This is a genomic window from Streptomyces sp. NPDC058240 (assembly GCF_042882135.1).
Classification (GTDB): domain Bacteria; phylum Actinomycetota; class Actinomycetes; order Streptomycetales; family Streptomycetaceae; genus Streptomyces.
The window spans coordinates 1-107,990 of the sequence record NZ_JBHVWT010000003.1 but is presented as its reverse complement, the minus strand read 5'-3'; the positions used below and the strand labels follow the sequence as shown (position 1 = coordinate 107,990).

Annotated in this window: 108 protein-coding genes and 4 pseudogenes (1 of these 112 running past the window's edge); 54 read left to right on the top strand and 58 right to left on the bottom strand. The window is 71.7% G+C overall.

Annotation, left to right across the window (positions count from 1 at the left end; translation table 11 throughout):
• Both ACFVX4_RS08260 and ACFVX4_RS08255 read right to left on the bottom strand, forming a co-directional pair.
• Window positions 1-2,353, bottom strand: the 5' portion of a protein-coding gene (locus ACFVX4_RS08260; RefSeq protein WP_389973976.1) for a PQQ-binding-like beta-propeller repeat protein. 14 nt of this gene lie to the left of the window's left edge; the window shows 2,353 of its 2,367 coding nt (coding positions 1-2,353); its start codon is at window positions 2,351-2,353; its stop codon lies beyond the left edge, outside the window.
• Window positions 2,354-2,517: 164 nt separating this feature from the next.
• Window positions 2,518-3,366: a VOC family protein gene (locus tag ACFVX4_RS08255; RefSeq protein WP_389973235.1), complete on the bottom strand. Its 849-nt coding sequence runs from the start codon at window positions 3,364-3,366 to the stop codon at window positions 2,518-2,520.
• A gap of 323 nt (window positions 3,367-3,689) precedes the next feature.
• Here ACFVX4_RS08255 and ACFVX4_RS08250 point away from each other — a divergent pair, with 323 nt between their 5' ends.
• Window positions 3,690-4,337, top strand: coding sequence for a TetR family transcriptional regulator (locus tag ACFVX4_RS08250; RefSeq protein ID WP_124717053.1), 648 nt, complete (start codon window positions 3,690-3,692; stop codon window positions 4,335-4,337).
• Window positions 4,338-4,457: 120 nt separating this feature from the next.
• Here ACFVX4_RS08250 and ACFVX4_RS08245 read toward each other — a convergent pair whose 3' ends face one another.
• Together ACFVX4_RS08245 and ACFVX4_RS08240 are read right to left on the bottom strand one after the other, a co-directional pair.
• Window positions 4,458-4,946 carry a nitroreductase family deazaflavin-dependent oxidoreductase gene (locus ACFVX4_RS08245; RefSeq protein ID WP_389973232.1) on the bottom strand — a complete coding sequence of 163 codons (489 nt, stop codon included), beginning with the start codon at window positions 4,944-4,946 and terminating at the stop codon, window positions 4,458-4,460.
• A complete protein-coding gene (locus tag ACFVX4_RS08240; RefSeq protein ID WP_389973229.1) occupies window positions 4,946-6,223 on the bottom strand; it encodes an acyl-CoA dehydrogenase family protein in 1,278 nt (425 codons plus the stop codon). The genes ACFVX4_RS08245 and ACFVX4_RS08240 overlap by 1 nt, the downstream gene beginning before the upstream one ends.
• Window positions 6,224-6,426: 203 nt before the next feature.
• Here ACFVX4_RS08240 and ACFVX4_RS08235 point away from each other — a divergent pair, with 203 nt between their 5' ends.
• Both ACFVX4_RS08235 and ACFVX4_RS08230 read left to right on the top strand, forming a co-directional pair.
• On the top strand, window positions 6,427-7,596 hold the full coding sequence (locus ACFVX4_RS08235) for an acetyl-CoA acetyltransferase (RefSeq protein ID WP_389973226.1): 1,170 nt from the start codon (window positions 6,427-6,429) through the stop codon (window positions 7,594-7,596).
• A gap of 45 nt (window positions 7,597-7,641) precedes the next feature.
• Window positions 7,642-8,307 (top strand): pyridoxal 5'-phosphate synthase, encoded by a 666-nt coding sequence (locus ACFVX4_RS08230; protein WP_389973223.1) that lies wholly within the window; start codon window positions 7,642-7,644, stop codon window positions 8,305-8,307.
• A 65-nt stretch (window positions 8,308-8,372) separates the two neighbouring features.
• Here the strand turns inward: ACFVX4_RS08230 and ACFVX4_RS08225 are convergent, their stop codons facing one another.
• Together ACFVX4_RS08225 and ACFVX4_RS08220 are read right to left on the bottom strand one after the other, a co-directional pair.
• Window positions 8,373-8,561 (bottom strand): ferredoxin, encoded by a 189-nt coding sequence (locus tag ACFVX4_RS08225; RefSeq protein WP_389973220.1) that lies wholly within the window; start codon window positions 8,559-8,561, stop codon window positions 8,373-8,375.
• A 113-nt stretch (window positions 8,562-8,674) separates the two neighbouring features.
• Window positions 8,675-9,871: a cytochrome P450 gene (locus ACFVX4_RS08220; protein WP_389973217.1), complete on the bottom strand. Its 1,197-nt coding sequence runs from the start codon at window positions 9,869-9,871 to the stop codon at window positions 8,675-8,677.
• 300 nt (window positions 9,872-10,171) lie between these two features.
• Here ACFVX4_RS08220 and htpX point away from each other — a divergent pair, with 300 nt between their 5' ends.
• The 4 genes from htpX to ACFVX4_RS08200 all read left to right on the top strand — a co-directional run bounded on the left by htpX (window position 10,172) and on the right by ACFVX4_RS08200 (window position 13,163).
• Window positions 10,172-11,095 (top strand): zinc metalloprotease HtpX, encoded by a 924-nt coding sequence (gene htpX / locus ACFVX4_RS08215; RefSeq protein WP_389973214.1) that lies wholly within the window; start codon window positions 10,172-10,174, stop codon window positions 11,093-11,095.
• Between the two features lie 59 nt (window positions 11,096-11,154).
• Entirely contained in the window at window positions 11,155-11,739 is a 585-nt protein-coding gene (locus ACFVX4_RS08210; protein ID WP_389973211.1) for a hypothetical protein, read from the top strand.
• 58 nt (window positions 11,740-11,797) lie between these two features.
• The gene (locus tag ACFVX4_RS08205; RefSeq protein ID WP_389973208.1) at window positions 11,798-12,385 is read left to right on the top strand and encodes a DUF1707 domain-containing protein; all 588 of its coding nucleotides are present in this window, start codon (window positions 11,798-11,800) and stop codon (window positions 12,383-12,385) included.
• A gap of 73 nt (window positions 12,386-12,458) precedes the next feature.
• Window positions 12,459-13,163, top strand: coding sequence for a hypothetical protein (locus ACFVX4_RS08200; protein ID WP_389973205.1), 705 nt, complete (start codon window positions 12,459-12,461; stop codon window positions 13,161-13,163).
• 25 nt (window positions 13,164-13,188) lie between these two features.
• Here the strand turns inward: ACFVX4_RS08200 and ACFVX4_RS08195 are convergent, their stop codons facing one another.
• Both ACFVX4_RS08195 and ACFVX4_RS08190 read right to left on the bottom strand, forming a co-directional pair.
• Window positions 13,189-13,608, bottom strand: coding sequence for a Zn-ribbon domain-containing OB-fold protein (locus tag ACFVX4_RS08195; RefSeq protein WP_389973202.1), 420 nt, complete (start codon window positions 13,606-13,608; stop codon window positions 13,189-13,191).
• Complete coding sequence (locus ACFVX4_RS08190; RefSeq protein ID WP_389973200.1) at window positions 13,605-14,057, bottom strand: DoxX family membrane protein; 453 nt, start codon at window positions 14,055-14,057, stop codon at window positions 13,605-13,607. The genes ACFVX4_RS08195 and ACFVX4_RS08190 overlap by 4 nt, the downstream gene beginning before the upstream one ends.
• A gap of 191 nt (window positions 14,058-14,248) precedes the next feature.
• Between ACFVX4_RS08190 and ACFVX4_RS08185 the strand changes: the two genes are divergently transcribed.
• Window positions 14,249-15,436 carry a flavin-containing monooxygenase gene (locus tag ACFVX4_RS08185; RefSeq protein WP_389973197.1) on the top strand — a complete coding sequence of 396 codons (1,188 nt, stop codon included), beginning with the start codon at window positions 14,249-14,251 and terminating at the stop codon, window positions 15,434-15,436.
• A 30-nt stretch (window positions 15,437-15,466) separates the two neighbouring features.
• On the opposite strand, the pseudogene ACFVX4_RS08180 reads toward ACFVX4_RS08185, so the two are convergent.
• A pseudogene (locus ACFVX4_RS08180) lies at window positions 15,467-15,697 on the bottom strand (Uma2 family endonuclease); the annotation flags it as partial.
• Between the two features lie 218 nt (window positions 15,698-15,915).
• Here ACFVX4_RS08180 and ACFVX4_RS08175 point away from each other — a divergent pair.
• Both ACFVX4_RS08175 and ACFVX4_RS08170 read left to right on the top strand, forming a co-directional pair.
• On the top strand, window positions 15,916-18,147 hold the full coding sequence (locus ACFVX4_RS08175) for an acetate--CoA ligase family protein (protein ID WP_389973194.1): 2,232 nt from the start codon (window positions 15,916-15,918) through the stop codon (window positions 18,145-18,147).
• Between the two features lie 103 nt (window positions 18,148-18,250).
• Window positions 18,251-19,090 carry an enoyl-CoA hydratase/isomerase family protein gene (locus ACFVX4_RS08170; protein WP_389973191.1) on the top strand — a complete coding sequence of 280 codons (840 nt, stop codon included), beginning with the start codon at window positions 18,251-18,253 and terminating at the stop codon, window positions 19,088-19,090.
• 10 nt (window positions 19,091-19,100) lie between these two features.
• Here the strand turns inward: ACFVX4_RS08170 and ACFVX4_RS08165 are convergent, their stop codons facing one another.
• The gene (locus ACFVX4_RS08165; RefSeq protein WP_385325422.1) at window positions 19,101-19,664 is read right to left on the bottom strand and encodes a Uma2 family endonuclease; all 564 of its coding nucleotides are present in this window, start codon (window positions 19,662-19,664) and stop codon (window positions 19,101-19,103) included.
• Between the two features lie 79 nt (window positions 19,665-19,743).
• Window positions 19,744-19,872, bottom strand: a complete 129-nt coding sequence (locus ACFVX4_RS08160) for a hypothetical protein (protein WP_389973188.1) — start codon at window positions 19,870-19,872, stop codon at window positions 19,744-19,746.
• Between the two features lie 33 nt (window positions 19,873-19,905).
• Between ACFVX4_RS08160 and ACFVX4_RS08155 the strand changes: the two are divergent.
• Window positions 19,906-20,556, top strand: a pseudogene (locus ACFVX4_RS08155) (histidine kinase); the annotation flags it as partial.
• Window positions 20,557-20,966: 410 nt separating this feature from the next.
• Here the strand turns inward: ACFVX4_RS08155 and ACFVX4_RS08150 are convergent.
• Together ACFVX4_RS08150 and ACFVX4_RS08145 are read right to left on the bottom strand one after the other, a co-directional pair.
• Window positions 20,967-21,650, bottom strand: coding sequence for a DUF1700 domain-containing protein (locus tag ACFVX4_RS08150; RefSeq protein ID WP_389973185.1), 684 nt, complete (start codon window positions 21,648-21,650; stop codon window positions 20,967-20,969).
• Window positions 21,647-22,033, bottom strand: coding sequence for a PadR family transcriptional regulator (locus tag ACFVX4_RS08145; protein WP_389973183.1), 387 nt, complete (start codon window positions 22,031-22,033; stop codon window positions 21,647-21,649). Before ACFVX4_RS08145 ends, ACFVX4_RS08150 begins: the two co-directional genes overlap by 4 nt.
• Window positions 22,034-22,142: 109 nt before the next feature.
• Here ACFVX4_RS08145 and ACFVX4_RS08140 point away from each other — a divergent pair, with 109 nt between their 5' ends.
• On the top strand, window positions 22,143-22,760 hold the full coding sequence (locus tag ACFVX4_RS08140) for a flavin reductase family protein (RefSeq protein WP_389973973.1): 618 nt from the start codon (window positions 22,143-22,145) through the stop codon (window positions 22,758-22,760).
• A 46-nt stretch (window positions 22,761-22,806) separates the two neighbouring features.
• On the opposite strand, the gene ACFVX4_RS08135 is transcribed toward ACFVX4_RS08140, so the two are convergent.
• The gene (locus ACFVX4_RS08135; protein WP_389973180.1) at window positions 22,807-23,721 is read right to left on the bottom strand and encodes a LysR family transcriptional regulator; all 915 of its coding nucleotides are present in this window, start codon (window positions 23,719-23,721) and stop codon (window positions 22,807-22,809) included.
• A gap of 188 nt (window positions 23,722-23,909) precedes the next feature.
• Between ACFVX4_RS08135 and ACFVX4_RS08130 the strand changes: the two genes are divergently transcribed.
• The gene (locus tag ACFVX4_RS08130; protein WP_389973970.1) at window positions 23,910-25,004 is read left to right on the top strand and encodes a M20 family metallopeptidase; all 1,095 of its coding nucleotides are present in this window, start codon (window positions 23,910-23,912) and stop codon (window positions 25,002-25,004) included.
• Between the two features lie 80 nt (window positions 25,005-25,084).
• Entirely contained in the window at window positions 25,085-25,831 is a 747-nt protein-coding gene (locus tag ACFVX4_RS08125; RefSeq protein WP_389973177.1) for a DUF6585 family protein, read from the top strand.
• Between the two features lie 11 nt (window positions 25,832-25,842).
• Here the strand turns inward: ACFVX4_RS08125 and ACFVX4_RS08120 are convergent.
• A pseudogene (locus ACFVX4_RS08120) lies at window positions 25,843-26,247 on the bottom strand (MFS transporter); the annotation flags it as partial.
• Between ACFVX4_RS08120 and ACFVX4_RS08115 the strand changes: the two are divergent.
• Entirely contained in the window at window positions 26,146-27,354 is a 1,209-nt protein-coding gene (locus ACFVX4_RS08115; RefSeq protein ID WP_389973174.1) for a recombinase family protein, read from the top strand. The pseudogene ACFVX4_RS08120 and the gene ACFVX4_RS08115 overlap by 102 nt on opposite strands.
• Before the next feature lie 64 nt (window positions 27,355-27,418).
• Here the strand turns inward: ACFVX4_RS08115 and ACFVX4_RS08110 are convergent, their stop codons facing one another.
• Window positions 27,419-28,048, bottom strand: a complete 630-nt coding sequence (locus ACFVX4_RS08110; protein WP_389973171.1) for a hypothetical protein — start codon at window positions 28,046-28,048, stop codon at window positions 27,419-27,421.
• A 426-nt stretch (window positions 28,049-28,474) separates the two neighbouring features.
• Between ACFVX4_RS08110 and ACFVX4_RS08105 the strand changes: the two genes are divergently transcribed.
• From ACFVX4_RS08105 to ACFVX4_RS08095, 3 genes are all read left to right on the top strand, one after another.
• A complete protein-coding gene (locus ACFVX4_RS08105) occupies window positions 28,475-28,786 on the top strand; it encodes a hypothetical protein (RefSeq protein ID WP_389973168.1) in 312 nt (103 codons plus the stop codon).
• Window positions 28,779-29,342, top strand: coding sequence for a hypothetical protein (locus ACFVX4_RS08100; RefSeq protein WP_389973166.1), 564 nt, complete (start codon window positions 28,779-28,781; stop codon window positions 29,340-29,342). The genes ACFVX4_RS08105 and ACFVX4_RS08100 overlap by 8 nt, the downstream gene beginning before the upstream one ends.
• Window positions 29,343-29,558: 216 nt before the next feature.
• A complete protein-coding gene (locus tag ACFVX4_RS08095) occupies window positions 29,559-30,266 on the top strand; it encodes a recombinase family protein (RefSeq protein WP_389973163.1) in 708 nt (235 codons plus the stop codon).
• 21 nt (window positions 30,267-30,287) lie between these two features.
• On the opposite strand, the gene ACFVX4_RS08090 is transcribed toward ACFVX4_RS08095, so the two are convergent.
• Together ACFVX4_RS08090 and ACFVX4_RS08085 are read right to left on the bottom strand one after the other, a co-directional pair.
• Window positions 30,288-30,917: a class I SAM-dependent methyltransferase gene (locus ACFVX4_RS08090; RefSeq protein WP_389973160.1), complete on the bottom strand. Its 630-nt coding sequence runs from the start codon at window positions 30,915-30,917 to the stop codon at window positions 30,288-30,290.
• A gap of 76 nt (window positions 30,918-30,993) precedes the next feature.
• The gene (locus tag ACFVX4_RS08085) at window positions 30,994-31,494 is read right to left on the bottom strand and encodes a glycine-rich domain-containing protein (RefSeq protein WP_389973157.1); all 501 of its coding nucleotides are present in this window, start codon (window positions 31,492-31,494) and stop codon (window positions 30,994-30,996) included.
• 321 nt (window positions 31,495-31,815) lie between these two features.
• Between ACFVX4_RS08085 and ACFVX4_RS08080 the strand changes: the two genes are divergently transcribed.
• Entirely contained in the window at window positions 31,816-32,589 is a 774-nt protein-coding gene (locus tag ACFVX4_RS08080; RefSeq protein WP_389973154.1) for a helix-turn-helix domain-containing protein, read from the top strand.
• Between the two features lie 132 nt (window positions 32,590-32,721).
• On the opposite strand, the pseudogene ACFVX4_RS08075 reads toward ACFVX4_RS08080, so the two are convergent.
• A pseudogene (locus ACFVX4_RS08075) lies at window positions 32,722-32,931 on the bottom strand (MFS transporter); the annotation flags it as partial.
• Window positions 32,932-33,104: 173 nt separating this feature from the next.
• Between ACFVX4_RS08075 and ACFVX4_RS08070 the strand changes: the two are divergent.
• Window positions 33,105-33,437, top strand: coding sequence for a hypothetical protein (locus ACFVX4_RS08070; RefSeq protein ID WP_389973151.1), 333 nt, complete (start codon window positions 33,105-33,107; stop codon window positions 33,435-33,437).
• Here ACFVX4_RS08070 and ACFVX4_RS08065 read toward each other — a convergent pair.
• Both ACFVX4_RS08065 and ACFVX4_RS08060 read right to left on the bottom strand, forming a co-directional pair.
• Window positions 33,394-33,831, bottom strand: coding sequence for a DUF2809 domain-containing protein (locus ACFVX4_RS08065; RefSeq protein WP_389973148.1), 438 nt, complete (start codon window positions 33,829-33,831; stop codon window positions 33,394-33,396). The genes ACFVX4_RS08070 and ACFVX4_RS08065 overlap by 44 nt on opposite strands.
• A complete protein-coding gene (locus ACFVX4_RS08060; RefSeq protein ID WP_389973145.1) occupies window positions 33,828-35,069 on the bottom strand; it encodes an MFS transporter in 1,242 nt (413 codons plus the stop codon). Before ACFVX4_RS08060 ends, ACFVX4_RS08065 begins: the two co-directional genes overlap by 4 nt.
• A 142-nt stretch (window positions 35,070-35,211) precedes the next feature.
• Here ACFVX4_RS08060 and ACFVX4_RS08055 point away from each other — a divergent pair, with 142 nt between their 5' ends.
• A complete protein-coding gene (locus ACFVX4_RS08055; RefSeq protein WP_389973142.1) occupies window positions 35,212-36,195 on the top strand; it encodes a GlxA family transcriptional regulator in 984 nt (327 codons plus the stop codon).
• Window positions 36,196-36,213: 18 nt separating this feature from the next.
• Here ACFVX4_RS08055 and ACFVX4_RS08050 read toward each other — a convergent pair whose 3' ends face one another.
• The 3 genes from ACFVX4_RS08050 to ACFVX4_RS08040 form a co-directional block, all read right to left on the bottom strand.
• Window positions 36,214-37,263, bottom strand: a complete 1,050-nt coding sequence (locus tag ACFVX4_RS08050; RefSeq protein WP_389973139.1) for a Zn-dependent alcohol dehydrogenase — start codon at window positions 37,261-37,263, stop codon at window positions 36,214-36,216.
• Complete coding sequence (locus tag ACFVX4_RS08045) at window positions 37,260-38,456, bottom strand: acyl-CoA dehydrogenase family protein (RefSeq protein ID WP_389973136.1); 1,197 nt, start codon at window positions 38,454-38,456, stop codon at window positions 37,260-37,262. Before ACFVX4_RS08045 ends, ACFVX4_RS08050 begins: the two co-directional genes overlap by 4 nt.
• Window positions 38,457-38,521: 65 nt before the next feature.
• Window positions 38,522-39,436 (bottom strand): SDR family oxidoreductase, encoded by a 915-nt coding sequence (locus ACFVX4_RS08040; protein WP_266415774.1) that lies wholly within the window; start codon window positions 39,434-39,436, stop codon window positions 38,522-38,524.
• An 83-nt stretch (window positions 39,437-39,519) separates the two neighbouring features.
• On the opposite strand from ACFVX4_RS08040, the gene ACFVX4_RS08035 reads away from it, so the two are divergent.
• Window positions 39,520-40,446 (top strand): cyclase family protein, encoded by a 927-nt coding sequence (locus ACFVX4_RS08035; protein ID WP_389973132.1) that lies wholly within the window; start codon window positions 39,520-39,522, stop codon window positions 40,444-40,446.
• Between the two features lie 62 nt (window positions 40,447-40,508).
• Here the strand turns inward: ACFVX4_RS08035 and ACFVX4_RS08030 are convergent, their stop codons facing one another.
• From ACFVX4_RS08030 to ACFVX4_RS08015, 4 genes are all read right to left on the bottom strand, one after another.
• Window positions 40,509-41,015, bottom strand: a complete 507-nt coding sequence (locus ACFVX4_RS08030) for an ATP-binding protein (protein ID WP_389973130.1) — start codon at window positions 41,013-41,015, stop codon at window positions 40,509-40,511.
• Window positions 41,016-41,532: 517 nt separating this feature from the next.
• Window positions 41,533-42,486, bottom strand: a complete 954-nt coding sequence (locus tag ACFVX4_RS08025) for an acyl-CoA dehydrogenase family protein (RefSeq protein ID WP_389973127.1) — start codon at window positions 42,484-42,486, stop codon at window positions 41,533-41,535.
• 7 nt (window positions 42,487-42,493) lie between these two features.
• Window positions 42,494-43,648 (bottom strand): acyl-CoA dehydrogenase, encoded by a 1,155-nt coding sequence (locus ACFVX4_RS08020; protein WP_389973125.1) that lies wholly within the window; start codon window positions 43,646-43,648, stop codon window positions 42,494-42,496.
• A gap of 7 nt (window positions 43,649-43,655) precedes the next feature.
• Window positions 43,656-44,861, bottom strand: a complete 1,206-nt coding sequence (locus tag ACFVX4_RS08015) for an amidohydrolase family protein (RefSeq protein ID WP_389973122.1) — start codon at window positions 44,859-44,861, stop codon at window positions 43,656-43,658.
• 144 nt (window positions 44,862-45,005) lie between these two features.
• On the opposite strand from ACFVX4_RS08015, the gene ACFVX4_RS08010 reads away from it, so the two are divergent.
• Complete coding sequence (locus ACFVX4_RS08010; RefSeq protein ID WP_389973119.1) at window positions 45,006-46,544, top strand: class I adenylate-forming enzyme family protein; 1,539 nt, start codon at window positions 45,006-45,008, stop codon at window positions 46,542-46,544.
• Window positions 46,545-46,588: 44 nt separating this feature from the next.
• Here the strand turns inward: ACFVX4_RS08010 and ACFVX4_RS08005 are convergent, their stop codons facing one another.
• Window positions 46,589-47,110, bottom strand: coding sequence for an EF-hand domain-containing protein (locus ACFVX4_RS08005; protein WP_389973116.1), 522 nt, complete (start codon window positions 47,108-47,110; stop codon window positions 46,589-46,591).
• Between the two features lie 126 nt (window positions 47,111-47,236).
• On the bottom strand, window positions 47,237-47,599 hold the full coding sequence (locus ACFVX4_RS08000; RefSeq protein ID WP_385325453.1) for an STAS domain-containing protein: 363 nt from the start codon (window positions 47,597-47,599) through the stop codon (window positions 47,237-47,239).
• 391 nt (window positions 47,600-47,990) lie between these two features.
• Between ACFVX4_RS08000 and ACFVX4_RS07995 the strand changes: the two genes are divergently transcribed.
• Both ACFVX4_RS07995 and ACFVX4_RS07990 read left to right on the top strand, forming a co-directional pair.
• Window positions 47,991-48,566, top strand: a complete 576-nt coding sequence (locus tag ACFVX4_RS07995; protein ID WP_389973113.1) for an RNA polymerase sigma factor — start codon at window positions 47,991-47,993, stop codon at window positions 48,564-48,566.
• Window positions 48,563-49,912: a zf-HC2 domain-containing protein gene (locus ACFVX4_RS07990; protein ID WP_389973110.1), complete on the top strand. Its 1,350-nt coding sequence runs from the start codon at window positions 48,563-48,565 to the stop codon at window positions 49,910-49,912. The genes ACFVX4_RS07995 and ACFVX4_RS07990 overlap by 4 nt, the downstream gene beginning before the upstream one ends.
• A 22-nt stretch (window positions 49,913-49,934) precedes the next feature.
• Here ACFVX4_RS07990 and purU read toward each other — a convergent pair whose 3' ends face one another.
• The gene (gene purU, locus ACFVX4_RS07985) at window positions 49,935-50,813 is read right to left on the bottom strand and encodes a formyltetrahydrofolate deformylase (protein WP_389973107.1); all 879 of its coding nucleotides are present in this window, start codon (window positions 50,811-50,813) and stop codon (window positions 49,935-49,937) included.
• Window positions 50,814-50,841: 28 nt separating this feature from the next.
• The gene (locus ACFVX4_RS07980) at window positions 50,842-51,345 is read right to left on the bottom strand and encodes a hypothetical protein (RefSeq protein ID WP_389973104.1); all 504 of its coding nucleotides are present in this window, start codon (window positions 51,343-51,345) and stop codon (window positions 50,842-50,844) included.
• Between the two features lie 117 nt (window positions 51,346-51,462).
• On the opposite strand from ACFVX4_RS07980, the gene ACFVX4_RS07975 reads away from it, so the two are divergent.
• Window positions 51,463-52,743, top strand: a complete 1,281-nt coding sequence (locus ACFVX4_RS07975; protein WP_389973101.1) for an ABC transporter substrate-binding protein — start codon at window positions 51,463-51,465, stop codon at window positions 52,741-52,743.
• A gap of 95 nt (window positions 52,744-52,838) precedes the next feature.
• Here ACFVX4_RS07975 and ACFVX4_RS07970 read toward each other — a convergent pair whose 3' ends face one another.
• Both ACFVX4_RS07970 and ACFVX4_RS07965 read right to left on the bottom strand, forming a co-directional pair.
• Entirely contained in the window at window positions 52,839-54,416 is a 1,578-nt protein-coding gene (locus tag ACFVX4_RS07970) for a hypothetical protein (RefSeq protein ID WP_389973098.1), read from the bottom strand.
• 200 nt (window positions 54,417-54,616) lie between these two features.
• Entirely contained in the window at window positions 54,617-55,999 is a 1,383-nt protein-coding gene (locus tag ACFVX4_RS07965) for a transcriptional regulator (RefSeq protein WP_389973095.1), read from the bottom strand.
• Window positions 56,000-56,352: 353 nt separating this feature from the next.
• Between ACFVX4_RS07965 and ACFVX4_RS07960 the strand changes: the two genes are divergently transcribed.
• Genes ACFVX4_RS07960 through ACFVX4_RS07950 form a run of 3 tightly spaced genes read left to right on the top strand, consistent with a single transcriptional unit; the run spans window position 56,353 to window position 59,546 of the window.
• Window positions 56,353-57,024, top strand: a complete 672-nt coding sequence (locus ACFVX4_RS07960; RefSeq protein ID WP_389973967.1) for a bifunctional DNA primase/polymerase — start codon at window positions 56,353-56,355, stop codon at window positions 57,022-57,024.
• A 39-nt stretch (window positions 57,025-57,063) separates the two neighbouring features.
• The gene (locus ACFVX4_RS07955) at window positions 57,064-57,903 is read left to right on the top strand and encodes an ABC transporter ATP-binding protein (RefSeq protein WP_389973092.1); all 840 of its coding nucleotides are present in this window, start codon (window positions 57,064-57,066) and stop codon (window positions 57,901-57,903) included.
• Window positions 57,900-59,546, top strand: a complete 1,647-nt coding sequence (locus ACFVX4_RS07950) for a transporter (protein WP_389973089.1) — start codon at window positions 57,900-57,902, stop codon at window positions 59,544-59,546. Before ACFVX4_RS07955 ends, ACFVX4_RS07950 begins: the two co-directional genes overlap by 4 nt.
• Window positions 59,547-59,627: 81 nt before the next feature.
• Here ACFVX4_RS07950 and ACFVX4_RS07945 read toward each other — a convergent pair whose 3' ends face one another.
• Both ACFVX4_RS07945 and ACFVX4_RS07940 read right to left on the bottom strand, forming a co-directional pair.
• Window positions 59,628-60,521, bottom strand: coding sequence for an alpha/beta fold hydrolase (locus ACFVX4_RS07945; RefSeq protein ID WP_389973965.1), 894 nt, complete (start codon window positions 60,519-60,521; stop codon window positions 59,628-59,630).
• A gap of 761 nt (window positions 60,522-61,282) precedes the next feature.
• Entirely contained in the window at window positions 61,283-61,975 is a 693-nt protein-coding gene (locus tag ACFVX4_RS07940) for a metal-dependent transcriptional regulator (RefSeq protein WP_266415810.1), read from the bottom strand.
• Between the two features lie 209 nt (window positions 61,976-62,184).
• On the opposite strand from ACFVX4_RS07940, the gene ACFVX4_RS07935 reads away from it, so the two are divergent.
• On the top strand, window positions 62,185-62,940 hold the full coding sequence (locus tag ACFVX4_RS07935) for an SIS domain-containing protein (protein ID WP_389973086.1): 756 nt from the start codon (window positions 62,185-62,187) through the stop codon (window positions 62,938-62,940).
• Between the two features lie 25 nt (window positions 62,941-62,965).
• On the opposite strand, the gene ACFVX4_RS07930 is transcribed toward ACFVX4_RS07935, so the two are convergent.
• Both ACFVX4_RS07930 and ACFVX4_RS07925 read right to left on the bottom strand, forming a co-directional pair.
• Window positions 62,966-64,147, bottom strand: a complete 1,182-nt coding sequence (locus tag ACFVX4_RS07930; protein WP_389973083.1) for a sensor histidine kinase — start codon at window positions 64,145-64,147, stop codon at window positions 62,966-62,968.
• Entirely contained in the window at window positions 64,144-64,932 is a 789-nt protein-coding gene (locus ACFVX4_RS07925) for a response regulator transcription factor (RefSeq protein WP_389973081.1), read from the bottom strand. Before ACFVX4_RS07925 ends, ACFVX4_RS07930 begins: the two co-directional genes overlap by 4 nt.
• A gap of 127 nt (window positions 64,933-65,059) precedes the next feature.
• Here ACFVX4_RS07925 and ACFVX4_RS07920 point away from each other — a divergent pair, with 127 nt between their 5' ends.
• From ACFVX4_RS07920 to ACFVX4_RS07905, 4 genes are read left to right on the top strand one after another with little or no spacing between them, the layout of a single operon-like run.
• Entirely contained in the window at window positions 65,060-65,602 is a 543-nt protein-coding gene (locus ACFVX4_RS07920; protein ID WP_389973078.1) for a hypothetical protein, read from the top strand.
• Window positions 65,603-65,616: 14 nt separating this feature from the next.
• Entirely contained in the window at window positions 65,617-66,657 is a 1,041-nt protein-coding gene (locus tag ACFVX4_RS07915; protein WP_389973075.1) for a peptidoglycan-binding protein, read from the top strand.
• Window positions 66,654-67,457 carry an ABC transporter ATP-binding protein gene (locus tag ACFVX4_RS07910; protein ID WP_389973071.1) on the top strand — a complete coding sequence of 268 codons (804 nt, stop codon included), beginning with the start codon at window positions 66,654-66,656 and terminating at the stop codon, window positions 67,455-67,457. The genes ACFVX4_RS07915 and ACFVX4_RS07910 overlap by 4 nt, the downstream gene beginning before the upstream one ends.
• Window positions 67,454-68,683, top strand: coding sequence for an ABC transporter permease (locus tag ACFVX4_RS07905; RefSeq protein WP_389973068.1), 1,230 nt, complete (start codon window positions 67,454-67,456; stop codon window positions 68,681-68,683). Before ACFVX4_RS07910 ends, ACFVX4_RS07905 begins: the two co-directional genes overlap by 4 nt.
• A 98-nt stretch (window positions 68,684-68,781) precedes the next feature.
• On the opposite strand, the gene ACFVX4_RS07900 is transcribed toward ACFVX4_RS07905, so the two are convergent.
• A complete protein-coding gene (locus tag ACFVX4_RS07900) occupies window positions 68,782-70,137 on the bottom strand; it encodes a PAS domain-containing protein (RefSeq protein ID WP_389973065.1) in 1,356 nt (451 codons plus the stop codon).
• Between the two features lie 467 nt (window positions 70,138-70,604).
• The gene (gene pdxH, locus ACFVX4_RS07895; RefSeq protein WP_389973962.1) at window positions 70,605-71,231 is read right to left on the bottom strand and encodes a pyridoxamine 5'-phosphate oxidase; all 627 of its coding nucleotides are present in this window, start codon (window positions 71,229-71,231) and stop codon (window positions 70,605-70,607) included.
• A 237-nt stretch (window positions 71,232-71,468) separates the two neighbouring features.
• Between pdxH and ACFVX4_RS07890 the strand changes: the two genes are divergently transcribed.
• Window positions 71,469-72,578: a citrate synthase 2 gene (locus ACFVX4_RS07890; RefSeq protein ID WP_389973062.1), complete on the top strand. Its 1,110-nt coding sequence runs from the start codon at window positions 71,469-71,471 to the stop codon at window positions 72,576-72,578.
• A 69-nt stretch (window positions 72,579-72,647) separates the two neighbouring features.
• Here ACFVX4_RS07890 and ACFVX4_RS07885 read toward each other — a convergent pair whose 3' ends face one another.
• The 8 genes from ACFVX4_RS07885 to ACFVX4_RS07850 form a co-directional block, all read right to left on the bottom strand.
• Complete coding sequence (locus ACFVX4_RS07885; protein WP_389973059.1) at window positions 72,648-73,241, bottom strand: TetR/AcrR family transcriptional regulator; 594 nt, start codon at window positions 73,239-73,241, stop codon at window positions 72,648-72,650.
• Complete coding sequence (locus tag ACFVX4_RS07880) at window positions 73,229-73,966, bottom strand: enoyl-CoA hydratase family protein (RefSeq protein ID WP_389973056.1); 738 nt, start codon at window positions 73,964-73,966, stop codon at window positions 73,229-73,231. Before ACFVX4_RS07880 ends, ACFVX4_RS07885 begins: the two co-directional genes overlap by 13 nt.
• 92 nt (window positions 73,967-74,058) lie before the next feature.
• Entirely contained in the window at window positions 74,059-75,669 is a 1,611-nt protein-coding gene (locus ACFVX4_RS07875) for a 4-coumarate--CoA ligase family protein (RefSeq protein ID WP_389973053.1), read from the bottom strand.
• Window positions 75,670-75,719: 50 nt separating this feature from the next.
• Complete coding sequence (locus ACFVX4_RS07870) at window positions 75,720-76,916, bottom strand: acyl-CoA dehydrogenase family protein (protein WP_389973050.1); 1,197 nt, start codon at window positions 76,914-76,916, stop codon at window positions 75,720-75,722.
• Window positions 76,913-78,868, bottom strand: coding sequence for a biotin carboxylase N-terminal domain-containing protein (locus tag ACFVX4_RS07865; RefSeq protein WP_389973959.1), 1,956 nt, complete (start codon window positions 78,866-78,868; stop codon window positions 76,913-76,915). The genes ACFVX4_RS07870 and ACFVX4_RS07865 overlap by 4 nt, the downstream gene beginning before the upstream one ends.
• Window positions 78,869-78,912: 44 nt before the next feature.
• A complete protein-coding gene (locus ACFVX4_RS07860) occupies window positions 78,913-80,511 on the bottom strand; it encodes an acyl-CoA carboxylase subunit beta (RefSeq protein ID WP_389973047.1) in 1,599 nt (532 codons plus the stop codon).
• Entirely contained in the window at window positions 80,508-82,247 is a 1,740-nt protein-coding gene (locus ACFVX4_RS07855) for an acyclic terpene utilization AtuA family protein (protein ID WP_389973044.1), read from the bottom strand. The genes ACFVX4_RS07860 and ACFVX4_RS07855 overlap by 4 nt, the downstream gene beginning before the upstream one ends.
• Window positions 82,244-83,041 (bottom strand): TIGR03084 family metal-binding protein, encoded by a 798-nt coding sequence (locus ACFVX4_RS07850; RefSeq protein ID WP_389973041.1) that lies wholly within the window; start codon window positions 83,039-83,041, stop codon window positions 82,244-82,246. The genes ACFVX4_RS07855 and ACFVX4_RS07850 overlap by 4 nt, the downstream gene beginning before the upstream one ends.
• 125 nt (window positions 83,042-83,166) lie before the next feature.
• Between ACFVX4_RS07850 and ACFVX4_RS07845 the strand changes: the two genes are divergently transcribed.
• On the top strand, window positions 83,167-83,697 hold the full coding sequence (locus tag ACFVX4_RS07845; protein ID WP_389973038.1) for a GNAT family N-acetyltransferase: 531 nt from the start codon (window positions 83,167-83,169) through the stop codon (window positions 83,695-83,697).
• A gap of 18 nt (window positions 83,698-83,715) precedes the next feature.
• On the opposite strand, the gene ACFVX4_RS07840 is transcribed toward ACFVX4_RS07845, so the two are convergent.
• Window positions 83,716-84,696: a DMT family transporter gene (locus tag ACFVX4_RS07840; protein WP_389973035.1), complete on the bottom strand. Its 981-nt coding sequence runs from the start codon at window positions 84,694-84,696 to the stop codon at window positions 83,716-83,718.
• A 149-nt stretch (window positions 84,697-84,845) separates the two neighbouring features.
• Between ACFVX4_RS07840 and ACFVX4_RS07835 the strand changes: the two genes are divergently transcribed.
• From ACFVX4_RS07835 to ACFVX4_RS07820, 4 genes are all read left to right on the top strand, one after another.
• Window positions 84,846-85,745 carry a LysR family transcriptional regulator gene (locus ACFVX4_RS07835; protein WP_389973032.1) on the top strand — a complete coding sequence of 300 codons (900 nt, stop codon included), beginning with the start codon at window positions 84,846-84,848 and terminating at the stop codon, window positions 85,743-85,745.
• A gap of 412 nt (window positions 85,746-86,157) precedes the next feature.
• On the top strand, window positions 86,158-86,697 hold the full coding sequence (locus ACFVX4_RS07830) for a hypothetical protein (protein WP_389973029.1): 540 nt from the start codon (window positions 86,158-86,160) through the stop codon (window positions 86,695-86,697).
• A 2-nt stretch (window positions 86,698-86,699) separates the two neighbouring features.
• Window positions 86,700-87,146: a tail fiber domain-containing protein gene (locus ACFVX4_RS07825; protein WP_389973026.1), complete on the top strand. Its 447-nt coding sequence runs from the start codon at window positions 86,700-86,702 to the stop codon at window positions 87,144-87,146.
• Window positions 87,143-87,859: a 2OG-Fe(II) oxygenase gene (locus tag ACFVX4_RS07820; protein ID WP_389973023.1), complete on the top strand. Its 717-nt coding sequence runs from the start codon at window positions 87,143-87,145 to the stop codon at window positions 87,857-87,859. The genes ACFVX4_RS07825 and ACFVX4_RS07820 overlap by 4 nt, the downstream gene beginning before the upstream one ends.
• A gap of 135 nt (window positions 87,860-87,994) precedes the next feature.
• Here the strand turns inward: ACFVX4_RS07820 and ACFVX4_RS07815 are convergent, their stop codons facing one another.
• On the bottom strand, window positions 87,995-90,841 hold the full coding sequence (locus tag ACFVX4_RS07815) for an FAD-binding and (Fe-S)-binding domain-containing protein (RefSeq protein WP_389973020.1): 2,847 nt from the start codon (window positions 90,839-90,841) through the stop codon (window positions 87,995-87,997).
• A 293-nt stretch (window positions 90,842-91,134) separates the two neighbouring features.
• Here ACFVX4_RS07815 and ACFVX4_RS07810 point away from each other — a divergent pair, with 293 nt between their 5' ends.
• From ACFVX4_RS07810 to ACFVX4_RS07775, 8 genes are all read left to right on the top strand, one after another.
• Window positions 91,135-92,664 (top strand): sensor histidine kinase, encoded by a 1,530-nt coding sequence (locus tag ACFVX4_RS07810; protein ID WP_389973017.1) that lies wholly within the window; start codon window positions 91,135-91,137, stop codon window positions 92,662-92,664.
• Entirely contained in the window at window positions 92,661-93,104 is a 444-nt protein-coding gene (locus ACFVX4_RS07805; protein WP_266415874.1) for a roadblock/LC7 domain-containing protein, read from the top strand. The genes ACFVX4_RS07810 and ACFVX4_RS07805 overlap by 4 nt, the downstream gene beginning before the upstream one ends.
• Window positions 93,101-93,463 carry a DUF742 domain-containing protein gene (locus ACFVX4_RS07800; protein WP_362195378.1) on the top strand — a complete coding sequence of 121 codons (363 nt, stop codon included), beginning with the start codon at window positions 93,101-93,103 and terminating at the stop codon, window positions 93,461-93,463. The genes ACFVX4_RS07805 and ACFVX4_RS07800 overlap by 4 nt, the downstream gene beginning before the upstream one ends.
• Entirely contained in the window at window positions 93,444-94,097 is a 654-nt protein-coding gene (locus ACFVX4_RS07795) for an ATP/GTP-binding protein (protein ID WP_389973013.1), read from the top strand. Before ACFVX4_RS07800 ends, ACFVX4_RS07795 begins: the two co-directional genes overlap by 20 nt.
• Window positions 94,094-95,374, top strand: coding sequence for a cytochrome P450 (locus ACFVX4_RS07790; RefSeq protein WP_389973010.1), 1,281 nt, complete (start codon window positions 94,094-94,096; stop codon window positions 95,372-95,374). Before ACFVX4_RS07795 ends, ACFVX4_RS07790 begins: the two co-directional genes overlap by 4 nt.
• Window positions 95,371-96,579 carry a cytochrome P450 gene (locus ACFVX4_RS07785; RefSeq protein WP_389973007.1) on the top strand — a complete coding sequence of 403 codons (1,209 nt, stop codon included), beginning with the start codon at window positions 95,371-95,373 and terminating at the stop codon, window positions 96,577-96,579. The genes ACFVX4_RS07790 and ACFVX4_RS07785 overlap by 4 nt, the downstream gene beginning before the upstream one ends.
• A gap of 96 nt (window positions 96,580-96,675) precedes the next feature.
• Entirely contained in the window at window positions 96,676-97,794 is a 1,119-nt protein-coding gene (gene serC / locus ACFVX4_RS07780) for a phosphoserine transaminase (RefSeq protein WP_389973004.1), read from the top strand.
• A 149-nt stretch (window positions 97,795-97,943) separates the two neighbouring features.
• A complete protein-coding gene (locus ACFVX4_RS07775; RefSeq protein ID WP_389973001.1) occupies window positions 97,944-98,555 on the top strand; it encodes a Uma2 family endonuclease in 612 nt (203 codons plus the stop codon).
• Here ACFVX4_RS07775 and ACFVX4_RS07770 read toward each other — a convergent pair whose 3' ends face one another.
• The 3 genes from ACFVX4_RS07770 to ACFVX4_RS07760 all read right to left on the bottom strand — a co-directional run bounded on the left by ACFVX4_RS07770 (window position 98,556) and on the right by ACFVX4_RS07760 (window position 100,605).
• On the bottom strand, window positions 98,556-98,963 hold the full coding sequence (locus ACFVX4_RS07770; protein WP_389972999.1) for a DUF4259 domain-containing protein: 408 nt from the start codon (window positions 98,961-98,963) through the stop codon (window positions 98,556-98,558). It lies immediately after the preceding gene.
• A gap of 66 nt (window positions 98,964-99,029) precedes the next feature.
• Window positions 99,030-99,551 (bottom strand): GNAT family N-acetyltransferase, encoded by a 522-nt coding sequence (locus tag ACFVX4_RS07765; RefSeq protein WP_389972996.1) that lies wholly within the window; start codon window positions 99,549-99,551, stop codon window positions 99,030-99,032.
• A gap of 61 nt (window positions 99,552-99,612) precedes the next feature.
• Complete coding sequence (locus ACFVX4_RS07760) at window positions 99,613-100,605, bottom strand: WD40 repeat domain-containing protein (protein WP_389972993.1); 993 nt, start codon at window positions 100,603-100,605, stop codon at window positions 99,613-99,615.
• Window positions 100,606-100,663: 58 nt separating this feature from the next.
• On the opposite strand from ACFVX4_RS07760, the gene ACFVX4_RS07755 reads away from it, so the two are divergent.
• The gene (locus ACFVX4_RS07755) at window positions 100,664-101,350 is read left to right on the top strand and encodes a GDSL-type esterase/lipase family protein (RefSeq protein ID WP_389972990.1); all 687 of its coding nucleotides are present in this window, start codon (window positions 100,664-100,666) and stop codon (window positions 101,348-101,350) included.
• Window positions 101,351-101,422: 72 nt separating this feature from the next.
• On the opposite strand, the gene ACFVX4_RS07750 is transcribed toward ACFVX4_RS07755, so the two are convergent.
• A complete protein-coding gene (locus ACFVX4_RS07750; protein WP_389972988.1) occupies window positions 101,423-102,046 on the bottom strand; it encodes a helix-turn-helix domain-containing protein in 624 nt (207 codons plus the stop codon).
• Between the two features lie 35 nt (window positions 102,047-102,081).
• Entirely contained in the window at window positions 102,082-102,672 is a 591-nt protein-coding gene (locus ACFVX4_RS07745) for a TetR/AcrR family transcriptional regulator (RefSeq protein ID WP_385325580.1), read from the bottom strand.
• Between the two features lie 478 nt (window positions 102,673-103,150).
• Here ACFVX4_RS07745 and ACFVX4_RS07740 point away from each other — a divergent pair, with 478 nt between their 5' ends.
• Window positions 103,151-103,900, top strand: a complete 750-nt coding sequence (locus tag ACFVX4_RS07740; RefSeq protein WP_389972985.1) for a class I SAM-dependent methyltransferase — start codon at window positions 103,151-103,153, stop codon at window positions 103,898-103,900.
• A gap of 30 nt (window positions 103,901-103,930) precedes the next feature.
• Here the strand turns inward: ACFVX4_RS07740 and ACFVX4_RS07735 are convergent, their stop codons facing one another.
• Entirely contained in the window at window positions 103,931-104,545 is a 615-nt protein-coding gene (locus ACFVX4_RS07735; protein WP_389973956.1) for a TetR family transcriptional regulator, read from the bottom strand.
• Between the two features lie 105 nt (window positions 104,546-104,650).
• Between ACFVX4_RS07735 and ACFVX4_RS07730 the strand changes: the two genes are divergently transcribed.
• Complete coding sequence (locus tag ACFVX4_RS07730; RefSeq protein WP_389972982.1) at window positions 104,651-105,619, top strand: oxidoreductase; 969 nt, start codon at window positions 104,651-104,653, stop codon at window positions 105,617-105,619.
• 60 nt (window positions 105,620-105,679) lie between these two features.
• Here the strand turns inward: ACFVX4_RS07730 and ACFVX4_RS07725 are convergent, their stop codons facing one another.
• Together ACFVX4_RS07725 and ACFVX4_RS07720 are read right to left on the bottom strand one after the other, a co-directional pair.
• The gene (locus ACFVX4_RS07725; RefSeq protein ID WP_389972979.1) at window positions 105,680-106,330 is read right to left on the bottom strand and encodes a hypothetical protein; all 651 of its coding nucleotides are present in this window, start codon (window positions 106,328-106,330) and stop codon (window positions 105,680-105,682) included.
• 118 nt (window positions 106,331-106,448) lie between these two features.
• Window positions 106,449-107,033, bottom strand: coding sequence for an isochorismatase family protein (locus ACFVX4_RS07720; protein ID WP_389972976.1), 585 nt, complete (start codon window positions 107,031-107,033; stop codon window positions 106,449-106,451).
• A 137-nt stretch (window positions 107,034-107,170) separates the two neighbouring features.
• On the opposite strand from ACFVX4_RS07720, the gene ACFVX4_RS07715 reads away from it, so the two are divergent.
• From ACFVX4_RS07715 to ACFVX4_RS07705, 3 genes are all read left to right on the top strand, one after another.
• Window positions 107,171-107,503: a hypothetical protein gene (locus tag ACFVX4_RS07715; RefSeq protein WP_266415905.1), complete on the top strand. Its 333-nt coding sequence runs from the start codon at window positions 107,171-107,173 to the stop codon at window positions 107,501-107,503.
• A 21-nt stretch (window positions 107,504-107,524) separates the two neighbouring features.
• Window positions 107,525-107,836, top strand: a complete 312-nt coding sequence (locus ACFVX4_RS07710; protein WP_266415907.1) for a pore-forming ESAT-6 family protein — start codon at window positions 107,525-107,527, stop codon at window positions 107,834-107,836.
• A 44-nt stretch (window positions 107,837-107,880) separates the two neighbouring features.
• The coding region (locus tag ACFVX4_RS07705) for a DUF6507 family protein (protein ID WP_389973953.1) at window positions 107,881-107,990 on the top strand (110 nt) is incomplete at its 3' end.

Here is a 107,990-nt window from a genome sequence, read left to right as displayed (position 1 = left end):
GGCTGCCCGTGCCCGTTCCCTTCAGCGCGTCCAGCGCGTACACGCAGCGGTCCTTGCTGCACGCGTACACGACACCGCCCTGCGCCACCGGCGAACCGGTGATCTCGCCGCCCGTCGCCAGCTTCCAGCGGAGCTGGCCGCCCGCCGCGTCCAGGGTGTACAGGACATGGTCGGCGGAGCCGAAGTGGACTCGGCCGTCGGCGACCACCGGGGCGCCCACCACCTCGCCGCCCGCCGCGAACCGCCACTTCGGGGTGCCGGTGACCGCGTCGAGCGTGTAGAGCGCGCTGCCGCTGCCGACGTGGACGTTTCCGGCCGTCACCAGGACCGGTTCGATCGACTGGCGGGCCTCCGTGGCGATGCGCCAGCGGTCCTTGCCGGTCGAGGCGTCGATCGCGTACACCGTGCCGAGGTAGTCGGCGAGGTACACGCCGCCGCCGGTGACGGCGGGGCCGGGCGCGAACGCGGGCGGGGAGAGGAAGACGGCGGGCGACTCGAAGTGCCAGCGCACGTGCCCGGACGCGTTGTCCACGGCCAGGACCCGGGCCCCCGCGCTGACGTAGACGAAGCCGTCCGGCGCCGCGGTCACCCGGACCGGCACACCGCCGCAGGAGGCCGCGTCGCCGATGGGGTACGACCAGCGCTCGATGCCGGTGCGGGCGTCGACGGCGCGCAGCCGGGCGTTCTGCCAGAGGTAGACCGTGCCGTCGTGGATCGCGGGTCCGGCCTCCGCCGTCTCGAAGTCGGTCTGTACGCCGCCGCTCTCCCACAGCTTCTCGCCCGTGGACGCCTCCCAGGCCTGGACGCCGCCGCCGCGGGTTCCGGTGACGACGGTGCCTCGGTCGGCCTTGAGGGAGTAGACCCAGGCATCCGTCTGGAGCCGCCACCGCTCGGCACCGCTCGTCGCGTCCAGGGCATACAGCGACGGCCCGTCGGAGGCGTGGATACGGCCGCCCTCGACGGCCATCACCCAGGCCACGTCCCGGGTCTTGAACTGGCGCCGCCCGTTGCCGACGTCCAGGGCGTGCACCTCGAACGACGTGACGTAGAGGAGGTCCCCGGCGACGACGGGCGTCCCCCACACGTCGTTGGACATCCGGAACCGCCAGGGCCGCCAGCGGTCCGGGCCGGGCGGCGGGGGCTCCGGCGGATGCGCGGGTCCGGGCACGGGGGCGGGGGCGGCCTGGGCGGAGCCGGTCACCCCGACGGGCGGGCGCACCCAGCCGGTCGCGGGACCGGCGTCCGCGGTGGCCGTGGCGGCGGTCCGTACGTCCTGGGCCCGCGGGCCGGGGCCGATCGGCACCTTCGCGCCGGGCAGCCGCACCGGACCGCCCGCGTCGGGCGCGGGCGGTCCGGCGGCCGAGGAGCGCAGATCGGCGCCGCTGCGCCAGGCGGGGTCCCGGTCGGCGCCCGGCGGCTGCTGGGGCGGCGGCGGCACCGGGGCGGGCGCGGCGGTCTTCCGTCCGCCGCGGCGCAGCTCGATCATCGCGGTGGCGGAGGTCGGCAGCCACGCCGAGGCCGTACCGCTGTCGTCGCCGCCGGAGGCGAAGAGGTGCGGGGCGAGCTGGGACTGGAGGTCGGCGGGGGTGGGCCGCAGCCCGGCGTCCATCTGCATGCAGGACTCGATCAGCGGCCGCAGCTCACCGGGCAGGCCCTCCAGATCGGGGCCCTCGCGCAGCAGCATGAAGACCGTCTCGACGGGATTGGCACCGTGGAACGGGGCGTGGCCGGTGGCGGCGAAGACCAGCGTGGAGCCGAGCGAGAAGACATCGCTGGCACCGGTGACGCTGCGCGAGTCCCGGGCCTGTTCGGGCGACATGTACGCGGGCGTGCCCACGGCGACGTTCGTCATGGTCAGCCGGGTGTTGGAGACCCCGGACGCGATCCCGAAGTCGATCACCCGCGGGCCGTCCTCGACGACGAGCACGTTCGACGGCTTCATGTCGCGGTGGACGAGCCCCGCGCCGTGGATCGACTGCAGCGCCTCGGCGATCCCGGCGGCCAGCCAGCGCACCGCCTGGACCGGCATGGGCCCGCACTCACTCACTATCTCTTCCAGCGAGGGGGCCGGCACATAGGCGGTGGCCAGCCACGGCACGGCGGCGCGCGGGTCGGCGTCCACCACCGCGGCCGTGTAGAAGCCGCTGACGGCGCGGGCGGCCTCCACCTCGCGCGTGAAGCGGACCCGGAACAGCTGGTCCTCGGCGAGCTCCGTACGGACCGTCTTGATCGCCACGCGTCGGCCCGAAGCCGAGCGGGCGAGATAGACCAGCCCCATGCCACCGGCACCGAGCCGTCCCAGCACCTCGAACGGGCCGATCCGCCTCGGGTCGTGCTGCGTCAGCTGCTCCACCACTTGCCCTGCCACCTCCCCGTACGGGCCTCAGGAACAGAAGCCCGCGAAAACCCGCCCTGTACGGCGTCTCACCACTGGGCACCACCCGGCGGTGCGCAGCCCCGATTCTTCCTGGCTGAGGCCCTGGTTGCGAACCCGGGGGCGGATCGGGGTGTCACAGCTCACTCTGTCGCCTTCTCGGACACAGGGGGCTGAAGTACGGCGAAAAGGGCGCCCTGATCGTCCTGGAGGACCGCCATCCGCCCGTACGGGATGTCGAAGGGCGGCGCGGAGATACGGCCGCCGAGGCGTACGGCGTTCCCGGCGGCGCTGTTGCAGTCCTCGACGGCGAAGTAGCTGAGGAAGTAGCTGGGCATCTCCGCCGGGAACGCGTCGGTGATGACGCTGCGGCCGCCGACCGCGGTGTCCGGTCCGGGCTCGGTGCCCGCCGGGGACCACATCCGGAAGCCGGGACCGGAACCGGCCGCGCCCGCTTCGCCCCCGCCCGCTTCGCCCGTGCCGGAGTCGTCGGGTTCGGGCCCCGGGGAGAGTTCCGTGCCCTGGAAGCCGAAGACCTGCTCGTAGAAATCGTCCACCCGGTCCTTCTGGCGGGTGTAGACCTCGGTCCAGCAGAAGGAGCCGGGTTCGTTCTGCTTCTGGAAGCCCTCGCGGTCACCGGCCTGCCAGAGTCCGAAGACCGCTCCGCCGGGGTCGGCCGCCTGGGCGAGCACTCCGGCCCGGCCGGCCCGGACGGGCTCGGTGATCACCTGGCCGCCCGCCTCCCTGATCCGGGCGACGGACGCCACGATGTCGTCGGTGGCGAAGTAGATCCCCCAGGCGGTGGGCATCCGGCCGTCCTGCTTGGCGGCGAGCGCGGCGACGAGCTTCCCGCCGCTGAAGGCGTCCGCGTACGGGCCCTCACCGGCCCGGAAGGTCCAGCCGAACAGCTCACCGTAGAAGCGCTTGCCCGCTTCCAGGTCGGGCAGCTGCACATCCACCCAGCACGGCGCGGATCGCGCGAATGCGGCCATGGGCCCGGGTCCTTCCGTGATCCCGCGTCGCTCGCGGTACGTGGCAGTGACGCTCGTCACAGCAAACGTAACCGCGGGTCGCCCGCATCGCGCTCCGACCGTTCACATCGAACTGATTTTCGATAGAACCTCGACGGAAGAGTTCCATGCTCACGGCATCACGGAAAGTTATCCACGGAAGTTATCCACAGGCTGTTGATAAGACTTATCGCCTCGTGGTGCGCATACGTCGAAATCCGGCCACTCCCCCCACCGCGTCTGCGGTGATCCCCATTTGCAGTCGGCCGAATCGCGCTCCGATCACCCCTCGGTAAGCTGACGGCATGACAGGACAAGTGCGCACCGTCGACGGCCGCGTGGCCGGTCGACGCGGACAGGCGACGCGGCAGAAGCTGCTCGACTGCCTCAGCGAGATGCTCAGCTCCTCGCCGTACCGGGACGTCAAAGTCATCGACGTCGCCCGGAAGGCGGGGACTTCACCCGCGACCTTCTACCAATACTTCCCCGACGTCGAGGGCGCCGTCCTCGAAATCGCCGAGGAAATGGCCAAGGAGGGCGCCGGGTTGACCGAGTTGGTCGCCGGCCGCTCCTGGGTCGGCAAGGCCGGCTGGCAGACGGCCGAAGAACTCGTCGAGGGATTCCTCGACTTCTGGCGGCACCACGACGCGATCCTGCGCGTGGTCGACCTCGGTGCGGCCGAGGGCGACAAGCGGTTCTACAAGATCCGCATGAAGATCCTGAACTCGGTCACCAACTCCCTCACCGATTCGGTGAAGGAGCTCCAGGCCAAGGGCAAGGTCGACAAGGAGGTCAGCGCCGCGGCGATGGCGGGCTCCCTGGTCGCGATGCTGGCCGCCGTCGCCTCGCACCAGAAGGGCTTCACGACCTGGGGCGTGAAGCAGGCCGAACTCAAGCCGAATCTTGCCCTGTTGGTGCATCTGGGCATCACCGGCAAGAAGCCGACGAGGTAGCACCGGCGCCGACGGCCCCTTCCCCACCGGGTATCGCGCGGCCGTCCCGGGCGCTCCAGGTCCTGTCTCACCGACGGCGGGCCACGCGTGTGGTCCGCCGTCGGTGCACCCGGACCGTGTTCAGGAGCCGTCCCGCCCGCGCAGCCTGAAGAGCCGGATCTCCCGGTCGATCCGCGCCTGGTAAGTCGCGTACGGCGGCCAGAACTTCAGCGCCGCCCGCCACACCGCTTCACGTTCGGCACCCTCCAGCAGCGTGGCGTGCACCGCAATGTCCCGGCCCCGCCAGTTGACGACCGCCTTGTCCGGACCGGCCAGCAGATTCGCGGTCCAGGCCGGGTGCCCCGTACGGCCGAAGTTGCTGCCGACCAGAATCCAGCTCTGCTCCGCCCCCTCCTCCGGCATGCAGGCCAGCGGAGTGGTTCTGAGCTGCCCGCTCCTCGCCCCCGGCACCGTGAGGATCAGCCCCGGCAGCATCCGGGCACTGAGCAGCACCTTGCCGCGCGTGAGCCGGTGCACCGTACGGTCCATGGCGGGGACGACATGCGGGGCGATCCTCGCGAACGCGCGGGTGGCGGAGACCTTCTGCATCAGCCGGACGCCGGGCGCCATCAGACCGCCACCTGTTCGGCCGGTCCCGGGGCGGCGGGGTGCGGTGCCCCCGACAGCGGTGCTCCCGGCAGCGGTGCTCCCGACGGTGGCGCCCCCGACGGCGATGGCGCGAACAGCCCGGCCCGCTGCGCCGCGTGGTCGCGGAGCCGGTGGACGGGGCCGAAGAGCAATTCGTCGGCCGCGGCCCGCTTGAAGTACAGATGCGCCTCGTGTTCCCAGGTGAAGCCGAGCCCGCCGTGCAGCTGGACGGCCCCGGCGGTGGTGACCCGGAGCGCCTCCAGGGCCTGCGCGAGGGCGAGCCCCCCGGCGGTGGCCGGGTCCCAGGCCGCGTAGTACGCCGCGGAGCGGGCCGCCTGCACCTGTACGTACAGATCCGCGAGGCGGTGCTTCACGGCCTGGAAGGAGCCGATCGCCCGGCCGAACTGCTCGCGCGCCTTGACGTATTCGACCGTCCTGTCCAGCGCGCTCGCCGCCGCCCCCACCGCCTCCGCGGTGAGCAGCGCGGCAACCGGGTGGCCGGCCGAGGCGAGTGCGCCGGTGACGTCCGCGGTGTCGTCCGCGCCGAGGAGTTCTGCCTCGGTGTCGCGGAGTTCGATCCGGGCCAGCGGGCGGGTCTCGTCGAGCGAGGTGCGGCGGGTGCGGACGACTCCGGCCGCCGTCTCCGGACGGACCAGGAAGAGGAGCGTACGGCTGCGCGGGAAGCCTCCGGCGTGGGCCGCGACCAGGAGGAGTCCGGCGCTGTGCCCGTCGAGGACCCGGTCGGCCTCCCCGTACAACCGCCAGCCCTCCGCACCGGCGAGCGGCCTGGCCTGCATGCCGCCCGCCCGGCCGCCGCCCGCCCAGGCACCGTCGGTGGGGTCGCCGATGAGGCCGAGGGCGGTGGCGAGCGAGCCGCCGGGGACGGCCAGGGCCGCGGTCAGCTCACCGGCCGCGATGCGCGGCAGCAGGGCGGTGCGCTGGGCATCGGTGCCGAGTGCGGCGATCAGGGGCGCGGCGAGCGCGGCGGTGGCGATCAAGGGCGAGGGCAGCAGGGCGCGGCCGGTCTCCTCGCAGGCGACGGCGAGCTCGGTGAGGCCGCAGCCGACGCCTCCGTACTCCTGCGGGAGGGCGAGTCCGGGCAGCCCGAGGTCCTGGGCGAGCCGTCGCCACAGGTCCGCGTCGTACCCGTCGGCGGTGCCCACGGCGTTCCGGACGTCGTCGGGTGCGCAGCGTGCGGCCAGCAGTTCGCGCAAGGTGCGGCGGATCTCGTCCTGTTCCGCGGTGAAGGCGGCATCCATCGTCGGACTCCTTCCCCTCAGGGACCTCCGGCCCCCGATCTGACGGTGCGTCATGCTAGGGGCGAATCCCCGAGATGCCCAGAGTCGCGCACGGGAGGGGTCGGCGGGGGCCGGAAGATCCCCGGCCCGGGGCCGGAGGGATCGGAGGATCCCCGTTCCACCGGACGGTCCCCCCGTCACCGATCTGATGTACCGTCAGATTCATGCCTTCTTCCCACCGCAAGGTCGCTGTCGTCGGCATATCCCTCGCCGACTGCGGACGCGTCGACACGGCCACGCCGTATGCCCTGCACGCCCAGGCCGCCCGCCGGGCGCTGGCCGATTCGGGGCTGGACCGGTCCGTCGTCGACGGTTTCGCCTCCGCCGGACTCGGCACGCTCGCCCCGGTCGAGGTCGCCGAGTACCTGGGCCTGAAACCCACCTGGGTGGACTCCACCGCGGTCGGCGGCTCGACCTGGGAGGTGATGGCGGCCCATGCGGCGGACGCCATCGCGGCGGGCCACGCCAATGCCGTACTGCTGGTGTACGGGTCGACGGCGCGTGCGGACATCAAGGCGGGCCGCCGGACCTCCAACCTCTCCTTCGGGGCTCGCGGCCCGCTCCAGTTCGAGGTGCCGTACGGGCACTCGCTGATCGCCAAGTACGCGATGGCCGCCCGCCGTCACATGCACGAGTACGGGACGACCCTGGAGCAGCTCGCGGAGGTCGCGGTCCAGGCACGGGCGAACGCGGCGGCCAACCCGGACGCGATGTTCCGGGACCCGGTCACGGTGGACGACGTGCTGTCGGGGCCGATGATCGCGGACCCGTTCACCAAACTGCACTGCTGCATCCGCAGCGACGGCGGCTGCGCGGTGCTGCTGGCCGCCGAGGAGTACGTGCCGGACACGGCGAAGGCGCCGGTGTGGATCCTCGGCACGGGTGAGCACGTCTCGCACTCCACCATGTCCGAGTGGGACGACTTCACGGTCTCCCCCGCGGCGGTCTCGGGCCGGCTGGCGTTCGAACGGGCGGGGGTGCGGCCCGCGGACATCGATCTCGCCGAGATCTACGACGCGTTCACCTACATGACGCTGGTGACACTGGAGGACCTGGGGTTCTGCGCGAAGGGCGAGGGCGGTGCGTTCGTGGAGAAGGGCCGGACCGGGCTGACGGGCGAGCTGCCGGTGAACACCGACGGCGGCGGCCTGTCCGCCTGCCATCCCGGGATGCGCGGGCTGTTCCTGCTGGTGGAGGCGGTACGCCAACTGCGCGGCGAGGCGGGCGAACGCCAGGTGCGCAGGGCCGGCGGCCGACTCCCGGAACTGGCGGTGGCATCGGGGACGGGCGGCTGGTTCTGCTCGTCGGCCACGGTGGTGCTGGGGCGGGGGTGAGGGGCGGGGCCCGCCCCGTACCCGGCCATGCGCTGCAATGGGGGCATGACCGACGCACACCAGAGCTTCCTGGACCTGCTCCACGCCCAGCGCGTCTGGGACGTGGAGCTGCCCGGCTTCGACCCGGCCACCGCGCCCCCGGCCCCGCTCCCCCTCTTCCACTGCTGGTTCGCCGAGGCGGTGGCCGCCGGGCAGGCGGAGCCGCACACGATGTCGCTGGCCACCACGGACACCGAGGGGCACCCCGACGTGCGGACGCTGATGCTGCACGACGCGGACGAGCGCGGCTGGCACTTCGCCACCCACCGCACCAGTGCGAAGGGCCGCCAGCTCGCCGCCCGGCCGTACGCGGCGCTGGGCTTCTACTGGCCGGTGCAGGGCCGGCAGGTACGGGTGCGGGGGCCGGTCACCGCATGCACGCCCGCCGAGAGCCGGGCCGATCTGCACGCCCGCTCGACCGGGGCGCTCGCATCGGCGCTGACCGGGTCGCAGAGCGAGGTGCTGGGCTCGCGGGAGGAGCTGACCCGCACCGCCGACGCCGCCTGGGAGCGGGCGCGGGCCGAGCCGGACGCGGAGGTCGCGAGCTGGACCCGGTACGTGGTCGAGGCGCGGGAGGTCGAGTTCTTCCAGGGCGACGCGGCGCGCCGGCACGTACGGCTGCGATACAGCGGGCGGGGCACGGCCTGGACCCGGGAACTGCTCTGGCCCTGAGAGGCTGCCCCCGGCCCGCCCGTGCCCGCACGGCCCCGGCCGTACGGGCACGGTCCGGCGGCCCGTCAGTCGAAGGTGATCGCCTGTACCGGGCAGACGCGGACGGCCTCCTTCACCGTGGCGCCGTCGAGAGCCGCTTCGTAGCCGGGCAGCAGCTCGCTGAACCCGTCGTCGTCCTGGGTGAACACCTTCGGTGCGGTGAGCGCGCACTGGCCGGCGCCGATGCACCGGTCCCTGTCGATACTGATCTGCATCCCAGCAGAACCTTCCGGTCGCATTTCGATCACCATGTTCCGATCACCATGTTCCGACACCGTGTTTCGATCACCGCGCCCCGATCACCGTGTTTCGATCACCATGTTTCCGATCACCAGGTCACGGGCAGTTCGAGCAGGCCCTGGATGGTGTCACCCGGTTTGAACGGGATTTCCTCGGCGGGTACCGCCAGCCGCAGATCGGGAAGGCGGTCGAAAAGCGCGGGCAGCGCGATCTCCAGCTCGGCCCGTGCCAGATTCTGGCCCAGGCACTGATGGACTCCGAACCCGAAAGCGACGTGATTGCGCGCGTTCCGACCGAGGTCCAGCTCGTCCGGTGACTGATACACGGTCTCGTCCCGGTTGATCACCGACGTGGTCAGGATGACGCCGTCCCCCGCACGGATGGTCACCCCGCCCACTTCGATGTCCTGAACGGCCACCCGCGAAATCCCGTCGGCTATCGACAGGAAGCGGAGCAGTTCCTCGACCGCGGAAGGCATCAGACCGTCGGATTCGCGCATCCGGGCCAGCTGGTCGGGATGCTGGAGCAGCGTGAACGTACCGAGCGAGATCATGTTCGCGGTCGTCTCGTGCCCGGCGATGAGCAGGATCTGGGCCAGCCGCACCAGCTCGTCGTGGTCCACGGCCCCGGTCTCCAGCTGCTGGACGATGAGCTCGTCGAGCAGCCCTTCGCCGGGGGTGGCCCGCTTCTGCTCGATCAGCACCCGGAAGTACTCGTCGAGCGCTTCCCGAGCCGACTCGACGTCCGAGGACGCCGGGCCGCGGAGCAGCTTGCGCGACTGTGCCTGGAAGAACTCGTGGTCGTCGTAGGGCACCCCGAGCAGCGCGCAGATGACCATGGAGGGCACGGGCAGGGCGAAGGCCTCGACCAGATCGGCCGGCGGGCCCTGCTCGACCATCGTGTCGAGCAGCCGGTCCACGGTCTCCTGGATCTGCGGCCGGAGCGCGGCCGTCCGCCTGACCGTGAAGCTCGGGATCAGCATCCGGCGCTGGACGTTGTGCTCCGGATCGTCGACGCCGAGCAGTTCGACGCGCCGCAGGGTGGTCCCGGCCAGCCGCTCGGCGAAGAACGGGAACTCGGGGTTCTCCCGGTTGGACGACAGCCTCTGGTCCACCAGGAGCGAACGTGCCTCGGCGTGCCCGGTCACCAGCCACACCGTACGGCCGTCGAAGAGCCGAGCGGGGGACACCGGCTGCTGCCCCCGGTGCTCACTGCGATATCCCGTCGGCGGGTGATAAGGACAGGTGCGGTTCTGCGGAAAGGAGACGGTCTCGGCGTCTGCCATGGCGGACCTCGCAAAGAGATGGGGGAGTCCTATCCGATCTCCGACCACTAGATGCCTCAGGCACCTAATGGGTCTAGGTGTTGTTCGGCCAAATGTCCTCGGAGAGATCCATTGTCCGTCCGCCGGGCCGAGCGGGCATTTCGAGGCACCCATTCGCCTGACACATACCGAGCCACCGCACGGAATCTCCACCCCGCCGCTCCCCCCACATCTCCCCCGCACCTCTCCCCCGCATCACTTATCTCCGCTTTCCATACGAAAGGGGCAAGATGGAAGGCACTAGGGCGACTGGAGGCGACGATGAGCCGAACCCGTTCCCGAACCCGTTCCCGTTACGCCCCGGACAGCGGGTTGACCACACGCATGGTCGGCACCATGTTTCTGATCGGCCTGTTGTACGTGGTCCTGGTCGGCGTACTGCTCGCCGTGCTGCGCGGCGCCTGGCCGATCATTCTGATTCTCGTCGGTGGCATGTTCATCGCGCAGTTCTGGTTCAGCGACCGCATCGCGGCGTTCAGCATGGGAGCCCGTGAAGTCACCCCGGAGGAGGCGCCGGAGCTGCACGGCGCCGTCGACCGGATTTGCGCTCTTGCCAATATGCAGAAACCGCGCGTGGCCATCGCCCAGAGCGACGTGCCGAACGCCTTCGCGACCGGCCGCAGCGAGAAGACCGCTCTCGTCTGCGCCACCACCGGGCTCCTGCGCAGACTGGAGCCCGCGGAGCTGGAGGGTGTGCTCGCGCACGAGATGTCGCATGTCGCGCACCGCGATGTCGCCGTCATGACGATCGCCTCGTTCCTCGGCGTGCTCGCCGGCATCGTCACCCGGGTCGCCCTGTGGGGCGGGCTCTCCCGCAACAGCCGGAGCAATGACCCCATCGGCATCGCGATCATGCTGATCCCGCTGGTCAGCGCGGTCGTGTACGCCCTGAGCTTCCTGCTGACCCGGCTGCTCTCCCGCTACCGCGAGCTCTCCGCCGACCGCACCGCCGCCCTGCTCACCGGCCGCCCCTCCGCGCTCGCCTCCGCCCTCACCAAGGTGAGCGGCCAGATGGCCCGCATCCCGACCGAGGACCTGCGCAAGGCGGAGCCGTACAACGCCTTCTACTTCGTCCCCGCGTTCTCCTCCAAGGAGAGCCTGAGCCGGCTGCTCTCCTCCCACCCGACCCTCGAACAGCGCCTCGACCAGCTGGCCCGCATCTCCGCCGACCTCGCCCGTCCGTGAGAAACGCCCGAGGCAACACCCGAAGGAACACCCGACAAGCAACGCCCGGAGGAGCGCCCATGGGTCTTCTCGACACCATCCTCGGCCGCAGCAAGCCGGTCCGTCCCGACCTCGACCAGCTCTTCGCCGTCCCCTCCGCCGCCCTCACCCTCCAGGCCGGCGCGGGCTTCACGCCGACCGGTCTCGGCTCGGTCTGCTTCGCGGGCGTCGAGGGCGGCACCTTCGCCCGCCTCCAGCAGGACGTACGCGAACTGCTCGACGCCGACACCGGCCGCGGCGGAATCCCCGTGGAGTTCAGCCAGGACACGTACGGCTACACCTGGCTGCTCTCCCGCCGCCCGGCCGACGACACCGCCACGCTGGTCAACGACCTGCACGCGGTCAACACCCTGCTCCAGGACGGCGGGTTCGGGCCGCACCTGCTCTGCTCCCTGATCGGCTTCCGGGACGAGCGGGACCGTCCGCTGGCCCTGGTCTACCTCTTCAAGCGCGGCACGTTCTACCCCTTCGCCCCCGTGCCCGGGGGCGCCGAGAAGCGGGACAACCAGCTGGAGTTGCAGGTCAGAGCGGTACTCGGGGACGACCTGCGGATGGAGAAGGACCTGGCCCGGTGGTTCCCGGTGTGGGGGGCGCCGGGGCTGTGACGCGGAGACGTCCGATGACAGGGGGTCCGGCGCCGCACCCGCCCGTATCATCGCTTCCATGCCTGCTGAGCCCGCCCGTTCCGCCGACCGCATGCGCGCTTCGGATGCCGATCGCGAGGCGGTGGTCGAGCAGTTGCGGGAGGCGGCGGCCGAGGGCCGCATCGACATGGACGAGCTGGACACCCGGCTCGGGCAGGCACTCTCCGCCAAGACCTACGCCGAACTGGCGCCCCTCACCGAGGACCTGGTCCCCATCGAGGTGGCGAAGGGCGAGCCGCTGGTCCTCAAGGGCGGCATGCACGGCGTGACGCGCTCGGGCGTCTGGAAGGTGCCCCCGGTGATACGCGCCCAGGGCGGCATCGGCGGCGTCCGGATCGACTTCACCCGCGCCGAGTGCCGGCTGCGCGAGATCGCGCTGGAAGTACGCGGCGAGATGGCCGGGGTGAAGGTCGTGATCCCGGAGGGCTGGACCGTGCACACCGACAACCTGGACCAGGGACTCGGCGGCCTGAAGGACAAGACCACGGAGGAGCGGACCCCCGGCGCCCCGCTCCTCCGGCTGACGGGCTCCTGCGGCATGGGCGGTGTGGTCGTCCGCCACCCCAACTTCCGCGAACGGCGCAAGCTGCGCGGCATCGAGTCCTGAGTCCGCGTACCTAGTCCTTGCCGGGTGACCGCGCCCATCCGTCGCGTTCCCCCGGCGGCATACCGTCCCCCGTATGCCCGAGGAGACCGCACCCACCGACACCACGCCCGCTCCGACCCCCGCCCCGACCGGGTCCAGGTCCCCCTCTTCCGTTCTCGGGGCCCTCGGATGCGGCTGCGTCGCGCTCGTCGTCGTACCCGTTCTCGCTCTGGTCGCCCTGCTCGCATGGTTCTTGTCCGGGTCGACGGACATGCCCCGGGTCGCGCCCGAGGAGATGGCGGACCGCGCCTTCCAGCGTTCCCAGGAGGCCTACGACCTCGTCGGGTTCAAACGCACCGTGGAACCGGGGGTCGAGAAGATCGGCGTCAGCACGGAGAACACACTGAGCTCCGGCTACTGCTACGACGGGGGCCTGCTCGGGCTGGAGGACAAGACCATCGACGGCGCCTATCGGATGAGCCACAGCTGGGCATTGGACCACGTGCCCGCGAGCCAGGCCGTCTCCGGCCTCCGCAGGCTGCACCGGCAACTCAAGGACGACGGCTGGGAGGTCACGTCCTACCGTGAGGGCGGGAAGAGCAAGTCCTGGGACCTGTACGTCCAGCGGGACGACGGGGACGAGAGCATGTCCTTCATCTGGTACCAGGACCGGGAGTACTTCATCGGCCGTGCCTCCGTGCCCTGTGCCTACGACCCCGAGTGGAAGGACGGCGATTCCGGCCCCGCAGAGGTCGACCGGACGCCACCCGCTCTCGGTCCCGCACAGCGGGAGAAGTAGGGCGGGCCTGTCCGGCGAAGCGCACTCAGCAGTCTCCGGGGTGGAAGACCGGAACGGCCTCCTTCCCCTCCTCCCGCCGGAAGGCCACCCGCAGCGCCATGCCGATGGCGAGAGCGGACTCCTCGCACCCCACGATCTCCGTCATCATCCGCGGGCCCTCGGCCAGGTCGACCACGGCGGCGACGTACGGGACGCGGGCGCCGAACGGCGGCAGGTCGTTGCGGTGCACGACGGACCAGGTGTAGAGCGTGGCGTCTCCGCTCGCCCGCTCCCAGGTGACGTCCTCGCTCCAGCAGTGCGGGCAGAACTCGCGCGGGTAGTGGTGTGCGCGCCCGCAGGCGCGACAGCTGCGCAGCAGCAACTGCCCCCGGGCGGCGGCGTCCCAGTACGGGCGGGTGAAGGCGTCGGGTTCGGGAAGGTCGAAACGTACGGGGGCCTCGGTCACGGGAAGAGTCCGATCGCTGCGTCGAGGGACCAGGTCTGCCAGGACATCGCGAACAGCGCGACGAGTGAGATGAGCGCCATCATGGCGTTCTGCCCCTGCTCGGCCCAGTCGTGGATCATCAGCACGAGATAGAGAAGGTTGAGGAGGAGACCCGCGGCCAGCGCGACAGGGGTGAGGAACCCGGCGATCAGGCCGAGCCCCAGGGCGAGTTCGGCGTACACGACGATGTAGGCCATGACCTTGGGTCGCGGGGCGACGATCTTCCGGAAGCCGGTGCGCACGGCCGGCCACCGGTGCTTGCCCGCGACGTCCGCGGCCCAGGCGATGCCCGTACCGCGTTCGAACCAGCCCTTCTTGTCCTTGTGTCGCCAGCTCTCCAGCCACCACAGGCCGAGGCCTATCCGGAGAACGGCCAGCCACTCGGCTCCGCCGAGCCAGATCGTCTGCATGGGGCCTCCCGTGGCCTCCCGTTCACTGAATCTGACGGTACGTCAGTTCACCTGATGGCGGGCAACTCGCGCAAGGGGGGCGCAAGAAGTGAGCGGGAGACAGGCAAAGGGCGTACACGCGTGATCAATTCGCAATCGATTCCGGTCTTGACCGAGACCCATCAACCGGGTGCGCGATTACGCTCCGAACCATGCCCGACAGCGCACTTACCGCCGGTAGCTCCATACCGGCCCAGACCAACCTCACCGAGGACCGGCCCGTATACGTCATCGGTGGCGGTCCCGGCGGTCTCGCCGCCGCGGCGGCCCTGCGCGAGCAGGGTGTACGGGCGGTCGTGCTGGAGAAGTCCGGGAACGTGGGAGCGTCCTGGCGCCGTCACTACGACCGGCTGCACCTCCACACGACCCGGCGCCGCTCGGCGCTGCCGGGGCTCGCGATGCCGCGCCGGTTCGGACGCTGGGTGTCCAGGGACGATGTGGTGCGCTATCTGGACAAGTACGCCGAGCACCATGAGCTGGAGGTGGTGACGGGCGTCGAGGTGTCCCGGATCGACCGCGCCCCGGACGGCAGGGACTGGCAGTTGACCGCGACCGGTGGCCGGGTGCTGACCGGCCGGGCCGTCGTCGTCGCCACCGGCTTCAACCACACCCCGCGCATCCCCGACTGGTCCGGCCTCGACACTTTCACCGGAGATCTGGTCCACGCCTCCGACTACCGCAACCCGGCCCCGTACGCGGGCAAGGACGTCCTGGTCGTCGGGATCGGCAACACGGGCGCGGAGATCGCCGTCGACCTGGTCGAGGGCGGGGCGTCCCGGGTACGGATCGCCGTGCGCACCGTGCCGCACATCGTGCGCCGCTCCACCGTGGGCTGGCCCGCCCAGTCGACCGCCGTCCTGGTGCGCAGGCTGCCGGTCCGGCTGATCGACCGGGCCGCGGGCCTGATGTGCCGGATCTCCGTGCCCGACCTCGCCGCGCAGGGCCTGCCGCGCCCGGACACGGGCCTGTACTCACGGGTCAAGGACGGCGCCATTCCGGTGCAGGACGTGGGGCTGATCGACGCGGTGAAGCGCGGCCGGGTGGTGCCGGTGGCGGCCGTCGAGTCGTTCGACGGGGACGCGGTGGTGCTGGCCGACGGCGACCGGGTCGCCCCGGACGCGGTGATCGCGGCGACCGGCTACCGGCGGGGTCTGGAAGGGCTGGTCGGCCACCTCGACGTGCTGGACGCCCGGGGCCGACCGGTGGTCCACGGCGGCCGCACCCCCAAGCAGGCACCCGGCCTGTACTTCACCGGCTTCACCAACCCGATCAGCGGCATGCTGCGCGAACTGGCCCTGGACGCACGGAAGATCGCGAAGAGGGCGGCACGCAGGCACTGAGTCCGGGCGGGACGGTCCTGCCCGTGGGCCTCAGGCGTACAGCGGCAGCCCGTCGGTCGAGATCGTCCACTCGCCGATGGTGACGTCCTCGCCGTACACAAAGTCCTTGCGGATCGCGTAACGCGGGCCTTCGGGCGTCGTGTGGATCTCGGAGAGGACGGCACCCGTGCCCGTGCGGGGGTCGAAAACCGCGTAGACGGGGACACCGAGCAGGGGGTAGTCCCGCATCTTGCTCACCCAGTCGTTGTCCGTCCGCGGCCGTCGTCCGCCGGACGGGCAGCCGTCGCGAGCGGCGGCCTGCGCGCGGGCCCGGCCCGCGACAGCGCGCGTCCCGACGCCTCCGGCATCCGACCCTCTCCCAGCCTTTGCCTGCACACCCATTCCTGACGAGCCGTCAGTTCAGTAACCTGACAGAGCGTCAGCTTTTGGCTGGCCGGGCACGATCACCCGACGGACCTCGAGCAGGAGTGGGCGGAACGATGCTTGGATCGACTCACGGCACCCTCACCACCGACTTCCGCGCCAGGGTGGTGGCCTGCGGCGAAGAGCCGCATGCCGCCGTCCACAGCATGACGGTCGACGCCGCCACGGAGTGCGTCCTGGACGTCAGCGGCCGGCCGCTGCACGCGGCCGTGCCGGATCTGGACCGGTTCTTCCGGCCCGGGTCCGTGGCCGTCATCGGCGCCTCCGATACCGAGGGACGGCCCAACACCGGCATCACCCGGCAGCTGATCGGCTGGGCCGAGCGGGTCGGGGCGCGGCTGTATCCCGTGCACCCCACCAGGGAGTCCGTGTTCGGGCGGGCCTGTTCTCCTTCCGTCGCGGAGCTGCCGGAGCAGGTCGATCTGGCCGTGCTGCTGGTCGGCGATCCGCTCCCGGTGATCGAGGAACTCGCGCAGGCCAAGGTGCGGTTCGCCGTCGCCTTCGCCTCCGGGTTCGCCGAGACCGGCGAGGAGGGCGCCGCCGCCCAGGCACGGCTGGCCGCGGCGGTGGAGCGGTCCGGGCTGCGGCTGCTCGGGCCGAACACCAACCTCAACGCCTTCGAGAAGTTCCGGGACGATCTGGACGGGCCGGCCATCGCGCTGATCACCCAGTCCGGTCACCAGGGCCGCCCCGTCTACACCCTTCAGGAGCTGGGCGTGCGGCTCTCGCACTGGGCGCCCACGGGCAACGAGGCGGATCTGGAGACCGCCGACTTCATCTCGTACTTCTCGCAGCGTCCCGAGGTCGGGGCCATCGCCTGTTATGTGGAGGGGCTCAAGGACGGGCGCTCCTTTCTGCTGGCCGCGGACCGGGCGGCACGGGCCGGGGTTCCGGTCGTGGCGGTCAAGGTGGGGCGTACGGAGACGGGCGCCAGGATGGCCGCGTCACACACCGGCAAGCTGACCGGCGCCGACCAGGTGGTGGACGCGGCGATGCGGCAGTTCGGCGTGATCCGGGTCGACGGGCTCGACGAGCTCCAGGACACCGCGGCCCTGCTCGCGCGGGCACGGAAACCGCAGGCCGAAGGGGTCGTCGTGTATTCGATCTCGGGCGGCACGGGCGCGCACTTCTCGGACCTGGCCACCGGCGCCGGGCTGAGCCTGCCCACCCTGTCCGAGGCGAAGCAGCGCGAACTGCACGAGTGGATCCCCGGTTACCTGAACGTGGCGAACCCGGTCGACAACGGGGGCCATCCGGTGGGCGACTGGCGCGGCCGGAAGATCATCGACGCGATACTCGCCGACCCCGGCGTGGGGGTGCTGATCTGTCCGATCACCGGCCCCTTCCCTCCGATGAGCGACAAGCTCGCGCAGGACCTGGTGGACGCGGCGGAGACCACGGACAAGCTGGTGTGCGTGGTGTGGGGCTCGCCCGTCGGCACGGAGGAGGCGTACCGCACGACGCTGCTCGGCTCGTCCCGCGTCGCCACCTTCCGTACCTTCGGCAACTGCATCACCGCCGTGAAGGCCTACCTGGACCACCACCGGTTCGCCGCTTCCTACCGCTCCCCCTTCGACGAGGCGCCCCGCACGCCTTCGCCCTCGTTCCGCAAGGCGCAGGCGCTGATGCGTCCGGGCCACCAGCTGAGCGAGCACGCGGCGAAGCAGCTGCTGCGGGCGTACGGAATCCGGGTACCGCGCGAGCAGTTGGTGACCAGCGCCGCGGCGTCCGTCCGGGCCGCGGGGCTGGTCGGCTACCCGGTGGTCATGAAGGCGTCGGGCGCCCGGCTCGCCCACAAGACCGAACTGGGCCTGGTCAAGGTCGGGCTCACCTCCGCGAGCCAGGTGCGGGACGCGTACCGCGAACTGACCGACATCGCACGGTACGAGGGCGTCGAGCTGGACGGGATCCTGGTCTGCCAGATGGTCGAGCGGGGTGTCGAGATGATGGTCGGCGTCACGCAGGACGCGCTGTTCGGGCCGACGGTGACGGTCGGGCTCGGCGGCGTACTGGTCGAGGTGCTGCACGACGCGGCGGTACGGGTGCCGCCGTTCGGCGAGGACCAGGCGCGGTCGATGCTGGGCGAACTGCGCGGCCGGGCCCTGCTGGAGGGCGTGCGCGGTGGTCCGCCGGTGGATGTGGACGCGCTCGTCGAGGTCGTGCTGCGGGTGCAGCGGATGGCGCTGGAGCTGGGCGACGACCTCACCGAGCTGGACATCAACCCGCTGATGGTGCTGGGGCGGGGGCAGGGCGCGGTGGCGCTGGACGCGCTCGCCGTCTGCCGCTGACCGACCGCGCCGCCCTCGCCGCCCGCGCCCGACCCGCTCGCCCTCGCGGCCACTGCCGCACCCGCTACCGCGCTCATCACTGCGACCGCCCAGGAGCTGCCCCATGCCGTCCTCCCCCGAAGACACCGCCGAGTCCGCCGAGTCCGCCGACCCGCTCCATTCATTGGTACTCCACGCCACTGACAACGGCGTCTCCTGGATCACACTCAACCGGCCCGAGGCGATGAACGCCGTCACCCGGGAGCAGCGGGAACGCGTCATCGGCCTGCTCGCCGAGGCCTCCGCCGACCCGGCGGTCCGGGCGGTCGTCCTCACCGCCACCGGCCGCGGTTTCTGCGCGGGCGCCGACCTGCGCGGCGCCCCGGCGGCCGGCGAGCGGGTGCCGGGAGATGTGGCCCGGACGATCCGGCTCGGCGCTCAGCGTCTGATCGCCGCGGTCCTGGACTGCGAGAAGCCCGTCGTCGCGGCCGTCAACGGTACGGCGGCCGGCCTCGGCGCCCACCTCGCGTTCGCCTGCGATCTGGTGCTGGCAGCCGAATCGGCGAAGTTCATCGAGGTGTTCGTACGCCGCGGTCTCGTGCCCGACGGCGGCGGTGCGTATCTGCTGCCGCGGCTGATCGGCCCGCAGCGCGCCAAGGAGCTGATGTTCTTCGGCGACTCGCTCCCGGCGGCGGAGGCGGAACGCCTGGGGCTGGTCAACCGGGTGGTGAAGGACGAGGAGTTGGCCGGGACGGCGCGGGCGTGGGCGCAACGGCTGGCCGAGGGGCCGACCCGTGCGATCACCCTCACCAAGCAGCTCGTCAACGCGTCGATGGACACCGACCGGTCGACGGCGTTCGCCGCCGAGGCCATGGCCCAGGAGATCAACATGACGACGCAGGACGCCAACGAGGGCGTGGCGAGCTTCGTGGAACGGCGAGTGCCGAAGTACCGGGGGATCTAGCTCCGAGCGATCACGCGGGCGACAGGCCTCCGGTGTCCAGGTCCAGGTCGAACGGGTGCGGCAGCCTCAGAACCGCACCGAACGGGTGCGGACCGTCCACATGGGTGTAGCCCAGGTGACCCGGCTCGGAGAACAGGGTCACGCTGCCCTCGATCCGGTCGACGAGGAGATACAGCGGGGCACGGTACTCGGCGTAGCGTCGCCGCTTCACGACACGGTCGGTCTCCGCATTCGACTCCGACGTGACCTCCACGACGAGCAGGGTCTGATCGGGGAGAAGGGCCCCGCCCCCCTTCGCCAGTCCCTCGGGCACGACGGCGATGTCAGGGACGTACCAGTTCGACGAACCGGGCAGGTCCAGATTGCCCGAGCCTTCGACGCAGCCGAGTTCGTCCACGCGGTCCTCGATCTGCCGACGGACGACTCGGGCCGCCCGTTCGTGGTCCCAGGTCGGCGTCACGGGCTCGATGATCCCTTCGATGATCTGGGCGCGGTCCCCGCGGATCCGCTGCACCGCGAACTTCAGGGCGCGCTCGGAATCGATGCCCTGGCTGTAGTCGGGCGCACTGGTCATTGGGTGTGTCCTCCCGCTCAGCCGGTCCGACAACTCAGAGTAGCGGCCTGCGACCAGGTGCGGTCGCAGTCGCTCGCGCTCACCCCGGGGCCATGCGGCTGAGGGATCCCCAGGCGCGGTACTGCTCCTCGCGGGCCCGGTCCATCGCCAGGACGGCGTCGAACTGGAGGAGGCGCCCGGAGCCCCGCGCGCGCAGGTGGGGGATCACGGCCTGGGCGACCCGGCGCGCCCGTGCGAGGGAATGGGCAACGGTGACTTTCGGCAGTGTCGGGGCGCTCCCCGGCTGCGTACGGTCGTCCGGGTGGACAGAGTGATGATCAGCGGTGCGGTCCGGCGGGCCGTCGTCGCGCCGGGAAATCTTCTGGCCGTCGGTGCGGCGGTCTGTGTCGGGCTGAGCGCGGTCAGCCCGTGGTGGGCCCTGCCCGCCGCCGCGGCGGCGTTCTTCGCGGGCCGGGAGCCGGGAAGGACCGGGCCCACGGTCCTCGTGCTCGTCGCGGTGGTGGCCGGCGGAGTGGTGGCGGTGGCACTGGTGCCCTCCTGGCTGCTGATGGCGGGGCGGTTCGTCGCGGTGGTGGCGGTGGCCGCGATGCTGCCGTGGTTCGCGGGGCGCTTCTGGCGCCAGTACCAGGAGCTCGTCCGGGCGGGCTGGGAACGGGCGGGCCGGCTGGAGCGCGAACAGCGGCTCGTCGCCGAGCAGGCGCGGTCCCGGGAACGGGCCCGGATCGCCCAGGACATGCACGACGTCCTCGGGCACGACCTCAGTCTCATCGCCCTGTCGGCCGGTGCCCTCAAACTGGCCCCCGGCCTGGACGAGGCGCACCGGGCCGCGGCCGGGGAGATCCGGGCCCGCGCGGCCGCGTCGGTGGAGCGGCTCGGCGAGGTGATCGGCCTGCTGCGCGAGGAGGCGGACGACGAACCTCCGCAGCCGCCCGGCACCGGCATTCCCCGGCCGGTCGAGGAGGCCGCGGCCGCCGGGCTCGCGGTCGGCGTGCGGATCGAGGGGGACGCCGAGGCGCCGTCCGTCACCTCCACGGCACGGGCCGAGCCCAGGCCGCCCGGGGCGAGCGCCAGGACGGCCGCCGCCCCCGAGGCCAGGACGACGCAGGCGAGCAGTGGCCGCCCGGTCCGGGTTCTGCTTCCGGTTTCTCGTCTCATGGGATGTGAACCTAGAAGCGGCGAGGGGCCGCGGACCCGGGCCGAACGGCAGGGCCCACCCCTGACGAACGTCAGGGGTGGGCCCTGCCCGGGACGGCTGCCCGGGGCGGGTGGGCCCTGCCCGGGACGGCTGAGCCCCACTCGGGACTACGCAGCCGCGGCGTCCGCACTGCTCCGCACCCGCCAGAGCCAACCCGCACCGGCGAGCGTCACGACCGCCGTCGCCGCGATAGCCATCCAGTACTCGGACTGCGACGGATCGTTGGGGTAGCTGAAGAGGAACCAGGCGACGTTCATCAGCGAGGGCGCCAGCGCGGTCAGCGCGAAGCCGGTCCACTTCTGGCTCTTCGTCCAGTGCCGGGACCTGAACAGCACAACGGCTCCGGCGACCTTCAGCGCGAAGCCGAGCGGCACCCAGAGGTAGCCGAGACCGAAGGCGAGCACCGGCAGCAGCACCACGAGCCACGCGGGCGAGCGGCGCGCGGGCGTCTTCCCCGCCCCGGTGCCGGGACCGGCGACGGCACCCGGACCGGTGACGGCGCCGGGAGCGAGCCCGGGGCCGGACCCGGACTCCTGGAGCGCGGTGGCGGCGATGGTGCGCGGGTCACCCAGTTCGCGCAGAACGTCCCGGTCACTGCCGCCGGGCCGCTCGGCGAGCGCGATCTCGATGTGCTCGGCGAGATCGGCCACGAGCTCCTGCCGGCGGTCCGCCGGAAGCGCCGACGCCTCGCGCTCGACCGCCGCGAGGTAGTCCCGGACCAATTCGCTCCCGGCGCCGTTCCCGCCACTTCCGGCACTCCCGGCGCTCTGCGGCTTCTCGGTGTTCATCATTCGGTCTCTCCAGATACCTGCGGGTGCGTCTTCGGCGCGAGAAGGTGATCGACGGCATTCCGGAAAGCGGGCCATGTTCCCGTGAACTCCGCGAGCGCGGCGCGTCCGGCCTCGGTCAGCTCGTAGTAGCGCCTCGGGGGGCCCGAGGCGGACTCCTGCCAGGTGGTGACGACGAGTTGGTCCCGTCGCAGCCGCGACAGCAGCGGATACACCGTGCCCTGGCTGGTCGCCAGCGCCCCGGTCTCCTCCAGCTCCCGCAGCAGCTCGACCCCGTACCGCGCCCCGTCACGCATCAGGGCGAGTACGCAGTACTCCAGCACGCCCTTGCGGAGCTGGCTCTCGGCCTTGCTCGCAGAGCGGTTGCTCGGACCACCTGGTTCCATGCAATGCAATGTACCTTGCCGCGCACAGGCATGTCCAAGCTGCCGGTCCCCGGCCCTTCCCAACTGATGGGCCGTCAGTTCTAATCGAAGGGTGATGGGACACGCAGGCATGGCCGCCATCGCCGTCCGGTACCTCAGGTCCGTCGGCGCCGCCACCACCGCAGGGCCGGCACCGGTCGATGCGCTGCCGCGCCCGCATCTGCGAGCCGTCGCCGACAATGAGCGGCCGCCCGTCGACCCGGGCGAATTCCGCCGCGTGCTGGGGAGCTTCGCCAGCGGCGTCACCGTCGTCACCGCGCACGACCCGGACGACCCGCAGGGCCCGGCGGGCTTCGCCTGCCAGTCGTTCGCCTCGCTCTCCCTCGACCCGCCGCTGGTCACGTTCATGGTCGCCCGTACGTCGACGACCTGGCCGCGCATCGCGCGCGCCGGGGCCTTCTGCGTCAACATCCTCGGAGCGGACCAGGGCGCGCTGTGCCGGGGCTTCGCGGTGAGCGGCGCGGACAAGTTCGCGGGGGTGGCGTACGAAGCCGCCCCGGTGACCGGGTCGCCGCTGCTGGACTCCGTGGCGGCCTGGGTCGACTGCCGCGTCCAGGCCGTCCACACCGGGGGCGACCATCTGATCGTCGTCGGCCGGGTGGAGGCGTTGGGGGCGGCGGCTGACGGGGCCGATCCACTGCTGTTCCACCGGGGGGTGTTCGGGCGGTTCGGGCCGCTCGACGGGTGAGCGCGCACCGCGGCTCCGCCCCGTACCGCCCCGGTGGACCGGCTGTTCAGCCGAGGGGGTCGCGCGGAACGGCTTCGTGCAGCAGGTCCCGCAGCGCCAGTGCTGCCGGAAGCGGGGCGGCGGGCAGCGCGACATGTACGGTCCGGCGCGGGGCGAGGTCGCCCAGCCGGCAGACGGCGAGTTCGGCGGGGACCGCCCAGGTGGCGAGCGAGGGGACCAGCGCAACCCCCAGCCCGGCCGCCGCGTAGCCGAACTTGCCGGTCCACTCGGCGATCCTGGTGATCCGCTTCGGCTTGAACCCGGCCCGGTCGCACACCTCGGCAAGCATCATCGGCCGGTCGGCGGACACGTCCTGGAGCCAGGTCTCGTCGCGCAGTTCGCGCAGATCGATCGTCCCGGCCCCGGCCAGGCGGTGGTCGCGCGAGAGGACGACGAACAGCTCGTCCGCCAGCAGCACCTCCGTCGTGACGGTGTCGACCGACGGCAGACCGGACGGGTAGTCGCTGACCACGGCCAGGTCCAGCGCCCCCTCCGCCAGGCGCCGCATCAGCTCACCGGTCCGGCCCTCGGCCGCGACGACCTCGACCTCCGGCCTGGACCGCACGAACGCCCGCAGCGCGGCGGGCACCAGCGAGATGTTGGCCGTGGCGAACGCCCCCACGCGCAGCCGCCCGCCCCGCCCGGCATGGATCACGGCCATCTCGTGCTCCGCGCTCGCCAGCCGCGCGAGCACCTCCTCCGCGTGCCGGTGCAGTGCCTGGCCGGCCGGGGTCAGCCGTACGCCCCGGGCGAGCCGTTCGAAGAGCGGACCGCCCGCCTGTTTCTCCAATGAGGCGATGCGCCGGGACACCGCGGACTGCGTGTAGTCGAGCCGGACCGCGGCCTTCGTGAACGATCCGGTGTCGGCCACCGTCACCAGCAGACGCAGTGCGTCGATCTCGAACACATTCCTCCCATGCATGGCTCACATGCAATCTAGTCGCTGGTGGAATGCCTTGTCCGGCCCTAGCGTCGAGGAACGGGGCCGGTCAGCACTGCCGCCCCACGAACTTCCCCGTATCAACTCCCAGGAGGAGACGTGTCGTTACTGCCTTACACCGAGTCCGGGCGGGGCCGGTGAGCGCGGGAGCCGCGGTCTCGCTGCCCGCGATGCTGGCCGATCTGGAAGAGCTCGTGGTCTGTGAGTCCTTCTCGGCCGACCACCCGGCGCTGGCCCGCAGCGCCGAGGTCGTCGGCGCCCAGGGCGAGAGACTGCTGGGCCGGGCACCGGAGACGATCGTGATCGACGGGGTGCCCCATCTGCGGTGGACCTTCGGCACACCGCGGGTGCTGCTGGTGGGGCACCACGACACGGTGTGGCCGACGGGTTCGCTGGAAACACATCCCTGGTCGGTGGTCGACGGGATGGCCCGGGGCCCCGGGGTCCTCGACATGAAGGGGGGTCTGGTGCAGATGTTCCACGCGTTGGCCTCCCTGCCGTCCCCGGACGGCGTGTGCGTGCTGGTCAACGGGGACGAGGAGGTCGGTTCCCCGACCTCCAGGGAACTGATCGAGGAATCCGCGCGCGGCTGCGCGGCGGCCTTCGTGCTGGAGGCGTCCGCCAATGCGGAGGGCGCCCTCAAGACCGCCCGCAAGGGCACTTCGCGGTACGAGGTCGAGGTGCACGGCAGGGCCTCCCATGCCGGTCAGGAACCGGAGAAGGGGGTCAACGCGGCGATCGAGGCGGCCCACCAGGTCCTGGCCATCGCCGGTCTCGCGGCCTCGATGGGCCCCACCGGTTCGGTACTGGGGGACCCGACCGTCACGCCCACGCTGCTGTCGGCCGGCAGCACCCTCAACACCGTGCCCGCCCGAGCGAAGGTGTCGGTGGACGTGCGGGTGCCCACCACGGCGGCGCAGGACCGGATCGACGTCCTGATGCGGGAGCTGACCGCCCGGACACCCGGGGCACGGCTGCGCGTACTGGGCGGCAGGAGACGACCCCCGATGGAACCGGGCTCCTCCGCCGAACTGTTCGCCCTCGCCCGCGAGATCGCCGCAGAGCTGGGGCAGGAACCACTGCGGGGCGTCGCCGTGGGCGGCGCGTCGGACGGCAACTACACCGCGGGCGCGGGCGTCCCGACGCTGGACGGCCTCGGTGCCGTCGGCAGCGGCGCCCACGCGGACAGCGAGCATGTCGCGGTCGGGCAGATGGTCCCCCGTACCCGGCTGCTCGCCCGGCTGATCGCGCGGACGAGGGGATGACCCTCGCACCCCGCACGCGGTCCGGCCGCGGAAACGGCCGGACCGCGTCCGCATCCGGCGTACACACGAGGGAGAAGTCCATGGCAGAAGCACCGAACCTCCTGTCCGCGGAGGCCGCCGAACTGGCCTCCACCCACCGACTCGGCGCGCTGGAGGGCACGTTCGCCCCCAAGCGCCTGAACAGAGTGCTCTTCGCCCTCTACATCTTCACGACGCTCTACCTGCTGGCGATGCTCGTGATACCCGGCCTGCTGTTCTTCTGGTGGCTGCGCCGGAATCCGGACTTCAGCCGAAGACAGGCCGCCAAGCGTCTCCATCTGTTCGAGAACGGAATGATCGTGCACCCGCAGTCCGGCGACGGCATGGTCGTCATCCGCTGGGATTCCGTGCGGCTCTACCAGGACATCACCCAGAAGATCATCAACGGCATCCCCGGACCCATCGAGTACGCCTACTCCGCGGTGGGTCCGGGCCTTGCCAGCGCGAGGATCACGCACTTCTACGAAGGCCCCGAGACCTGGGGACCCCATATGCAGCAGGCCATTCTCCGCGCCCAGGGACCGGCGGTCCTGAAAACGGTCCTGGACGGCGAGACGGTCAACTTCGGGGACCTGTCGCTCTCCCGGACCGGCCTGACCGCCAGGGGGAAGGGCGACCTCTCCTGGTCCGACGTCCAGGAGATCCAGGTCGCGGCGGGCCGGGTCCGTGTCATGAGGACCGGCGGATCCGGCCTCTGGTGCGGCGTCGCGGTCAGCGACATCGCGAACCTCCACATCTTCCTGGCCGTCGCCGAGCGCCTCTCCGCCGCCCACGGCCCGGCAGCCTGAAAAGCCCGCCGTCAGCCGAGCCCGACGGCGGCGTCCGAGGGTTCCCGGACCCGGCGGATCACCAGCGCCATCAGCGCCGCCGTCGCGCACAGCGCCCCCGACGCGTACCAGACCATGTCGTACGAGCCGAACACATCGCGCGCCACACCGCCCAGGAACGCCACCAGCGCCGCCCCCGCCTGGTGGGAGGCCAGCACCCAGCCGAAGACGATGGCGCTGTCCTCCCCGTACTGCTCACGGCACAGGGCCAGCGTCGGCGGGACGGTGGCGACCCAGTCCAGGCCGTAGAAGACGATGAAGAACACCATCGGCGGATGCACCGACGGCGCCATCAGCATCGGCAGGAAGAGCAGCGAGACGCCGCGCAGCGCGTAGTAGACGGCGAGGAGCCGCCGGGCGTCGAAGCGGTCGGTGAGCTGGACCTCGCGACTCCGGCGGGGCGGGCTACGGCCAAGACGGTCACGGCGTGGGCGGAGTACGAGGGGGAGCAGAAGGCGCTGCGGCAGAAGGCGTCGAACCTCCAGGCGGCGAAGAACGGCAAGCCGCACAAGGCGGGCTTGCGAACCTTCGGGTACGCCGACGACTACGTGACCGTGGTCGAGGACGAGGCGGAAGCGATCCGCAAGGGTGCCGAGATGGTCCTTCAGGGCGAGACCCTGGCGTCTGTCGCCCGCTACTGGACCGGCCTCGGTCTGCTCGCTCCTCGCTCGTCTTCCGGCACGGCGAAGGACGAGGCCAAGGGGTGGGGCGTGGGCGGAGTGAAGAAGGTGCTCATCTCCCCTCGGTACATCGCTCAATCCACCTACCGAGGCAAAGTGGTGGGCGAGGGCCAATGGCCCGCGATCCTGGACGAGGCGACGCACTACGCCCTCGTGTCGGCACTGACGAACCCCGAGCGGTTCACGGGTGGTGCACGTACGGGCTCGGCCCCTCAGACCCTGCTCGCCGGACTGGCCGCGTGCGAACGCTGCGGGGAGACAGTGCGGGGTGGCATGTACCGAGGAACCCCGGTCTACCGCTGCGGACAGAAGCACGTACGCGTGCCCCGAGAGTTGGCCGACAAGCGAGCCGGTAACGCCGTCCTCGCGCGGATCGTCTTCCCCGACTTCCTGCCCTGGGTCCTCGCCGCTCGACAGGAGCAGGGAGACGACTCGGCCCACCTTCACCAGGAAGCGCAGACCCTGCGGGAACGTCTCGACGGGTTGGCCGTGGCCTACGCCTCGGGGTCCATCACCCTGTCACAGATGACGGCCGGTACCGAGGCGATCCGGGCCAGGCTCGACGAAATCGACGAGAAGCTGTCGGGTGTCACTGGCCTGCCCCCGATCGACCCCGTGGCGGGCGTTGCTGGCCTGATTCAGGACTGGCCGAACACTCCGCTCCCCGTCCGCCGGGCGTGGGTCAAGTTCGTCACCACGATCACGATGCACCCGAACGGCTTCAAGAAGGCGGCGAAGATGACCGTGGACGACTACATGACCGTGGAGTGGAACCACACCGCCGACAACGAACCGGATGCGTAGCCTGTCCCGCTCAACTCGGCCCCGCTCTCATCCGAGGGCGGGGCTTCGTCTTCGTCACGCCCGATCAGAAGGGCGGCGGCTCTTGCCCTGCTTCTGGGAGCCGGTCGGTCAAGCCGTCGTAGTCGAAGTCCACCGGCAAGGGAGCTGCGTACGCGTCTCCGAACCAGCGTCGACGCTGGCCCTCTTGCTTGACCTTGCCAAGATCTACGAAGGACAAGGTGGGGGCCGCAGGCCCCCCAAGAGAGCCAGCCCCTTCGTCTTCCTTCTGGGGGCCGCTCACGCGGCCCACCATCGCCGGCTGCTTGCGCTCTTCGTCCTTGACCTGTCGGCCCCCTGCGGGGGGCCGCTCTTCGCCTACCGGCTTGCTCTTCGCCGCTGGCTCCTCACTCCTACCGGCGTCGCTCTTGAAGGTATGTAGGTTGTATGGCTCCTCAGCCATACAACCTACCTTCGGCAGGGTGAGTCGGTAGACCACCGGACCATCCGGAATCTTGCCGGTCTTCGTGAGCCAGCCGGCCTTACGCAGCCTGCCCACGATCTTGTTGACCGTCTGTTCCGGAGCCTTTCCGCCGTAGCCAAGCTCTCTGGCGATCGTCCCGTTCGACGGGCAGACGTTCTCGCCCGTCTCGTAGTCCGCGTACAACGCCACGGCGACGCCGACCAACCCCCCTGCGCGCTTCATGTTCGAGCGCACCAGCGCACGACGCCATACGTGTTCCTGTATCTCGGGTTTCCCTTCTCCGACGACAACAGCGGCCCCGTCACCATCGCGCGGGGGAACCCGAAATGTACAACGCGTGGAGGGGGAAGGCGCTGGTCACTGCCTGTGAGGCGCCTCTCGAAATGAGGCCGCGTACGGGTCCACCCTCGCTGCGCTGGCGCGATGCCCCATCCAGACAACTCGCCTGACCACGATCTTGTGTTCGCCCTCCAGGTCACCGGCGCTGAGCTGGCGTAGGAGCACATCGAGCTGGCCAAGCAGGGCCGACTGTAACGCGACTACCTCGCGGTGGCGCGAGGAGATCCAGGGCAACTCCGATCTGGAATCCCTCTTCTTGGAAAGGTAGTTGACACCGGGAACATGTTGCTCGGCTTGTTGAGCGAGCCATACTGTGGCCAGGTGGCGACCTTCAACCAGCACAACCAGACAGTCGGCGTTCAGCACAACGCCGAGAACATGATCGTCGGAACGCCGATCTCGATGGCCGATCTTGCTGCTGGACTGAATGACATCCTGAGGCAAGTGCAACAGATGGAGCCACCCCTGCCCCCCGAGGTGCGGGCGGAGCTGGAAGCTGCACGCGACGCCGCAGCGTCTGGCGACACCTCAGATGTGCAAGGGAGAATGCAGCGACTTCTGGAGATGGGTGGACTGGCCACGGGTATTGGTAGCCAGATCGCCACCATGCTTGGGGCGCTGCTTGGTGGGTGAAAGCAGATTCGATCAGCAGAGTCAGTCTGTAGGTCAGCAGTTCAATGCTGATCGCCAGGAGTTCGCGGGGAAGTGGGTCAGCAACCAGTACATCGCTGACCTCGGCCAAGTGACTGTGAACTACCAGACCGACCACGTTGACTCTGCACGGCAACGCACCGCCGTCGACTTGTACGTGACGCTGGGGCAAGTTGTCGATCTCTCTCTCAGGTTTCGGGGTTCCGCAGAAGCCGGCAACGGTGCGAAGACTGAGATCGGCGAACTCCAGCAGATGGTCCACGAGGCGAGCACGCTCACCGGAGAGCTCCGGGCAGAGATGCGCAGGTTTCGCGCCGTGTCGAAGTCAGACGTATCAGTAGATCTAGCCGAGAAGATCGTCCTCTTGATTCTTACGTCCTGTGCGAGCGAGGCGAACGCCGCAGGTACACGGGTCACCGGCAAGACCATGGCGCCGCACGCGGTCCGCCACCTGAGAGAGCGACCCACTCCCGAGGCACTGAGCTCTCACTTGCGCCGCCTGCACCGCGAGTTCTTGCAGCAGGTCGTGAGGTCTTGAACGGCCCCGAAACCGTGGCGCGATCTCGGCCGGTAAGACTCGGCGGTCGAGCAAGGTCCTACAGAGGGTCATACCCCACCCCCTTCCGCCGTCGCCCTGTACGCCTGGCTGTGCGGACCGCCACCCGCCATGGACATGCGATCGACGTTGCAGCTTCCTGACCTGCGTCGTAAGTTTTTCCACGGAAAGACTTACATGATCACGGAAGGGAGAGCCGTGAAGCTTGTTGCCTACATCCGCGTATCCGGGGCCGGACAGGTCTCGGACGGCTTCGGCCTGGACGTACAGGAGAAGGCCGTCAAGGCGTGGGCCAAATCCAACGGGCACCGCATCGTTCACGTATCGCGCGATGAGGGCGTGTCCGGCGCAACCGAAGCGCTCGACCGTCAGGGCCTGTCGGAAGCTCTGCTGCTCATCAGAGAGGGCGGAGCAGAGGGGTTGCTGGTACCTCGGCTCGACCGGCTGGCGCGTGCGCTCACGGTGCAGGAAGCCACGCTTGCCGTGGTCTGGCACGACGGGGGGAAGGTCTTCACCACCGATGGTGGGGAGGTCCACCAGGACGATCCTGACGACCCGATGCGTACGGCCATGCGGCAGGTCATCGGCGTGTTCGCCGAACTCGATCGGCGCATGGTGGTCAAGCGTCTCCGGGACGGGCGTACGGCCAAGGCGGCAGCCGGACGGAAGGCCGTCGGGGCGTACGCCTACGGCTTCCACGGTGGCGGAGAGGGGCGAGAGCGCGACGCGGCACCCAACCCCACGGAGCAGGCCGCACAGGCCCGCATACTCGAACTGAGGGCGGAGGGGATGAGCTACCGGGCCATCGGCGTGCAGCTCGACACCGAGGGCCTGCCCCCGCGCAGAGCCGCGAAGTGGAGCGCCATGACGGTTCGCTCCGTCTGCCAGAAGGCCGGGATCTCCTGAGACAGGCGCACAGCCGAGCGGTCAGGCCGCCAAGGCACGGACAAGCATCGTGCCCACGGCCCTGCCCTCTGGCGGGTCGATCAGAGACACGCACACGTCAGAGAAGCCGTGCCCCGTCAGGATGCGCCCCCACTCATCCGGGGTACGGTCGTGCCGCAGTCCGGCTTTGGCAGGCTTGGGCCCCTGGCTGCCTGGGGGCAAATGCGAGAATGCCAGGATGCCGCCCGGTGCCATACGCGAGCGGATCAGCGGGAGCAGGGTGTCCGGGTCGACGAACCACACGGCACCAAAGATCGAGAGCACGACATCGAATGTTTCGTCCGTCTCCTTCAGGAACGCCGTCGCCTCCGCCGTACGGAACTCAAGGCCCGGCAGACCGCCCCAGCGCTCCCGCGCGACCGTCTCGCGAGCGGGGGCGATGTCAACTCCTTGACCGGTCGCGCCAAGCGTCACGAGGTGCGCGAGGTTACTACCGCTCCCCGAGCCGAGTTCCAGCACCCGGCGTCCAACCGCAGGGCCCAGAACGCTCTCGTTCGGCCCATGATCGGCGTACTGGGTCCAGTTCAGCCAGGTCGTCTCACCCTTGGCGTTCACGGTCCTGCGCGGCTTACTGCCGACCGCGTACCTGTCCCAGGACTCAGCCAATGACATGCGGTGATCCTTTCCGGCATGAGGGGCCCACCTCCCAACGTACGGGGATGGGCCCCAACTCACGTGCTACTTACTACTACTTGGGCGAGTCGTGGCACCCGGCGTGGCACTGGTTGCAGTCGGCCGCGTCCTCCATGCCCCACAGGTCGGGGTCGATCTCGAACCCGGCCGCCTTGATGGCCCTGATCGTCTGCTCAAGAACGAGCGGGCCGCCGCTCTTGCGGTCGCGCCCGTCCCGCTTCGCCTTGTCGTCGCTGACGCACTGGACCCCGGCCGTCGTCCCCGGAAGCTCCGGAACGTGGTGGATGTACCGGCCGAAGTGCCGGCTGGTGAAGTGGTGGTACGGGATCGAGTCGAGCATGAACGAGTGCCATGCTTCGTCCACCTGCTCGGACGGGCCCATGAGAAGGTCCGGGTTCTCGCCGCACGTGACCAGGTAGGCGATGGCCTGTCCGAACTTGGCCTCTGCCAGTTCTCGCGTGTTCTCCGGGTTGCGGAGGAGGAGGGCCACCTCCCGCTCCCACACGTCCGGCGTGACGTACTCCTTCGGGTCACGGATCACTACTGCCGTGCTCATGCTGGCTTGCCTCCACGTAGTTGGGGTTCCGTGGTGCTCCGGTCATGTCGCCCACCCCTGCACCTGGGGCACAGGCACGGCGGCATCAGGCCAGTAGCGAGGGGTTCCCCGCCCTCCCCCTCGTACAGGGTTCGTGGCTCGGTCTGCGTGCCGTCGGCTCTCACCTTGTAAGCGCTGATGCGGATGGACATGGCGTCCATGTTCCGGACCAGTCATGACCATTGCGGCGACGTTCAGGGCGTCCCTTGGGCGTCATGTCGTCGTCACCCCGAGGGCGTCAAACCGGTGTCATTGGAGGCATGACGTGGCTACGCTCGGATCATGACGACTACCGGCGAGAGCGAGCGAATCCCCAACGACGTGCTGACCTCCGTACGCAAGTCGATGAACCTCAGCCAAGACGAGTTCGCCCGGGGCTTACGTGGCGCAGGCGAGGAGCTGGGGGAGCCGAACGACGCCTCCAAGCGACTCGTGCAACGCTGGGAGTCCGGGGAGACCAGGACATGCCGCCCGCTGTATGCGCGGGCACTGAAGCGGTTCACCGGCCGTACCCCTGAGTCGCTGGGGTTCGCGATCCCGTTGGCACGCGTCCACTCGGACGGGGCAGGAGGCCACGACATGGAGGCTGGGAAAGTCGGCACGGTTGACGCTGTCACAAGCCCGGAGCCGGAGCCGCAGAGCGAGTACGCGGGCATCTGGCTGTCCCGCTACGAGTTCTACTCGTCCAGCCGTGACGAGACGTTCGACTGCAAGCATCACGTCGTGATCGTCCAGCACGGCAACCGGCTGACAGCCCAGAGCCTGCCCGGAGCATCGACCAACCCGGACAGCCCGTTGTCCCTGGATCTCACGGTCGATCGGAACGTCGTCACCGGTACGTGGACCGAACAGACGGCGGCTGACGGGTACTACCAGGGCGCCCGGTACCACGGTGCAATTCAGTTGCTCATCGAGCCGACAGGCCGACGCATGGCAGGTAAGTGGGTCGGGTTCGGCAAGGACTTCGATGTGAACACGGGCCCGTGGGAGCTGCGCCTACTCGACCGATCGACAGGCCGCGCGAGCATCGAGCGGTACTCGACCACACCGCAGTGAGGGATCGGGGCGCTCCCTTGCGTGGAAACAGCGGGAGCCGCCCCGTGCGGGCGCCTGGCGCCGAGTCCGCCCCGACTGCTCAAGCTGGCGGGTGCGCAAGATCGACCGATTCCGAGGTACCCCAAAGCATCACCAGCCGAACTCCGTGTTGAGCGGGTCGATGAGGAGGCCGGGGAGGGAGTTGAAGGCGGCGCCGCCGATGATCGTCACGAAGGTGACGACGGCGACGATCCAGGCGCGGTGAACACGTCGGCGGGAGGGGCGGCCGGGGGGTGCGGGGATGGCCTGCCGGTCGTCGTCCCGGGCGGCGCTTTCGGTTGTCTGGGTCACGTCACTCAGCATCGGGCCACGGCACACCCCCTCACGAGTGGCCCGAGGGACACCCTTCGCAGGAATCGGGCCACCGGGATCGTCGCCCCGCGGTCCGGACGGGCGGGCCGGTGTGCGCGTACGATCGCCAGTCGGCCGACGGGCCGGGCCCGCCGGCCTCGTCACGCACCGATCCGGGGGATTCCATGCAGTGGGCAGCACGCCAGCACTTCCACCACCGCTCCGCGCTGATGCAGACCTGGGGCGCCGTACTGCTGCTCATCGCCTGTGCCCTGTGGGTCTGGCTGGGCTTCCTGCTGGCGGACCCGCAGGGCATGTACTGCTACCGCGGCATGTCGTCGGTGTGCGAGGTGGAGAGCGACGTACCGAAGCAGCTGACCGTCCTGGGTATCTCCGCGCCCCTGTCCGTCCTCGGTGCGGGGTTGCTCGTCGCCGGCAGTGTGCGCAGGCAGACCAGCGCCCATGTCTTCGAGGTCATCGAGATGCAGAAGTCCGAGGAACGCAGCCGGGCGAAGTAGCCAGGACCGTCACCGCCCAGGCGAACCCCGCCCCCACCGCGTACCAGAGCAGATCGGGTGCGCCGAAGGTCGAGCCGAGCACCAGCCGCGCCACCGTGCTGTGCCGGGAGAGCTCCGCGGGCACCCCGGTCAGTTGCAGCAGCTCCACCGCCCAGCTGAACGCCAGCGCCGTCCCGGCCCGGACGGCCGGCCGCGCGCCGGGCGCGATCACGGCGACCAGGGCGCAGATCAGCACCGTGTAGAGCGCGTCCCCGGCGTACTTGGCGAAGGCGCCGTCCGCGAGTGCCCTGACCCCGAGCCCGGCGAGGACGGTCAGCACCGCGGCCCCGGCCGCGACCGCACGTGCGCGCGGGCCCGTCCGGGGCGCGGCCACCGGCCCCCCGCCCCCGGTCACGCGATCCGCTCCAGCCGGCTGATCGGCCGGGCCACCAGCAGTACCGCCACCACCACCATATTGATCACCGCTCCGGCCAGCAGCACCTCGGGCGCCCCCACCTGGTCCGCGACCGGTCCCGCCAGCGCCCGGCCCGCCGCCAGCATCAGCAACGAGCCCGCCACGTCGTACGCGTGCAGGCGGTTCAGCGCCTCGGGCGGCACATGGGTCTGGACCGTCGTCGACCACATCACCAGCCAGAACGCGAACGCCGCACCCGCCACGAACTGCCCCGCCCCGAGCGCGGGCACCGGCAGCCCGAGGCCCAGCACCAGCAGGTTCACACAGACCCCGGTCAGCGCGACGGCCCCGGCCGCGAGCGGTCGGCGGGGCCTCAGGCGCAGGGCGAGCAGCCCGCCGACGACGCTGCCCGCGCCGTTCACCGCCATCATCACGCCGTACGTCCCCGAGCCGTGCGCCTCGGTGACCTCGACCGCGGTGAGCGGCAGCATCGGGCCGAGCACCATGAAGCCGTACACCGTCCAGATCGCGATCACCCCCCACAGCCAGCTGCGGGCCCGGAACTCCCGCCAGCCGTCGACCAGTTCGGCGACGAAGCCGCCGCGCTGCGCGTCGTCCGACGGGCCCGGGGCGAGCCGCAGCAGGAACAGGCAGAGGCCGGAGACCAGGAACGTCGACGCGTTCGCCGCGTAGACCGCCCCGGCGCTGGCCAGCCCGACGAGCATGCCCGCGAAGGCCGGACCCGCCATGGTCATCAGCGCCTCGGAGACCCTCAGCACCGCGTTGCCCCGCTGCACGTCCGAGGCCACCCGGGGCACGGTCGAGGCGACGCCCGGCTGGAAGAGCGCGGCGCCCACCCCGGCCACCGAACTGAGCGCGTACACCACCCACAGCGGCGGGTTCCCGGTGGCGAAGGAGAACGCCAGCACCGAGGCCCCGACCAGCCGCAGCGCATCCGCGATGATCATCATCCGGCGGGGGGTGAACCGGTCGGCCAGTACGCCGCCGAAGAGCACGAAGAGCGCCAGCGGCCCCATCCAGGCCGCGAGCGCGAAGCCCACCGAGGAGTGCGGCCGGCCGGCCCCCAGCAGTCCCGCGGTGAGCGCCACCGGGATCATGCCGTCCCCGAAGAGCGCGGCGGTGCGGGCGACGAAGAAGAGCCGGAAGTTACGGTTCCAGAGCCCTTCCGACCGGCCGTCGCCCAGGCCGTCGCCGAGTCCGCCATCCCTCGCGCTCAAACTGGGGGAACCGGGCAAAAGGGGCTGCACACCATCGCGTTCGACGGCGGGAATGCGCGGGTGCTCCGCTGACTTTTCCTTCACAGGAGTGACATGTATCAGGCTTGAGGTCTATACCACTAGGGGTGAAGGGAGTCCGCCAATGCCGCACCGAATCGCCGTCCTGGCCCTCGACGGGCTGCTCCCCTTCGAACTGGGCATCCCCCAGCGGATCTTCGGCCGCGCGTTCGGCATCGAGCCGCACAACGAGGGCCGCAGTCTGTACGAAGTCGTGACCTGTTCCGTCCGCCCGCCGGGCCCGGTCCGTACCGACGCGGACTTCACGATCACCGTCGAGCGCGGGCCCGAGGCCCTGGCCACCGCCGACACGGTGGTGATCCCCACCAGTTACGAACTCGGCCCGGTCCACTCGGAGGGCAGGCTCACCGAGGAGCTGGCCGCCGCGTTCGCCCACATCAGGCCGGGGACCCGGATGGTCTCGATCTGCACGGGCAGCTATGTGCTGGCCGCCGCCGGATATCTCGACGGGCGCCCCGCCACCACCCACTGGTGGCACGCCGACCACTTCCAGCAGCTCTTCCCCGAGGTCCGGGTCGACCCGGACGTCCTGTTCATCGACGACGGGGACGTCCTGACCTCCGCCGGGGTCGCCGCCGGGATCGATCTCTGCCTGCACATCGTGCGCCGCGACCACGGCACCGCCGTCGCCAATGACGTCGCCCGCCGCACGGTCGTGCCCCCGCACCGGGACGGCGGGCAGGCGCAGTACATCCAACGCCCGGTGCCCAAGAACCGGTTCGCGACCACGACCACCGCGCGCACCTGGGCGCTCGGGCGGCTGGAACGGCCGATCCTGCTGCGCGACATGGCGCAGCAGGAGTCGATGAGCGTGCGGACCTTCACCCGCCGGTTCCGGGAGGAGGTCGGGGTCAGCCCTGTCCAGTGGCTGACCCGGCAGCGGGTCGAACGGGCCCGGCACCTGCTGGAGTCGACGGACCTGTCGATCGACCAGGTGGCACGGGACGCGGGTTTCGGGACGCCCACGTCGCTGCGGCAGCATCTCCAGGCGGCGCTGGGGGTGTCCCCCACGGTGTACCGGCGCACGTTCCGCGCCGGGCGGGTCTGAGGGGGCGCGTCCGGAAGGTCAGAACACCAGCACGCCCCGTGCCACCCGGCCGTGGTGCGCGTCGTCCGCCGCCTTGGCGAAGTCCTCCACCGGGTAGGTGGTGGTGACGAGTTCGTCCAGGAGCAGCCGGCCCTCCCGGTACAGCTCCGCGTAGAGCGCGATGTCCCGCTGCGGGCGCGAGGAGCCGTACCGGCAGCCCAGGATCGACTTGTCCAGGTACATCGACGAGACGAGGAACGACGCCTCCGCCGTCGCCGCCGGAACGCCCAGCAGGATCGCCTGGCCGTGCCGGTCCAGCAGGTCGATCGCGGTACGGATCAGTTCCGTACGGCCCACGCACTCGAAGGCGTGGTCGGCGCCGCTCGGCAGGATCTCCCGCACGCCGTCCGCCGACGTCAGGAAGTGCGTCGCGCCGAACCGCCGGGCCACCGCCTCCTTCGCCGGGTTGGCGTCGACGGCGACGATCGTCAGCGCGCCCGCGATCCGGGCACCCTGGATCACGTTGAGCCCGATACCGCCGGTGCCGATCACCACGACCGTGTCGCCCCGGTCGACCTTCGCCCGGTTGAGGACGGCTCCGACGCCCGTCAGCACCCCGCAGCCGATCAGGGCCGCGGAGGTCAGCGGGATGTCCGCCGGGATCTTCACCGCCTGCACGGCCTTGACCAGGGTCCGTTCGGCGAAGGCCGAGTTGGACGCGAACTGGTAGTACGGCTTCCCGCGCCGTGCGAACGGCTGCCCCGGCCTCCCGATCGCCTTGCGGCACATGGTCGGGCGCCCCCGGTCGCACTGGGCGCACGCCCCGCAGTTGGCCAGCGTGGACAGCGATACGTGGTCGCCGGGCGCCACATGGACGACGCCCGCGCCGACCGCCTCGACCACGCCCGCGCCCTCGTGCCCGAGCACCACCGGCGCCGGGAACGGGATCGTCCCGTCGATCACCGAGAGGTCGCTGTGGCACAACCCGGCCGCGGCCACCGCCACCAGCACCTCGCCGGGACCCGGATCGCGTATCTCCAGATCGTCGACGACCTCGGTCCGCTTGCCGTCGAAGACGACGCCTCTCATCTCGGCTCCCTCGGTAGGCCGAGCACCCGCTCGGCGATGATGTTCCGCTGGATCTCGTCCGAGCCGCCGTAGATGGTGTCGGACCGGGTGAACAGGAACAGGCGCTGTGCCTCGTCGAGTCCGTACGGTGCCTTCGCCGACCAGTCGTCCGGGCCGACGGCCGCCGCCGCGCCCCTGACCTGCACGGCCAGCTCGCCCAGGCGCTGGTGCCAGCCGCCCCAGAGCAGTTTCGCCACACTGGGCGCGCCGGGGTCGCCCGTGGAGCCGAGGGTGCGCAGGGCGTTCCAGCGCATGGTCCGCAGCTGGGCCCACTGCCGTACGAGGCGTTCGCGCAGGACCGGGTCGGTGACGGCGCCGCTGTCGACGGCCGCGCGGACCACCCGGCCGAGTTCGGCGGCGAAGCCGATCTGCTGGACGAGCGTGGAGACGCCGCGTTCCAGGGCCAGCAGGCCCATGGCGACCGTCCAGCCGTTGCCCTCGCCGCCGACGCACTCCTCGGCGTGCGCCCCGTCGAAGAAGACCTCGTTGAACTCGCTGGTCCCCGACATCTGACGGATCGGCCGCACCTCGATCCTGCCGGGCTGGTCCATCGGCACCAGCAGGAACGACAGGCCGTGGTGGCGGCGGGAGCCGGGCTCCGTGCGGGCCAGCACGAAGCACCAGTCGGCCTCCTTCGCCAGTGACGTCCAGATCTTCTGCCCGGTCACCCGGTGGCCGCCGCGGCTCCGGTCGGGCACCGCGGCCGTGCGCACCGCGGCGAGGTCCGATCCGGCGTCCGGCTCGCTGTATCCCTGGCACCAGAGCGCGTCGCCGCGTGCCACGGCGGGCAGGAAGCGCCGCTGCTGTGCCTTGCTGCCGTAGGCGATCAGGGTCGGGGCGAGAAGGTTCTCGCCGATGTGGCCGACCCGGGCGGGGGCGTCGGCGCGGGCGTACTCCTCGGCCCAGACGACCTGCTGGGTGAGGCTCGCCCGGCGGTTGCCGTGGCCGGCGCCGCGGTTCTCCCAGCCGAGGCCGATCCAGCCGTCGCGGCCGAGTTCGCGCTCCCATTCCCGGCGGATCGCGACGCCCTCGTGCTCGCTGCCGGGGCCGCCGGTGCCGGCCGCCGCCGCGTACGCCCCGACGAGGTGCGCTTCGAGCCAGGCACGGGCTTCCTCGCGGAACGCGGTGTCGTCGGGGCCGAAGCTGAAGTCCACGGTGCCTCCTGACTGTTGCCGCTCACCATCGAGCCCGTCCGGGGCGGAGCCCCGGCGGGCGGGGCTCACGCGTTCGGCCGCGCCTTCGCCGCGGCCGCCGCGGCCATCTCCTCCAGTCGCGCCAGCATCGGCATCGGGTCCGTGCCCACCGTCCCCGGCAGGAAGTCCGCGATCCGCTCCGGGGTCCACGCCCCCTCCACGTAACCGGCCCGCAGCTCCCTCGGCTGGGCCCAGACCGCGATCTTCGGCCCCGCGACCGTGTACACCTGGCCGGTGATCTTCTCCTGGCGGGCCCGTTCGCTGAGCAGGTAGACGACGAGCGCGGCCACGTCCTCCGGCTCGCCGATCTCCTTGAGTTCCATGGGGACGTTGGCGGACATCCGGGTCCGGGCGACCGGGGCGACGGCGTTGGCCGTGACGCCGTACTTGTGCAGGCCGAGCGCCGCGCTCCGCACCAGCGAGATGATCCCGCCCTTCGCGGCGCTGTAGTTGGCCTGGGCGACGCTGCCCTGGTGGTTGCCGCTGGTGAAGCCGATCAGGGTGCCGCCGCCCTCCTGCTTGCGCATCACCGCCGAGGCGGCCCGGAAGACGGTGAAGGTGCCCTTGAGGTGGGTGGCGACCACCGGGTCCCACTCCTCCTCGGACATGTTGAACAGCATGCGTTCCCGCAGGATCCCGGCCACGCAGACGACCCCGTCGATCCGCCCGAACCGCGCGAGCGCCGTGTCCACGATGCGCTGGCCGCCCGCCATCGTGGAGATGTCGTCGGCGACAGCCACCGCCTCGCCGCCCGCCGCCTCGATCTCCTTGACGACCGACTCGGCCACCTCGCTGCTCGGCTCGCCGCCCCCGATGGAGACGCCGTAGTCGTTGACGACGACCCTCGCCCCCTCGGCCGCCGCCGCGAGCGCGACCGCCCGCCCGATGCCGCGACCGGCACCCGTCACGGCCACCACCTTGCCTGCCAAGAAGTTCCCCATGCCCGGCCCCTTCCCGCGGTTTCTGACGGACCGTTAGATTTTATGGGCCATCAGGTCCACGAGCACAAGCCCCAGGAGGCGCCATGTCACTGCCGGCCGAGTTCCACGACATCGCGAAGCGGGTCAGCAACTGGGGCCGCTGGGGTGCCGACGACGAGATCGGGACGCTCAACCTGATCACCGACGCCGTGGTGCGCGAGGCCGCGGCCACCGTCCGCACCGGTCTGCGGATCCCGCTCGCGCTCGCCCTCCAGCAGGACGGCGTACAGAGCGGGCTGATCCCCGGGCGGATCAATCCGCTGCACACCATGGTCCAGATCAACCAGGAGCTCTTCGGCCCCGGCACCGTCGCCACCAGCGACGACACGGCGGTCCTGAGCCTGCAGACGGCCACCCACTGGGACGCCCTCACCCATGCCTCGCACTCGGGGAAGATCTACAACGGCCGCCCTGCCGCGACGATCACCGCACACGACGGCGCCCGGTTCAGCGGGATCGACAAGGCGCCGCACATCGTCTCGCGCGGGGTGCTGCTCGATGTGGCGCGCGCCCTCGGCACGGACCGGCTGCCCGGCGACCACGCCGTCACCCCCGAGGACCTGGCCGCGGCCGAGGAGCTGGCGGGGGTGCGGGTCCGGTCCGGAGACATCGTGCTCGTACGGACCGGGCAGGTGCAGGTCTATCTGGCGGGCGACAAGCAGGCGTACGGCTACCCCTCGCCCGGCCTGTCGATCCGGACGCCCGAGTGGTTCCGCGCGCGCGATGTGGCGGCGGTCGCCAATGACACCCTGACCTTCGAGATCTTCCCGCCGGAGATCGACGACCTGTGGCTGGGGGTGCACGCGCTGGACCTGGTCGAGATGGGCATGCCGCAGGGCCAGAACTGGAACCTGGAAGCACTGTCCACAGTCTGTGCGCAGGAGAAGCGGTACGCCTTCCTGCTCTCCGCGATGCCGGAACCGTTCGTCGGTGCGACCGGCACCCCGGTCGCACCGGTCGCCATCCTCTGATCCGGCGTCCCCGAGGGGACCGGCCGGCGCCGCACAGCGGCCCGGAACAACTGCTTTAACCTTTATGCAAGATGCGTAGCGACCTGCGACGCCTTGCGCGCATCGCGGTCCGTGCCCTTCGCGCCCTGCGCGCCGGAGTGCAGTGGCCGCTGGATCAGCGGCGCGCTCCGGTCGACCTCGCACCAGATGCGCTTGCCCGCACCCTCGGGCTGCCAGCCCCAGCGGTCGGCGAGGCCGTCGACCAGCTCCAGACCCCGGCCGTTGGTGTCCTCGCCCGCCGCATGGCGCTGCTGCGGCGGGCGACAGCTGGTGTCGGCCACCTCGACCCGGACGGTCCCGGCCGCACCGGCCGCGCCCGTCAGGCCGAACAGCATGCGCAGCACGGCCGGACACCCGGTGTGCACCACCGCGTTGGTGACCAGCTCCGAGATCAGCAGGATGAGCGTCTCGGCCAGCGGCTCGTCGTCCCTTATCCCGGACCCGACCAGTCTCGACCGGGCCCATCTACGGGCCCGCCCGACCTCCGCGGGATCCGGCCCGACCTCCAGCTGAACCTGAAGCACCTGCACCGCTCACACCATCCGAACCGGCGGACACATCGCCTCGCGCCTCCTCAGGATCACGGAACGTGATTCCCCTGCGAGACAGCATGGTTGACGTACAGTCACCGCAACAAGCGCTTCGGGCATATTCCAGCGCGAAGGAGTACGCGTAGTGCATACTGTGCGACGCGCGCTGCGGGAACTCGAACAGAGGTGCACCGAGGCGGCGGGAGCCGCCTCCCGGGCACGACCGGCGCTTCTGCCTGGAACGCGAGCAGGGCACCTCTTCCGGTCCGGAGTCGCCGCACGGGCAACACCCGGATCACCCGGTTCCAGTTCCTGTCGCATCCAACGGAGCGTACCCGAGCCCGGCGCCGACTCCGCCCCGTGACGGAAGACGTGAAGGGCGCGGGCCGGAGCCCGCGCCCGCCGACTGCACTGCGTAACTCCGCAGCGTGAGGCTCCTACCTCTGCCTGTCACATTCATGCGCCGGGCATTCGCCCGCTTCCGGGCGCCCGAAGCCTGCACGGAACCCGTCCGGCTTCAGAACAGGTCCCCCGCAAGCACCTCCTCGGCCGCCGCCGCCGTCAGCCACTGCCCGGACCGCAGCCAGGCCCGTTTGAGGTGCAGGTGAACATCTGATTCCCAGGTGAAGCCCATGCCGCCGTGCACCTGGAGGCAGTCCCGCGCGTTGCGGACCGCCGCTTCGTCGGCGAGCAGCTTGGCGCCCGCTATCTCGACCGGGTCCGCGGTGACGGCCGCCGCGTACACGGCGCAGCGGGCCAGCTCGGTGCGGACCAGCATCCCGGCGCACAGGTGTTTGACCGCCTGGAAGGACCCGATCGGCGATCCGAACTGTTCGCGCGTACCGGCGTGTTGGACGGCCATCTCGGTCGTCCGGGCGGCACTGCCGAGCTGTTCGGCGGCGGCGAGCAGGGCCCCCTCGTCGCGCAACCGCTCGCCCCCGGGCAGCGGCTCGCCGGCCTCCACGGGGCCCGCGATCCGCCACAGCGGCGTGAACGGGTCGAGCGAACGTACGGGGTCGGCCGCGTCCCGTAACCGCGCGGCGCCCCGCAGCGCGCCGCCGGACACCCGCGATGCGCCCCCGGGGCCGAGAACGAGCAGCGCGTCCGCCTCCCCCAGGTGTGCCACCGGCTGCCCCGGGTCGAGCACGGCGACCACCGCCTCGCCCTGCGCCGCGCCCTTCACCGGACCGGCCGCGAGATGGGTGGCGATCAGCGGCCCCGGCAGCAGCGAGCGCCCCACCTCCTCGAAGAGGAGGACCGATTCGGGCAGCCCCAGGCCGACACCCCCCTCCGCCTCCGGCAGCCGCAGCGCGAAGAACCCGGCCTCGCCGAGCTCCCGCCACAGCGCCCGGTCGATACTGGTACCGGCGTCGAGCGCGGCCCGCATCCGGTCCCTGCCGAAGCGCCCGGCGAGGAGTTCCCGCACCCCCGCCCGCAGGGCCCGCTGGTCGTCCGAGAGCTGGAAGTCCACAGTCCGCTCACCGCCCCTTCGGCAGGCCGAGAATCCGCTCGGCGACGAGGTTCCGCTGGATCTGCGAGGTACCGGCCGCGATGGTGTACGAGAGCGAGGAGAGCCGGTCCAGCACCCACTCCCGGTCCAGATCCGCGCTGTCCGCGCCGAGCACCTCGGCAGCCGCCTCGTACAGCTCCTGGCGGGCGTGCGAGTACCGCAGCTTGAAGACCGAGCCCCCGGTCCCGGGGACGCCGCCGGTGCGCTGCGCCTCGCTGACGTTCCACTGGGTGAGCCGCCACAGCGCCCGGAATTCGGCGTTCAGCCTGCCCAGTCTGCGGCGCAGGACCGGGTCGTCCCAGCGTCCGCCGCGCCGGGCCTCGGCCGCCAGTGCCGCCAGGGTGCGGCGGCAGGCGACGACCTCGCCGACGAACGCCGTACCGCGCTCGAAGGAGAGGGTGACCATGGTGACCCGCCAGCCGTCGTTCTCCGCGCCGACGCGGTGGGAGACCGGCACCCGCACCTCGTCGAGGAACATCTCGGCGAACTCGGTGGACCCGGCGAGGGTGCGCAGCGGGCGGACGGTGACCCCGGGCGCGTCCATCTCCATCGCGAGCCAGCTGATCCCCCGGTGCTTGGGCGCCGCCGGGTCCGTACGCACCAGCAGCTCGCACCAGTCGGCGACCTCCGCGTGCGAGGTCCAGATCTTGCTGCCGCTCACCACGTAGTGGTCGCCGTCGCGCACCGCCCGGGTCCGCAGCGCGGCGAGGTCCGAACCGGCTCCGGGCTCGCTGAACCCCTGGCACCAGATCTCGTCGCCGCGCAGCACCGGCGGCAGCCAGCGGGCCCGCTGTCCGGCCGTGCCCTCGGCCGCGATCGTCGGGCCGGCGTGCAGCAGCCCGACGAAGTTCGCGCCGACGTACGGGGCCCCGGCCCGCTCCGTCTCCTCCAGGAAGATCAGGTACTGGGTCGGGGTCGCGCCCCGGCCGCCCGCGTCGACGGGCCAGTGCAGACCCGCGTAGCCCGCGTCGTACAGCATCCGCTGCCAGGCCGTGTCGTACGCGCGGCGCCCCGGCCAGTCGTCGGGGCCGGGCTTCGCGGGCAGTCGGGGGAGCACGGCGGCCAGCCACTCGCGCAGCCGCGCCCGGAACTCTTCTTCCTCCTCCGTGTACGCGAGGTCCATCGCGCGCCTACTTCTCGCGGTCCCGGTCCAGGTCCAGACCGAGCATCCGGATGGCGTTTCCGCGCATCAGTTTGTAGACGGTCTCCTCGTCCAGCCCCTTGACGTGGTCGAGGGCGACCTCCTTGGTGTGCGGGAAGGTCGAGTCGACGTGCGGGTAGTCGGTCTCGAAGGTGGCGTTGTCCCGTCCGACGACGTCGAGCGAGGCGACGCCGTGCTTGTCGCGGAAGAAGCAGCAGAACATCTGCCGGTAGTAGTACGTGGACGGCGGCTCGGGGATCAGATCGCGCACCCCGCCCCAGGCCCGGTGCTCCTCCCAGACGTCGTCGGCGCGCTCCAGGGCGTACGGGATCCAGCCCATCTGGCCCTCGCTGTACGCCAGTTTCAGCCGGGGGAACTTCACCAGGACCCCGCTGAACAGGAAGTCCATCATCGAGGCCATGGCGTTGTTGAAGGAGAGGCTGGCCTGTACGGCGGGCGGGGCGTCCGGTGACGCGGCGGGCATCTGCGAGCTGGACCCGATGTGCATGTTCACGACCGTGCCGGTCTCCTGGCAGACGGCGAAGAACGGGTCCCAGTAGCCGGTGTGGATCGACGGCAGCCCGAGGTAGGTGGGGATCTCCGAGAAGGTCACCGCCCGCACCCCGCGCGCCGCGTTCCGCCTGATCTCCGCGACGGCCAGGTCGATGTCCCAGAGCGGGATGATGCAGAGCGGGATCAGCCGCCCGCCGCTGTCGCCGCACCACTCCTCCACCATCCAGTCGTTGTAGGCGTGGACGCAGGCGAGCGCGACCTCCTTGTCGTGCGCCTCGGCGAAGGTCTGGCCGCAGAAGCGCGGGAAGGTGGGGAAGCAGAGGCTCGCCTCGACGTGGTTGAGGTCCATGTCCTTGAGCCGCTCGGCCGGGTCCCAGCAGCCGGGCCGCATCTCCGCCCGGGTGATCCCCTCCAGCGTCATGTCGTCGCGGTCGAAACCGACGGCGGCGATGTTGCGCTTGTACGGGAACTTCAGGTCCTCGTAGATCCACCAGTCGGTCGGCGGGCCGTCCGGATCCATCGTGATGACGTACTTGCCGCCCGTGTACGCCAGCTCTCCGATGCCCGCGGTGAGCGGCTGCGGGCCACGCTCGCGGTACTTGGCGGGCAGCCAGGTCGAGAAGAGGTGCGGCGGCTCGATCACATGGTCGTCGACGCTGACGATCCGAGGCAGTTCCGTCATGGTGTCCCCTTCGGCGCGCTCGTTTCTGATGACCCGTCAGATTGACGTCGCCCTCAGGCTAGCCCCGCACCCCTGGACCGACAAGGCGCGGCGCTCTACGCTCTCCGCACTATCTGACTGTCCGTCAGCTGTGAGGGGTTCGCCGTGACCGAGACCGCGCACGCCCTGGGTGCATCGGGCACCTTCTGGGAACTCGTCGAACGCCGGGCCGGCCTGACCCCGGACCGCCCGTTCCTGATCCAGGACGACCGCACCCTGACCTTCGGCGAGCTGCGCACCCGCGGCGAGCGGGTCGCGGCCGGGCTGTGGGAGATGGGCGTGCGCCCCGGCGACGTCGTCGCCTGGCAGCTGCCGACCCGGATCGAAACGGTGCTGCTGTCGTTCGCGCTGACCCGGATCGGGGCCGTGCAGTCGCCGGTCATCCCGTTCTACCGGGACCGCGAGGTGGGGTTCGCGCTGCGCGAGTCGAAGGCGGAGTTCTTCGCCGTACCGGGCACCTGGCGCGGCTTCGACCACACGGCGATGGCCGGACGGCTGGCGACGGACCGGCCGCCGGTGGTGTTCGAGGCATATGCCTCGCTGCCGGACGGCGATCCTTCGGTGCTCCCGCCGCCGCCCGCCGACGGGACGGCGGTGCGCTGGATCTACTGGACCTCGGGCACCACCTCCGACCCGAAGGGGGTGCTGCACACCGACCGCAGCCTGATCGCGGGCGGCTCCTGCCTGGCCCACGCGCTGCGGCTGTCGGCGGACGACATCGGTTCGGTGGCCTTCCCGTTCGCCCATGTCGGCGGGCCGGACTACGCGGTGATGCTGCTGCTGTACGGGTTCCCCGCGGTGCTGTTCGAGCACTTCGCGATGGAGGACGCGCTGGCGGAGTACCGGCGTCACGGGGTGACGGTCGCGGGCGGGTCCACGGCGTTCTACTCGATGTTCCTGGCCGAGCAGCGCAAGGTCCCGGGCCGGAAGGTGATCCCGACCCTGCGGCTGCTGGCGGGCGGCGGGGCGCCGAAGCCGCCGGAGATCCACCACGCGGTGGTACGGGAGATGGGCGTCCAGCTCACCCACGGGTACGGCATGACCGAGGTCCCCATGATCACGATGGGCTCCCCCGACGACACGGTGGAACACCTCGCCGAGACGGAGGGGCGTCCGCCCAAGGGCATGGAGATCCGGATCACCGACGAGGACGGCAAGCCGCTGCCGTACGGCACGGACGGCGAGGTGCGGCTGCGCGGGGAGGCCGTCTGCGCGGGCTATCTGGATCCGGCGGCGTCCGCGGCGGCGTTCGACGCGGAGGGCTTCCTGATCACCGGCGATGTCGGCCACGTCAGGGAGAGCGGGCATCTGGTGCTCACCGGGCGGCTGAAGGACATCATCATCCGCAAGGGCGAGAACATCTCCGCCAAGGAGATAGAGGACCTGCTGCACCGGCACCCGGACGTCGGGGACGCGGCGGTGATCGGGCTTCCGGACCCGGAGCGCGGCGAGCTCGTCTGCGCGGTCGTGGAGCAGCCGGCGGGCGCCGCGCCGCTGACGCTGGCGGGGGTCGCGGGGTATCTGCGGGCCGAGGGGCTCTCCGTGCACAAGCTGCCGGAGCGGCTGGAGGTGGTGGCGGCGCTGCCGCGCAACGAGGCTCTGCGGAAGGTGCTGAAGTACCGCTTGCGCGAGCAGTTCGCCTGACGGGGTGCGGGGGTGCAGGGCGGGCCCCCGCACCCCCCGTGGTCCTACGCGTCCGGGGCGAACACCGTGAAGTAGTCGGCGAACGCCGACACCGCCTCGTCCTCCGTGATCCTGCCGTCCTGGTCCGCGTCCAGGCTCCGCGCCGCGAGCGCCGCCGCCGCGGCGCTCGCTCCCAGCACCTGGAGCGCCCGCTCCAGGGCGGGTACGGACGCGGCGCCCCGGTCGTCCCGGTCCGCCACGGCGATCGCCGCGCGCAGGAAGGGGCGGGCGATCTCCGCGAAGCGCTCCGGGTTGTCGCGCAGCCGTTTCACGGCCCCGCCCACGAACTCCTCACGGGTGACGCGCTGGTCCCCGTCGACATCGGCGATGCCCGCCATGCCCTGCCAGAACGCCTCGGCTCCGGTGTAGAGCGCCTGGCCCTTGTCGCAGCGCGCCGTCGTACCGAATTCGGCGAGCAGACGGGCGGCGGCGGCATTGAAATCCGCGCGATCGATGTATCCGTTGCCGTCCTGGTCGAAGGCGGCGAAGCGGAAAGCGATCTTGCGCTCATACTCTGCGCTGTCCATGCGGGGAGCGTACGACGCCGGAAGGCGTCACGTGTCACTTACGCGCTCCGCCGGTGTGACAACCCGGTCACCGCGCCCTGCCCGCGGGGCGCCGCGACCGTTCGCGCGCGGCGCCCCGGAGCGGCTTCACGCGGAGAGCGGCCGGGACCGCTCGTCGACGGCCGCGTCCCAGTCGGGATAGACCTCGAAGAGACGGCGTACGCCGAGGGCGGCGAGCACCCGGTTGACGTGGGAGCCCTCCTCCGCGCCCCGGGCCGGCAGGATCAGCCGCAGCCGGCCCCCGCAGGAGCGCATCAGCCGGCGGGAGGCGATCAGTACGCCGACGCCGCTGGAATCGCAGAACAGGACCTCGGAGAGGTCGAGCACCACATCGTGGCGGCCGGCGGCGACCGCGTCGTGGACGGCCTGGCGCACGGCGGGCGACGTCAGCAGATCCAGTTCGCCGCGTATGTGCAGTACGGTCCACTCGCCCTGCACGGTCTCGGCCACTCCGAGTGTGTTCCGGGAACGTTCCTGGGTGAGCCAGGGGGCGTGGGTGGTTGCGGCCGGAGGGTGGTTTCCAGGAGGACTGGCTTTCCTCACGTGACTGGCCCTCTCGTTCCGGGGATTCCGACGATCCGGAAGTTTCCGTTCCTTCTCGCGGCTGCCCCGGCCGCACCCCTATGAAACACCGAGCGACCTGTCAGGACACAGCCGGATTCGGGAAGAAATGAGCGCTTCGGCTCCGATTCCACCGACGCGCGGCGACGCATTCCCTATCATCCCGGGCCTCTTCAGGGGCCTACTTGCCACAAAGGGACGTGCAACTTCTGCGCCGCCGACTACATTCGGTGTGACGAGGGGAACAGGGCTGGACGAGGGGAACAGGGCTGGGGGTCGCATGGCTAAAAACGCACCACCCCGCTGGGACCGCAAGATGCAGCAGCGGCTGGCACGCGGTGAGGCGGCGGCTCTCGGCGAGCTCTACGACCGGTTCGCCTCGCTCGTGCACAGCCAGGCCCACCGGATGCTCGACGACGAGACCGCCGCCGACCTGGTGACCCGCGAGGTCTTCGGCTACGTGTGGGAGAACCCCGGCGCGTACGACCCCAAGCAGGGCTCGATGCGTTCCTGGGTCGCCCGGCTCACGCACCGCCAGTCCGTGCGGCGGCTGCGCGAGGAGGACAGCCTCCGCGACGGCACGGTCGACGACGGCGGCGGGCTGGAGGAGCGGGTGCACCGGGCCACGGCCGCGGCCCGCGCCGACTACATCGTCGCGTCCATGCCCGCCCCGCTGCGGGCCGCGCTGGAGCTCGCGTACATCCAGCGCCGGGACTACCGGCAGACCGCGGCCGACCTCGGGGTCACCGAGGACGAGGCCCGCCGCCGGCTCCGGCTCGGCCTGCAACTGCTCTCCACCGCGCACACCCGCCCGCTCGAAGGGACATCGCCGCCCGGATACGGACGGCCCCTGTGACCGGCGACGACGCGGACGGACGCGAGGACGGCGGACGCGACGACGAGGTGCGGGGCGCGCGGCGCATACCGCGCCCACGGTCCGCCGCGGACGACCTCGACCTCTCCGCCGTACCCCTGCCGCCACCCGTCCCCGCGTCCCCGCCCGAGGTACCTCGACCGACCCCGCAGCCGACGACACCGGAACCGGAATCCACCGTGGCACCACCGGCCCCATCGGACCCTCCGGTGCTGGCGCACCGCGTCCTCAAGGCGCTTCTCGGCGCGTGGGCCCTGGCGGCCTGCTCGGCGGAGGAGACCGAGGCCGTCGAGGCGCATCTGACCGAGTGCGCCGCCTGTGCGGACGAGGCCCTGCGGCTGCGCGACGCGGTCGGGCTGCTGCACACCGACCGCAGCCTGGACCTCGATCCGACGCTGCGCAGCCGGGTGATCGACGCCTGTCTGAGCCGTCGCCCGGCCAATATCCCGGTGCCGGACTGGGCCGCCCCGTACGACGCGGAGACCGCGCGGCTCGACGCGCTGCTCCGTGACATCGGCGACTCGGAGTGGCACGCCCCGGTGCGGCTGAAGTGGTTCGAGAGCGAGCAGGAGACCACCCGCAAGACCACGGTCGCGGGCGTCATCGGCCATCTCATGGCCGTCGACGGGCTGGTCGGATCCGCCCTCGGCCTCGAAGTCCCGCTCGGCGACGGCGCCCTCGGCCGGGGCGCCGACTGGCCGCTCTCCCCCACCGCACGCACCGAGAAGTACTGGTCCGCGGCCCGGCGGCCGCCCACCCGCCGGATCCACGAACCGTGGCGCGAGCAGAGCCACGCGCTCATCCGCACGGTGTCCTTCGCCGGCCGCGGGGTCTCCGAGCTCTCCGTCCCGTACGGGGACTTCGCCCTGCCGATGCACGATGCCCTGCTGGACCGGGCCTTCGAATGCTGGGTGCACGGCGGCGACATCGCGGTCGCGGTGGACTATCCGTACGAGGCACCGTCCGCCGCCCACCTCAACCGGATGATCGACCTGGCGGCCCGGCTGCTGCCCGCCGCCCTCGCCGAGCGCCGCAGGACCGGGCTGGCCGGGCCCGCCCGCCATCTGGTGACGGCCGGGTCACCGGGCCGTTCGCTGCATCTGGAGGTCGAGGGCTCGGGCGGCGGCGACTGGTACATCCCGCTGGACTCCCCGGCCGCGCTCGGCTCCCCCGCGCACACCGTGGCGCAGGTCGCGCTGGACGGCGTGGAGTTCTGCCAGCTGGTGGCCGGGCATGTGGCACCGGTGGAGGCGGCGGCCGGTCAGGAGGGCGACCGCGAGGCGATCCGCGACGTGCTCTTCACCGCGGCCTCGCTCAGCCGCCTGTAGGGCCGCCTCCCGCAGCGGGTCCCTACGCGAAGATCACCGTACGGCGGCCGTTGAGCAGGATGCGGCGTTCCGCGTGCCACCCGACGGCCCGCGCCAGCGCCTGGCACTCCACATCGCGCCCGATGGCGACCAGCTGGTCCGGCGTGACGCCGTGGCCCACCCGCGCGACCTCCTGCTCGATGATCGGCCCCTCGTCGAGGTCCGCGGTCACGTAGTGGGCCGTCGCACCGATCAGCTTCACACCACGGGCGTGCGCCTGGTGGTACGGCTTCGCGCCCTTGAAGCTCGGCAGGAAGGAGTGGTGGATGTTGATGATCCGGCCGCTCAGCTGCTTGCAGAGGTCGTCCGAGAGGACCTGCATGTAGCGGGCGAGGACGACCAGCTCGACGTTCTCCTCGCGGACCAGCTCCAGCAGCTGCGCCTCCGCGGCGGCCTTGGTCTCCTTGGTCACCGGGATGTGCCGGAAGGGGACGTTGTACGAGGCGACGAGCTCGGCGAAGTCCGTGTGGTTGGAGACGACGGCGGCGATCTCGATCGGCAGCGCCCCGATCCGGGAACGGAACAGCAGGTCGTTGAGGCAGTGCCCGAACTTGCTGACCATCAGCACGACCCGCATCCGGTCCGAGGAGCGGTGGATCTCCCAGTCCATCCGGAAGGAGTCGCCGACTGCGGCGAAACTGGCCCGCAGCTTCTCCAGGGTCACCGGGGCGTCCGCCGAGAAGTGCACACGCATGAAGAACAGGCCGGTGTCGTGGTCACCGAACTGCTGGCTGTCCTCGATATTGCAGCCGGTCATGAAGAGATAGCTCGACACGGCGTGCACGATGCCCTTTTTGTCGGGGCAGGAGAGCGTGAGGACGTACTGCTCGGAGGCGGTCTCGGCAGGCTGCGGCGCGGTCATCCCCGTAGCGTGCCACACCGGCCCGCTGTCAGGCCGACCTGGTCAATATGCGGAGCACATCGAGGGAGCGCGGCGGCGTGTCGGGGTCCTCGCCGTCGTTGCCGGCGAGCAGCAGATGGGCCTCGCGGGCGGCCCGTACGGCCTCCGGCCAGCCGTGGTGCTCCAGATACGCCGAGACGGGGGCGTCCGCCCCGACCTGGTGCATGATCCGCAGCACCCGGAGCACCGCGACGTCCACGAGGGCGGCCTCGTTGGTGTCGCGGAAGATCGTCCCGATGTACTTCTCGGCGGACCAGTTGTCCAGCCAGGTGTCCTCGACCAGGCGGTACACGGCGTCGGTGACGTCGCCGTACCCCTCCCGGCCGGCCAGCCAGCACTCGTGGTGGAAGACGGGGTCGGAGAGCATGTGCAGCGCCGAGCGCACGTTGCTGCGCCAGCGCCACCAAGGCATGTCATTCAGCGGCATGCCGCCCATGGTGGAGGAGCGACGGCCGCGACGGGAAGAGTTCTCCGAACCTTGCTGCACGGTCATCGATCGTACGTTCCCTTTTCGGCCCCCCGCATCGGCCCCCGCAATTCACCTGGATGTCACCGAGCGTTGAACGGGGCACACTGCGGCGTTACCCCGGGGCCGGAAATGTTCATGCCCATGACCGGACGGCGACGCCCCACCTCCCCCCGCCCCTACAAGCTCCTCACAAGTACGGCGGCGGCCGGGGCGTTGCTGGTCACCGGTTGCGGCGCACTCCCTGGGGCCACGGGGGGCTCCAGGGAGCCCGTCACCGTGGTGACGTGGGCCCCCAGCGGCGTCGCGGGACCGGACTCGGTGAACATGGCGGGCATGACCGCCATGGCGCGCACCTACGCCCGCTGGGCCAACGGAAACGGCGGGCTGGACGGTCACAAGCTGCGCGTCGTCACCTGCGACGAGGACGACACCTCGATCGGCGCGGCGAACTGCGCACGGCTGGCCGCCAAGGAGAAGGCGGTCGCGGTCGTCGGCTCGTACAGCCGGCACGGCTCGGCGTTCATGCCACCGCTGGAGGCCACCGGAATCCCCTACATCGGCGGTTACGGCGCCTCCGACGAGGAGTTCAGCAGCTACAACTCCTATCCGGTCAACGGCGGCCAGCCCGCCCTGCTCGCGGGCAACGCCCGGCAGCTGGCCCGCAGTTGCGAGCGGGTGTCCGTGGTCCGGCCCGACACCCTGAGCGGCGACGGCCAGGCCTGGCTCCTCAAAACCGGCCTCACCGAGGCCGGCCGGCCCGCGCCCGCCGACATCCGGGCGCCGGAGTCGGCCACGTCGTACGACGCGGCCGCCGGACCGGCGCTCCAGGCGGCGGGGGCCTCCGACGGCTGCGTGACGGCCGTGCTCGGGAGGCGTACGGGGACCTTCTTCGACTCCTTCCGGCGGCTCGAACCGTCGTCCGGGAGCGTCCGGATCTCCTCCGTGCTCGGCAGCGTCGACCAGCCGCTGATCGACAGCACCGGCGGCCGGAACAGCCCGTTCGAGGGGGCCTACATCACCGGCTGGTACCCGGACACGGGCGACGCCCGCTGGGACGGGATGCGGAACGTGATCCGCAAGCACGCCTTCGGCGACAACCGGATCGACCCGGATGACACGGGCGTGCAGACCACCTGGATCGCGTACACCGTGCTGAAGGAGATCGTGCAGGCGATCGACTCCCCGCAGATCACCCCGTGGAAGCTCACCTCCGCCCTCAACGAGGGCACCCCGGCCGAAACCGGCGGCCTCACCCCGGTGCTGCGCTGGAGCTTCAAGGACGTGCTGGGCTCGTCCGCGTATCCGCGGATCGTCAACACCGGGGTGACGTTCCAGGTGGTCCGCGACGGACGGCTCGTCGCGGACAGGAAGGGATTCATGGACGTCACGAAGACGCTGTCGGACGCCAGCGCGAGGAGCTGACCGCCGCGCTCCGGCCTACGTCCGCGGCGCGGGCGCTCCGGCGTACGTTCGCGGCGCGGGCGTCCCGGGGCGGGGCGGCCAGCCCCGCCCCACCGTCACAGCTCCGTCGCCGCCCGGCGGGTCAGCCCGTGCTTCGACGCGATCGAGTTCCACAGCCCCGACGCCTGCCGCTTCGCCTTGCTCGCCTCGCCGCTCTGCACGGTGGCCTGCTGCGTCTCGGAGGTCGTACGCGCCTTCCCGTGCTTGCACACCTTCTTGCCGTTCTTGGCCTGCCCGGCCCATGCGGCATAGTGCTCGTCGGCGGCGGCGGACGCCTGCCAGGCCTTGGTGAGGGAAGAGGTCAGCTGCGCGTGGTTCGGCAGCTTGTCGACGGACAGCCCCTGGAGCCGGGTCACCAGATCGCGGCGCTGCTGGGCGGCGCCCTTCAGATCGGTCACGGCCTGGTCCAGATCCGTGCAGCTCTTGGTCTTCTCGACGGCCCCGACGACCGCGGCACGGCTGTTGTTGCTGTCCGCCAGCAGCTTGTCGAGCGCCTCGGCCTGCGGCTTCGCCGGATCGGCCGGGGCCTGCTTCGAGGTCTCCCCGGCGGGTGAACTCGCCGCGGCGACCGCCTGCTTGTCGTCCTTGCCCTTGTCGTCGCCGCCGCTCAGCAGCGCACCCGCGCCGAGACCGACGACGGCGCAGCCGGCCACGACCGCCGCGATGAGCGTGACGTGCGCCCGCTTCTTGCGCGGCCCCGCCGACCCCTGCGGTTCCTCGTCCACGGGCTGGTACGGGGGCTGCGGGGCCTGCGGCATCTGCGGGGGCTGCTGGGCGCCCTGGTACTGCTGCCCGGGGTCGAACCGGGGCATCTGCTGGGTGGAACCCGCCGGCTCGTCACTGCGGAACAGGTTGTCGAACTCGGCGGGCGGCTGCCGGTCACCCGGGGTTCCGGGCCTGATGCCGTACGGGGCGCCGCCGGGGACCGGCGTGATGAACTGGGTCGCCTCGGCGTCGCCGCCCTGACCGGGTTGCTGCTGGTACGCCTGCGGCTGCTGCTGCGGCACCGCGTGGCCGAGGAACCGGGTCGACTCCGCGGGGTTCTCCGGCGGCAGCCCGCCCGGCGCGGGCCCACCGGCCACCGGCGCGATGTACTGCGTGGCCTCGGCGTCCCTGCCCATGCTCATCCCGGGCACGGCCTCGGGCGGCAACGGCTGCGCGAACGACTGCGGGGGCTGCTGGGCGTACGGGGGCTGCTGGGCGTACGGGGGCTGCTGAGTATGCGGAGGCTGCTGGGCGTGCGGAGGCTGAAGCTGCTGCTGGGACTGCTGGGACTGCTGGGGCTGGACGGGCGGCAGCGGCTGGGCCTGCGGCATCTGTGCGTGCTGCTGCACGGGCGGCTGCCCGTACCCCTGCCCCGGCTGGACCTGACCGTACTGTCCCTGCCCGTACGCTCCCTGCCCCTGGGCGTGCGCCTGGGGCAGGGGCTGCGGCTGGGACTGATGCGAGGCGTCCTGGTGCGCCGTCTGCGGCCCCCAGGGCTGCCCCCACGGCTGGCCGCCCGCCGGGGCGGCCTGATCCGCGGGCCCCCCTGGTATCCAGGGCTCGCCGCCACCCGCGGGCAGCACGACACCTTCGTGCGCGGGCCGTACAGCAGGGAGCTGCTGCTCGTCACCCTGTCCGCTCTGCGTCACCGGGACTCCTACGTGTAAACCTACGGAATCGTCGGCTCACGCTATCGGGTGGTTGCCGCCGTTCGCCAAGCGTGTGTTGTCACTCACCAGCCCTTCACAAGCGCTGTAACGCTCAGCGCTCTCAAGACGCAGTTAAGGGGGCGACCGAACGGCGGCGCCGGATTCAAGCCCCGGTTCCGGCTCCCGGTCCCGGCCCCCGGTCAGGCCGCCTGGAGCTCCAGCCGCGCGCCGAACTCGCGCACCGCCGCCTCGTCCCCGTACGGGAGCAGCCGCTGCTGGAGATCGTCCAGATACTCCGCTCCCCGGCTGGAGCGCACCGACCCCAGCAGCTCCATCGCCCGCGTGCCCGTGTGGCAGGCCTGCTCCACCTCCCGCATCTGGACCTGGGCCGAGGCCAGGAGCACCAGACCGATGCCGCGGCGGCGGGCCCGGGACTCCGGGTGGCCGGCCAGGGACTCCTTCGCCCGGCGCGCGGCGGCCTCCGCCTGGCCGAGGTCGCGGTGACAGTGCGCCAGCTCGTCCGCGAGATAGGCGCGGTCGAAGTGGGCGATCCAGTCGGGGTCGTCGCCCGTGCCCGGTTCGGCCTGCTCCAGGGCCGTCAGCGCGCGGCCGGTCACCGTCTGGCAGGTGCGGGCGTCGCCGAGCAGGGCGTGTCCGCGCGCCTCCGCCGCGTAGAACATCGCCTCCGCCCTCGGGGTCACGCGCCCGCGCGCGCCCTCCTGCGCGGCCCGCGCCAGCTGGGCGATCTCCCGGGGATTGCCGAGCTGTACGGCGAGATGGCTCATCGAGGCGGCCAGTACATAACCGCCGTACGCCCGGTCGCCCGCCGCCTGGGCCAGGCGCAGCGCCTGGATGTAGTAGCGCTGGGCGAGCCCCGGCTGGCCGGTGTCGACCGCCATGTACCCGGCGAGTTCGGTGAGCCGCGCGACCGCCGCGAACAGCTGCCGGCCGACCGATTCGCGGTAGGCCCCGGAGAGCAGCCCGGAGACCACGCTGTTCAGGTAGTGCACCAGGACCGGCCGCACATGTCCGCTGCCGAACCGGTGGTCGAGGTCGACCAGCGCGGCCGTCATCGCCCGCACCGCCGCCACGTCCGACATCCCGACGCGGGCCCCGGCGGCCCGTGCCACCTGCGGGTCGGCGCCGGTGATCAGCCAGTCGCGGCTGGGTTCGACGAGCGCGGAGGAGGCGACCGCCGAACCGGACAGGAAGTCGCGGCGGCCGACATCGCTGCGCCACAACTCGCAGACCTGCTCGATCGCGCCGATCACGGTCGGGGCGAACTTCAGGCCGACGCCGGACGCCAGGTTCTTGCCGTTGGCCATGCCGATCTCGTCGATCGTGACCGTACGGCCGAGCTTGCGGCCGAGCGCCTCGGCAATGATTCCCGCTGCCCTGCCGCGTGGTTGCTGTCCGCGCAGCCAACGGGCCACGGACGTCTTGTCGTAGCGCAGGTCGAGCCCGCGCTCCGCGCCGACCATGTTGACGCGGCGGGCGAGGCCGGCGTTGGAACATCCGGCTTCCTGAATGAGCGCCTGGAGCCGTTCGTTCGGCTGGCGTGCGACGAGAGGCCTGGCTGCCATGTTTCCCCCTGAGGCCGCAGTGATCATTGAGCCGATCACTGCCCGGCGAATACGCGGAAAATGCACAGATTCATCGTGTTCGTCACGTGCGTCGTGTTCCTTGTCATTCATGTCGGCATATGACAGAGGCCGACCGTTCCGGACCCGCGCATCGGCTGCCCGGCGGTTGCCCGTATATGGCTACCCGCCCTGCGGGGCACCGCCTCACGCGCGCCCCCGCCCATGCATCCATGCGCCCCGTGTGCCGGATCGATACGCCGTGGCCGCACCCGCCACGCCCGTAACCCCGAGTGTTGGCCGTAGTTGTGCTCTGCGTGGAAGAGCCCATCGGAGTCGAAGAGCCCGTCGTCGTCATGGAAGCCGCGAAGGTCCCCCGGCAGCGGGGCGAGCAACTGCTCGACGCAGCGGTGCGGTACGCGGAGGAACGGCACTGGGACGTGTGCCCGGGTACCTGGCTGGAGGCGGTGGAGGGGGCCGAGCGGTGCTCCTGCGGAGACACCGGCTGCGCCGCTCCCGGAGCCCATCCCGCCGGACCGGACTGGGCGGGCCAGGCGACCGGAAGCGGTGCCGCGGCCCGCCGGATGTGGTCCAGGCACCCGAGGGCGTCGATCCTGCTGCCCACCGGGCGCGCCTTCGACGCGATCGACGTACCGGAGTCGGCCGGCTTCCTGGCGCTGGCCCGGATGGAGCGGATGGGCCTGCCCCTCGGACCCGTCACCTGCAGCCCCGACCGGCGGATGTTCTTCTTCGTGCTGCCGGGCGCGGCGGCCAAGTCGGACGAGCTGGTACGGAAGTTGGGCTGGCGGGCCGCCGCCATCGATCTGGTCGGCCGCGGCGAAGGCCACTACGTGACCGGTCCGCCGACCCGGGTCGGCGGGCGCGGGGCGGTGCAGTGGGCCCGCCGCCCCACCCCCGCCAACCGGTGGCTGCCGGACGCGGAGGAGCTCATCAGCCCGCTCGCCTACGCCTGTGCCAGGGAGGCGGCCGACGCACGCACACGCCCCCGGCAGAGCACCCTTTCGTAGGGTGGTCCCGAAAACGGGGCCACCGAAAGGCAGTGCATCATGCAGGACCGGACAGAGACCGACAGAACGGCACGGGCGGGTGAGGCGGGTGAGGCGGGCGGACCGGCCACGCCGCCGCCCGCCGTTCGCGTACAGGGGCTGTGGAAGCGGTTCGGGGAACAGACCGCGGTGGCCGGGATCGATCTGGAGCTGCCCGCAGGCAAGTTCATCGGTCTGGTCGGGCCCAACGGCGCGGGCAAGACCACCACGTTGTCGATGGTCACCGGACTGCTCCGCCCCGACCAGGGGACCGTCGAGGTCGCCGGCCGCGACGTGTGGCGCGACCCGGTCGAGGTGAAGAGCAGGATCGGCGTGCTCCCGGAGGGACTGCGGCTCTTCGAGCGCCTCTCGGGACGCGAACTCCTCGCGTACACCGGCAGATTGCGAGGATTGCCGGGAGCCGAGGTCGACAAGCGGGCCACCCAGCTCCTCGATGTGCTCGACCTGGCGGGCGCCCAGCACAAGCTGGTCGTCGACTACTCGACCGGCATGCGGAAGAAGATCGGGCTCGCGGCCGCGCTGCTGCACAACCCCGAAGTGCTGTTCCTGGACGAGCCGTTCGAGGGCGTCGACCCGGTCTCGGCACAGACCATCCGCGAAGTCCTGGAGCGGTACACCGGCTCGGGGGCGACCGTCGTCTTCTCCAGCCATGTGATGGAGCTCGTCGAGTCCCTCTGCGACTGGGTGGCCGTCATGGCGGCCGGCACGATCCGGGCCCAGGGCACCCTGGCCCAGGTGCGCGGCGAGGCGTCCTCGCTGCAGAACGCCTTCCTCGAACTCGTCGGCGCGGGCTCCCGTGCCACCGGCGACTCCCTGGACTGGCTGGGCGGCAAGCGATGAGCGTGCTCGACGCCCCCGTGGGGACCGCCCCCGGACCGGCCGCCGGCGGCGAGGGGCTCGTCGGCGTCTTCGTACGGCTGAAGCTGGCCCTGCTGCGCAACGGGCTGCGGCAGTCGGCCGGGCGGCGGGCCGCGTACATCACCTCCGTCGTCGTCACCCTGCTGATCGCCGCGGGCCTGCTGATCGGGCTGATCGCGCTGCACGGGCACGCCCACACCGGTGCCTTCGTCGTGCTGCTGGCGGGCGTGGTGGCGGTCGGCTGGACCGTGATGCCGCTGTTCTTCCCCAGCGGCGACGAGACCCTCGACCCGAGCCGGCTGGTGATGCTGCCGCTGCGGCCGCGCCCGCTGGTCGGGGCGCTGCTGACGGCCTCGCTGGTCGGGATCGGCCCGCTGTTCACGCTCTGCCTGGCGGCCGGATCGGCCTTCGCGGTGGCGCACGGGGCGGCCGGCGCGGTGTTCGCCGTGGTGGCCGCGCCGCTCACGCTGCTGGTGTGCGTGGCGCTGACACGGGCCGTGGCCACGGCCAACACCCGGCTGCTGACGTCACGCAAGGGCCGCGATCTCGCGGTGCTCAGCGGGCTGGTGATCGCGGTCGGCTTCCAGGTCGTCAACTTCGGTGCGCAGCGGCTCGGCCAGGCCGGCGGGCTCGCCGCGCTCGAACCGGCCGCGGACGTGGTGCGCTGGCTGCCGCCTGCCTCGGCGGTCGGGGCGGTGGACTCGGCGTCGCGGGGCTCGTACGGACAGGCCCTCGTACAGCTGCTGCTGTCCGTCGCGGCGCTGGTCGCGCTGCTGTGGCTGTGGCAGCGGAGCCTGGTGAAGCTGATGACGGCCCCGGACGGTTCGACCCTGGCCGCCGCCGGGCCGGCCCGCGAGAAGGCCGGCAAGGACGGCTCCAGGCTCTCCGCGCTGCTGCCGCAGGGGCGCACGGGTCCGGTGATGGAGCGCAGTCTGCGGTACATCGCACGCGACCCGAAGACCAAGGCCGCCTGGACCACGGCGCTGGCGATCGGGCTGATCGTGCCGATCCTCAACGCGCTCCAGGGCACCGGCTCGATGTACTTCGCCTGTTTCGCCGCCTGGATGCTCGGCATCCAGATGTACAACCAGTTCGGGCAGGACACCTCCGCGTTCTGGATGGTGGCCCTGACGATCTCCTCCACCCGTGACGCCTATCTGGAACTGCGGGCGCGGGCCCTGGCGTTGCTGCTGATCACGCTGCCCTACACGGTCGTGGTGACGGTGGTGACCGCCGCGGTGCTCGGTGACTGGGGCGACCTGCCGGAGGTCATGGGGCTGTCGTTCGCCCTGCTGGGCGGGATGCTGGCGACGGGCGCGGTGGCGTCGGCGAACTTCCCGTACTCGATCCCGCAGGACGGGGCGTTCAAGAACGTGGCTCCGGGGCAGGGCGGGCTCGCCTGGATCTCGATCTTCGGCGGCATGGTCTCGGCGGGGCTGCTCTGCGCGCCCGTGATCGCGGTGACGATCTGGCTGCACGTCGCCGACCTGGAGCAGTGGCTGTGGCTGCTGCTGCCCGTGGGCGGTGTGTACGGGGCGCTGATCTCCTGGGCGGGGCTGCGGCTCGCCGCTCCCCGCACGGCGGACCGGCTCCCGGAGATCCTGGCGGCGGTCAGCAAGGGCTGAGGGCCGCCGCCGCAGGACCGTCCGCGTCGCTCCGTCTCCTCGTCGCTTCGTCGCCCGGTCGGCTTCGTCTCGGCTGCTCCGTTACGTCGAGACGGGCTCGCGGTCGTCCTGGGGGTCCTCGGCGAACTGCTCCAGGAAGGGTTCGACCGCCGCGCGCCAGCCCTCGGGCTGGTCGTAGTGGACGAGATGGCCGGCGTCGGCCACTTCCGCGTACTGCCCGCGCGGCAGTACGCGGACCATCTCCTGGGCCTCCGCCCGGCCCAGCTCGCCGTCGAGGCCGCGGAGCACCAGGGTCGGGCAGCGGACCTGCGCCAGCTCCTCCCAGTGCGCGTCGAACACCCAGGTCGCGCGGGACTGGAGCATCTGGCGGCGGGAGAAGACGGGGCGCCAGCCGTCGGCCCGCTCGGCCATCACCTCGGCGAAGAACTCGCCGCGGGCCGGGTTGGGCCGCTCCACCCAGGGATCGTCCTCGCCGAACCACTTCCGTACGTCGGAGAGCGTCGCGAACGGCACCGGCCAGGTCTTGAACCAGTCCTCCCACTCGCGCTGCGAGGCCGCGCCGAGCGCGGAGGCCCGCATGTCGCAGATGACCAGGGCCCGGACGAGATCGGGGCGCTTCGCGGCGAGCTGCCAGGCCGTGAGCGCTCCCATCGAATGCCCGACGAGGGTGACGGGGGCGAGCCCGAGCTGTTCGATCGCCGCCTCGGCGTCGGCGACGTACGCATCACGGGTGTACGGGCCCTCGGCCGGCTTGTCGCTGCGGCCGTGCCCGCGCTGATCGAGGCCGACGGCCCGGTGCCGCTCGGCGAGCCAGCGGGCGGTCGGGGCCCAGTGCGCGGCCCGGCCCATCAGGCCATGGAGCAGTAAGACCCCGGGGGCGCGCTCGCCCTCCGTGCGCCCCTTGGGCGGGTCGGCGAACTCCCAGGCCGCGAGGCGTACGCCGCCGGTCCCGGTCACATCGATGCGCCGCACCATATGTCCTGGCACCCCCTTCTGGTCCTCGATCACCGCTTGATCCACTGCTCGATCACCGCGTGGTCGCGTCACGCCAGACTATCGAACTTGTATTCGAAAACCGGGTTCCGCCATCCGACACCGCTCGTTCGAGTGACCGCCTCCAAGGATTGACCGCGGCGGCGGAGGGGAGATCTTCTCCGGGAGGCGGGCCACTCGGGGATGAGGGCCCGTGGGGATTGGCCTTGAGAGCTCGGGGCTCCAGGTCAAAGCAGGGGAGGACAGGCCCCGGCGCCGCGAGGCGCCGGGGCCCTCTGTCTTCCGGGGAGCCGCTGGCGCCGGTGCGCTTCGGCGGGCGGCGGCACGGGTCCCGCGGGCGGCGGTCTGCGGTGCGCGGGTACGCCCACGGGTGGCGGTGTGCGATTCACTCGTACGCCCGTAGGCGCTTTCCCGGGCACCGACGCGCGATGCGCGGACCGCCGCAACCGCGGCAGCCACTCTCCGGTACGCGTGCCGGACACGCCGGTACGACGGGCGCATGCGCCTGCTCCCTCCCCGACCGCGCGGCCAGATGACCGACACTCTCAGGTATGCCTCAGGCACAGCCTGGCACGTGATCCGTCCGGGCGCTGCAATTCCGGACGGAAAAGGGAAAGCGGACGTCACGCCGGGGCGCCCCGGCAACGGCATTCGGCCAAGCGGCGCCCAGCGGCGTCATCCGGCCAGGACGGGCGCCCCTCGGCGGCATCCGCCCAGGGGCGCCCACCCGACGGTGGTACTGCTCAGCGCTTGCCCACGAACACGTGCGAGGCGACCTCGGCGTCCAGCTCCGCCGCCTCGCCGCTGCTGCCGACCAGCACGCCACCGGGCGACTGGGTCACGCTGACCACGGAGCCGGGCTGCACACCCGCGCGCCGCAGCGTGTACATCAGCTGGGCGTCCGTCTGGATCGGCTCACCGATCCGGCGCACGACCACCGTCTTGCCCTCGGCGCCCGGGTCGAGCTCCGACAGGCTCACCATGCCCTCTTCGAGGAAGGGGTCGGCCTCGGCCTTCTCGCCCAGCTCCTCCAGGCCCGGGATCGGATTCCCGTACGGGGACTCCGTCGGGTGGCGCAGCAGCTCCAGCACCCGCCGCTCCACGGCCTCGCTCATCACATGCTCCCAGCGGCATGCCTCGGCGTGGACCTGCTCCCACTCCAGACCGATCACGTCGACGAGCAGGCACTCGGCGAGCCGGTGCTTGCGCATCACACGCGTCGCGAGGCGGCGCCCCTCGTCGGTCAGCTCCAGGTGCCGGTCGCCCGCGACCTGCACCAAGCCGTCACGCTCCATGCGCGCCACCGTCTGGCTGACCGTCGGACCGCTCTGGTCCAGCCGTTCCGCAATCCGGGCGCGCATGGGGACCACGCCTTCCTCTTCGAGTTCGAGGATGGTGCGGAGATACATCTCCGTGGTGTCGATCAGTCCGGACATTCGTGCCCCTCGATGCTGTGACATGAAAAACGTCGTGCGCTGGCCCTGACCCAATTCTGACGCATACCGCCGACAACCGTGCCGCACCGGCCGAACACCGTGCAGCGGAGCCGCGTGGGCGGTATTGACATGTCACTGGTCCAGACCGCAACGTGATCCGCGGCACGGACACCCGTGAACACTTTCTCCCGCCGGAAAGGGCCTCCTCGATGAGCGACAGCAAGCTGGCCGGTCAGTTCTTCGACGCAGCGATCGGCCTGCTGGAGCGGGTACGCGACGAGGAGTCCGGCAACATCGCGGCCGCCGGTGCGGCGATCGCCGACACCGTCGCGGCGGGCGGCAGGCTCTTCGCCTTCGGTGCCGGGCACTCCTCCCTCGCCGCGCAGGACGTCGTCTACCGGGCGGGCGGCCTCGCCCTGATGAACCTGCTGGCCGTGCCCGGGAGCGTCGGCGTCGACGTCATGCCGGCGCCCCTCGGCTCGGCACTGGAGCGGGTCAACGGGCTGGCGGGCGCGGTGCTCGACTCCAGCCCCGCGAAGGCGGGCGACGTCCTCGTGATCATCTCGCTCTCCGGGCGCAACGCGCTTCCGGTGGAGATGGCGATGAATGCGCGGGCGCTCGGCCTGAAGGTCATCGGCGTCACTTCGGTGGCGTACGCGCACGGCACCCGGTCCCGGCACGCCTCGGGCGGCTTCCTGCGGGACCACTGCGACATCGTGCTCGACAGCAAGATCTCCATCGGTGACGCGGAGCTGACCGCCGAGGGGGTCGAGGCGCCGTTCGCACCCGCGTCGACGGTCGTCACCAGTGCGGTAATGCAGGCGATGATGGCCGCCGCGGTGGAGCAGCTCGTGGCGCGGGGGGTCGAACCGCCGATGCTGCGGTCGGGAAACGTCGACGGCGGTCACGAGTGGAACGGGCGCGTCATGACGGAGTACCGGGACCGGATCTTCTACCGCCACTGATCGCGCCGGGCCGCCGGCCGCCCCGCTACGGGCACGTCGGCAGCACGACCCGGACCGTCAGTCCGCCGCCCGGGTTCGCCGTCGCACTCGCCTCGCCGCCGTGCGCCCTCGCGATCGACGCCACGATGGAGAGCCCCAGACCGGCCCCCTCACCGGGAGCGTGGCGGCGGGCCTGCGCCCGGCGGAACGGCTCGAACAGCAGCGGCACGGTCGCCGGGTCCACCACCGGCCCGGTGTTGGCGACCTCCAGACCGCCCGGCCCCACCTGGATCCGTACCGTCCCGCCGGGGTGATTGTGGCGCAGCGCGTTGGCGACCAGGTTGCGCACGAGGTGGTCCAGCAGGACCGGGTCGCCCTCGACCGACAGCGGCCGGGCCTCCGCTTCGACGGTGATGGACCGTTCCTTCGCCTCCGCCTCCAGCGCCTCGGTCACCGTGGCCGCGGTCGCGTCCAGTTCGACCCGTTCGCGCCGCCGCAGGCCCTCGTCGGAGACGGCGAGGAGCAGCAGTCCCTCGATGAGCTGCTCGCTGTCGGCTGCGGTGTCGATGAGCTTGTCCCGGATCCAGGCGACCTTCTCGGGCGACGGGTCGTCGGCGAGGCCGATCTCGGCTGCGGCCCGCTGCACGGCGAGCGGGGTGCGCAGCTCGTGGGCGGCGTTGGCGGCGAACCGCTGCCGGGCGGCGACCAGCTCCTCGATCCGGTCGAGCATCCCGTCGAAGGTGTCGGCCAGTTCCTTGAGCTCGCCGGGCGGGGCCTTCAGCGCGAGGCGTTCGTGCAGGTTGCTGCCGGAGAGCCGGCGGGCTCGGGCGGTGATGACGCCGACCGGCCGCAGCACCCGACCCGCCATCCACCAGGCGAGCGCGACGGAGAGCGCCGAGTAGACGGCGAGGGAGACCCCGGAGACCGTCAGCAGCTGGCTGAGCGCGGCGTCCCCGGCGGCGGTGCTGACCCGCTGCGCCACCGCGTACTGCCCGGGTTGCATGACCGCGGTCTGCGCCCAGTCCGACGACGGCAGCGCGGGCGCGGTGGCCACGCCCGACCGGGCGGCGGCGGTGGCCCCGGCGGGGACCGCCGGGGCCACCGCGGTCAGCACACTGGCGTAGAGGCCCTCGCTGACCAGCAGGTAGACCAGCCCCACCAGCAGGGCGCCGGCCAGCACCAGCAGTCCGCCGTACAGCGCGGTGAGCCGGGCGCGCTCGCTGCTCACCGGCCCTCCCCCGGCCGGTCCGCGGAGCCGTTGTCCGGCTGGTCCGTCGGCCCGTGGACCGGTCCGGTCGCGTCGCCGCCCACCGGTCCGCTCGCGGGGCCGCCGTTCCCCGGCCGGTCCGCGCGGCCGTCCCCGATGCGGTAGCCGGCCCCCGGGACCGTCTCGATCACCGGGGGCGCGCCCAGTTTGGCGCGGAGCTTGGACAGCGTGACCCGGACCGCGTTGGTGCGGTAGCTGGTGTCCTCCTCCCACACCTCCTCGATCAGGTCGTCGCCGCTGACGACCGCACCCTCGGCCCGCAGCAGGGTCTCCAGCACGGCGAACTCCTTGCGGGAGAGCGAGAGGTAGCGGCCGTCGCGGCAGACCTGGCGGCGGGCGGTGTCGAGCGTCAGCCCGGCCCGTTCCAGGACCGGCGGGAGAGCGGGGCGGGCGCGGCGGCCGAGCGCCAGGACCCGGGCGAGGAGTTCGTCGTACGCGAACGGCTTGGTCAGGTAGTCGTCGGCGCCGAGCCCGAGGCCGGCCACCCGGTCCCGTACCGTCCCGGACGCGGTGAGCATCAGGATCCGGGTCAGCAGGCGCATGCCGACGACCCGCCGGCACACCTCGTCGCCGTGCAGCCCCGGCAGATCGCGGTCGAGGATCATCACGTCGTACGCGCCGAACCGAAGCCGGTCCAGCGCCGCCAGGCCGTCGGGGGCGATGTCCACCGCGACGGCGTCGCGGCGCAGCCCCTCGGCGATCATCCCGGCCAGGAATTCCTCGTCCTCCACCACCAGCACACGCATGGGTTCTGTTTAACCGAAAGCGATGTTTCGCCGGTGTAAGCATCCGGGCTGAGAGAAACGAAACCGCGTCCTCGCACACGCTCGGGCCGTACGCACCCGGCCTGTCAGCAACGGACGAGGAGCCCTCATGAACCCGACCATTTCCCGCCGGACCACCTCCCGCGCACAAAGTCGCGGCGTCGCCGCCGCCTGCCTGATCGCCGCCGTCGTCGTCCTGTCGGCCACCGCCTGCTCGGGCGACGGCGGCGGAAGCGGAAGCGGAAGCGGAACCAAGAACGGCGGATCTGCTTCGGACAACAGGAAGACGGAGGAGGACCAGGCCCTGGAGCACCGCAAGTGCCTGCGGGAGCAGGGTCTGGACGTCCCGGAGCCGAAGCCGGGCGAGAACGGCCGCGGAATCACCGTCGGCAGCGGCGGCAAGAGCAAGAAGGAGATGGAGAAGGCGTTCAAGGCCTGCCAGGACAAGGCGGTCGGCGGCGGGCCCAAGGAGCTCACCCAGGCCGAGAAGGACAAGGCGGTCGCCTTCGCCCGGTGCATGCGCAAGAACGGCTTCGACATGCCCGACCCGAAGTTCGACGGCGGGGCGATGCAGGCGGCGCCCGCGCTGAAGCCGAAGGACATGAAGAAGTTCGAGAAGGCCAACGCGGCGTGCGAAAGCGTCGGGCGGTGAGGCGCGGACGGGCCATGGCGGCCGCTGCGGCGGTGCTCGCCGTGACGGCCGGGTCACTGGCTCTCACCCGGTTCGGCTCCGCCGAGGAGACGGCCGGCCCGAAGAACACCGGGCTGCCCCCGGCCACCGCCGCGGTCGAGCGCGGCGACCTGCGCGACAGCGCCCAGGCGGACGGGACGCTCGGCTACGACAAGCAGCGCAAGGTCAACGCGGGTGCGGCGGGCACCATGACCTGGGCCCCGCGCACCGGCTCGACCGTCAAGCGGAACGAGCGTCTGTACGAGGTCGACGGCCGGGCGGTGTGGCTGATGTACGGCTCGGGGCCGATGTACCGGACGCTGAAGCCGGGCGACCGGGGCCGGGACGTCGAGCAGCTGGAGCGCAATCTCGCGGAGCTCGGCTACACCGGCTTCACTCCGGACGACGAGTACACCGAGCTGACCGCGGCCGCCGTCAAGCGCTGGCAGGAGTCCCACGACAGCAAGCGGACCGGAACCGTGGGGCCGCAGGACATCGCCTTCGCCCCGGGGGAGGTCCGGATCAAGAGCGTCGAGGCGGCCGTCGGCGAACTGGCCCAGCCCGGCGCTCCGGTCCTCACCACGACCGGCTCCGAGCGCATCGTGACGTTCGAGCTCGACGTCGCCGAGAGCCAGCTCGCCAAGGCGGGCACCAAGGTCACCGTCGATCTGCCGGACGGCAGCAGCGCGGCCGGGGCGGTCTCCTCGGTCGGCCGGACGGCGAAGCCCGGCGACGACCCGCAGGACGACAGCCCCAAGGTCGCCCTGACCGTCTCCTTCGACAAGCCGGCGGAGGTCGGCGGCTTCGACCAATCGCCGGTCACGGTGAACCTGGCCGGCGAGCTGCACAAGGATGTCCTCAGCGTCCCGGTGAACGCGCTGCTCGCGCTGCCCGGCGGCGGCTTCGGCCTCCAGGTCGTCCGGGGCGGCACGGTCCGCGACGTGAAGGTCGAGCTCGGCATGTTCGCCGAGGGCCGGGTCGAGGTGTCCGGCGGCGGGCTGCGCGAGGGCATGAAGGTCGGGGTGCCGAAGATATGAGCACGGTCGTCGGCCTCAGGGGCGTCACCAAGGAGTACCCGGGCCCGGTCGCCGCCCTGCGCGGGGTGGACCTCACCGTCGAGGAGGGCGAACTCCTCGGCATCGTCGGCCCGTCCGGCTCCGGCAAGTCCACGCTGCTGCACATCATCGGCACCCTGGACCGCCCCACTGCCGGTTCCGTCCACATCGCCGGGCACGACGTGGCGGCGCTCTCCGACCGCAGGCTCTCCGCACTGCGTGCCCAGCACGTCGGCTTCGTATTCCAGGCGTTCCACCTGGTGCCGGGCGTCAGCGCCCGCGACAACGTCGCGGAGGGCCTGCTGTACTCGGGCCTGTCCCGTGCCGCACGCCGCCGCAGGGCCGCCGCCGCGCTGGAGCGGGTCGGACTCGCCGACCGCCTCGACCACAAGCCGCACCAGCTCTCCGGCGGACAGAAACAGCGGGTCGCCATCGCGCGGGCCGTCGTGGGAGAACCCGCGCTGCTGCTGGCCGACGAACCGACCGGGGCGCTCGACTCGGCGTCCGGGGAAGCGGTGATGAAGCTGCTGCGCGACCTCAACCGGGAGGGCGCCACCATCGCGGTCATCACGCACGACACCGAGATCGCCCGGGACCTGCCGCGCGAGGTGCGCATCCGGGACGGCCAGGTGGTCGCGGACGTACGCAATCCGTCCGTGGACGTACGCGATCGGTCCGCGGACGTACCCGATCCGTCCACGGGAATGCGCGGTTCATCCACGGATGTGCGCGATGGATCCGGGAACGGCCGCTCCCCCGCCGCGACGGGGGCGGACCAGTGAGGGCGCGGCGCGCGGACCGCGAGGCCGACGGCCGGGGGCGGCTGAAAGCGGCCCGGCTCCGCCCCCGGGACGTGCTGCACGTCGGCTCGGCGGGGCTGCGCAGCCGGCCGATGCGGGTCGTGCTCTCCGCCCTGGGCATCGCCATCGGCATCGCGACGATGATCTCGGTGGTGGGCATCTCCGCCTCCAGCCAGGCCCAACTGCTCCGGGAGCTCGACAAGCTGGGCACCAACCTGCTCGTGGCCTCCCCCGGCGATTCGATGTTCGCCGGGCAGGACGTCGAGCTGCCCGAGGACGCGGTCGGGATGGTGGGCCGCATCAAGGGCGTCCAGGAGGTGGGCGCGACCGCCGACCTCGACGCGACCGCACGCCGCAACGAGAAGATCGACAAGGACGATACGGGCGGGATCACCGTCAAGGCGACCACCGGCGACCTGCTGCGGGTGCTGCGCGGCGAGGTCCGCAGCGGCAGCTGGCTCAACAACGCGACCGGACGCTACCCCTCCGTCGTGCTCGGCCATGTCTCCGCGGAGCGTCTCGGCATCACCGCTCCGGGCCGGCAGGTGTGGCTGGGCGACCGGTACTTCACCGTGGTCGGCATCCTCGCCCCGCTGCCGCTCGCGCCGGAGATCGAACGCTCCGCCCTGGTCGGCTGGGAGGGTGCGAAGCGCCTGCTGGGCTTCGAGGGCCACCCGACGTCGGTGTACGAGCGCTCGGCCGACTCGGCGGTGCAGGACGTGCGCAAGGTCATGGCGGCGACGGTCGACCCGCAGAACCCGCAGAACGTGAAGGTCACCGATCCGTCGTCGGCGCTCCGGGCGAAGGCGGCGACCGAGGGGGCGTTCAGCAGCCTGCTGCTGGGCCTGGGCGGCATCGCGCTGCTCGTCGGCGGCGTCGGGGTCGCCAACACCATGATCATCTCGGTGCTGGAGCGGCGGTACGAGATCGGGCTGCGCCGCTCGCTCGGCGCGACCCGGGGCCAGATCCGCATCCAGTTCGTCACGGAGTCGCTGATGCTCTCCGGCCTGGGCGGCCTGGCGGGCGTGGCGCTCGGTGCGGCGGCGACCGGGGTGTACGCGTACTCCGGCGGGCTGCCCTGGGTGGTGCCGCCGTGGGCGGTCGGCGGTGGCTTCGGCGCGACGCTGGTGATCGGCACGATCGCGGGCCTCTACCCGGCGGTGCGGGCATCCCGCCTCTCACCGACGCTGGCGCTGCACGCGGCGTGAGGCCGGGCGCCGGCCGGGGTCGGTGCCAGGGCCCCGGCCGGGGTCGGTGCCGGGCTCCGCGACGGGGCCCGGCACACCCCCTGGCCGGACCGCGTCGCCTACGGCCGCTTCGTCACCTGCGCCAGGTCGACCGCCCCCGCGACCCGGGCCGCCGCCGTCTCCGCGTACGCCGCGTCGGGGCGCTCGAACGCGGTGCGGTGGGCCGAGCGCAGAAACGTCACCACGCCCAGCGTGCGCCCCCTGCTCCGCAGCACCGCACACAGCGCGTGCACGGAATCGCCCGGCCACTGCCGCTCGGCCGCCCACACCCCGGCCCCGGGCCCGGCCCCCGCGCTGGCCCGTACCGAACCCGTACGGTCCACCGCCTGAAGAGCCGGGTGCCCCGCCGCGTACCGCAACGGAATGGAGCCGCCGGCCACCGGCAGGCACGGACCCGGCTCACCGGCGGGGGTCGCCGCCACCCGCACCAGCCGCTCCCCCGCCACCAGATCGACCAGCGCGTGATCCGCGAAGCCCGCGAGCGCGTAGTCCAGGCAGGACATCGCCGCCTCCATCGGGTCCTCGCACTCGGACGCCGACCGCGAGGCCCGGTGCAGTTGGTTCGAGCGGAACCGCACCCGGTCCGCCTCCTGCGCCGCCAGCCGCTCCACCGTCACGTCCTGGAACAGCCAGCCGACCCCCAGCGGGACCGGCTCCTCGGCGAGCGGCGAGGCCAGCTGCAGAAAACCGCTGCGCCAGCAGCGCCGCCGCTCCCCCTCCGCCGTCCGCAGCGTCACCCACAAGTCGGCGGGCGCCGGTGGGGCGCCCTCGGCGAGCACGTGCTGCAAGGCGCCCTCCAGATCCTCGACGCCCTGCACGATCAGCTCCCCCAGCGGGCGCCCCAGCATCGTCTGGCGACCGCCGCCCAGCGCCCGTGCCGCGTGCGCGTTGACGACCGTCGGCCGCAGATCCGCGTCGACCAGCACCACACCCCAGGACGCGTCCTGCAACAACGTCTCGCTCAGCGCGATCGACCGCTCCAGATCGATCTGCGCATGCGCCTCGCTGAACGCGCAGTACACCCCGGCCGGTCTGCCGTCCGCGCCCCGGACCCCAGCCGACTGGGTCCGTACGAGCACCCGTCCGCCGTCCTTGCGCAGCAGCGCGAACTCGTGGACGCGGCGGCCCGGTCCGTCCATGGCCGCCATCAGCCGCTCCCGCACCTCGCCCGCGTCCGCCCGCCGCACCGCCCACCCGGCGAACCCGAGCCGCCCCACGGCCTCCTCGGCGGACCAGCCCAGAATCCGCTCGGCCTCGCGGTTCCAGTGGGTGATCGTGCCACCCGCGTCGAAGGCGCAGAGCGCGGCGTCCATCCCGTCGAGCAACGCGGCGAGCAACTCGGCCCCGGGCCCCGCCTTCGGCCCCTCGTCGGGCCCGAGCGCCTCGGTCGTTCCACCGCCTGTGGACGCACTCATCCCGTACTCCCCGCAGGACGCATCCGGCATTTCCGCACGTCAGACCATTGAACTCGAAGGTGACCCAGCACACACCGACTTCCCGGAAATCGGCCGCCGCATTAATTCGCTTGTGCGGTGCCGGGGACGTTCCTAGGCTGCTGCCAGCGATGAAAGGAGGTGTTCCGGAAGTGATTTCTTCTCGGACTCGTGAGGTGGCTGCGGGCTGACGCCCGTTGTCGCGCTCTTTGCAGTGCAGGCCGGTCATCGGCCAATCCCAAGCAGTCACCGACCCGCAGGCTCGCCGGTAAGTCCGGCCGGCTCCTCCGCAAGGAGGGACCAGAGCCTGCGGGTTTCTGCATGTCCGAAGGGGCCCGCGCCCGAAGGGACCCGCGCCCGAAGGGGTTTGCGTCCGAAGGGGTTTGCGTCCGAAGGGGTTTGCGTCCGAAGGGGTTTGCGTCCGAAGGGGTTTGCGTCCGAAGGGTTTGTTACGGGCACAGCCGCTCTACGCGCCACTGCTCGCCCTCGCGTACGTACCTCAACCGGTCGTGCAGCCGGTTCTCGTGGCCCTGCCAGAACTCGATCGTGTCGGGGACGACGCGGTAGCCGCCCCAGTGCGGGGGCGCGGGGACGTGTTCGCCCTCGGGGTAGCGGGCCGCCAGTTCCTCGTAGCGGGCGAGCAGCTCGTCGCGGGAGCCGATCACCGTCGACTGGGGGCTCGCCCAGGCGCCGAGCTGGGAGCCGTGCGGGCGGGTGCGGAAGTAGGCGACCGTCTCGTCGCGGCCGATCCGGTCCGCCCTGCCGGTGACGATGACCTGGCGGGCCATCGGGTGCCAGGGGAAGAGCAGCGAGACGTACGGGTTGGCGGTCAGTTCGCGGCCCTTGCGGGACTCGTAGTTGGTGAAGAAGACGAAGCCGCGCGCGTCGTACTTCTTCAGCAGCACGGTGCGTGAGGACGGCCGGCCCTCGGGGGTGGCGGTGGAGACCACCATGGCGTTGGGCTCGTGGAGCACCCCGCCGACGGCGACCTGCCGGAACCAGTGGGCGAACTGCTGCATCGGGTCGGCGGCCAGCGTGTCCTCGGTGAAGCCCTCGGAGCGGTACTGCTCGCGCATGGCGGCCGGATCGGTGGTGGAATCGGAGGGGGAGTCTGCGGTGGGCACGGGGGTCATCCTGCCGCAGCGGTCGAGCGGGCCCGGCGAGGAGGGGTGGCGAGCGATCCGGGCGGCGTCGCGGCGGCGTCGATCCGGGGGGCTGTGCCGGATGTCACGCTTCCCCGCGTCGGGGGAACCCGCCAGTATCTTGAGCAGGCCACTGTGGCCTCCGCAGAGCCGTCGACCGAGGGAGCCGCCATGTCCGACTTCGTACCGGGACTAGAGGGAGTCGTCGCGTTCGAGACGGAGATCGCCGAACCGGACAAGGAAGGCGGTGCGCTCCGTTACCGGGGTGTCGACATCGAGGATCTCGTCGGCCATGTGTCGTTCGGCAACGTCTGGGGTCTGCTGGTCGACGGGGCGTTCAACCCCGGACTGCCGCCGGCCGAGCCGTTCCCGATCCCGGTGCACTCCGGGGACATCCGGGTCGATGTGCAGTCCGCGCTGGCGATGCTCGCGCCGGTGTGGGGTCTGAAGCCGCTGCTCGACATCGACGAGGAGACGGCGCGCAACGATCTGGCGCGGGCCGCCGTGATGGCGCTTTCGTACGTCGCCCAGTCGGCGCGCGGGCAGGGGCTGCCGATGGTCCCGCAGAGCGAGATCGACAAGGCGCAGTCGGTGGTCGAGCGGTTCATGATCCGCTGGCGGGGCGAGCCGGACCCCAAGCATGTGAGGGCCGTCGACGCGTACTGGACATCGGCCGCCGAGCACGGCATGAACGCCTCGACGTTCACCGCCCGCGTCATCGCGTCGACCGGCGCCGATGTGGCGGCGGCGCTGTCGGGCGCGGTGGGTGCGATGTCGGGTCCGCTGCACGGCGGTGCGCCGTCCCGGGTGCTCGGCATGATCGAGGAGATCGAGCGGACCGGCGATGCCACCGCGTACGTGAAGAAGGCCCTGGACAAGGGCGAGCGGCTGATGGGCTTCGGGCACCGGGTCTACCGGGCGGAGGACCCGCGGGCGCGGGTGCTGCGGCGCACGGCCGAGGAGTTGGGCGCGCCGCGATTCGAGGTGGCGCAGGCGCTGGAGAAGGCCGCGCTGGAGGAGCTGCACGCGCGGCGCCCGGACCGGGTGCTGGCGACGAACGTGGAGTTCTGGGCGGCGATCATGCTGGACTTCGCGGAGGTCCCGGCGCACATGTTCACGTCGATGTTCACCTGCGCGCGTACGGCGGGCTGGTCGGCGCACATCCTGGAGCAGAAGCGGACGGGGCGGCTGGTGCGTCCTTCGGCGCGGTATGTGGGTCCGAGTTCGCGTGATCCCCGGGAGATCGAGGGGTACGACCAGCTCGCGGATCTGGGGAACTGAGCGCCGGTTCCGGACCGGACCGGGCGGGACGGGACGCTGTCCGGTCCCGCCCGGCCCGGTCCGCCATGGTCAGTCAAGTGCGTCGTCCAGCAGCGACGCCCACTGGGCCACGACCCTCCGGCGTCGGGCCGTGTCGTCGGTGAGGACGTTGGCGAGGCCCAGGCCGCGGGCCATGTCGAGGAGGCCCTGGACGGTTTCGCGCACGCCGGGCTTCGTCTCGTCGGCGGCAAGGAGTGCGATGGCGATGCGGTGGGTCTCGCGGCCGACGCGGGCTTCGAGTTCGGTGACGCGGGGGCGGAGTTGTGCCTCGTTGGAGGCGGCCACCCAGAGTTGGAGCGCGGCGCGGAAGAGCGGGCCGGTGTAGAGGTCGACGAGGGCGGCGACGACGGCCGTGCGGCCCTGGACGGGCAGGGCGCGCAGGGCGGCGGAGCGTTCCTCGGCGACGTATTCGACGGCTGCGGTGAACAGGTCCTCGCGGGTGGGGAAATGGTGCTGGGCGGCGCCGCGCGAGACGCCCGCGCGTTCGGCGACGACGGAGACCGTGGAGCCCGCCCAGCCGTGTTCGGCGAGGCAGGCGACGGCGGCTTCGAGGAGCCGGCGGCGGGTTGCGCGGCTGCGGTCCTGCTTGGGGGTCCGGTCGGTGGGGGGCGTCACAACTCCCATGCGGGATCCCGTCGTTCGAGGAAGGCCGTCATTCCTTCCCGGGCCTCGGCGGAGGCGAAGAGGGCCGCCGAGCGGGCGATGAGGTCTTCGGCATGCTGGTCGAAACTTTCCAGCACAGTAGCCGTGACCAGCTCCTTCGATGCTGCCAGCCCCTGGGGTGAGGCCTTGCGCAGCCCGTCCAGGACGGGGGCGAGGCCCGTGTCCACCTCCTCGGCGGCGAGCGTGATCAGGCCGATGCGGGCCGCTTCGGTCGCGTCGAAGCGTTCGCCGGTGAGGTAGTAACGGGCGGCGGCGCGTGGGTCCGTGCGGGGCAGCAGGGGCAGCGAGATGACGGCGGGGGCGAGGCCCAGGCGGGATTCGGTGAGGGCGAAGGTGGCTCCGGGGCCGGCCGCGGAGATGTCGCAGGCGCCGAGCAGGCCGAGGCCGCCCGCCCGTACGTGGCCGGTGACCCGGGCGACGACGGGTTTGGGCAGGGCGACGATCTGCCGCATCAGGGCGACGAAGGCGGCCGGGTCGGGCGGTCCGGTCAGGTCGGCGCCCGCGCAGAAGGTGTTGCCGGTGTGGGTGAGGACGACCGCTCGTACGGTGTCGTCGGCCGCGCACGCGTCCAGGGCGGTGGAGAGCTCGCCGACGAGTGCCGCGGAGAGTGCGTTGCGGTTGGCGGGCGAGTCGAGGGTGAGCGTGGTGATGCCCCGGTCGTGGGTGGGGCCGGCGAGCGCCGTCATGGGTCGGTCGTCTCCTTCTCGTGGATCCGCGGCTCGTGGATCCACGGCCCGGGAATCCTTGACGTCTCGTGGATCCCCGGCTCGTGGGTTCCTCAGCCGGTGGTGGTTCCGCGGGACTTCTCCCGGTCGCGCAGCTCGCGGCGGAGGATCTTGCCGGAGGTGGCGCGCGGGACCGCGTCGATGAATTCGGTCTGCCGGACCTTCTTGTACGGGGCGACGCGCTCGGCGACGTACGCCATGACGTCGTCGGCGGTGAGGGCGTCGCCCGCGGCGGAGGCCTGGCGGACCAGGTACGCCTTGGGGACCTCGTTGCCATCGGCGTCGTGCACCCCGATGACGGCGGCGTCCGCGAGCGCCTCGTGGCCGAGCAGCAGTGCTTCGAGTTCGGCCGGGGCGACCTGGTAGCCCTTGTACTTGATCAGTTCCTTCACCCGGTCGACGACGAACAGCCAGCCGTCGGCGTCGACGTGTCCGATGTCGCCGGTGTGCACCCAGCCGTCGGCGTCGATCATGTCGGTGGTGGCCTCGGGGCGGCCGAGGTAGCCCTTCATCACCTGCGGCCCGCGGATCAGGATCTCGCCGTCGGTGCCGGCCGGGGCGTCCTCGGGGTCGTCGCCGAGCGGGGCGATCCGCATCTCGGTGCTGGGCAGGAGCCTGCCGACCGCGCCGGGGGGCGGGTTCTCGGCGGAGAGCGGGACGACATGGGTGCCGGGCGAGAGTTCCGTCATGCCGTACGCCTGGCGCACGGGCGGCAGTCCCAGGCGCTCGGAGCAGGCGGCGGCGAGCGAGGCGTCGAGCGGGGCGGCGGCGCTGACCACGTATTCCAGCGAGGACAGGTCGTACCGGTCGACCGACGGGTGCTTGGCGAGTGCGAGGACGATCGGCGGGGCCACGTACAGGCCGGTGATCCGGTGCTTCTCGATCGCGGCGAGGAACTGGTCGAGGTCGAAGCGCGGCAGTACGACGACGGTGGCGCCCATCCGCAGCGGGGCGTTCATCAGGGCGGTCAAACCATAGATGTGGAAGAAGGGGAGCACGGCCAGGATGCGGGCGCCGGGGCCCATGGGGATGAAGGGGCGGAGCTGCTCCAGGTTGGTGCCCATGGAGCGGTGGGTGAGCATGACGCCCTTGGGGGTTCCGGTAGTGCCGGAGGAGTAGGGCAGGGCGGCGATGTCCTCGCCGGGGTCGACAGTGACGCGGGGTTCGGGGGCGGTGGTGGCGAGCATGTCGAGTACGGAGGTGTGTCCCTCGGCCCGGTCGCAGACGAAGATCTGCTCGATGGAGCCGACGAGTCCGGCGGCCTCGCGCGCCGTGTCCAGGAGCGGGGAGACGGTGACGATCCAGCGGGCGGAGGAGTCGCGGAGCTGTTTGGCGAACTCCTCCGCCGTGGCCAGCGGGTGGACGGTGGTGACGGTGGCGCCGGCCCGTGTCGCGCCGAAGAACACCGCCGGGTAGGCGATGGTGTTGGGGCTGTGCAGGGCCAGTACGTCGCCCTTGCGCACCCCGGCCCCGGCGAGCGCCGCGGCGATCTTCCGGTGGAAGGCGTCGAGCTGCCGGTAGGTGAGGGCGGAGCCGTCGTCCGTCCCGTCGATCAGGGCCACCGTGTCGCCGTACGAGGTGGTGGCCTGCCCCAGGACCGCGTCATGGATGGGCACGTCGAGTGTCTGTACGGCGGGGTAGTCGCTGTGGAACACGTGCGCCATGGCGGTGGGTCCCTTCGGAGCGGCGGTGTGGGGAGACAGACTGCCGTGTGTCAGTACGACTTGGGGAGGCCCAGGGACTGGTGGGAGACATAGTTCAGGATCATTTCCCGGCTGACGGGGGCGATCCGGGCGACGCGGGCCGCCGTGATCAGGGACGCGAGGCCGTATTCCCGGGTGAGGCCGTTGCCGCCGAGGGTGTGCACGGCCTGGTCGACGGCCTTGACGCAGGCTTCGCCGGCCGCGTATTTCGCCATGTTGGCGGCCTCGCCCGCGCCGATGTCGTCGCCGTCGTCGTAGAGCCGGGCGGCCTTCTGCATCATCAGCCGGGCCAGTTCCAGTTCGATGTGGGCCTGGGCGAGGGGATGGGCGATGGCCTGGTGGGAGCCGATGGGGTCCTTCCAGACCTGACGGGTCTTCGCGTACTCGACGGCGCGGGCGAGTGCGTAGCGGCCCATGCCGATGCCGAACGCGGCGGTCATGATGCGTTCGGGGTTGAGCCCGGCGAAGAGCTGGAGGAGCCCGGCGTCTTCTCCCCCGCTCTCGGCTTCGCTCGAGCGGGAGGTACCCCCTCCGACGAGCGCGTCGGCGGGCAGCCTTACGTCGTCGAGGACCAGCTCGAACTGCTTCTCCGGGGCCTGGAGTTCCATGTCGATCTGCGAGCGGCCGAAGCCCGGGGCGTCGCGGGGGACGATGAAGAGACAGGGCTTGAGCCTGCCGGACCTGGCGTCCTCGGTGCGGCCGACGACGAGAGTGGCGTCGGCGATGTCTACGCCGGAGACGAAGACCTTGCGTCCGGTGAGCAGCCAGTCCTCGCCGTCCTTGCGGGCGGTGGTGGTGATGCGGTGGGAGTTGGATCCGGCGTCGGGTTCGGTGATGCCGAAGGCCATGGTGAGGCTGCCGTCGGCGAGGCCGGGGAGCCACTGCCGCTTCTGGGTGTCGGTGCCGAAGCGGGCGATGACGGTGCCGCAGATCGCCGGGGAGACCACCATCATGAGCAGCGGGCTGCCGGCCGCGCCCAACTCCTCCAGGACGATGGAGAGTTCGGCCATGCCGCTGCCTCCGCCGCCGTACTCCTCGGGAAGGTTCACGCCGAGGTAGCCGAGCTTGGCGGCTTCGGTCCACAGTTCGCGCGGGTGGGCGCCGTCGCGGACGACGGAGGTCATGTAGTCGCGTCCGTAGCGCTTTCCGAGTGCGGCGACGGCGGCGCGCAGTGCCTGGTGCTCTTCGGTTTCGAGGACGGTGCTCATTGCTTCGGTTCCTCCTGTACGTCTTGCACGACGGCGAGCAGGGCACCGACCTCCACCTGGAGGCCGGGGGCGGCGTGGAGCGCGGTGAGGGTGCCGGCGGCGGGGGCGAGGATGCGGTGCTCCATCTTCATCGCCTCCAGCCAGATCAGGGGCTGTCCGGCCTGGACGGCCGCCCCGGCGGTGAGCCCTTCGGCGACGCGGACGACGGTGCCGGGCATGGGGGCGAGCAGTGAGCCGGGTTCGGTGCGGTCGGTGGGGTCGGTGAAGCGGGGCAGGACGGTGAAGGTGTACGAGCCGTGGGCGGTGTCCACGTACGCCTTGTCCCGGTGGACGGCGATGTCGAAGTGGCGGGTGACGCCGTCGGTTTCGAGGGTGACGCGATAGGGCCCGGCGGCGATGACGCGTTCGCCGGTCTCGGGGACGGGGCCGGTGCGGGTGGTGCGGTAGGCGGCCTCGTGTTCGGTGCCGTCGGGTTCGGCGCGGTAGCGCTTGGTCCGGGGTTGCGAGGAGATGTTGCGCCAGGCGCCGAGGCGGACGGGGCCCGGTCCGGGGCCGTGCTGCCGGGCGGCGGCGTCGGCGAGTGCGGCGGCCAGGGCGGCGCGGCGCGGCCCTGCTTCGTCCGGGGACGGGGCCGGGGTGAGGGCGTCCAGGTGGCGGTCGTAGAAGCCGGTGTCGAGGCGGGCGGCGAGGAAGTCGGGGTGGTGCAGGGACCGTACGAGCAGGTCGCGGTTGGTGACCGGGCCGTGGATACGGGCGCGTTCCAGGGCACGGGCGAGGAGGCGTACGGCTTCGGTGCGGGTGGGAGCGTGGGCGATGACCTTGGCGATCATCGGGTCGTAGTGCACGCCGATGGTGTCGCCGCCGGTGTAGCCGGTGTCCAGGCGGATGCCGGCTACACCGGGTACGTCCAGCGTGTGCAGTGCTCCGGTCTGCGGCTGCCAGTCGCGGGCGGGGTCCTCGGCATAGAGGCGGGCCTCGACGGCGTGGCCGTGCGGTGCGGGGGGTGCGGTGGTGGGCAGCGGTTCGCCTTCGGCGATGCGGAGTTGGAGGGCCACGAGGTCGAGCCCGAAGACGGCTTCGGTGACGGGGTGTTCGACCTGGAGGCGGGTGTTCATCTCCAGGAAGTACGGGCGCCCGTCGGCGGCGAGGAGGAATTCGACGGTGCCCGCGCCCCGGTAGCCGACGGCGCGGGCGGCGGCCACGGCGGCTTCGTGCAGCCGGGTCCGCAGCGCGTCGTCGAGACCGGGTGCGGGAGCTTCCTCGACGACCTTCTGGTGGCGTCGCTGGAGGGAGCAGTCGCGGGTGCCCAGCGCCCAGACCCCGCCGTGCTCGTCGGCCATGACCTGGACCTCGACGTGCCGGCCGCGCTCCACGTACGGCTCCGCGAAGACCTCGCCGTCCCCGAAGGCGGCCGTGGCCTCAGCGGTGGCGGCAGTCAACTCGGCGGGCAGTTCGGCGAGTTCGCGGACGATCCGCATCCCGCGCCCGCCGCCGCCCGCCGCCGCCTTGAGCAGCAGCGGCAGGTCGTCGGCGGTGGCCCGCCCGGTGTCGACGGGGGCGAGCAGCGGCACCCCGGCGGCGGCCATCAGTTCCTTGGCGCGGGTCTTGGACGCCATCAGCTCGATGGCCTTGACCGGCGGGCCGACCCAGACGAGACCGGCGTCCTGCACGGCGCGGGCGAATCCGGCGTTCTCGGAGAGGAAGCCGTAGCCGGGGTGGACGGCGTCGGCACCGGCCGCGAGCGCGGCGCGTACGACGAGGTCGCCGCGGAGATAGGTGTCGGCCGGGGCGGCGCCCGGCAGCCGTACGGCGGTGTCGGCCTCCCGTACGTGGAGCGCGTCGGCGTCCGCGTCGGAGTACACCGCGACGGTGGCGATGCCGAGCGCGCGGCAGGTGCGGAAGATCCGGCAGGCGATCTCGCCCCGGTTGGCCACGAGCAGTGTGGAGATCATCTTCGCCTTCCCGTCCGTCTGGTTCGTCGAGGTCATCCGTGGCCTCACATCCGGAAGATTCCGAAGCCGCCGCGGGCGCCTTCGACCGGGGCGGTGTGGATCGCGGACAGGCACATCCCGAGGACGGTCCTGGTGTCGCGCGGGTCGATGACCCCGTCGTCGTACAGCCGCCCGGACAGGAACATCGGCAGCGACTCGGACTCGATCTGCTGCTCGACCATGGCGCGCAGTGCGGCGTCGGCCTCGTCGTCGTAGGGCCGTCCCTTCGCGGCGGCGGAGGCGCGGGCGACGATGGACAGCACTCCGGCGAGCTGCTGCGGCCCCATGACGGCGGACTTGCTGCTGGGCCAGGCGAAGAGGAAGCGCGGGTCGTAGGCCCGGCCGCACATGCCGTAGTGCCCGGCCCCGTACGAGGCGCCCATCAGCACGGACAGGTGCGGGACCTTCGAGTTGGACACCGCGTTGATCATCATCGCGCCGTGTTTGATGATGCCGCCCTGCTCGTACTCCTTGCCGACCATGTAGCCGGTGGTGTTGTGCAGGAAGACCAGCGGGATGTCGCGCTGGTCGGCGAGCTGGATGAACTGGGCGGCCTTCTGCGACTCCTCGCTGAACAGCACCCCCTGCGCGTTGGCGAGGATGCCGACGGGGTAGCCGTGGAGGGTCGCCCAGCCGGTCACCAGGCTGGTCCCGTACAGCGGTTTGAACGCGTCGAAGTCGGAGCCGTCGACGAGCCGGGCGATGACCTCGCGGGGGTCGAAGGGCACCTTCAGGTCGCCGGGCACGATGCCGATCAGCTCGTCCTCGTCGTACTTCGGCGGTTCGGCGGGGCCCGGATCGGCGTGCGCCTTGCGCCAGTTGAGGCGGGCGACGATCCGGCGGGCCTGGCGCAGCGCGTCCTGCTCGTCGACGGCGAAGTGGTCGGCGAGCCCGGAGGTACGGGCGTGCATCTCGGCGCCGCCGAGCGATTCGTCGTCGCTCTCCTCGCCGGTCGCCATCTTCACCAGGGGCGGTCCGCCGAGGAAGACCTTGGACCGTTCCTTGATCATGACGGTGTGGTCGGACATGCCGGGGACGTACGCCCCGCCCGCGGTCGAGTTCCCGAAGACGACGGCGACGGTCGGGATCCCGGCCGCCGACAGCCGGGTGATGTCGCGGAACAGCGCCCCGCCGGGGATGAAGATCTCCTTCTGCGAGGGGAGGTCGGCGCCGCCCGACTCGACGAGGCTGACGCAGGGCAGCCGGTTGGCGAAGGCGATCTCGTTGGCCCGCAGGGCCTTCTTCAGGGTCCAGGGGTTGGAGGCGCCACCGCGTACGGTCGGGTCGTTGGCGGTGATCAGGCACTCCACGCCCTCGATCACCCCGATCCCGGTGATGAGCGAGGCGCCGACCGCGTACTCGCTCCCCCAGGCGGCGAGCGGCGACAGCTCCAGGAACGGGGTGTCCTCGTCGATCAGCAGCTCGATCCGTTCGCGGGCCAGGAGCTTGCCGCGCGAGCGGTGCCGCGCCACGTACTTCTCGCCGCCGCCCGCCTGCGCCTTGGTGTGCTCGGCGGCCAGCTCGTCGAGTTTCGCGAGCATGGCCGTGCGGTTCGCGGCGTATTCGGGGCTCGCGGTGTCGAGCGCGGTGGGCAGGACGGTCATGCGTTCGCCTCCGGTGCGTGGACGGTCTCCAGCAGCGATACGGGAAGGGGCAGGTGCCGGGAGCGCAGCCACTCCCCCACCGCCTTGGCCTGCGGATCGAACCGGTGCTGGGCGGCGACGCCCTCGCCGAGCAGCCCGTGGACGGTGAAGTTCAGGGCGCGGAGGTTCGGCAGGACATGGCGTACGACGGTGAGGGCGGCGGTCTCCGGCAGCAGCTCCCGGAACCGTTCGACGGTCAGTTCATGGGCCAGCCACCGCCAGGCGTCGTCCCCGACGGCCCACACGCCCACATTGGCGTCCCCGCCCTTGTCGCCGCTGCGGGCGCCCGCGATCCGGCCGAGCGGGGCGGACCGGGTGGGGCCGGGGTCCGGCAGGGGTTCGGGCAGCGGGGGTTCGTCGGCGTCCCGGAGCGGCCGTGTCGTCGCGGGGTGCGCCAGGCTCTGTCGCCGCCCGTCGGGGAGCACGGCGATGTGCGGGACCTCGCCGGCCGGTACGTACCGCGCCTCGAACACCCCGTACGGCGCGCCCTTGCCGGGCGGGGCGGTGACGTGGAAGCCGGGGTAGCTGCCGAGCGCGAGCTCGATCGCGGCGCCGGAGACCGCGCGTCCGACGGTCTCCTGGTCCCGGTCGCGGACGACGAGCCGGAGCAGGGCGCTCGCGGTCTCCTCGGTGGCGGCGTCGGCCCGGTCGGTCCGGGACAACTCCCACCGCACCTCGTCGGGTTCGGGTTCGGCGCCGGAGCGGGCGAGCGCGACCGCGAACTGTTCCCGTACCAGTTGCGCCTTGGCCTCGATGTCGAGGCCGGTGAGCACGAAGACGACCTCGTTGCGCCAGCCGCCGAGCCGGTTCAGCCCGACCTTGACGGTGGGCGGCGGGGCCTCGCCCCGTACCCCGGAGATCCTGACCCGGTCGGGTCCGTCCATGGTCAGCCGTACGGTGTCGAGCCGGGCGGTGACATCCGGTCCGGCGTACCGGGCGCCGCCGGTCTCGTACAGCAGCTGGGCGGTGACGGTGCCGAGGTCGACGACGCCGCCGGTGCCGTCGTGCTTGGTGATGACGGACGAGCCGTCGGCGTGGATCTCGGCGACGGGGAAGCCGGGCCGGCGCAGGTCGTGGCCCCGGAAGAACGAGTAGTTCCCGCCGGTGGCCTGGGTGCCGCACTCCAGGACGTGTCCGGCGACGACGGCCCCGGCGAGCGCGTCGTGGTCGCCGGGCCCCCAGCCGAACCGGGCGGCGGCGGGTCCGGTGACGAGCGCCGCGTCGGTGACCCGCCCGGTGACGACGATGTCCGCGCCCGCGGTGAGGCAGGCGGCGATCCCGGCGCCGCCGAGGTAGGCGTTGGCGGTGAGGAACCCTTCGGGTACGGGGAGGCTGTCGCCCTCCACATGGGCGACGCGCACGGGGACGCCGACCTTGCGCGCCAACTCCCGTACCGCGTCGGCCAGTCCGGCCGGGTTGAGGCCGCCGGCGTTGGCGACGATCCGCACCCCGTGCTCGTGGGCGAGCCCGAGTCCCTCTTCGAGCTGGCGCAGGAAGGTGGTGGCGTAGCCGCGCGCGGGGTCCTTGAGCCTGCTGCGGCCGAGGATGAGCATGGTCAGCTCGGCGAGGTAGTCCCCGGTGAGGATGTCGAGGGGGCCGCCGGTGAGCATTTCGCGCATGGCGTCGAAGCGGTCGCCGTAGAACCCGGAGGCGTTGCCGATCCGCAGTGGTCCGGGCGCGTCCGTCGTCGATGTCACGCCCCGCTCCCCCGCTTCGGGGCGCGGCCGGGGCCGGCCGGCCCGGCGAACGCCTGGGCGATGTCGAGCCACTGGTCGGCGTCGGGGCCGACCGCCCGGACGGCGAGGTCGACGCGGTGGGCGCGCTGGGTGACGAGGAGGCAGAAGTCGACGAGCGGCCCGGTGACACGCTGCGGTGCGTCCGGCGCCCCGAAGGCGATCACCTCGCCGCCGGGCGCCCGGAGTTCGACCCGGAACTCCTCGTCGGGCGCCTTGATCCCCCGCACCAGATAGGCGTAGTCGCGGGCCCGCACCCCGATCCGGGCGACGTGCCGCAGCCGGGCGGTGGGGGTCCTGGTGACCCCGACGGCATCGGCGATGTCCTGGCCGTGCGCCCAGGTCTCCATGATCCGGGCGGTCGCCATGGAAGCGACGCTCATCGGCGGCCCGTACCAGGGGATGCGCGTACCCGCCGGGGCGTCCCGCAGCGCCGCCTCCAGCCGCTCCCGCCCGTCCCGCCACCGCGCGAGCAGCGCGTCGGGGGCGAGCACGGCCAGCTCCTCGGCGCCCCGGTCGACAAAGGATTCGGGCGCCTCCATGGCCTCGGCCACCTCCCCGGCGAAGGCGTCGGCATCGGTGGCGGCGAGCAACGCGACCTCGTCGGTCCAGGTGAGATGGGCGATCTGGTGCGCGATGCTCCAGCCGACGGCGGGGGTCGGAGCGGCCCACTGCCCGGCGCTCAACCCCCGTACGAGTGCGTCGAGTTCCTGGCTCTCATCGCGCAAGTCGTCGATCACGGCTGCGACATCGGGCACGGTTCGCTCCCCTCGGGGCAAGGCGGTGTGTCCAGGAGCATGGCAGCGGCCCCTTAAACAAGCAAGCATGCTTGCATTATTTTTGGAGCGGCGAGACGGGCACGGCGTCGTGTGAGGATCGAGCAATGGATGCGATAGAGATCCGCCGCCGTCGCGGCGCCGACATGAAGGCGTGCATCGACGCACTGGCCACCGTGCACGAGGCGGACCGTTACCCGGCCGCGTGGCCGGCCGACCCGGGGAGCTGGCTCACCCCGCACGGGCTGCTCGATGCCTGGGTGGCCGTGGACGGCCCGACGGTGCTGGGGCATGTGGCGCTCACACGTACGGAGGATGTCCTGGCAAAGAAGGCCGGTCTGCCCGCGGCAGAACTGGCATCGGTCGCCCGGCTCTTCGCGCGCGCCGGGGCCCGCCGGCGCGGGGTGGCCGGCGCGTTGCTCGACGCGGTGACGGCGGCGGCAGCAGCCGACGGCGTGCGGCTCGTCCTGGAGGTCGAGGACGGCGGGACGGCCGCCATCGCCCTCTACGAACGCGCCGGGTGGCGTTACGTCGGCAGCCGCACCGACGACTGGACCACGGCCGACGGGCGTCCGGCCCGCATGCATGCGTACGCGGCCCCGGCCGGCCCGGCCGGGGAGCCCTCCGGGATCCGGTGATCCGTCCTGGCGGGACCGTCAGGTGTGGTTGCGGCTCTTCACGCCCCGTACCTGGCTTCGTACCGCCCCCATGCTCGCCCCGATGACGAGCGCGATCGCCAGCGCGTCGGTGGTCGTCAGGGCCTGGTCGAGGATCAGGAAGCCGGCCGTGGCCGCGATCGCCGGTTCCAGGCTCATCAGGATCGCGAAGGTGGGTGCGGGCAGGCGGCGCAGCGCCATGAGTTCGAGGGTGTACGGAAGCACCGAGCTCATCAGCGCCACCGCCGCGCCCAGCCCCAGCGTGGACGGGACCAGCAGTTTCGAGCCCGACTCCATGATGCCGAGGGGCAGCGAGAGGAGCGCGGCGACGACCAGGGCCAGGGCCAGGCCGTCCGCCTGCGGGAAGCGGCGGCCGGTGCGGGCGCTGAAGACTATGTACGTCGCCCACATGGCGCCCGCACCCAGGGCGTAGGCGGCGCCCACCGGATCGAGGCGGTCGAAGCCTCCCCCGCTCAGCAGCAGGACGCCGCCCAGCGCGAGCCCGGCCCAGACCACGTTGATCAGGCGGCGGGACGCGAACACCGACAGGGCGAGCGGGCCCAGCACCTCCAGGGTGACGGCCGCGCCCAGCGGGATGCGGTCGGCCGCCTGGTAGAAGAGCGTGTTCATGCCGCCCATGGCCAGCCCGAACGCGAGGACCGTGCCCCAGTCGGCGCGCGAGTGGCCGCGCAGTTTCGGGCGGCAGACGACCAGCATCACGAGCGCGGCCACGGCCAGGCGCAGGGTGACGACGCCGAGCGCGCCGGCGCGTGGCATCAGCAGGACCGCGACCGCGGAGCCGAACTGGACGGAGAGACCGCCCGCGACCACCAGCGCGACCGGGGCGAGCGCCGCGCCCCGGCCCTTGGGGCCCGCGGGGCCTGCCGCGTCACCCAGGGCGGGAACCGCCTCGGGTACGGCGACGGCTGCGGCCCGCTCCACGGTCGCCGCGGCCGCTGCTGCACTGCGCTGGTCGTCCACCTGCGGTGTCCCTCCCGATCCGATAGTGCAACTCAATGCACTGTTCGATTGAAGATACTGCACTTCGCTCGTGCGGTACGTCCTCTTACGGTAGGTACCTCCGCGTGCCACGTGAAATGTCGATCGAGCTCTGGTTATGCTCCCCACGCATGAGCATCGGGCGTTCCGGGGAAAGTGCTGGTCGCGGTATCGAAGTGCGGCATCTGCGCGCCTTCCTCGCCGTCGCCGACGAGGGCAACGTCACCCGCGCCGCCGCCCGCCTCCGCCTCACCCAGCCCGCGGTCTCCCGCACCCTCGCCGCCCTGGAGCAGCACCTCGGCGTCCGGCTCGTCGACCGTTCCACCCACCATCTCGCCCTCACCCCCGAAGGCGTCGTCTTCCGGGACAAGGCCGCCGCCGCGGTCGCCGCCTTCGACGAGGCGCTCGACTCCGGCGGGCTGCGCCACTGGCCGCTGCGGCTCGGGCACGCCTGGTCGGCGTTCGGCCCGTACACCACACCGTTGCTGCGCCGTTGGCAGGAGCTGTATCCGCGGACCCCGCTCGAACTGCTGCGGATCGACGACCGCACCGCCGGGCTCACCCGCGGCGAGGTCGACGCCGCGCTGCTGCGGGGACCCGTCGAGGCGCCCGGACTCGTCACCGAGGTGCTGTTCGACGAGGACCGGGTGGCGGCGGTGGCGGCGGACGGGCCGCTCGCGGGCCGTGCCACGCTCCGGCTCGCCGATCTGGCGGGCGAGACCGTCGTCCTCAACACCGTCTCGGGCACCACCGCCGTCGATCTGTGGCCGCCGGACGGCCGGCCCACCGCCACGCTCACCGTCGCCAACACCGACGACTGGCTGACCGCCATCGCGGCGGGGCGCGGCGTCGGGGTCACCGCCGCCTCCACCGTCGGCATGCATCCGCACTCCGGGGTCGCCTACCGTCCGCTCGTCGATGCCCCGAGCATCCCCGTGCTGCTCGCCCGGCGGGATGTCCCGGGGCATCCCGCGCTGCCGAAGCTGGTCGCGCTGGCGCGCGAGGTCGTGCGGCGGGAGACCGCCGGGTGAGGGAGGCGCCGTACACGGCCGGAGGCATGCCGGCACGGCCGACTGCCAGCACGGCGGTACGCCGGTAAGGGAGAGCCGGCCCCCCTGGAAGGCCGGTACTCCCACTGGAAGGCGGGGCACTCCCGGCGTGCGCTGCCGCGCGGTTTCGTGGCGGCGGGCCGGTCGCAACGGGGTCTTCGGCGGTCGTTCGTCGGTTTGTGCGTGTTGATTGCGTTCGTCACTGTTCTACCGGCGGTTCATCAGATAGCGCGAACTCGCGTTTGTCGGCTGGTTGGGCCGGATGGGCGTGGATAGCGTCGTCCGCGCCGTCCGGAAAGGTCGGCACCCGTCACGTGCCGCACGCGCCCGGGCCGTCCCGTCCGTCATGCGCCGGTACGGGGCTCACGCCAGGGCGGTTCCCATGGGAGTGGACATGAGTTCTGTAGGCCGTAAGACCGTCGCGGTGATGGCCGCGGCTCTGGCGTCGCTGGGCGCGGGTAGCGGTGTCGCCGCGTCCGCGACCACCCCGTCGGCCACGTCGTGCAGTGGGGCGGAATGCCCCAGCCTGAAGCCGGTCAGGCTCGCGGCCAGTCAGGCCACCCTGAACATCACCCAGATGCAACTGGAGAACATCCAGGCGATGGCGTCCGACGCGGTGACCGGGGAGCCCATCCGCGGTGCGAAGGTCGTGTTCGCCACCGTCGGCGGCCGGACGCTGGGGGCCGCCTACACCGATTACGACGGCGTGGCCGCGATCACCGCCCCGGAGAACCTGGGTCCGGGAACCCTCCAGGAGCTGCTGGGCGGCTACGAAGCCGCGATGGTCGGCGACGGCGTCCACGCCCCGGTCGGGGCCCACGGAGCGATCACCGTCGGCACCGACCAGGCCCCTGGTGTCCCGAACGCCCCGTGCGGCATCTGCAGCGACCGCGGGCTCAAGCAGGACGTGGTCCCGGTCGACTGGAGCCGGTGAGGATGCGGATCTTCCGCCGACGGTCCCGGGCGGCCGGTCCGGGCGCCCCGGACCCTCGTCCGGCCGGGGCGCGGGAGAGCGGGGCGCGGGAGAGCGGGGCTGTGGCCCCGGTCGGTGCGGTCAACGGCCACGCGGTCCTGGACACCGTGGCCGCGCTGCCCGTCAGTACCTGGCGCTACCTCTGGGAGCCCGAGGACGTGCGTCACCTCGGGCCGATGGCCCAGGACTGGCACGCCGCCTTCGGTTTCAACCGGGACGACACCACCATCCCCGTCGTCGACGGCCTCGGCGTCGCCCTGGTGTGCGTCCAGGCACTGCACCGCCGCATGGAAGAGCTCACGGCGGAAGTGGACCGTCTGCGAGAAGCCGCGCGCGTGAACCCGCCCGAGGCCGCGCGACGACACCGGGTTCCAGGGGATCAGGACACCATGACAAGCAGGACGGCATGACAGAACAGGACACCTTGGCACGGCACGGAACCATGACGGAGCCGTCCGGGGCGGTGGATGAGCCGTCGCCGGTGTGCACGGACGCGATCTGGCGGCTTCCGGTGACGGTCTGCCGCATCACCCAGTTCCTGGGTGAGCAGACGGCCGGCGCCCTGCTGGAGCGCGCCATCGCCTCCACCGGCGACGCGTTGATGCCCTCCATGATCCGGGACCGGGAGGTGGTTCCCGACGTTCGCCGGTCCCGGTCGTGCCAGGGCTTCGCCGCGCCTGAGCTGATGGCGGCCATCGACGACGTACTGGAGGCGGTCGAGCACACGCTGGGCATCTCCTGCCGGTACACCGAAACCGACTACAGCCTCAACGTGCACAACGACGGCGACTTCTACCGGCCGCATCAGGACACCAGCGCCGATTTCTCCCCCCGGCGTCTGCTCACGTTCGTGTATTACCTGCATCGCACGCCCCGGCCGTTCGACGGGGGCGAACTGCGTGTGTTCGACGCCGCCCTGCCGCTGCACACCGACACGACCGGGAAGTGGGAGGAGCGCACCTGGCGGGACTGGGAGCCCGAGCACGACAGCATCGTGTTCTTCCAGCCCACCGCCTGGCACGAGGTACGGCCGGTCGGCTGCCCGAGCAAGCAGCACGCGGACAGCCGCTTCGCCGTCAACGGCTGGCTGTGCAGCCCCGACCCCGCACACCGCGGAACATGACGTGAGCCGGTGAGACCCGGGGACCGTGTGCGGGCGTCCGGGCGGGCGCGCGCGGCCGGGTGACTCCGTCGCGCGCGGACCGGCGGACCATCCGCGCCGGCGAACCGCGACGGAGTTCCGCTCCGGGCCTCGGCACTACCCCGCTTCCCGCCCGTCGGCCGGTCCTTCCGGCAGGCCCTGCGCCAGTACCTCCGCCAAGTGCCGTGCCCGTACGCCGCCCAGCTGTTCCAGCTGCGTCCGGCAGGAGAAGCCGTCCGCCAGGACCTCCGTGCCCGGCTCGGCGGCCCGTACCGCGGGCAGCAGCTGTTCCTCCGCGCAGGCCGCCGACACCGCCCAGTGGCCCCGTTCGAAGCCGAAGTTTCCGGCCAGGCCGCAGCAGCCCCCGCTCAACTCGCCGGTCAGTCCGGCGCGTTCGCGCAGCCGCCGTTCCGCCGCGTCGCCCAGGACCGCGTGCTGGTGGCAGTGGGTCTGGCCGGCGGCCGGGCGGTTCAGGCGGGGTGGCTGCCAGTCGGGGGCGTACTCCTCCAGGTACTGGGCCAATGTCCGCACCGACGCGGCGAGTTCGGCGGCCCGTGGGTCGTCGGGGAGGAGTTCGGGCAGGTCCGTACGGAGGGTCGCGGCGCAGCTCGGTTCGAGGACGACCACGGGGGCGCCGAGCGTGCCGCCCAGCCGGTCCAGGGTGCGGCGCATCACCGTGCGGGCCTTGTCCAGCTGGCCCGTCGAGACGTACGTCAGCCCGCAGCACAGCCCGCGTCCGGCGGGGAACGCGTGGCGGCCCGCCGCCTCCAGGACCCGTACCGCCGCCCGGCCCACCTCGGGCGAGAGGTGTTCGGTGAAGGTGTCGGGCCAGACCATGGCCACCTCGTCGTTCGAGAAGACGAACGTGCCCTTGCCCCAGCGCCGGTTCAGCCACCGGGTGAACGTCTCCCGCGCCAGGGCCGGGATCCCGCGCTCCGGTGCGACGCCCGCCAGCCGCTTGGCGAGGGCGGCGAGGAGGCGCACCCGGGCCAGCGCGTTCAGCGGGCCCGCGAAGGGGGACGCCAGGCGCAGCCACGTCGGCAGCCGGCCCATCGTGTAGTGGGCGGCCGGGCGCAGCCGCCCCCGGTAGTGGTGGTGCAGGAACTCCGCCTTGTACGTGGCCATGTCGACGCCCACCGGGCAGTCGCTGCGACAGCCCTTGCAGGACAGGCAGAGGTCGAGCGCGTCCCGTACCTCCGTCGACCGCCAGCCGTCCGTGATCACCCCGCCCGCATCGCCCGCGAGCATCTCGTGCAGCAGCCGGGCCCGGCCCCGGGTGGAGTGGGCCTCCTCGCCGGTCGCGCGGAACGACGGGCACATCACGCCGGTGCCCGCCGGCTGCGCCGTGCGGCATTTCGCGACGCCCACGCATCGGCGTACCGCTGCCGAGAAGTCGCCGCCGTCGTGCGGGTAGCCGAACTCGACGTCCACCGGGCGCTTCGGCAGCACCTCGAAGCGGAGGTTCTCGTCGAGCCGGGCGGGGCGGGCGAGGATGCCGGGGTTCATGCCGCCGTCCGGGTCCCAGACGTCCTTGAAACGGGAGAAGAGGGCGACCAGTTCGTCCCCGTACATGCGCGGGAGCAGTTCGGCGCGGGCCTGGCCGTCGCCGTGTTCGCCGCTCAGTGAGCCGCCGTGCGCGACGACCAGGTCCGCGAGGTCCTCGGAGAAGCGGCGGAAGCGGGCCACGCCCTGCGTGCTCAGCAGGTCGAAGTCGATCCGGACGTGGATGCAGCCGTCGCCGAAGTGCCCGTACGGGGTGCCGCGCAGCCCGTGTCCGGCGAGCAGGGCGCGGAAGTCTCGGAGGTAGGGGCCGAGGCGGGCGGGCGGTACGGCGCAGTCCTCCCAGCCGGGCCAGGCCTCCGTGCCGTCCGGCATCCGGGTCGCGGTGCCTGCCGCGTCCTCGCGGATGCGCCACAGGGCCCGCTGTCCGGCCGGGTCGGTGACGACCGTGCCGTCCAGCGCGTCGGCCGCCCGCAGGACACGCTCGGCGTGCGCCCGCGCCTCGGCCGGGGTGGCGCCGCCCGTCTCGACGAAGAGCCAGGCACCGCCGCGCGGCAGCCCGGCCGGTTCCCGTACGAGATCGGCGGCCATGCCCTCGACGGTGAGCGGGTGGTGCGGGAGCAGACCGGGGGCGGCTTCGGCGGCCGCGGCCTCGTCGGCGTAGCCGAGTACGGCCAGTGCGCGGGCGGCCGGTGCCTCGACCAGTCGTACGGTCGCCTCCGTCACCACGCCGAGCGTCCCCTCGCTGCCGCAGAAGGCGCGGGCGAGGTCGGTCCCGCGCTCGGGCAGGAGAGCGTCCAGCGCGTATCCGGAGATGCGGCGCGGGAGCTCGGGGAACCCGGTGCGCAGCGGGGCGAGGTTGGTGCGGATGAGTTCGGGGAGGCCGGCCAGGGCCTCGGGGACCGTTCCGCGGCCCAGCCGCAGGGTGTCGCCGCCGTAGCGGGTCACGGTCAGGGCGTGCACGTTGTCGGCCGTGGTGCCCCAGGCGACCGAGTGCGCGCCGCAGGAATTGTTGCCGATCATGCCGCCCAGCGTGCAGCGGCTGTGCGTGGACGGGTCGGGGCCGAAGGTGAGGCCGTGCGGGGCGGCGGCGGCGCGCAGCTCGTCCAGGACCACGCCCGGCTGGACGACGGCGGTACGGGAGCCGGGGTCCAGCTCGACGATCCCGCGCAGGTGGCGGGTGAGATCGAGCACGACGCCGGTGCCGGTGGCCTGTCCCGCGATGGAGGTTCCGCCGCCGCGCGGCACCACGGGGACCCCGTGCGCACGGCAGACGGCGAGTGCGGCGGCCACGTCGTCGGCGTCGCGCGGGGAGACGACGCCGAGCGGTACGCGGCGGTAGTTGGAGGCGTCCATCGTCGTCAGCGCCCGTGCGGTGGGGCCGAAGTCGGCCTCGCCGCGGACCGCGGCGCGCAGGGCCTGTGCGAGTTCGGCGCGTTCCGTCGGATTCTGATGTGCGGCCATGCGGGCCAGGATGCCGTTGATCGGGCCACTGGACCGTCCGGCGCCGCCCGTTTCCCCTGAATACGTCAATACGCCGGAATACGTCGGACGCGTAGTCACATACGTAACAAAGAACGCCACAAGATCTTCCCAAAGAGAGCGTCAATTCTCATATAGTGACCGAGACTTGCCTTGGAATTGTCAGCTCCAGTTGCCGCGTTCACTCTGGCAGTTCCGAACTGTCCCGATCTGAACCGTTCAATCTGCCCGACCTGTCCGTTCCGTCCCTACCCGTCCGCCACCAAGGACTCCCATTGAGCCCCTCATCCCGGCCGACCGCAGCGGCCCTGCTGGTATCGCTGGCCGTCACCGGATCCCTGTGTCTGTGGGCGGTCGTCGCCGCCCCCGACTCGGTACGGACCGAGCTGGCCTGGGGGGCGGGTGCCGCCGCCGTACTGCTGTCCGCCGCCGTGGCCACCGCCGTCCAGGCCCGTTCCAACGCCGGCCGCCTGCGCGCCCGGCTCGCCTCGGAGACCCAGCGGTTCACCGGCGAGATCAGCCGCCTCGTGTCCGCCTCGGCGGCCGAGGGCCAGCGGTTCACCGCCGAGACCGCCCGGATCAAGTCCGCGGCGGCGGCCGAGACGGCGCGGCTCAGGTCCGCGACCGAGGCCGAGACCGCGCGGATCACCACGCAGGCCGTCGCCGACATCGAACGGCTCACCGCCGAGACCGCGCGGCTCACCGCCCGCGCGACCCGCAGCGAGACCGAGCGGTCCGCCGCGGTGGCCGCCTGCGCCAACGCCGCGGGCCGGATGCAGGCCCTGGCCACCAGCATGCTCGCCGACCTGCGCGATATGGAGCACCGGCACTCCGCCGAGGACGTGCTCGGTGATCTGCTCCACCTGGACCACCGCACCGCCCAGGCGGGCAGGCTCGCCGACTCCATCGCCGTGCTGACCGGCGCCCGCTCCGGACGGCGCTGGGCGAAGCCGATCGTGATGGAGTCGATCCTGCGCGGCGCCATGGGCCGGATCAGCGGCTACCAGCGGGTGCGGCTCCACTCGACCAGCGATGTCGCGGTGGCCGGCCACGCCGCCGAGGGCGTCATGCACGCGCTCGCCGAACTCCTCGACAACGCCGCCAACTTCTCGCCGCCCACGGCGGAGGTCCATGTGTACGTCGAGGAGGTGCCGGCCGGCATCGTCCTGACCGTCGAGGACAGCGGCCTGGTCATGAGCGATGTGCAGCTGCGCCGCGCCGAGCGTGCGGTGTCGGCCACCGACCACGACCTGACGGGTCTCTCCGGCACCCGGCTCGGCCTCGCCGTCGTCGGCCGACTGGCCCGCAAGCACGGTCTGACCGTCTCCTTCCGGCCGTCCGCACGCGGTGGCACGGGTGCCCTGATGATGCTCCCGCAGGAGCTCCTCACCCGGACCTCCGTACCTACCCCGGAACCGGCGTCCCGGCCGGCGCCCGAGCCGGAGCCCGCGCACGGCACCGCGTCGGCGTCGGCATCGGCCGGTTCGGCGGCGACGGTCACGGCCGACGCGCAGCACCCGCCGCACGCACCGGCCGCCGCCGAACCGTCCGAACCCGACCCCACGGACTCCCCGGCGTCCGAGACCACCGGCAGCCTCCCCCGGTTCGGCGAGAGCGGGCTGCCCAAGCGCTCCCGAGGCCGCACCCTCGCCGCCGCCGAGGCGCGCGCCCACGCGCACGCCGACGACGCCACGGCCCCCCGGCCCCGCACCTCCGACCCCAAGGAACAGGCAGCCCGATTCAGCAGCTTCCGCCAGGCTGTTCGGGCCAATTCCCCGCACCCGGAAGAAGGCAACACCCGATGACCGCCACCACCGACGAGAAGCTCAACTGGCTGCTGGAGGGGCTCCTGGAGCGCACCCCCGGCACTCGTCACGCCCTTGTCCTGTCCAGGGACGGCCTCAAGCTGTGCCGCACCCCCGAGCTCTCCGTCGACCAGGCCGACCAGCTGGCCGCGATCTCGGCCGGTATCCAGAGCCTGTCGCACGGCGCCTCCATCGAGTTCGGTGACGGCACCGGCGGCGTACGGTCCGCGATGGCCGAGTTCTACGGCGGTGTGCTGTTCATCGTCGAGGCGGGCGCGGGCGCCCATCTCGCGGTCGTCGCCTCCGAGGACTCCGACGTCGGCCTCATCGGCCACAACATGAGCGAGCTCGTCGAGCAGCTCGGCGAGCACCTCAGCGCCCCGCCCCGCTCCCCCTCCGCCTCCGAGGTCACCGCCGCCGACGCCGACGCGGCCGTATGACCCGCCCCCGCCCCGGCCGGGACGACGATCCGGACCGGCTGTACACCCTCACCGGGGGGCGCAGCCGGTCCGACTCGGACGCGTTCGACCTGGTGACGCTGGTGGTCTCCGAGTGCGAGCCGACCCCCGGCATGCAGTCGGAGCACGTCACGATCCTGCGGATGTGCCAACTGCCCACCGCGGTCGTGGAGATCGCGGCGGGCCTCGGCCTGCCCGTCAGCATCGTCCGGATCATGCTGTCCGACCTGCTGGACACCGGACGGATCAGCGCCCGCCACCCCCGTACTGCCCGTGTCGCGGACCGGCTCCCCGACCCCGACATCCTGGAACAGGTGCTCGTTGGACTCCGCAACCTCTGACCGTGCCGCCCTGCGGGCGACGGCCGACAACGGACTGAAGATCGTCGTCGTCGGCGGCTTCGGGGTCGGCAAGACCACCATGGTCCGCTCCGTCAGCGAGATCCGTCCGCTGAACACGGAAGAGACCATGACCCGCGCGGGCGAGGCCGTCGACCACCTCGACGGTGTGCAGTCGAAGACGTCCACGACCGTCGCCTTCGACTTCGGCCGGATCTCGCTCGACGAGCGCTCCGTGCTGTACCTCTTCGGCGCCCCCGGCCAGGAACGCTTCTGGTTCCTGTGGGACCGGCTGTTCTCCGGCACGCTCGGTGCCGTCGTGCTCGTCGACACCCGCAGGCTCGCCGACTCCTGGTACGCGATCGACCGGCTGGAGCACCACGGCACGCCGTTCATCGTGGCCTGCAACGACTTCGGCGGCCCGCTCCACACCGAACAGCAGATACGCGAGGCGCTCGCCCTCTCGGACGACGTGCCCCTGGTGGAGTGCGACGCCCGGGACCGCTCGTCCAGCAAGTACGTACTGATCACGCTCGTCGAGTACCTCCACACCCTCTCGCAGGGCGGGGCTTCCGCCCGGTCCGCCGCCGCCCGTCCGGAGATCGCGCCGGAGAAGACCCCGGAGCCCACCCCGTGACCCACCCCCCGGCGCCGCCCGCCGGCTGCCCCGTCTCCCAGGGCCGCGTGCCGCTCTCCGGCCCCCGGTTCCAGACCGATCCGACCGGGCTCTACCGGGACATGCGCCGCGACCACGGGGCCGTGGCACCGGTCGTCCTCGACGGCGACGTCCCCGCCTGGCTCGTGCTCGGCTACCGCGAACTGCACCAGCTCACCGGCGACCCGGTGCTGTTCAGCCGCGACTCCGACCTGTGGAACCAGTGGGACCGCATCCCCGACGACTGGCCGCTGCTGCCGATGATCGGCCGCAAGCAGCCGTCGATCCTGTACACGGTCGGCCCCCGGCACACCGAACGCGCCGCGATGATCAGCAACGCGCTGGAGGCCGTCGACCCGTTCGCGCTGAAGCGGTACGCGGAGGAGTTCGCCGACGGTCTCATCGACCGGTTCTGCGCCACCGGCGGCACCGAGATCATCGCCGAGTACGCGATGCTGCTGCCCGCCCTCGTCCTGGCGAAGATCTACGGCTTCAGCGACACCATCGGCGCGGCGCTGGTCGGCTCGCTCAACGACATGATCGACGGCCGGGAGCGGGCACTGGCCGGTCAGCAGCACCTCGCCTCGTCCATGTTCCAGCTGCTGGCCGACAAGCACGCCGAGCCCGGCGACGACGTCGCCTCGCGGATGCTCGCCGACCGCGGCGGCTTCACCGACGAGGAGGTCGCCCAGGACCTGATGGTCATGATGGCCGCGGGCCACCAGCCGACCGCCGACTGGATCGGCAACTCGCTGCGGCTGATGCTCACCGACGACCGGTTCGCCGCCTCCCTCTCGGGCGGCCGGCACAGCGTCGCCGAGGCCATGAACGAGGTCCTGTGGGAGGACACGCCGTCGCAGAACGTCGCGGGACGCTGGGCCTCGCGCGACACCCGCCTCGGCGGCCGTCACATCCAGGCGGGCGACCTGCTGCTGCTGGGTATCGCCGCCGCCAACGCGGACCCGCAGGTCCGCACCGACGGCTCCACGATGACCGGCGGCAACAACGCCTTCCTCTCCTTCGGCCACGGCGAGCACCGCTGCCCGTTCACGGCCCAGGAGACCGCCGAGGTCATCGCCCGTACCGGCATCGAAGTACTGCTCGACCGGCTCCCGGACATCGACCTCGCCGTCCCCGCCGGACAGCTCACCCGGCGCCCGTCCCCGTGGCTGCGGGGCCTGACCGACCTGCCGTTGACCTTCACGCCCACCCTCGCCCTGGGACCCGCCGCGGGAACCGCCACCGGAGGCCAGAGATGACCCGGATCGCCCTCGACCCCTTCGTCACCGACCTCGACGGCGAGAGCGCCCGGCTGCGTGCCGCGGGCCCGCTCGCCGAGGTGGAACTGCCGGGCGGGGTGCACTGCTACGCGGTCACCCACCACGCCGAGGCGCGGCAGCTGCTCACCGACAGCCGGATCGTGAAGGACATCGACGTCTGGAACGCCTGGCAGCGCGGCGAGATACCGATGGACTGGCCGCTGATCGGCCTCGCCAACCCGGGCCGCTCCATGCTCACGGTCGACGGCGCGGACCACCGCCGGCTGCGCACCCTGGTCGCGCAGGCGCTGACCGTGAAGCGGGTGGAGCGGCTGCGGGCCGGCATCGAGGCGCTGACCACGGCGAGCCTGGACCGGCTGGCCGCCCTGCCGAAGGGCGAGCGGGTCGACCTGAAGGCGGAGTTCGCCTACCCGCTGCCGATGAACGTCATCAGCGAGCTGATGGGCGTGGACAGCGCGGACCACCCGCGGCTGAAGGAGCTGTTCGAGAAGTTCTTCTCGACGCAGACGCCGCCGGAGGAGGTCCCGCAGATGATGGCGGACCTCGGCGCGCTCTTCACGAAGATCGTCGACGGCAAGCGGGAGAACCCGGGCGACGACCTCACCAGCGCCCTGATCGCGGCCTCCGAGAACGGTGACCAGCTCACCGACGAGGAGATCGTCAACACCCTCCAGCTGATCATCGCGGCCGGTCACGAGACCACGATCAGCCTGATCGTGAACGCGGTCGTCGCGCTCCAGACGCACCCCGAGCAGCGCGAGCAGGTGCTCGGCGGCGAGGTGCCGTGGGAGAACGTGATCGAGGAGACCCTGCGCTGGAACACCCCCACGTCGCACGTCCTGATCCGGTTCGCCACCGAGGACGTCGAGGTGGGCGACAAGGTCCTGCCCAAGGGCGAGGCGCTGATCGTCTCCTTCGGCGCGCTCGGCCGCGACGAGGCGCAGCACGGCCCGACGGCCGGTGAGTTCGACATCACCCGCTCCCCCAACCGCCACATCGCGTTCGGCCACGGCCCGCACGTCTGCCCGGGTGCGGCGCTCTCCCGGCTGGAGGCGGGCGTGGCACTGCCCGCGCTGTACGAGCGGTTCCCGGAGCTGGAGCTCGCCGTACCCGCGTCCGAGCTGCGGAACAAGCCGATCGTCACCCAGAACGACCTGCACGACCTGCCGGTGGATCTGGGCTGACCGGCGATCCCCGCACGCCGTCCACGGACCGGAGCGGGCGTCTCATCCGACGGACACGGTGCTCGGCCGTGTCCGTGAGGCACTACGCTCCGGTTCGTGGCCGATATCCAGATTCCCGCTGACATCAAGCCCGCCGACGGACGCTTCGGCGCCGGTCCTTCCAAGGTGCGGACGGAGGCGCTCGACGCGCTGGCCGCCACCGGTACGTCTCTTCTCGGTACGTCCCACCGCCAGGCCCCGGTCAAGAACCTGGTCGGCGCGGTGCGTCAGGGCGTGCGCGACCTCTTCTCCCTCCCCGAGGGCTACGAGGTGATCCTGGGCAACGGCGGCTCCACCGCCTTCTGGGACATCGCGACGCACGGACTCATCGAGACGAAGTCCCAGCACCTCAACTTCGGCGAGTTCTCGTCGAAGTTCGCGAAGGCCGCCAAGCTCGCCCCGTGGCTGGCCGACCCGACCGTGATCGCCTCCGACCCGGGCACCCACCCGGACCCGCAGGCCGAGGCGGGCGTCGATGTCTACGCCTTCACGCACAACGAGACCTCGACCGGTGTCGCCGCGCCCGTCAAGCGCGTCGCGGGCGCCGACGAGGGCTCCCTGGTCCTGGTGGACGCCACCTCCGGCGCGGGCGGCCTGCCCGTCGACATCACCGAGTCGGACGTCTACTACTTCGCCCCGCAGAAGTCCTTCGCCTCCGACGGCGGCCTCTGGATCGGCGTCTTCTCCCCGGCCGCCCTGGAGCGCGCCGCGCGCGTCCACGCCTCGGGCCGCCACATCCCGGAGTTCTTCTCGCTGCCCACGGCGATCGACAACTCCCTGAAGAACCAGACGTACAACACCCCGGCCCTGGCCACGCTCTTCCTCCTGAACGAGCAACTGACCTGGATGAACACCCAGGGCGGCCTGGACTTCACCACCGGCCGCACGGCCGCATCGGCGCAGAACCTGTACGGCTGGGCCGAGGAGTCGAAGTACGCGACCCCGTTCGTCACCGACCCGGCGAAGCGCTCGCAGGTCATCGGCACGATCGACTTCGCGGACGAGATCGACGCCGCCGCCGTCGCCAAGGTGCTCCGCGCCAACGGCATCGTCGACACCGAGCCGTACCGCAAGCTGGGCCGCAACCAGCTGCGCGTTGCGATGTTCCCGGCGATCGACCCGTCGGACGTCCAGGCGCTGACCGCCTGCATCGACTACGTGATCGAGAAGCTGTAACGAGTAGCCGTACGAGAAGGGCCCCGCGCCGTTTGCGCGGGGCCCTTTGCCGTCGTTCACTCGGTCGGGTGGCGGAACGGCTTTCGGGCACTGGCGACCGGACCGGCCTACGATGATGACCTCGACATCACCCCTTCAGGAGGCCCGCAATGTCTGCAGCAGCAGTCGAGCACCCCTGTGACGGTGAGCCGGAATCGCTGCTCGACACGGCCAACAGGCTCGCGGAGCAGAACCCGGGTTGCCGTGTCGAGATCATCGGAGGCGTCATCACCGCGGCCCCACCCCCGGACGGCCCGCATGCCAACGCACTGACCACGCTCATGATCCCCTTCCTGGCCGCAGGCCTTCACGGCGAGGAGACCAGCGTCCTCCAGGGAATCGGCCTGTGGCTCCCCGGCGGCCCCGAGGACTACGCCATCCCCGACCTGGCGATCGTCGATGCCGATCTCGACGAGCATCTGGTCGAGAACAACTGCTACGACCCCGCCGTCTTCCGCCTCGTCCTGGAGGTCACCTCCAGCAACTACAACAACGACCTGCGCAACAAGGTCGCCGCCTACTCCGAGGCCAAGATCCCGGTGTACGTGATCATCGACCGCAGGCACGGGCGGGTGCATGTCCTGACCGAGCCCATGGGCGGCGGTTACGAGAGCCACCAGGTGTACGCCCCCGGGCAGACCGTCACCCTCCCCGAGTCGATCGGCGCCCCGGTGACCCTCGACGTCGACAAGCTCATCCAGGCAGGCCGCCCCCGCGCCTGATCAGCCGGCCGCCGCCACCAGGACCTCCCGGAGCCGGGTTATGCCCGGGGCCCACTCCTTGTCCCCCGCCTCGTCCCACAGCTCGCGCAGCTCCGAGTTCTCGCCCAGCACCGCGTCGAGGGCCTTCACCGCGAGGGGGCGCAGCTCCGTCGCGAGGACGGGCAGCGGCTTGTCGGGGCCGTACGCGGTGGTCACCGGCTCGCCACCCGGGCACTGGGAGGCGACCAGAGCGGCCGACGCGACGGCGATCACGGCGTCGTCGCTGTCCAGGTAGTCCGAGGGAGCGACCGCCCCCTCCAAGGCCTTGCGAATCACCGCTTCCCGCCCCGCCTCCGGCGCATCGTCGATCTTCCCCGAGAAGTCCGCAGCGGTGTCGTTGTCGAAATGGCCGGTGTCCCAGGTGCCCATGAGGTCCCCTCCGCAAGTGCTGTCCGTACGTGGACCACTCTCGCACCGGCCACTGACAACGGCGGGTCAGTGCTCTCCCGCGCCCCGCTCCCAGCGCCGTTCGCCCTCGCACCACTGCTCCGTCGGCGCCAGCCCCGCCGCACCGGCCACGGCTGCGGAGGCGTCGTGGTCCGGATGGATGTGGGCGAGGACGGTACGCACCGCCCCCGGCCCCGCCGCCAGCAGGTGCGCCACCAGCCCCGCCGCGGCCTCCTTCGCGTACCCGCGCCCCTGCCACCGCGTCCCGACCACCCAGGCGATCTCCGCCTCCGCGCCCGGCACGTCCACCGTCGCCTGGACGTATCCGGCCAGGCGGCTCTCGCCCCGTACCCGCAGCACCCAGTTCCACCACCGCACCCCGGGGTCCGGCGAACCGGCGGTCTGGCGTCCGTAGCGGGCCCTCAGCCCGTCGGCGGTCTCCGGGGCGCCCCCGGTGTACGTGTGCAGGGCGGGGTCCCCGAGCACCGCCGCCATCTCGTCCGCGTACGCGACCCGCAGTGGCAGTACGTCCAGCCGGTCGGTGGCGAACGGCTCGGGCTCAAGGTTCATTCGGCTCTCCATAGGGCCCCGACCCTACGCGCGCCCCGGTGTGCGCCGGGTCGCGGCGTCCTCAGTTCCCCTTCCGCCGCCGTCCCATGAGCACCAGGAAGCCGATGCCGGCGAGCACGAGCACACCGGTCAGGGTCGTCCCCTTCACGTCCCCGGTGCCCCCGCTCCCCGCTCCGGCGGACGAGGCCGACGCGTCGCCGCCCCGGGACGGCGACTTCCCGCCGCCCCCGCTGCCGCTGTCCACGTCCACCCGTTCCACGTCGCTCTGCTCCCCCTCCGAGCCGAACATCAGCGCCGAGCCGTCCGCCGTGTACGTCACGGATTCGGCCTGCCGCTGGATCGGCGCCCGGACCGCGTGGTCGGCGCCGAGCCTGCCGTTCTCGAAGACGTAACCACGGGCGCTGAAGTACGAGCGCAGCACCAGCTCCTTGCCGTCCGGCGAGAACGCCCCGTCCGTCACCCACGGCACCTCGCCCACCCGCCGGAAGACGTTGGTGGCTCCGGTGGTCAGCTTCGCCGGGCCCTCGTACAGCCCGCCGCCGTCCTCGTTCTTCGACGCGATGTAGACGCGCCCGGTCGTGGGGTGGACCATCAGCGCCTCGGCGTTGCGCGGGCCGTCCGCGTACTTCACGTCGAACTGGGTGGCGCTGACGGTCGCGTCCTTCAGCTGCTTCGGCTCCGGGAAGCGGTAGATCCAGACGTGGTCCCAGCTGCCGTTCAGGTTGTCGCCGATGTCACCGACGTACAGATTGCCGTCGGGTCCCAGCGAGATGGCCTCCACGTCGCGGGGTTCGCCCACCCCTTTCATGGTGATGGTCGCCACGGTCTTCCCGGTCCGGGAGTCGACGGCGTAGACGTACGGCCCGTCGTCGCTGTCGTTGTGCGTCCAGTAGATGCCGGGGTGGGCGCGGCTCGCGGCGAGGCCGCTGGACTCGGTGATCCGGGGGTCCTCGATCGTGAAGCTCCGGTCGGCTCCGTCGTCGGCCACGGCCGGAGCCGACCCGGCGAGGAGGAGCAGCGCGGCGGCTCCGGACACAGTCAGGTACGAACGCATGGCACAAGTGTCCATCGTCACGTCGCAGGCGGCAGGAGTGATCCGCGATGATGACGCCATGCGGTTCACGTTTGTCGGCGACTCCATGACCATCGGCTGCGCCGGCGACTTCACCTGGCGCTACCGGATGTGGCAGCACCTCACCGCCGACCTCGGTGAGCCGTTCGCGATCGTCGGACCGCGCAGCACGCTGTACGACACGGCGGCGGGCGCCCCGGTCAGTCACGCGTACGGCGCGCCGGACTTCCCCGCCGAGGCCCGCACCCACCTGGCCGGCTGGGGCGAGGGCTGGCTGCACATGGCCCCGGTGATCGCCGGCACGGTGAGCCGGCACCGCACGGACGTCCTGCTCGTCTCGCTCGGCCTGATAGACCTCGGGTTCTACACGGACAGCGCACAGACCACCCTGAACGCAAGGGCGTTCATCGCTGCGGCGCGTACCGCGAACCCGCACGTCAAGATGGTCCTCATGCCCGTGATACCGAACATCCGGGCCGAGTCGGACGCCCCGTTCGCCGCCGAGTGCGACCGCTTCAACGAACTGTTGGCGAAGGCCGTCGCCGACCTCGACGACCCGATGTCCCCGGTCCTGCTGGCCTCCCGCCCCCCGGGGTACGACATCCACGAGGACACGTACGACGGTACGCACCCCGGTCCCTCCGGCGAGCACGCGCTGGCGGGCGCGTTCGCCGACGCGATGCATCAGGCGTGGGGGCTGGGCGGCCCGTACACGCCCCGCCCGTGACCGGACGCGTCGCGCCCCGGCGGAGTTCACCGGTCGCCGGACCTCCGGCTCCGAGCCCGGGGGCGGGGCGGCTCACCGCTCCGAGGAAGGCCGGGCCCTCACATGCATCCGCTCCCCCTGCTGCCCGAACAGGCTGAGGAATTCGACCGGATCGGGCCCGGCGCTGGCCCAGGCGTGCGGCGTACGCGTGTCGAACTCGGCGACCTCGCCGGCCGTGAGCACCAGATCGTGTTCCCCCAGCAGCAGCCGCAACCGCCCCGCCAGCACGTACAGCCACTCGTATCCCTCGTGCACCCGCTGCTCCAGCGGCCCCGTGGACCCACGGCCGCCGGGCAGGATCTGCTTGTACGCGTGCAGTCCGCCGAGGTGCCGGGTGAGCGGTACGAACGTCATGCCGTCGCGGGTGAAGGGGCGGAAGTGGATGCGCGGGTCGCCGGTGGCCGGGGCGCCGACCAGTTCGTCCAGCTGCACCCCGTACGCCTTGGCCAGCGGCAGCAGCAGTTCGAGCGTGGGCTTGCGGCCGCCCGACTCCAGGCGCGAGAGGGTGCTGAGGGAGATCCCGGTCGTCTCGCCGAGCTGCGCCAGGGTCGTGCCGCGTTCCTGGCGCAGGGCCCGCAGGCGCGGGCCGACGCCTGTCAGGACCGTCGTGATCTCGTCGTCGACCGGTCGTTCCGCGTGCTCCGCGCCGTCTTCCATCTCCCCATTATTTGCCGTCCCGGTGACCGGACGCGTCAGGACGACAGGATCATGGCCAGCGAGAGCCGGGTCAGCTCATCGGTCAGCCACTCGGCGTCGACCTGGCGGGGCCGACGACCGTGGTGGGCCATGAGCTCGTCCACCGCGTGGTTCAGCACCGTGACGGTCACCGTGTGGTCGCTCGGCACCGCCTCGCCCCGGCGCACGGCGCGCTCGGCCTCGGACGTCAGGAACTCGATCCACATCGCCCGCCAGGTCGCCAGGTGCCTGTCCACCTCGCGGCTCACCCCGAGCACCTCGACGAAGGCCACCCGGGCCGCGCACCGGTCCTCGGTGACCGCCTTCACGTAGGCCTCGAAGAGCAGCCGGACCCGTTCCGACGTCGGGCAGTCCTCCATGCCCTCCGCCATCAGGGCGTTCTCGGCGGCGCGCAGCCCGTAGGTCGCCACCTCGTCGTACAGCGCCATCAGCAGCACCTCCCGGGAGAGGAACTCCTGCTGGAAGACGTGGACGGGCACCTTCGCCCGAGCGCACAGCTCCTCGACGCCCGTGCGCGCGTACCCGTACGCGCCGAACAACTCGCGCCCTGCCCGCAGGAGTCGGTCCCGTGCTCCCAGGAGCTCCATGGACTGCCCGGCCGCCCCGTTCCGCCGGCTCACCACGACACCCGTCATCGGTCCTCCTTCGTCGTCCGTACCGCTGCCCCCACTCTCCCCGCTCCGCCCGGCCGGTGGTGGGTCCGCCACGCACTCCGGCCCGCGCAGGGTGGCACCCCGGCCAAGTCCGATTACCCATCGAACCGTTGCTGGTATGGGGGCGTTCGCGGCTCTCCCGCTCCCTCGGCTCACCTCCCGGACTCCATCACCTCCGGAGCCCCCTCGCCTCCGGAACTCCCCAAGAAACCACTGTCGGGGGGCGCGAAACCTGCCCCTTCACGCCTCGGCGCGGGTGCCCCGGCGCCCGAAGCAAGCCCGCACGACAGGGGTTTCGACCCCGTCTCCTCCCGCCCGTCACGCTGCCGCCGACAGGTTTCGCCGGCACCTTCCCAACTCGGCCCCGGGGCCCCGCGGATCTACGATTTCCCCTGGTGGAAAGGGGGTCCACATGGACCGGAACATACGCACGACGGATGACGTACTGAGGCTCATGGACGGCCTGTTCGCACGGGATGCCGACCGGTGGACGGCCGACGCGAGCTCCTGGTGGGACGGCTTCTACGCGGACCGGGAGAAGCCCGTGCCGTTCTTCGTCGCGAAGCCGGACGAGAACCTCGCCTCGTACGCGGACCGCGGGCTGATCGCCCCGGGCCGTGCCCTGGAGCTCGGCTGCGGGCCGGGCCGCAACGCCGTCCATCTGGCGTCCCTGGGCTTCGAGGTCGACGCGGTGGACCTGTCCCCCTCGGCCCTGGCGTGGGCCGAGGACCGCGCCCGCGAGGCCGGGGCCGACGTCCGGTTCCACCACGGCGACGTCTTCGCCCTCACGGCGACGGAACTGACCGGTCCGTACGACCTCGTCTACGACTCCGGCTGCTTCCACCACCTGCCGCCGCACCGCCGCATCAGCTACCTCGCCCTTCTCGACAGCGTCCTCGCCCCCGGCGGCGGCTTCGCCCTCACCTGCTTCGCGTCCGGCGAGGGCGGCATGGGCTCCGAACTCCCCGACGAGGCCTTCTACGACCGGGGCGGACTGCGGGGCGGCCTCGCCTACACACCGGAGTCGTTGCGCAGGATCTTCTCGGACCTGACGGAGGTCGAGCTCCGCCGGATGCACGACGAGCCGTCCGACTCCCCGCTCTTCGGCGAGCCCTTCCTCTGGACGGCCCTGTTCCGCCGGACCGCTGACGAGGGCGTCTGACCGACTGGAGGCGGGCAGCCGAAGCGGGTGTCAGGAAGCCGTGGCGCCGCCCCGGCCCGCGTCGGCGTCCAGCGCCGGGGCGATCACGCCGAAGGCCCGGTCCAGCAACGCGACGGGATCCTCGGCGCCGTCGCCGGCGCTCCACCGCTCCAGCACCGCGTCGAAGGCGGTCAGCGCCATCCCGGCGGCCAGCCGCGGGTACAGATCGGCGTCGGACCCGAGCCCCGTCCGGCGCGCCAGCTCCGCCGTCAGCTCCTCGCGCCACTGCGCCTGACGCTCCATGAAGCGTGCCCGCAGGGCGGGCGTACGCAGGATCAGCTGGACCACGCGCAGCGCCCGCTCGGAGTGGTCGGGGTGAGCGCAGGCGGCGAGGGAGACGGAGACGGCGCGCAGCAGCGCCACCGAGGGGCGCTCCCCGGCCGGGCGGGCCGCCAGCTCCTCGCGCATACCGGCGCCCATGTCGGCCAGGAACTGGACGACCACGTCCTCCTTGGACGCGAAGTACCGGAAGAACGTCCGCTTGGACACACCGGCGGCGGTCACGATCTCGTCGACGGTGACCGCGTCGAACCCTTTCGACGCCAGCAGTTGCAGCGCCGCTTCGGTCAGCTCGCCCGAGACGAGACGGCGTTTGCGCTGGGCCATGGTCACTTCGGGGCGGGAGCTCACCCACCCATGGTAACCCCATGCCTCCGGTGGCACCCAGGAGACTTCTTGACACCGAGTGCCACTAGAGGCAACGTGTGTCACATGACACGGCAACAGCACTGGACCACCGAGCAGATCCCGGACCAGACCGGCCGGGTGTGCGTCGTCACCGGAGCCAACAGCGGCCTGGGGCTGGCGACCACCCGGGCGCTCGCCCTCCGGGGCGGACACGTGATCCTCGCCGTACGCGACGAGGAGAAGGGCCGCCGGGCAGCCGCGGAGATCACCGCCGAGCAGCCGGACGCCGACCTGGAGGTGCGCCGTCTCGATCTGGCGGACCTCGACTCGGTCCGGGCCTTCACCGACCGGCTGCGCGCCGACCATCCACGACTGGACGTGCTCGTCAACAACGCCGGGGTGATGGCACCGCCCCGGTCGCTGAGCGCACAGGGCCATGAACTCCAGTTCGCCTGCAACCACTTGGGCCACTTCGCGCTCACCGGGCTACTGCTCGACCTGCTGTCCGTCGGGCGCGATCCCCGTGTGGTCACGGTGAGTTCACCCAATCACCGGCAGGGGCGGCTCTTCTTCGACAACCTCTCCGGGGAGCGCTCGTACGCGCCGATGGGCTTCTACAACCAGTCGAAGTTCGCCAACGCCGTCTTCGGCCGGGAACTCCATCTGCGGCTGACCGCGGCCGACAGCCCGGTGCTCAGCCTGCTCGCCCACCCCGGCTACACCTCCACCAACCTGCAGACGAGCGCGCCGGTCGGCCTGGTGAAGCTGCTGTACGGCCGCGTGCTCCGCCCGCTCGCCCAGGCCCCGGCGCGCGGCGCACTGCCGCAGCTGTACGCGGCGACCCACCCGGACGTGCGGGGCGGCGAGTTCATCGGGCCGGACGGCCCGGCCGAGCTGCGCGGCGGGCCGACCCGGGTGCGGCTGGCCCCGGCGGCAGCGGATGCCGGGACCGGACGCCGTCTGTGGGAGCTGTCGGAACGGCTGACCGACGTACGGTTCGCGTTCCCGGCCCCGGGTCCCGTCGATTCCTCCGGGACACCGCACGGCCGGTGAAGCGTGGGCTTCACCGGCCGCGGTGTGTTCATGGGCGTGGCGCCGTCCGGCGCCGGACGGTCAGGCCTTGCCGGTGCAGATCGCGTCGTACGGCCGCCCCGGGCTCGGGAACAGCTCCAACGGCTTGCTTCCGACCGGGCACTGCTCGGCCGTCTTCGTCAGGTCGAGCACCTTGCTCACACCGCTTCCCCCACTGCCGCAGGCGACCTCCTTGGCCTGGTCGTCCACGCAGTCGCCCTTCACCAGCTGGCCGCCGCCCGCACCGGCGTCACCGGGGTGGTCGCCGGTCAGGTTGCGGCCACAGATGGTCTTGCTGGGGATGCCGGACTCGGCGTCACCCGAACCGAAGGAGACCTTCACCGAGATGATCGCGTCCGTGCCGGCCGGGCACTGGATGGAATCGGAGAAGATGGCGCCGTCCTTGATCTCCAGGGCCTTGAGCGTCGCCTTGGAGTCGCCGCAGTCCAGGGGCTGGTAGGCGTCCTTCGCGCTGCTGTCGGGCCCGGCGCAGTCGCCGACCTTCCAGTCCTTGGCCGCGTGGGTCCCGTCGCTCGACGACTTGTTGCAGGCGGTGGCCGCCCCCAGCACGAGCGCGACGGCCAGCACCGCCTTCGAGCCGTTCAGGAGAGCCGTACGGGAGCTGCGTCGCGGGGAGGAAACGGTGCTGCTCCGGCTGCCGCTGCGAGGTCGCGTGCTGCCGTTAACTCTCATGCTGCTCCTTCGAGTTGCTTGTATGGGGCGCGGCCCGCACGGCACTCGGCGTGGCCCGCGCGTGGTGGCGCGCCTGATGACGACAGGACCGGGCGCCGCGGTTCCCGATCCGGCCGATTCAGCGGGCCCGCGCGGGAAGGGCGGCGAATGCCACGTCCGCGGCGTGCGGCACGACCTCCAGCTCGCTGCCGAGGGCCCATTCGGCGACCCGTGAGACCGCGGCGGCCGGGATCCTGTCGCTGATTCCGGGCGCGGCCGGGATGTCGTGCGTCGCGTGGGAGTCGTGCGGCATGACGACCCGGTACCCCAGCGCCAACGCCGTACGGGCCGTCGCCTGTACGCACATCTCGGACATCACGCCGCAGATGGCGAGCGCCCGTACCCCCGACCCGGTCAACAGGCCCTCCAGGGGCGTCCCGTGGAACCCGTCGTCCCTGGTCTTGCGGATCACGACCTCCGTGGGCGATGCCTCGACGGCGTGGTGGAGCTCCCACCCGGGCGTGCCCGGCTCGTCCCCCGCTCCGGGCTGCCCGTCGTTCTGCACGTGGACGACGAACGCCCCGCCCCTGCGTGCCCGAGCGATCAGATCCGTCGTCCGGTCCAGGAGCCGGGCCGCCTCGGGCACCGCCCGGTCACCGCCGACCGCGTCCGCCTGAACGTCCACAACGACCAGTGCCTGTACGGGAAGTACGCGATTGCTCATGGCGCCATCATGTCCGCCGGCATCGGGCACCTCCACATGTTTTGAATCGGAGGGTGCTCCCACACACCACCGGCCCCATTGGTAGGGTCTTCAGCTCAATGTGATGTGAGCGCATGCGTGGAACGGGGAAAACCGGCATGAAGTTCGACATGGGGGCGCAGGTTCTGACGAATCTGTCGTCGAAGTCGCGTGGGTCGAGTGATGACCTGGGTACGTTGATTCGTCAGCTGTTGCAGGCGGCGGCGCCGTTGGAGGGGAAGTTCAACGGTGCGGGCCGTGCGGCGTTCGATTCGTTCAAGGGGCGTTCGGACGAGATCACGGCGGCGTTGAACGGTTCGCTCTCGGCTCTTCTCGGTGGTCAGTCGGGGATGGAGCAGGCGTTCGGTTCGGGTGATCAGGAGCAGGGTGACAACGCGCGGCAGCAGATGTCGGCGGCGAACTTCGACGCGGCGCGCTTCGGCGGCCGGTGACAACGGGGAGTTGGGTTTCTGATGGCTGGTGACGGTGATCGTCGTTCGTACGACATCGGTGCGTCCGCGGACGCGCAGGGCAACATCCAGGTGGTGATCGGGCGGCTGGAGGAAGTGATCGCGGCGCGGGACGGCCAGGTGAAGGCGGCGATGGCGGACTTCGCGGCCGATGGTGTGGCGGATGAGTACCACGGCAAGGAACTGCGGTGGAACCGTTCCTCGCAGGAGGTCAAGAACATCATCCAGCTGCTGAAGACGACGCTGGAGAAGAACGACGGCACGGCGCAGCACACGATCACGCGTGCGAAGGCTGCGGTCGACAACATCGGCTGAGCTGTTCCTGATCGGCTGTCATTGATTGGTTGGTTCACGGGGGTGTGCCGGTGACTGGGTGGGATCTGAAGCCGCAGGGTATTCAGGGTGTGCTGAAGACGACGGGTGAGATCGCGTCGAAGATTCAGACGCATGCGACGTCGTACGGGGATCA

What these genes read in the sequence shown, in the direction of transcription:
- ACFVX4_RS08255 (WP_389973235.1), bottom strand. Translation starts at nt 3,366, where the DNA reads ATGGCCGCATTCGCGCGATCCGCGCCGTGCTGGGTGGATGTGCAGCTG.
- ACFVX4_RS08250 (WP_124717053.1), top strand. Translation starts at nt 3,690, where the DNA reads ATGACAGGACAAGTGCGCACCGTCGACGGCCGCGTGGCCGGTCGACGC.
- ACFVX4_RS08245 (WP_389973232.1), bottom strand. Translation starts at nt 4,946, where the DNA reads ATGGCGCCCGGCGTCCGGCTGATGCAGAAGGTCTCCGCCACCCGCGCG.
- ACFVX4_RS08240 (WP_389973229.1), bottom strand. Translation starts at nt 6,223, where the DNA reads ATGGATGCCGCCTTCACCGCGGAACAGGACGAGATCCGCCGCACCTTG.
- ACFVX4_RS08235 (WP_389973226.1), top strand. Translation starts at nt 6,427, where the DNA reads ATGCCTTCTTCCCACCGCAAGGTCGCTGTCGTCGGCATATCCCTCGCC.
- ACFVX4_RS08230 (WP_389973223.1), top strand. Translation starts at nt 7,642, where the DNA reads ATGACCGACGCACACCAGAGCTTCCTGGACCTGCTCCACGCCCAGCGC.
- ACFVX4_RS08225 (WP_389973220.1), bottom strand. Translation starts at nt 8,561, where the DNA reads ATGCAGATCAGTATCGACAGGGACCGGTGCATCGGCGCCGGCCAGTGC.
- ACFVX4_RS08220 (WP_389973217.1), bottom strand. Translation starts at nt 9,871, where the DNA reads ATGGCAGACGCCGAGACCGTCTCCTTTCCGCAGAACCGCACCTGTCCT.
- htpX (WP_389973214.1), top strand. Translation starts at nt 10,172, where the DNA reads ATGAGCCGAACCCGTTCCCGAACCCGTTCCCGTTACGCCCCGGACAGC.
- ACFVX4_RS08210 (WP_389973211.1), top strand. Translation starts at nt 11,155, where the DNA reads ATGGGTCTTCTCGACACCATCCTCGGCCGCAGCAAGCCGGTCCGTCCC.
- ACFVX4_RS08205 (WP_389973208.1), top strand. Translation starts at nt 11,798, where the DNA reads ATGCCTGCTGAGCCCGCCCGTTCCGCCGACCGCATGCGCGCTTCGGAT.
- ACFVX4_RS08200 (WP_389973205.1), top strand. Translation starts at nt 12,459, where the DNA reads ATGCCCGAGGAGACCGCACCCACCGACACCACGCCCGCTCCGACCCCC.
- ACFVX4_RS08190 (WP_389973200.1), bottom strand. Translation starts at nt 14,057, where the DNA reads ATGCAGACGATCTGGCTCGGCGGAGCCGAGTGGCTGGCCGTTCTCCGG.
- ACFVX4_RS08185 (WP_389973197.1), top strand. Translation starts at nt 14,249, where the DNA reads ATGCCCGACAGCGCACTTACCGCCGGTAGCTCCATACCGGCCCAGACC.
- ACFVX4_RS08175 (WP_389973194.1), top strand. Translation starts at nt 15,916, where the DNA reads ATGCTTGGATCGACTCACGGCACCCTCACCACCGACTTCCGCGCCAGG.
- ACFVX4_RS08170 (WP_389973191.1), top strand. Translation starts at nt 18,251, where the DNA reads ATGCCGTCCTCCCCCGAAGACACCGCCGAGTCCGCCGAGTCCGCCGAC.
- ACFVX4_RS08165 (WP_385325422.1), bottom strand. Translation starts at nt 19,664, where the DNA reads ATGACCAGTGCGCCCGACTACAGCCAGGGCATCGATTCCGAGCGCGCC.
- ACFVX4_RS08150 (WP_389973185.1), bottom strand. Translation starts at nt 21,650, where the DNA reads ATGATGAACACCGAGAAGCCGCAGAGCGCCGGGAGTGCCGGAAGTGGC.
- ACFVX4_RS08145 (WP_389973183.1), bottom strand. Translation starts at nt 22,033, where the DNA reads ATGGAACCAGGTGGTCCGAGCAACCGCTCTGCGAGCAAGGCCGAGAGC.
- ACFVX4_RS08140 (WP_389973973.1), top strand. Translation starts at nt 22,143, where the DNA reads ATGGCCGCCATCGCCGTCCGGTACCTCAGGTCCGTCGGCGCCGCCACC.
- ACFVX4_RS08135 (WP_389973180.1), bottom strand. Translation starts at nt 23,721, where the DNA reads ATGCATGGGAGGAATGTGTTCGAGATCGACGCACTGCGTCTGCTGGTG.
- ACFVX4_RS08130 (WP_389973970.1), top strand. Translation starts at nt 23,910, where the DNA reads ATGCTGGCCGATCTGGAAGAGCTCGTGGTCTGTGAGTCCTTCTCGGCC.
- ACFVX4_RS08125 (WP_389973177.1), top strand. Translation starts at nt 25,085, where the DNA reads ATGGCAGAAGCACCGAACCTCCTGTCCGCGGAGGCCGCCGAACTGGCC.
- ACFVX4_RS08115 (WP_389973174.1), top strand. Translation starts at nt 26,146, where the DNA reads ATGCACCGACGGCGCCATCAGCATCGGCAGGAAGAGCAGCGAGACGCC.
- ACFVX4_RS08090 (WP_389973160.1), bottom strand. Translation starts at nt 30,917, where the DNA reads ATGTCATTGGCTGAGTCCTGGGACAGGTACGCGGTCGGCAGTAAGCCG.
- ACFVX4_RS08085 (WP_389973157.1), bottom strand. Translation starts at nt 31,494, where the DNA reads ATGAGCACGGCAGTAGTGATCCGTGACCCGAAGGAGTACGTCACGCCG.
- ACFVX4_RS08080 (WP_389973154.1), top strand. Translation starts at nt 31,816, where the DNA reads ATGACGACTACCGGCGAGAGCGAGCGAATCCCCAACGACGTGCTGACC.
- ACFVX4_RS08070 (WP_389973151.1), top strand. Translation starts at nt 33,105, where the DNA reads ATGCAGTGGGCAGCACGCCAGCACTTCCACCACCGCTCCGCGCTGATG.
- ACFVX4_RS08055 (WP_389973142.1), top strand. Translation starts at nt 35,212, where the DNA reads ATGCCGCACCGAATCGCCGTCCTGGCCCTCGACGGGCTGCTCCCCTTC.
- ACFVX4_RS08050 (WP_389973139.1), bottom strand. Translation starts at nt 37,263, where the DNA reads ATGAGAGGCGTCGTCTTCGACGGCAAGCGGACCGAGGTCGTCGACGAT.
- ACFVX4_RS08040 (WP_266415774.1), bottom strand. Translation starts at nt 39,436, where the DNA reads ATGGGGAACTTCTTGGCAGGCAAGGTGGTGGCCGTGACGGGTGCCGGT.
- ACFVX4_RS08035 (WP_389973132.1), top strand. Translation starts at nt 39,520, where the DNA reads ATGTCACTGCCGGCCGAGTTCCACGACATCGCGAAGCGGGTCAGCAAC.
- ACFVX4_RS08020 (WP_389973125.1), bottom strand. Translation starts at nt 43,648, where the DNA reads ATGGACCTCGCGTACACGGAGGAGGAAGAAGAGTTCCGGGCGCGGCTG.
- ACFVX4_RS08015 (WP_389973122.1), bottom strand. Translation starts at nt 44,861, where the DNA reads ATGACGGAACTGCCTCGGATCGTCAGCGTCGACGACCATGTGATCGAG.
- ACFVX4_RS08005 (WP_389973116.1), bottom strand. Translation starts at nt 47,110, where the DNA reads ATGGACAGCGCAGAGTATGAGCGCAAGATCGCTTTCCGCTTCGCCGCC.
- ACFVX4_RS07995 (WP_389973113.1), top strand. Translation starts at nt 47,991, where the DNA reads ATGGCTAAAAACGCACCACCCCGCTGGGACCGCAAGATGCAGCAGCGG.
- purU (WP_389973107.1), bottom strand. Translation starts at nt 50,813, where the DNA reads ATGACCGCGCCGCAGCCTGCCGAGACCGCCTCCGAGCAGTACGTCCTC.
- ACFVX4_RS07980 (WP_389973104.1), bottom strand. Translation starts at nt 51,345, where the DNA reads ATGACCGTGCAGCAAGGTTCGGAGAACTCTTCCCGTCGCGGCCGTCGC.
- ACFVX4_RS07975 (WP_389973101.1), top strand. Translation starts at nt 51,463, where the DNA reads ATGACCGGACGGCGACGCCCCACCTCCCCCCGCCCCTACAAGCTCCTC.
- ACFVX4_RS07965 (WP_389973095.1), bottom strand. Translation starts at nt 55,999, where the DNA reads ATGGCAGCCAGGCCTCTCGTCGCACGCCAGCCGAACGAACGGCTCCAG.
- ACFVX4_RS07960 (WP_389973967.1), top strand. Translation starts at nt 56,353, where the DNA reads ATGGAAGCCGCGAAGGTCCCCCGGCAGCGGGGCGAGCAACTGCTCGAC.
- ACFVX4_RS07955 (WP_389973092.1), top strand. Translation starts at nt 57,064, where the DNA reads ATGCAGGACCGGACAGAGACCGACAGAACGGCACGGGCGGGTGAGGCG.
- ACFVX4_RS07950 (WP_389973089.1), top strand. Translation starts at nt 57,900, where the DNA reads ATGAGCGTGCTCGACGCCCCCGTGGGGACCGCCCCCGGACCGGCCGCC.
- ACFVX4_RS07945 (WP_389973965.1), bottom strand. Translation starts at nt 60,521, where the DNA reads ATGGTGCGGCGCATCGATGTGACCGGGACCGGCGGCGTACGCCTCGCG.
- ACFVX4_RS07940 (WP_266415810.1), bottom strand. Translation starts at nt 61,975, where the DNA reads ATGTCCGGACTGATCGACACCACGGAGATGTATCTCCGCACCATCCTC.
- ACFVX4_RS07935 (WP_389973086.1), top strand. Translation starts at nt 62,185, where the DNA reads ATGAGCGACAGCAAGCTGGCCGGTCAGTTCTTCGACGCAGCGATCGGC.
- ACFVX4_RS07925 (WP_389973081.1), bottom strand. Translation starts at nt 64,932, where the DNA reads ATGCGTGTGCTGGTGGTGGAGGACGAGGAATTCCTGGCCGGGATGATC.
- ACFVX4_RS07920 (WP_389973078.1), top strand. Translation starts at nt 65,060, where the DNA reads ATGAACCCGACCATTTCCCGCCGGACCACCTCCCGCGCACAAAGTCGC.
- ACFVX4_RS07915 (WP_389973075.1), top strand. Translation starts at nt 65,617, where the DNA reads ATGGCGGCCGCTGCGGCGGTGCTCGCCGTGACGGCCGGGTCACTGGCT.
- ACFVX4_RS07910 (WP_389973071.1), top strand. Translation starts at nt 66,654, where the DNA reads ATGAGCACGGTCGTCGGCCTCAGGGGCGTCACCAAGGAGTACCCGGGC.
- ACFVX4_RS07900 (WP_389973065.1), bottom strand. Translation starts at nt 70,137, where the DNA reads ATGAGTGCGTCCACAGGCGGTGGAACGACCGAGGCGCTCGGGCCCGAC.
- pdxH (WP_389973962.1), bottom strand. Translation starts at nt 71,231, where the DNA reads ATGCGCGAGCAGTACCGCTCCGAGGGCTTCACCGAGGACACGCTGGCC.
- ACFVX4_RS07890 (WP_389973062.1), top strand. Translation starts at nt 71,469, where the DNA reads ATGTCCGACTTCGTACCGGGACTAGAGGGAGTCGTCGCGTTCGAGACG.
- ACFVX4_RS07885 (WP_389973059.1), bottom strand. Translation starts at nt 73,241, where the DNA reads ATGGGAGTTGTGACGCCCCCCACCGACCGGACCCCCAAGCAGGACCGC.
- ACFVX4_RS07880 (WP_389973056.1), bottom strand. Translation starts at nt 73,966, where the DNA reads ATGACGGCGCTCGCCGGCCCCACCCACGACCGGGGCATCACCACGCTC.
- ACFVX4_RS07875 (WP_389973053.1), bottom strand. Translation starts at nt 75,669, where the DNA reads ATGGCGCACGTGTTCCACAGCGACTACCCCGCCGTACAGACACTCGAC.
- ACFVX4_RS07870 (WP_389973050.1), bottom strand. Translation starts at nt 76,916, where the DNA reads ATGAGCACCGTCCTCGAAACCGAAGAGCACCAGGCACTGCGCGCCGCC.
- ACFVX4_RS07865 (WP_389973959.1), bottom strand. Translation starts at nt 78,868, where the DNA reads ATGATCTCCACACTGCTCGTGGCCAACCGGGGCGAGATCGCCTGCCGG.
- ACFVX4_RS07860 (WP_389973047.1), bottom strand. Translation starts at nt 80,511, where the DNA reads ATGACCGTCCTGCCCACCGCGCTCGACACCGCGAGCCCCGAATACGCC.
- ACFVX4_RS07845 (WP_389973038.1), top strand. Translation starts at nt 83,167, where the DNA reads ATGGATGCGATAGAGATCCGCCGCCGTCGCGGCGCCGACATGAAGGCG.
- ACFVX4_RS07835 (WP_389973032.1), top strand. Translation starts at nt 84,846, where the DNA reads ATGAGCATCGGGCGTTCCGGGGAAAGTGCTGGTCGCGGTATCGAAGTG.
- ACFVX4_RS07830 (WP_389973029.1), top strand. Translation starts at nt 86,158, where the DNA reads ATGAGTTCTGTAGGCCGTAAGACCGTCGCGGTGATGGCCGCGGCTCTG.
- ACFVX4_RS07825 (WP_389973026.1), top strand. Translation starts at nt 86,700, where the DNA reads ATGCGGATCTTCCGCCGACGGTCCCGGGCGGCCGGTCCGGGCGCCCCG.
- ACFVX4_RS07820 (WP_389973023.1), top strand. Translation starts at nt 87,143, where the DNA reads ATGACAGAACAGGACACCTTGGCACGGCACGGAACCATGACGGAGCCG.
- ACFVX4_RS07815 (WP_389973020.1), bottom strand. Translation starts at nt 90,841, where the DNA reads ATGGCCGCACATCAGAATCCGACGGAACGCGCCGAACTCGCACAGGCC.
- ACFVX4_RS07805 (WP_266415874.1), top strand. Translation starts at nt 92,661, where the DNA reads ATGACCGCCACCACCGACGAGAAGCTCAACTGGCTGCTGGAGGGGCTC.
- ACFVX4_RS07800 (WP_362195378.1), top strand. Translation starts at nt 93,101, where the DNA reads ATGACCCGCCCCCGCCCCGGCCGGGACGACGATCCGGACCGGCTGTAC.
- ACFVX4_RS07785 (WP_389973007.1), top strand. Translation starts at nt 95,371, where the DNA reads ATGACCCGGATCGCCCTCGACCCCTTCGTCACCGACCTCGACGGCGAG.
- ACFVX4_RS07775 (WP_389973001.1), top strand. Translation starts at nt 97,944, where the DNA reads ATGTCTGCAGCAGCAGTCGAGCACCCCTGTGACGGTGAGCCGGAATCG.
- ACFVX4_RS07770 (WP_389972999.1), bottom strand. Translation starts at nt 98,963, where the DNA reads ATGGGCACCTGGGACACCGGCCATTTCGACAACGACACCGCTGCGGAC.
- ACFVX4_RS07765 (WP_389972996.1), bottom strand. Translation starts at nt 99,551, where the DNA reads ATGAACCTTGAGCCCGAGCCGTTCGCCACCGACCGGCTGGACGTACTG.
- ACFVX4_RS07760 (WP_389972993.1), bottom strand. Translation starts at nt 100,605, where the DNA reads ATGCGTTCGTACCTGACTGTGTCCGGAGCCGCCGCGCTGCTCCTCCTC.
- ACFVX4_RS07755 (WP_389972990.1), top strand. Translation starts at nt 100,664, where the DNA reads ATGCGGTTCACGTTTGTCGGCGACTCCATGACCATCGGCTGCGCCGGC.
- ACFVX4_RS07750 (WP_389972988.1), bottom strand. Translation starts at nt 102,046, where the DNA reads ATGGAAGACGGCGCGGAGCACGCGGAACGACCGGTCGACGACGAGATC.
- ACFVX4_RS07745 (WP_385325580.1), bottom strand. Translation starts at nt 102,672, where the DNA reads ATGGAGCTCCTGGGAGCACGGGACCGACTCCTGCGGGCAGGGCGCGAG.
- ACFVX4_RS07740 (WP_389972985.1), top strand. Translation starts at nt 103,151, where the DNA reads ATGGACCGGAACATACGCACGACGGATGACGTACTGAGGCTCATGGAC.
- ACFVX4_RS07735 (WP_389973956.1), bottom strand. Translation starts at nt 104,545, where the DNA reads ATGGCCCAGCGCAAACGCCGTCTCGTCTCGGGCGAGCTGACCGAAGCG.
- ACFVX4_RS07730 (WP_389972982.1), top strand. Translation starts at nt 104,651, where the DNA reads ATGACACGGCAACAGCACTGGACCACCGAGCAGATCCCGGACCAGACC.
- ACFVX4_RS07725 (WP_389972979.1), bottom strand. Translation starts at nt 106,330, where the DNA reads ATGAGAGTTAACGGCAGCACGCGACCTCGCAGCGGCAGCCGGAGCAGC.
- ACFVX4_RS07720 (WP_389972976.1), bottom strand. Translation starts at nt 107,033, where the DNA reads ATGAGCAATCGCGTACTTCCCGTACAGGCACTGGTCGTTGTGGACGTT.
- ACFVX4_RS07715 (WP_266415905.1), top strand. Translation starts at nt 107,171, where the DNA reads ATGAAGTTCGACATGGGGGCGCAGGTTCTGACGAATCTGTCGTCGAAG.
- ACFVX4_RS07710 (WP_266415907.1), top strand. Translation starts at nt 107,525, where the DNA reads ATGGCTGGTGACGGTGATCGTCGTTCGTACGACATCGGTGCGTCCGCG.